The 91,583-nt window shown below is 40.8% G+C and carries 78 protein-coding genes, 1 tRNA gene and 2 pseudogenes; 23 read left to right on the forward strand and 58 right to left on the reverse strand.

The window, feature by feature from the left end; all coding sequences use genetic code 11:
* Positions 1-617 (reverse strand): two-partner secretion domain-containing protein (locus tag OO184_RS10985; RefSeq protein ID WP_265379221.1); only part of this gene is annotated, 617 nt, incomplete at its 3' end.
* 48 nt (positions 618-665) lie between these two features.
* Positions 666-2,330 carry a ShlB/FhaC/HecB family hemolysin secretion/activation protein gene (locus tag OO184_RS10990; protein ID WP_265379222.1) on the reverse strand — a complete coding sequence of 555 codons (1,665 nt, stop codon included), beginning with the start codon at positions 2,328-2,330 and terminating at the stop codon, positions 666-668.
* A gap of 399 nt (positions 2,331-2,729) precedes the next feature.
* Here OO184_RS10990 and OO184_RS10995 point away from each other — a divergent pair.
* Both OO184_RS10995 and OO184_RS11000 read left to right on the forward strand, forming a co-directional pair.
* Positions 2,730-3,150 (forward strand): annotated as a pseudogene (locus tag OO184_RS10995) (transposase family protein); the annotation flags it as partial.
* Between the two features lie 229 nt (positions 3,151-3,379).
* The gene (locus OO184_RS11000; RefSeq protein WP_265379223.1) at positions 3,380-5,056 is read left to right on the forward strand and encodes a S8 family peptidase; all 1,677 of its coding nucleotides are present in this window, start codon (positions 3,380-3,382) and stop codon (positions 5,054-5,056) included.
* Between the two features lie 85 nt (positions 5,057-5,141).
* Here the strand turns inward: OO184_RS11000 and OO184_RS11005 are convergent, their stop codons facing one another.
* From OO184_RS11005 to yceD, 20 genes are all read right to left on the reverse strand, one after another.
* On the reverse strand, positions 5,142-6,446 hold the full coding sequence (locus OO184_RS11005) for an NAD(P)/FAD-dependent oxidoreductase (RefSeq protein WP_265379224.1): 1,305 nt from the start codon (positions 6,444-6,446) through the stop codon (positions 5,142-5,144).
* 520 nt (positions 6,447-6,966) lie between these two features.
* A complete protein-coding gene (locus tag OO184_RS11010) occupies positions 6,967-7,299 on the reverse strand; it encodes a helix-turn-helix domain-containing protein (protein WP_265379225.1) in 333 nt (110 codons plus the stop codon).
* 37 nt (positions 7,300-7,336) lie between these two features.
* The gene (locus tag OO184_RS11015; RefSeq protein ID WP_265379282.1) at positions 7,337-7,660 is read right to left on the reverse strand and encodes a type II toxin-antitoxin system RelE/ParE family toxin; all 324 of its coding nucleotides are present in this window, start codon (positions 7,658-7,660) and stop codon (positions 7,337-7,339) included.
* Positions 7,661-7,892: 232 nt separating this feature from the next.
* A complete protein-coding gene (gene nagZ / locus OO184_RS11020) occupies positions 7,893-8,915 on the reverse strand; it encodes a beta-N-acetylhexosaminidase (RefSeq protein ID WP_265379226.1) in 1,023 nt (340 codons plus the stop codon).
* Positions 8,916-8,966: 51 nt separating this feature from the next.
* Entirely contained in the window at positions 8,967-9,830 is an 864-nt protein-coding gene (thiK, locus tag OO184_RS11025) for a thiamine kinase (RefSeq protein ID WP_265379227.1), read from the reverse strand.
* Positions 9,817-10,386: a penicillin-binding protein activator LpoB gene (lpoB, locus tag OO184_RS11030; RefSeq protein ID WP_265379228.1), complete on the reverse strand. Its 570-nt coding sequence runs from the start codon at positions 10,384-10,386 to the stop codon at positions 9,817-9,819. The genes thiK and lpoB overlap by 14 nt, the downstream gene beginning before the upstream one ends.
* A gap of 199 nt (positions 10,387-10,585) precedes the next feature.
* The gene (gene hinT, locus OO184_RS11035) at positions 10,586-10,936 is read right to left on the reverse strand and encodes a purine nucleoside phosphoramidase (protein WP_265379229.1); all 351 of its coding nucleotides are present in this window, start codon (positions 10,934-10,936) and stop codon (positions 10,586-10,588) included.
* Between the two features lie 70 nt (positions 10,937-11,006).
* The gene (locus OO184_RS11040; protein ID WP_265379230.1) at positions 11,007-11,792 is read right to left on the reverse strand and encodes a metal-dependent hydrolase; all 786 of its coding nucleotides are present in this window, start codon (positions 11,790-11,792) and stop codon (positions 11,007-11,009) included.
* Positions 11,793-11,823: 31 nt separating this feature from the next.
* Positions 11,824-12,807 carry a DNA polymerase III subunit delta' gene (gene holB, locus OO184_RS11045; RefSeq protein ID WP_265379283.1) on the reverse strand — a complete coding sequence of 328 codons (984 nt, stop codon included), beginning with the start codon at positions 12,805-12,807 and terminating at the stop codon, positions 11,824-11,826.
* Positions 12,807-13,445, reverse strand: a complete 639-nt coding sequence (gene tmk, locus OO184_RS11050) for a dTMP kinase (protein ID WP_265379231.1) — start codon at positions 13,443-13,445, stop codon at positions 12,807-12,809. Before tmk ends, holB begins: the two co-directional genes overlap by 1 nt.
* A complete protein-coding gene (gene mltG, locus OO184_RS11055; RefSeq protein WP_265379232.1) occupies positions 13,442-14,467 on the reverse strand; it encodes an endolytic transglycosylase MltG in 1,026 nt (341 codons plus the stop codon). The genes tmk and mltG overlap by 4 nt, the downstream gene beginning before the upstream one ends.
* Before the next feature lie 32 nt (positions 14,468-14,499).
* Positions 14,500-15,324: an aminodeoxychorismate lyase gene (gene pabC, locus OO184_RS11060; RefSeq protein WP_265379233.1), complete on the reverse strand. Its 825-nt coding sequence runs from the start codon at positions 15,322-15,324 to the stop codon at positions 14,500-14,502.
* 244 nt (positions 15,325-15,568) lie between these two features.
* Positions 15,569-16,810 (reverse strand): beta-ketoacyl-ACP synthase II, encoded by a 1,242-nt coding sequence (fabF, locus tag OO184_RS11065; RefSeq protein ID WP_265379234.1) that lies wholly within the window; start codon positions 16,808-16,810, stop codon positions 15,569-15,571.
* A 73-nt stretch (positions 16,811-16,883) separates the two neighbouring features.
* Positions 16,884-17,120 carry an acyl carrier protein gene (acpP, locus tag OO184_RS11070; protein WP_011147052.1) on the reverse strand — a complete coding sequence of 79 codons (237 nt, stop codon included), beginning with the start codon at positions 17,118-17,120 and terminating at the stop codon, positions 16,884-16,886.
* 154 nt (positions 17,121-17,274) lie between these two features.
* Positions 17,275-18,009: a 3-oxoacyl-ACP reductase FabG gene (gene fabG / locus OO184_RS11075; protein ID WP_265379235.1), complete on the reverse strand. Its 735-nt coding sequence runs from the start codon at positions 18,007-18,009 to the stop codon at positions 17,275-17,277.
* A 7-nt stretch (positions 18,010-18,016) separates the two neighbouring features.
* A complete protein-coding gene (gene fabD / locus OO184_RS11080; protein WP_265379284.1) occupies positions 18,017-18,949 on the reverse strand; it encodes an ACP S-malonyltransferase in 933 nt (310 codons plus the stop codon).
* A gap of 24 nt (positions 18,950-18,973) precedes the next feature.
* A complete protein-coding gene (locus OO184_RS11085) occupies positions 18,974-19,927 on the reverse strand; it encodes a beta-ketoacyl-ACP synthase III (RefSeq protein WP_265379236.1) in 954 nt (317 codons plus the stop codon).
* Between the two features lie 6 nt (positions 19,928-19,933).
* Positions 19,934-20,971 (reverse strand): phosphate acyltransferase PlsX, encoded by a 1,038-nt coding sequence (plsX, locus tag OO184_RS11090; protein WP_265379237.1) that lies wholly within the window; start codon positions 20,969-20,971, stop codon positions 19,934-19,936.
* A 29-nt stretch (positions 20,972-21,000) separates the two neighbouring features.
* Complete coding sequence (gene rpmF, locus OO184_RS11095; protein ID WP_011147057.1) at positions 21,001-21,171, reverse strand: 50S ribosomal protein L32; 171 nt, start codon at positions 21,169-21,171, stop codon at positions 21,001-21,003.
* A gap of 12 nt (positions 21,172-21,183) precedes the next feature.
* Positions 21,184-21,708 carry a 23S rRNA accumulation protein YceD gene (gene yceD / locus OO184_RS11100; RefSeq protein WP_049584611.1) on the reverse strand — a complete coding sequence of 175 codons (525 nt, stop codon included), beginning with the start codon at positions 21,706-21,708 and terminating at the stop codon, positions 21,184-21,186.
* A gap of 142 nt (positions 21,709-21,850) precedes the next feature.
* On the opposite strand from yceD, the gene OO184_RS11105 reads away from it, so the two are divergent.
* Positions 21,851-22,441, forward strand: coding sequence for a Maf family protein (locus OO184_RS11105; protein WP_265379238.1), 591 nt, complete (start codon positions 21,851-21,853; stop codon positions 22,439-22,441).
* On the opposite strand, the gene rluC is transcribed toward OO184_RS11105, so the two are convergent.
* Complete coding sequence (rluC, locus tag OO184_RS11110; protein WP_265379239.1) at positions 22,438-23,397, reverse strand: 23S rRNA pseudouridine(955/2504/2580) synthase RluC; 960 nt, start codon at positions 23,395-23,397, stop codon at positions 22,438-22,440. The genes OO184_RS11105 and rluC overlap by 4 nt on opposite strands.
* Positions 23,398-23,956: 559 nt before the next feature.
* Between rluC and rne the strand changes: the two genes are divergently transcribed.
* Positions 23,957-27,013, forward strand: coding sequence for a ribonuclease E (gene rne / locus OO184_RS11115; protein ID WP_265379240.1), 3,057 nt, complete (start codon positions 23,957-23,959; stop codon positions 27,011-27,013).
* A 309-nt stretch (positions 27,014-27,322) separates the two neighbouring features.
* A complete protein-coding gene (locus OO184_RS11120) occupies positions 27,323-27,955 on the forward strand; it encodes an SDR family oxidoreductase (protein WP_265379241.1) in 633 nt (210 codons plus the stop codon).
* Between the two features lie 44 nt (positions 27,956-27,999).
* Here the strand turns inward: OO184_RS11120 and tmaR are convergent, their stop codons facing one another.
* Positions 28,000-28,317, reverse strand: coding sequence for a PTS system regulator TmaR (gene tmaR, locus OO184_RS11125; protein WP_049584818.1), 318 nt, complete (start codon positions 28,315-28,317; stop codon positions 28,000-28,002).
* 799 nt (positions 28,318-29,116) lie between these two features.
* Here tmaR and OO184_RS11130 point away from each other — a divergent pair.
* Entirely contained in the window at positions 29,117-29,347 is a 231-nt protein-coding gene (locus OO184_RS11130) for a hypothetical protein (RefSeq protein WP_265379242.1), read from the forward strand.
* Between the two features lie 645 nt (positions 29,348-29,992).
* Positions 29,993-31,423, forward strand: coding sequence for an exodeoxyribonuclease I (sbcB, locus tag OO184_RS11135; protein WP_265379243.1), 1,431 nt, complete (start codon positions 29,993-29,995; stop codon positions 31,421-31,423).
* Between the two features lie 142 nt (positions 31,424-31,565).
* Here sbcB and dld read toward each other — a convergent pair whose 3' ends face one another.
* The 8 genes from dld to yieE form a co-directional block, all read right to left on the reverse strand.
* Positions 31,566-33,281 carry a D-lactate dehydrogenase gene (dld, locus tag OO184_RS11140; RefSeq protein ID WP_265379244.1) on the reverse strand — a complete coding sequence of 572 codons (1,716 nt, stop codon included), beginning with the start codon at positions 33,279-33,281 and terminating at the stop codon, positions 31,566-31,568.
* Positions 33,282-33,476: 195 nt separating this feature from the next.
* The gene (locus OO184_RS11145) at positions 33,477-34,859 is read right to left on the reverse strand and encodes an APC family permease (protein WP_265379245.1); all 1,383 of its coding nucleotides are present in this window, start codon (positions 34,857-34,859) and stop codon (positions 33,477-33,479) included.
* A 593-nt stretch (positions 34,860-35,452) separates the two neighbouring features.
* A complete protein-coding gene (locus OO184_RS11150; protein WP_265379246.1) occupies positions 35,453-37,417 on the reverse strand; it encodes a ligand-gated channel protein in 1,965 nt (654 codons plus the stop codon).
* Between the two features lie 836 nt (positions 37,418-38,253).
* Positions 38,254-39,054 (reverse strand): ABC transporter ATP-binding protein, encoded by an 801-nt coding sequence (locus tag OO184_RS11155; protein WP_265379247.1) that lies wholly within the window; start codon positions 39,052-39,054, stop codon positions 38,254-38,256.
* Entirely contained in the window at positions 39,051-40,130 is a 1,080-nt protein-coding gene (locus OO184_RS11160) for a FecCD family ABC transporter permease (protein WP_376712554.1), read from the reverse strand. Before OO184_RS11160 ends, OO184_RS11155 begins: the two co-directional genes overlap by 4 nt.
* 24 nt (positions 40,131-40,154) lie before the next feature.
* Complete coding sequence (locus tag OO184_RS11165) at positions 40,155-41,288, reverse strand: ABC transporter substrate-binding protein (protein WP_265379248.1); 1,134 nt, start codon at positions 41,286-41,288, stop codon at positions 40,155-40,157.
* A 327-nt stretch (positions 41,289-41,615) separates the two neighbouring features.
* Positions 41,616-43,097 (reverse strand): amino acid permease, encoded by a 1,482-nt coding sequence (locus OO184_RS11170; protein ID WP_265379249.1) that lies wholly within the window; start codon positions 43,095-43,097, stop codon positions 41,616-41,618.
* A 154-nt stretch (positions 43,098-43,251) separates the two neighbouring features.
* On the reverse strand, positions 43,252-44,115 hold the full coding sequence (gene yieE / locus OO184_RS11175) for a DNA-binding transcriptional regulator YeiE (RefSeq protein WP_049584625.1): 864 nt from the start codon (positions 44,113-44,115) through the stop codon (positions 43,252-43,254).
* Positions 44,116-44,304: 189 nt separating this feature from the next.
* Here yieE and OO184_RS11180 point away from each other — a divergent pair, with 189 nt between their 5' ends.
* Positions 44,305-45,387, forward strand: coding sequence for a YeiH family protein (locus OO184_RS11180; RefSeq protein ID WP_265379250.1), 1,083 nt, complete (start codon positions 44,305-44,307; stop codon positions 45,385-45,387).
* Between the two features lie 108 nt (positions 45,388-45,495).
* Complete coding sequence (gene nfo, locus OO184_RS11185; protein ID WP_265379251.1) at positions 45,496-46,338, forward strand: deoxyribonuclease IV; 843 nt, start codon at positions 45,496-45,498, stop codon at positions 46,336-46,338.
* Positions 46,339-46,357: 19 nt separating this feature from the next.
* Here nfo and fruK read toward each other — a convergent pair whose 3' ends face one another.
* On the reverse strand, positions 46,358-47,296 hold the full coding sequence (gene fruK, locus OO184_RS11190; protein WP_265379252.1) for a 1-phosphofructokinase: 939 nt from the start codon (positions 47,294-47,296) through the stop codon (positions 46,358-46,360).
* A gap of 201 nt (positions 47,297-47,497) precedes the next feature.
* On the opposite strand from fruK, the gene OO184_RS11195 reads away from it, so the two are divergent.
* The 3 genes from OO184_RS11195 to yeiP all read left to right on the forward strand — a co-directional run bounded on the left by OO184_RS11195 (position 47,498) and on the right by yeiP (position 50,121).
* Positions 47,498-47,917, forward strand: coding sequence for a nucleotide triphosphate diphosphatase NUDT15 (locus OO184_RS11195; protein ID WP_265379253.1), 420 nt, complete (start codon positions 47,498-47,500; stop codon positions 47,915-47,917).
* 117 nt (positions 47,918-48,034) lie between these two features.
* Positions 48,035-49,294, forward strand: coding sequence for a tryptophan permease (mtr, locus tag OO184_RS11200; RefSeq protein ID WP_265379254.1), 1,260 nt, complete (start codon positions 48,035-48,037; stop codon positions 49,292-49,294).
* 254 nt (positions 49,295-49,548) lie between these two features.
* Entirely contained in the window at positions 49,549-50,121 is a 573-nt protein-coding gene (yeiP, locus tag OO184_RS11205) for an elongation factor P-like protein YeiP (RefSeq protein WP_036777297.1), read from the forward strand.
* 241 nt (positions 50,122-50,362) lie between these two features.
* Here the strand turns inward: yeiP and OO184_RS11210 are convergent, their stop codons facing one another.
* The gene (locus tag OO184_RS11210; protein ID WP_265379255.1) at positions 50,363-50,680 is read right to left on the reverse strand and encodes a YmdA family protein; all 318 of its coding nucleotides are present in this window, start codon (positions 50,678-50,680) and stop codon (positions 50,363-50,365) included.
* A 432-nt stretch (positions 50,681-51,112) separates the two neighbouring features.
* On the opposite strand from OO184_RS11210, the gene OO184_RS11215 reads away from it, so the two are divergent.
* Entirely contained in the window at positions 51,113-51,817 is a 705-nt protein-coding gene (locus OO184_RS11215; protein ID WP_265379256.1) for a phosphatase PAP2 family protein, read from the forward strand.
* A 357-nt stretch (positions 51,818-52,174) separates the two neighbouring features.
* Positions 52,175-52,756 (forward strand): bifunctional murein DD-endopeptidase/murein LD-carboxypeptidase, encoded by a 582-nt coding sequence (gene mepS / locus OO184_RS11220; RefSeq protein WP_265379257.1) that lies wholly within the window; start codon positions 52,175-52,177, stop codon positions 52,754-52,756.
* 186 nt (positions 52,757-52,942) lie between these two features.
* Here the strand turns inward: mepS and OO184_RS11225 are convergent, their stop codons facing one another.
* The 3 genes from OO184_RS11225 to rsuA all read right to left on the reverse strand — a co-directional run bounded on the left by OO184_RS11225 (position 52,943) and on the right by rsuA (position 56,229).
* Positions 52,943-53,287 (reverse strand): YejG family protein, encoded by a 345-nt coding sequence (locus OO184_RS11225; RefSeq protein ID WP_036777304.1) that lies wholly within the window; start codon positions 53,285-53,287, stop codon positions 52,943-52,945.
* 1,012 nt (positions 53,288-54,299) lie between these two features.
* Positions 54,300-55,484 (reverse strand): Bcr/CflA family multidrug efflux MFS transporter, encoded by a 1,185-nt coding sequence (locus OO184_RS11230; protein ID WP_265379258.1) that lies wholly within the window; start codon positions 55,482-55,484, stop codon positions 54,300-54,302.
* Between the two features lie 43 nt (positions 55,485-55,527).
* Positions 55,528-56,229: a 16S rRNA pseudouridine(516) synthase RsuA gene (gene rsuA / locus OO184_RS11235; RefSeq protein ID WP_265379259.1), complete on the reverse strand. Its 702-nt coding sequence runs from the start codon at positions 56,227-56,229 to the stop codon at positions 55,528-55,530.
* 414 nt (positions 56,230-56,643) lie between these two features.
* Between rsuA and radD the strand changes: the two genes are divergently transcribed.
* A complete protein-coding gene (radD, locus tag OO184_RS11240; protein ID WP_265379260.1) occupies positions 56,644-58,401 on the forward strand; it encodes a DNA repair helicase RadD in 1,758 nt (585 codons plus the stop codon).
* A gap of 174 nt (positions 58,402-58,575) precedes the next feature.
* Positions 58,576-58,860 (forward strand): 50S ribosomal protein L25, encoded by a 285-nt coding sequence (gene rplY / locus OO184_RS11245; protein WP_036777310.1) that lies wholly within the window; start codon positions 58,576-58,578, stop codon positions 58,858-58,860.
* Between the two features lie 72 nt (positions 58,861-58,932).
* On the opposite strand, the gene yejK is transcribed toward rplY, so the two are convergent.
* Positions 58,933-59,937: a nucleoid-associated protein YejK gene (yejK, locus tag OO184_RS11250; RefSeq protein ID WP_265379286.1), complete on the reverse strand. Its 1,005-nt coding sequence runs from the start codon at positions 59,935-59,937 to the stop codon at positions 58,933-58,935.
* A 273-nt stretch (positions 59,938-60,210) separates the two neighbouring features.
* On the opposite strand from yejK, the gene OO184_RS11255 reads away from it, so the two are divergent.
* The 3 genes from OO184_RS11255 (at position 60,211) to OO184_RS11265 (ending at position 62,362) form a co-directional block, all read left to right on the forward strand.
* Positions 60,211-60,438 carry a YejL family protein gene (locus tag OO184_RS11255; RefSeq protein WP_011147091.1) on the forward strand — a complete coding sequence of 76 codons (228 nt, stop codon included), beginning with the start codon at positions 60,211-60,213 and terminating at the stop codon, positions 60,436-60,438.
* A gap of 32 nt (positions 60,439-60,470) precedes the next feature.
* The gene (gene yejM, locus OO184_RS11260; RefSeq protein ID WP_265379261.1) at positions 60,471-62,210 is read left to right on the forward strand and encodes an LPS biosynthesis-modulating metalloenzyme YejM; all 1,740 of its coding nucleotides are present in this window, start codon (positions 60,471-60,473) and stop codon (positions 62,208-62,210) included.
* Between the two features lie 75 nt (positions 62,211-62,285).
* Positions 62,286-62,362 (forward strand) — tRNA-Pro (locus tag OO184_RS11265).
* Positions 62,363-62,524: 162 nt separating this feature from the next.
* Here the strand turns inward: OO184_RS11265 and OO184_RS25000 are convergent.
* Positions 62,525-63,166, reverse strand: a complete 642-nt coding sequence (locus OO184_RS25000; protein ID WP_283256281.1) for a tail fiber assembly protein — start codon at positions 63,164-63,166, stop codon at positions 62,525-62,527.
* Positions 63,163-64,161: a phage tail protein gene (locus OO184_RS11275; RefSeq protein ID WP_265379262.1), complete on the reverse strand. Its 999-nt coding sequence runs from the start codon at positions 64,159-64,161 to the stop codon at positions 63,163-63,165. The genes OO184_RS25000 and OO184_RS11275 overlap by 4 nt, the downstream gene beginning before the upstream one ends.
* A gap of 918 nt (positions 64,162-65,079) precedes the next feature.
* On the opposite strand from OO184_RS11275, the gene OO184_RS11280 reads away from it, so the two are divergent.
* Positions 65,080-65,454 carry a LecA/PA-IL family lectin gene (locus OO184_RS11280; RefSeq protein ID WP_265379263.1) on the forward strand — a complete coding sequence of 125 codons (375 nt, stop codon included), beginning with the start codon at positions 65,080-65,082 and terminating at the stop codon, positions 65,452-65,454.
* 116 nt (positions 65,455-65,570) lie between these two features.
* On the opposite strand, the gene OO184_RS11285 is transcribed toward OO184_RS11280, so the two are convergent.
* The 18 genes and pseudogenes from OO184_RS11285 to cobA form a co-directional block, all read right to left on the reverse strand.
* Positions 65,571-66,167, reverse strand: coding sequence for a tail fiber assembly protein (locus OO184_RS11285; RefSeq protein ID WP_265379264.1), 597 nt, complete (start codon positions 66,165-66,167; stop codon positions 65,571-65,573).
* Positions 66,167-66,667: a phage tail protein gene (locus tag OO184_RS11290; protein WP_265379265.1), complete on the reverse strand. Its 501-nt coding sequence runs from the start codon at positions 66,665-66,667 to the stop codon at positions 66,167-66,169. The genes OO184_RS11285 and OO184_RS11290 overlap by 1 nt, the downstream gene beginning before the upstream one ends.
* 1,114 nt (positions 66,668-67,781) lie before the next feature.
* Positions 67,782-68,444 (reverse strand): DUF4431 domain-containing protein, encoded by a 663-nt coding sequence (locus OO184_RS11295; RefSeq protein WP_265379266.1) that lies wholly within the window; start codon positions 68,442-68,444, stop codon positions 67,782-67,784.
* Between the two features lie 455 nt (positions 68,445-68,899).
* The gene (locus tag OO184_RS11300; RefSeq protein WP_265379267.1) at positions 68,900-69,322 is read right to left on the reverse strand and encodes a tail fiber assembly protein; all 423 of its coding nucleotides are present in this window, start codon (positions 69,320-69,322) and stop codon (positions 68,900-68,902) included.
* 2 nt (positions 69,323-69,324) lie between these two features.
* A complete protein-coding gene (locus OO184_RS11305) occupies positions 69,325-69,912 on the reverse strand; it encodes a gp53-like domain-containing protein (RefSeq protein ID WP_265379268.1) in 588 nt (195 codons plus the stop codon).
* 375 nt (positions 69,913-70,287) lie between these two features.
* Entirely contained in the window at positions 70,288-71,052 is a 765-nt protein-coding gene (locus OO184_RS11310; protein ID WP_265379269.1) for a phage tail protein, read from the reverse strand.
* Between the two features lie 167 nt (positions 71,053-71,219).
* Positions 71,220-72,635, reverse strand: coding sequence for a tail fiber assembly protein (locus tag OO184_RS11315; RefSeq protein ID WP_265379270.1), 1,416 nt, complete (start codon positions 72,633-72,635; stop codon positions 71,220-71,222).
* 724 nt (positions 72,636-73,359) lie between these two features.
* Entirely contained in the window at positions 73,360-74,844 is a 1,485-nt protein-coding gene (locus OO184_RS11320) for a pyocin knob domain-containing protein (RefSeq protein WP_265379271.1), read from the reverse strand.
* Between the two features lie 503 nt (positions 74,845-75,347).
* On the reverse strand, positions 75,348-75,875 hold the full coding sequence (locus tag OO184_RS11325) for a GNAT family N-acetyltransferase (protein WP_265379272.1): 528 nt from the start codon (positions 75,873-75,875) through the stop codon (positions 75,348-75,350).
* Positions 75,876-76,060: 185 nt separating this feature from the next.
* Positions 76,061-76,894 carry a gp53-like domain-containing protein gene (locus OO184_RS11330; RefSeq protein WP_265379273.1) on the reverse strand — a complete coding sequence of 278 codons (834 nt, stop codon included), beginning with the start codon at positions 76,892-76,894 and terminating at the stop codon, positions 76,061-76,063.
* Positions 76,895-77,940: 1,046 nt separating this feature from the next.
* A complete protein-coding gene (locus OO184_RS25005; protein ID WP_283256282.1) occupies positions 77,941-78,966 on the reverse strand; it encodes a hypothetical protein in 1,026 nt (341 codons plus the stop codon).
* Between the two features lie 798 nt (positions 78,967-79,764).
* On the reverse strand, positions 79,765-81,561 hold the full coding sequence (locus tag OO184_RS11340; RefSeq protein WP_265379274.1) for an RCC1 domain-containing protein: 1,797 nt from the start codon (positions 81,559-81,561) through the stop codon (positions 79,765-79,767).
* 467 nt (positions 81,562-82,028) lie between these two features.
* On the reverse strand, positions 82,029-82,667 hold the full coding sequence (locus OO184_RS11345; RefSeq protein ID WP_265379275.1) for a hypothetical protein: 639 nt from the start codon (positions 82,665-82,667) through the stop codon (positions 82,029-82,031).
* 793 nt (positions 82,668-83,460) lie between these two features.
* Positions 83,461-84,018, reverse strand: coding sequence for a cob(I)yrinic acid a,c-diamide adenosyltransferase (gene cobO / locus OO184_RS11350; RefSeq protein ID WP_265379276.1), 558 nt, complete (start codon positions 84,016-84,018; stop codon positions 83,461-83,463).
* A 69-nt stretch (positions 84,019-84,087) separates the two neighbouring features.
* Positions 84,088-84,717, reverse strand: a pseudogene (locus OO184_RS11355) (siroheme synthase domain-containing protein); the annotation flags it as partial.
* 18 nt (positions 84,718-84,735) lie between these two features.
* Positions 84,736-85,596 (reverse strand): GHMP family kinase ATP-binding protein, encoded by an 861-nt coding sequence (locus tag OO184_RS11360; protein WP_265379277.1) that lies wholly within the window; start codon positions 85,594-85,596, stop codon positions 84,736-84,738.
* Complete coding sequence (gene cobD / locus OO184_RS11365; RefSeq protein WP_265379278.1) at positions 85,589-86,662, reverse strand: threonine-phosphate decarboxylase CobD; 1,074 nt, start codon at positions 86,660-86,662, stop codon at positions 85,589-85,591. The genes OO184_RS11360 and cobD overlap by 8 nt, the downstream gene beginning before the upstream one ends.
* Before the next feature lie 29 nt (positions 86,663-86,691).
* On the reverse strand, positions 86,692-87,474 hold the full coding sequence (cobA, locus tag OO184_RS11370) for a uroporphyrinogen-III C-methyltransferase (RefSeq protein ID WP_265379287.1): 783 nt from the start codon (positions 87,472-87,474) through the stop codon (positions 86,692-86,694).
* A gap of 315 nt (positions 87,475-87,789) precedes the next feature.
* Between cobA and eutA the strand changes: the two genes are divergently transcribed.
* From eutA to eutC, 3 genes are read left to right on the forward strand one after another with little or no spacing between them, the layout of a single operon-like run.
* A complete protein-coding gene (gene eutA, locus OO184_RS11375; protein ID WP_265379279.1) occupies positions 87,790-89,202 on the forward strand; it encodes an ethanolamine ammonia-lyase reactivating factor EutA in 1,413 nt (470 codons plus the stop codon).
* Positions 89,203-89,214: 12 nt separating this feature from the next.
* Positions 89,215-90,576 (forward strand): ethanolamine ammonia-lyase subunit EutB, encoded by a 1,362-nt coding sequence (locus OO184_RS11380; RefSeq protein WP_265379280.1) that lies wholly within the window; start codon positions 89,215-89,217, stop codon positions 90,574-90,576.
* A gap of 23 nt (positions 90,577-90,599) precedes the next feature.
* A complete protein-coding gene (gene eutC, locus OO184_RS11385; protein ID WP_265379281.1) occupies positions 90,600-91,466 on the forward strand; it encodes an ethanolamine ammonia-lyase subunit EutC in 867 nt (288 codons plus the stop codon).
* The last annotated feature ends 117 nt before the right edge of the window (positions 91,467-91,583 follow it).

Consider the following 91,583-nt stretch of genomic DNA (forward strand, 5'->3'; position numbering starts at 1 on the left):
CGTTCCATCAGGGCTTGCCCGGTGGTGAGCGTAGTGCGGTGCGCGTTAATAAACCCGCAACCGTTACAAGTAATCCCGGCCGGGTTGGCAATAATCACCTCGGCTTTATGCCCGGCCACTTCAATCCAGCCGTTGAGGTGACTGCGGTCGTGGCTGTTGACTTCATTGAGGATAACGCTGGCGTCCCCTTTGGCTAACCACGGATTGCCCGCCACCATGCCGCCGAGTTGCGTCTGCGTGGCCTGATGGCTGTTATTGAGGATAACCCCTTGTTTATCCACATCAAACTGACGGTAGCTGTTGTGGGAAACGCCATCAGAGCCGGGCGTCTGGATATTAACCTGCGGCGTACCGTTGGCGCTGCGAATGACGGTCGGTTGCTGACGCCCCGGCGCCTGTCCGTCGGCCACAATCGCGGCCTGTGCAGTGAGTGAAATCCCGCCAAGGGCGAATAACACCCCAAACCGTAGCGCAGTAAGCCGACAACAACGTTGCGGTGAAGAGGGGCGACGAGTACGACGTCCGGTTCGTCCCTGTCCGGCACACACTATCTCGGCCACTACCATCCACATCTGGCGGGCCTGATTAAAGATAATACGATATAACTGCTGGTTCATGATTTTTGCTCCACACAACACTACCCACTGGCAGTTTTGCTATTTGAATTAATACTGCCAATACAGGTTGAATCCGGCCGTGACCGGGGAGGTTTGGAAACTGGCGGGTTTGGACAGCGGGACACCGACAAACAAGTCGTAGCTCACCCCTTTCAGGCTGCCTCGCCAGCCCAGGGCGCTCCCCGCCAGGTGTTTTCCGAGCAGCGCGTCACTGCCCCGTCCGCCCACTTCGCCATAGTCGATCCCCAGATACAGAGACTGCCCTTTCAGCGGGGTTTGCCAGTCCAGTTCGTTACGGCTGTACCAGCCCCGGTCAGCGGATAAGGTCAACTCACCATCAAAGCCGCGTACCGTCCAGCGGCCGCCAATGGAAAAGCGATCCTGGGGCGTCAATGGGCTGGCGCTTATCTGGCGCAGATACTGGGTTTGATAAGAAAAGGGTTGAGAAAACAGCGTTAACGGCCCGGCCAGCGTCGCCGAGAACTGGGTGATTTTAGGTAAAGCGGTCCCTTCGTTGCGGTACTCTTCCGGCGCCGGTTGTGCGCCAAACCAGCGCATGCCCTGTTGGTAAGTGACTTTGGTATCCAGATTTGCGTTGCCGATAGTGTGATGATGGGACAGTCCCAGCTTCCAGCCTGCGGTTTCCCGGCGCTGAACATCGATTTCAGTGTTATCAATAAAATTGCGGGACGCCCGGCGATAAATTTCACCGTTAAGCAGGGTTTTCTGGTCGGCGTTGCGGTGTAAAACCCGACTGAGCTGGACCGCCAAGTTTTGGCTTTTGCCCCGGTATTGAATCGCCTGATTCAGCCCGGCGATTGTTTGAATATAATCGTAATGACTGGCGGTCACGCTCGCCATCCAGTAGCCGAAGGGCAGCGAGTAATAGAGCGTGTCGTTTTGGCTGCCTTTCCCGGCAGACGCATGAATATCGCGCCCCCCGGAGAGATAGAACAGGTCGCTTAACGCCAGCGGGTTATCCAGAAAAAAGGTGAGTCCGCCCTGATAACGGCCGGTGCTTTTGGACCCGGTATCATCCAGATACGTGGCGACTCGCCAGTGCCGGGACTGACGCCAGTCCAGCACAATATCACTCTCCCCCGGTTGCGCTGCCGGGACAATGTTCATCTCCGCCTGAACGGTCGGGAAACGTTGCAAGTTTTCCAGTCCCTGCTCAATGTCCCGTAAATCCAGCAATTTTCCTTCACGCGCGGGAAAGGGGGTTATCCGCTGGATATATTTTCCGCTGTCAGGGGTATAGCGGATATGCCGGATGTTGCCCGGTATCATCACCAGTTTTAGCGTTTGGGTACGCAGATCCTGACGAGGAACCAGAACCCGACTGGTGACATAGCCGTGATTAATCAGCTGATCTTGCAATTGGGTCATCAGCCGGTTAATGCCCTGAGCGCCGAGGCAATGGTTTTCGCCCTGTTGGGCGACCCGTCTGAACGGCAACCAGTGCGGGAAATTTTCAGTGCCGGCCAACACGACGCGGGTGATCGGAAAACACGGCGTTTCCAGCGGAAATGCAGATGACACCGCCTGTTCGGGTACCGACAGATGAACCTCCGCAGGGGGTGGAGCTAATTGCGCCTCCAGAGCTTGCTGGCGCGCCTGTTGATGAATGAGTTGTTGTGCTGAGAGGTCTGCGGCCTGACTGCCTGAAACCACGCTATAAAAAACCGCAAACACTAAGATACTGCTTTTCATTGACTTTCTATTCCACAATGATGAAGCGGTATTAACCATGAATTTAGCTTAGTGATCAACATTTAGGATTGATGATCGACTGGACATCTAAAATGAGGGGATTGGTTAAGATAGCAGCAAAAACAAGAGGTTATATTGCAAGGCAAAAAACAGGCAATGTGATTATTTTGTGACAATATTGTATAAAAAACAGATTAATATTAATCATTTAATAACCAATTCTAATAATTTCAAATTAATTTCATTTTTTGTGTCAATTATGTGATTTATATCACATTTATAATGTTTGGTTTCAGAATGAAATCACTGTCAAAGTGATGTTTGTCGTAAATTAGTGATGAAATGTCATCTTTTTTGATTAGGTTAGATGGTAACTTTTAGCTCAGTTGGCAGAAAAGTAAGACGCTGTATACCCTTATTGTTAAGCTCAATAGCAAACAGGCATCAGAAATCACGAAAACTGCCGTGAAAGTGTTATACGAGTTAAAACAAAAGGTTAATCACATTCGACAACGGTTTAGTGCTTGCAGAGCATGAACTCATCAGTGAAAAATTAGAGGCACAAATTTACTTTGATCACACCCCTACTCATCTCTGGAAAAGAGGGATCAATGGATTAATCAATCAATACTTTCAAAGGGAACCGATTTTAATGAAATCTCTGATCAGGAAATAAATTTCGTGGTAAACCGATTCAATAATCGCTCCCGAAAAACTCGGAGGGGTAACACCCAATGAATTATTTAAAGCAATACGGATATGTTTCACTTCCAGAGTAACGATATTGCACTTATTATGTAAATCTTTCCTACACTATTAATAGGGTCATTCAAAGTTATCCACCTTAATAAAAACCTACTTTTTATTTTGAGAAAAATAACTTCCTCACCAAAGCGATTATAAATTAATTTTAAAATAACATTTAGCAATAATCAGTATAGATATCCCAGTAACTCTCTAACAGAACAATGGACTAAGAAATAATAATAATATGAAATACCCGATTATAGTTATACTGATGAGGAAATTAACCAAAGAGGAGAATGATAATGTCTATATCCCTTGAGTACTTTCAATCTGCGAAATTTGACGGCAATTTATATCTCAAATGTCACGGTGAAATTAGTAACAATACACAAATAAAATACGCCGTAACCAATTTGAATACAAAAGAGATATATGAATGTTATAGTGAAGATAATCAACTCGCCTGCTTGACTTCACTAAAATCCGCAAATTATACAATAGAAACCACCCTTGTTCAGGATGGTAGAATAATTGCTACTCTTACACCAGAAAATATAGAAATAAAAGAATCAGATTTCTTGTTTGATATCAATAAGAAAATCGATGAGATAGATAAAAACAAAAGTGATAATATCGATATTAACCATATACCACCGAAAAAAACATTCCTAAAAGATAACACTATCTCTTTAAAAGGAAATAATGACATCCCAAATAAAGATTTAAAGTATAATCTTGAAATTATGTTTTCCCCTGATGGATTAAAAAAATTTGAAATAGAAAAAGATAATTTATTACCTATTTTTAATTCATATAAAAGCGTAATAGAGATAAAACCTGTTTTTAATCAAAAAGATTTAGATAAGAAAATCTGGAAAACACCCGAATTCAGTAAATTAACTCATCTTTACAAGATAGAGGCTGATATTAATCATGCTGATTTAGTCAAGTTAGCCAATGAACTAGAGAAACTGGATTATGTCGAATTTTGCTCCCTGACACCGATTTTGAAAGAGCTACCGCCACCACCTTTGCTTCTGTCCGAAGAAGAAACCACAATTCCTGAATTTGATACTACTCATATCGTTACACCTGATTTTTCACATCTACAGGGATACTTAGATGAACACAACGGTATGAATATTAGAAAAGCCTGGGATGAAGGTTATAAAGGCAAAGGCGTCACTGTACACCATCTTGATTTTGGCGTTTATAGAAACCATGAAGATTTAGTTGGTAATATTACGGTTATCAACAGCCGTCCAGAAACACAAGATTGTAATCACGGCACAGCAGCTACCGGCTGTATTTCTGCAAAAGATAATAAATTCGGTGTGACGGGTATTGCTCACGAATGTCAACTCCGTTTTTATGATGTCGATGATTTTGATAGAATAATATATAGCTTTTTGCCCGGAGATATTATTAGTTTAAATATTCAAACTGTAGCCAATAATAGATATTATCCTTTTACCTACCTCAAATCTAATTGGCAAAAAATAAAAAGTTGTGCTGATGCAGGGGCAATCATTATTTTCGCTTCTGGTAATAGTGGTATTAATTTAGCCTATGACTTCACTTTCCCTAATTATGGCGATCCTGGCGGTATTATGATCGGTGCCTGTACATCAATTAATGGACACCGATTAGGCTTTTCCAATCATAATCTTTACACCAGTTTAAATTCCTGGGGTGAGAATGTCACAACTACTGGGTATACAAACTTACAGTATCTACCAGGAAATAATAGAAATTATACTCGCAGTTATAATGGCACATCCAGTGCTACACCTTTAGTCGCAGGTGCATTAGCACTTATTCAGTCCTATGCTAAATCAAAATATCATAAATATCTTAATTGCACTCAAATAGCAACACTGGTTAGAAGTAGCGGTTCTACAATAGGAGAACTACAAGGAATCGGCACACGACCAAATGTCGCAAATGCTTTCAAATTAGTTGATCGTCTGTTTTCTTAATTCAGATAAATGATTTCAAATTAAAGTAGCGATATTTTATCAAGGCCACCCGTTATTCTACGGGGGCCTTATATTAATTAAATAATTAATGCAGTTTTAATCGTGGGCGAATTACACGGTTAATGCCGCCAACAAGCATCATCAAACCCGTTTTGATATATCCATGTAAGGCTACCTGATGCATACGATATAAAGAGATATAGACAGCCCGAGCTACACGCCCTTCTATCATCATTGACCCACGCATTAAATTACCCATCAAACTACCCACCGTACTGAATTTAGATAATGACACTAATGAGCCATGATCTTTATAGGTATATTCTTTTAACGACTTGTCATGCAACAAGGCAATAATATTACTATAACAGCGGCTGGCCATTTGATGAGCCGCTTGCGCCCTTGGTGGAACAAAGCCGCCTTCCTTCTTCGAGCATGATGCGCAATCACCAATGGCAAAAATATGCTCATCAAATGTCGTTTGCAGCGTTGGCTTCACCACTAACTGATTAATCCGGTTGGTTTCAAGTCCGGCAATATCTTTCATAAAATCAGGTGCTTTGATACCAGCAGCCCATACCATAAGATCAGCCTTAATCAGCTCACCCTCTTTAGTATTCAGCCCATGCTCATCAGCACTGGTCACCATAGTTTTAGTTAATACATGAACGCCAAGTTTGGTAAGTTCCTGATGTGCCGCAGCAGAAATACGTGCCGGCAATGCAGGCAAAATTCGCTCCCCTGCTTCAACTAACGTAACGTTCAATGCTTCTGAACTTAGCCCTTCAAAACCATAACTGTTAAGCTGTTTTACCGCATTGTGCAATTCCGCTGATAACTCAACCCCTGTCGCACCACCGCCAACGATAGCAATATTAACCTTATCTTGCTGACCGCAGTTTGCAGAATACTTAAGAAACAGATTCAACATTTCATTATGGAAACGATGAGCCTGTTGCGGGTTATCCAAGAAGATACAATGCTCTTTCACACCTTGTGTATTAAAATCATTAGATGTACTGCCGAGAGCCATAACCAGAATGTCATAGCTCAATTCACGTTCAGGCACCAGGACTTCGTTATATTCATCCCTGATTTCAGACAAAGTAACTTTTTTGCTATCACGGTGGATATCAGTCAACGTCCCTAATTGGAAACTGAAATAGTGGTTACGGGCATGAGCCAGATAACTCAACGCATCAACTCCATCGTCAAGGGAGCCGGTGGCTACTTCATGTAATAACGGCTTCCATAGGTGACTTTGGTTACGATCCACCAGCACAATTTCTGCTTTCTTCTTGCGACCTAACTTATGCCCCAGACTGGTTGCCAGTTCCAAACCACCAGCACCTCCACCAATGATAACAATTCTCTTCTTTGGTGTTGTCATGACTACTCCACTAAAATGTAAACCAAATGTTATTTAAGGGCAGTAAAATAATACCTTTAAATAACATTTAATCTTATATAAATAACTGATGTGATAATTACAGAATATCATGACTGGTTAGTGGCTCATACCAAAATTGAACAACATCAAATTCTTTTGAATAAATAAACATCAATCACAAAATTTGTCAATTTATTTTCAATCGGTTGGATTCAGCTCTTATTTCTTTCACTTCCCCATTTACACAGGAAATAAAATATGAGCTAAAAAAGCTCTTAAATCGGATATCAATGAAATTTTAGGAATACGACCATGCTGGACGCATAAAAAAGAAGGCGCTTTCCCGCATAAATAATCACCAATAAAGGTAATCTCTCTGGCAATAGAACAAACACTTGAAAATGGATAATACGAGTAAAAAGTACTTAAAAGTTATATACATTAAACAGTGCACATCAAGTTCAATCAACGAGAGTGCATATTTCCATCACACAGCATCCCTGCTCATTCATACTTCTTTCTATCCAGCAAGACAAAAAGTACGATGCCCAATAAATTCTCGGCTTGGTTTGGCAACAATCTCAATGTCATATCCAAGGCGGTTAAGACATTCCATTAACTTCTTCTCAGACAAGTTGAGAACACTTCCGTTATACAAAGCAGAAACTCGTGGTTGCGATAACCCAATGCGTTTTGCCGCTTCTGTTTGATTGAGCCCCAGTTTTTCAATTATGTTTATGATTTGGATAGCCAGATCAGCTTTGAGCTTCATATCTTCTGCACCAGGTAAATTTAGATCAGCAAAAATGTTACCTGAACCAATTTCAAAATCATTTTCATCATATCTTGCCATTTTTTATATCCTCATAAATCTGTTTAGCTTTATCAAGTCAAGATCTAATAAGATCGACATCAACTTTAGACGTAGAAATTCCTTTTTTTGATTTCTTCTGAAAACAATGTGGGACAAATACTATGTTTTCAAACTTTACAGTGTAAATTGCACGATAAGTATTCCCATCATAATTCTCCACAACCTCTAAAACCCCTGTACCATGAAAGCCTGAAAGGGGTTTTACATTGGGATGAGCCATACCCATTTGCGCAAAGTGCAAGGCATAACCAATCGTTTTAACAACTTCCTCCGGTTGAGCCAACAGATCTTTCTTACTACTGCCAACCCAAACTAATGATTCTACTTTCCCGCTATGCATTGCTCCAACCATCTCTAGATTCGATGCAGCAATTATTACAAAACTGGTATAAAAAACCATTAAAAAACTCTCATAAAATGAGGTTTATCGCCCTTTAATAAAAAACTGCTTTAATTTTCAAAAAGAACTACTGGTTAATACCAATGATCATAAGTTTTATGTTTTGTTTAAAAGAATTAATATGATCATCAACATAAATTCGAAGAAATCCGTTGTTTTTAACCAAAACTTATTACCTCACACAATCTTGCCATTGCTGATGCAAAGCCGTTAACGCTTTATTAGCCTGCTGCCAACGCTTTGAATTCTTCAATTCATTCAGGCTGTATTGACCACCTCGATGATACAATTCTGATAATTTCTCCACTTTGGTCAACGGCAGGTTATCAAGCACGCTAACCGCTCCATCACGGTTATTACAGATCAAAATCATGTCACAACCGGCATTCAGTGCTGTCTGTCCGCGTTCAACGTAACTTCCCATCATCGCTGCCCCTTCCATAGAGAGGTCATCGGAAAATATCACACCATTAAACCCTAATTGCTGACGCAGCACCGATTTTAACCAATATGAAGACCCGCTGGCGGGATGCTCATCTACCTGAGAATAGATCACATGAGCCGGCATAATCGCATCCAACAGATTACGCTGGATAAAATCACGGAAAATAGACATGTCATGACGACAAATCGCTTCCAGCGAGCGATCATCACAGGGAGTTTCTTTATGAGAATCAGCATTGACAGCACCATGCCCCGGAAAATGTTTACCCGTCGATTTCATACCAGCAGAATGCATGCCTTTAATAAAGCACTCCGCCATCATCTTGGCCTGTTCAAGATCTTCATGGAATGAACGTTCACCAATAGCCACACACTGGTGACCTAAATCCAAAACCGGCGCAAAACTGATATCAATATCCATAGCAATCATTTCAGACGCCATCAACCAACCCGCTTCTTCCGCCAATTGAGCGCCATTAAGATTATCTCCCAATCCAGCAAAAGATTGAGCCGCTGGTAAGCAAGTGAAACCTTCACGGAAACGCTGAACTCTGCCCCCTTCTTGATCAACAGCAATCACAAGACGATGACGGGAAGCCTTGCGAATCTGACGTACTAATTCTCGTAATTGCTCAACATCATAAAAATTACGGGTAAACAGAATTAATCCGCCCACTAATGGATGTTGCAAAATTTCCTTCTCTTCACTATCCAATTCATAACCAACAACATCTAACATGACCGGACCCATAACATTCCTCACTTGTATTCATATATTGCAATCAATGCAGTAGTGATAGATTTAAAACGTTAGACCAAAAGAGAGACGTAACGGCTGCGCTAATTCTAAAAATTGTGGATCGCCACTCTGTCTCCAACGCACTTCAAACCACATCAAAATCATGTAATCAACCCAAGGTTGCCAACGTTTAATCTGGCGCTCTAATCGGGTTCGATCTAAGTATCCTGATGGCTGACTACAGTAGTCGTTCAAAAAATCTTGCTGCTGCGGCTTATCCCAATGATTAGTGCGAAACAGTGCCGCTAGCTCAAACCCAATATCAGTATCAGTTGCATATTCCCAATCAATGAGTTTCAACCCCCGAGAAGTATTAAGCAAATTACCGTAATGCACATCCATATGAGCGGGTGATAATTTTAGTATTGAAGGCATTGGAGATGACATAAAACGTTTATGCAACCGCAACCAACGGGGAGTAAGACGCGTTTTATCAATTTGCAACCAGTGGCTTTCTAGCTGATGCCGTAGTTGAAGCCGGTAACCAAACAGAGGCTGGTGATGCAAAATAGCCAGTAATACCGCTAATTTCTGCAAAAAATCAGGCTGAGAAAACTCATTTTGCCCAATAATATGACCGGGCAACCACTCCAATAACAGCCAGTGAGGAACCATTGCTATGACTTTCGGAGCAATTTTTACCTGGCTGAGATGACGCAAAATGACGCTTTCACGCTGACGATTAACGCCAAGCTGTTTCCCCTGCTGCCGCTGCCTACGGCCGACAACATGATATTCACCGTTGGTGGCATAATAACTCTCATTTGTGAGCCCGCTTAACGGTCTTATTTTCCAATCGCTTACCTCGGTATGCGGCCATTGCTTGCACAATGCCCGCAACAAACAATTATGATTATTTAATGTCACCGTGCCCTGACCAGAGAATTTCGCCCGTCTGCACTAGCATCAGTTGCATGACGATATCACGCTTATCACTGTTGCCTGAAATTATGGAATAGAGAACATAATCCGCATTCAAATAACGTGCCAGGCCAATCGCTTTACTGCGCAATCCCAGACTATCTTCTTCAGATAAGCCTAGAGATTGACGGGCATTTTGCACCTGATTTTGCGGTACTAATTCAAAAACATGCTTGCTACTGATTGCCTGAGACAAAGCCTCCGTTGCTTGCATGATTTGTAATGCGCCATTGGTATTGTTTTTTACTGTATCAACTAATAGTAACTTCCCGTTTTCCAATCCATGAGCCTTAACGAGTTGCTCTATTAATGGTTGTATCGTACCTTCCCAATCAGTCGTGCGCATTTTAGGGGGCTCTGGCACCTTTTCAGTTGGCGGCGTCGGTTTTTCCGATGGAGTCACGGGTACAACTGGCGTCGGGGGTTCAGGCTGCTCCGGTGGCAAAGATGGACATCCAGCCAAAAACATAACCGATAGCGCTATAAAAAGAATTCTTCTCATTAACCTATTCCAATTACAGAGTTTTAAAAACAGATAAGTTTTCGCTGTGACAGCAGCAACATACTATCGGTTCAACTCCAATGATAAATTCTCAGCATTTATTAAAAAATCGAGTATTAAAAAATCGAGATATTCGAGGACATCTTGGAATAAACATCCCCGAATATCTGCCTACATACATGAATTTTGGTACTTCACATCATCTCGTCAGTAATGGCCCTAAATGGCGACCACCAATCAAATGCATATGAATATGATAAACTTCCTGTCCCGCATGGCGGTTACAGTTCATAATCAAACGATATCCATCTTCAGCAATGCCTTCTTGTTCAGCAATTTTTGCTGCAACCGTCATCATTCGTCCTAACGCTGCTTCATGCTCCGGTTTAACATCGTTCACTGTTGGGATCAGGACATTTGGAATAATCAGAATATGGGTCGGTGCCTGTGGAGAAATATCGCGGAATGCAGTGACCAGATCGTCCTGATAAACAATATCAGAAGGTATTTCACGGCGAATAATTTTACTGAAAATAGTTTCTTCTGCCATCACATTTTCCTTTTATTCAAAAAATAACAGATATATGAACGCCTACAAGCCAAAGATTCAAGTTGATAAATCAGATTTTGTCTACATCAACATGAAATAAATCGCAAAAATTCTGTGTGGTCACCTCTGCCAATGTTTCAACACTCACACCTTTGAGCACAGCCATATATTCCGCAACATCACGTACATATGCAGGTTGGTTCTCTTTGCCACGATGAGGTACGGGAGCAAGGTAAGGAGAATCGGTTTCAATCAGAATACGATCCAACGGTACATATCTCGCCGCTTCACGAATCTGCTCTGCATTACGGAAGGTGACAATACCAGAGAATGAAATATAGAAGCCCAAATCCAGCAATTCTCCCGCCGTATCTTTATCTTCCGTAAAACAGTGCAAAACACCACCACACTCTTGTGCCTGTTCTTCACGCAATACCTTTAAAGTATCTTCACGAGCACTACGGGTATGAACGATAACAGGCTTGTTAAATTTGCGTCCAATACGGATATGTTCACGAAATGAGGTTCGCTGTAATTCAGCATTATCCTGTTGATAATAGTAATCCAATCCAGTTTCACCTAGTGCGACAACTTCATTCCCGGCCGCTAAACGTGCCAACTCATCAAAGTCATAACCTTCATCCAGATTAAGTGGATGAATACCGCAGGAAAAGACGATATTTTCCCGTTTACCAATTAGAGTTTTCATTTGCTGGAAACCGGGTAGCGTCGTCGCTACTGCCAGCATAAATTTAACCTCCCGATCTGCCGCTTTTGCAACAACATCATCTACATTTTTATGTAGGTTTTCATAATCGAGACAATCGAGATGACAATGCGAATCAACTAACAACATATTTAAACTCGTATACAAAAAGATTTCAGGGTTATGAAATAAACTGTTTTTCCCAATTGAGCAACTGTTCTGCCAACAACAATTCCCAATTTACGCCCACCACTGAAAGCAACTGATGACGACAAGACATCCAATCATCAACGCTTTGCAGCAAAACAGCCATAGTATGCATGGAACTTAATTGATAAATCAGCGTTTGTTGATCCTGATTGATGCAATAACGCTGTACCTGCCGTTGCCACTTCACTGCATCAAGCAACAAACTGATAAGCCAATGAAGGCGTTGCGGCGCATTTTCATGATTCAGTTGGGGTAAAAGTGACAAAATATCACGTTTGTCCAAAGCCTGTTTGACAGCCTGGCAAAACAACTCCCGTATCTGCCATTGCTCCGGTTGCAATAATTGTTCTGCTGCTATTGGCGCCCCCTGAGACAATTTCAACGCTGTCATTGCATCGACCGAAGAAATTAAAGGCAACTGTTTTTGCAACCAATAAAGGCTACTTTCCGTTTCAGGTACCGGCAGAAAATAGTAAAAACAACGGCTACGTAAAGTTGCCAAAAGGCTGGCTGGTTGCCGGCATTCCAGAAGAAAATAGGTATGTTCCGGCGGCTCTTCCAACGTTTTCAATAATGCATTAGCCGCAGCATCTGTCAAACACTCAGTCAAAGGTAACCAGACAATTTTTACCCCGCCTTGCTGAGAACGACTATAGAGCTTTTCCGTAATCTGCCGTACCGCTTCCACACCAACGCTGGTTTTACCCTTCTCCGGAGACATAATGTGCCAATCAGGATGGGTCTCTGCCATCATCAAGTGACAACTATGACACTTCCCACAACTTTTCATCTCCTGCCTATTCTGACACATTAACCATCGGCTTAATCCATAGATCAATACATCGGCCCCAGTACCTGCATTAGCATGAACCAATAAAGCGTGATGGCCTCGTCCTTGCCGGTGAGATTCCACCAACTGACGATATGCCTGATTAAGCCACGGATACCAATTCATCAGCCATTTTCCTGCTGCTTTAGCCACTGCCCAAGCACCTGATAAATATCTGCTTGTACCTGCTCTATTGGTTGAGCCGCATCAACGGTCACAATACTCTTATCCTGTGCTGCAAACTCCAAGTAACGACTACGAGTACGATTAAAAAAATCCATCGACTCTTTTTCAATTCGGTCTAACTCTCCACGTTCGCGAGCGCGCAGTAAACCAATCTGAGGAGGAATATCAAGATAAATAGTCAGGTCAGGGTGAAAATCGCCAAGCACGGTATTACGTAGCGAAGTCATCAAGTTTTTATCAATACCACGCCCACCCCCTTGATATGCCTGGGAAGAGAGGTCATGACGATCACCCACAACCCATGTACCGCGAGCCAAAGCAGGTTTAATCACATTTTCGACTAATTGGACTCTGGCTGCATATAACATTAATACCTCTGCTTTATCTGTCAGAGATTCACCTTCAACGCCTTGCTTAATTAATCCACGTAATTTTTCTGCCAGTGGTGTTCCACCCGGCTCCCGGGTAAAAATTAAATTCTGAATACCGTGCTGCTGCAATATTTCAACGACTGTTTTCATCGCTGACGTTTTTCCTGCGCCTTCCAGCCCTTCAATAACAATAAATTTGCCGTTCATTTGTCCTGTTTTAACCTCTGACGGTAAATATTTACCGCCTTGTTATGCGCAGCCAGATTGGTCGTAAAAGTGTGACCACCTTTACCATTCGCCACAAAATAGAGAAATTCAGTTTTTGCCGGATGGGCAGCCGCTTTTATGGAAGCAAGGCCAGGCATCGCAATCGGTGTGGGTGGCAGGCCATTAATCATATAAGTATTGTAGGGCGTCAATGTCGTTAAATCTTTACGAAAAATAGTGCCTGTGTATTTTTCACCTAAACCATAAATCACGGTCGGATCAGTTTGAAGCCGCATGTTCAACCGTAAGCGATTAATAAATACAGAAGCCACTTTTGTCCGCTCAGCCTCAACACCCGTCTCTTTTTCAATAATCGACGCCATAATCAACATTTCATAAACATTCTTATAGGGCAGATTTTTGTCACGCCCTTCCCATTCCTCTTCAAGCGCCATTTTCATCTGTCGATACGCTCGTTTCAGCAATGCCACATCGCTTGTACCTGCCGTATAGTGATAAGTATCAGGATAAAGCCATCCTTCCAAAGTATCTGTATCTTTTATATCGAGTATCTCAGCCAACTCCTGAGCATTTTTATTATCCAGTTCATGCTTAAGATATTCAGATTGCTGTAATATTTTCCACCAATCAGATAAACGGCTACCCTCAACAAAACGGACCGTAAATTGCGCTTCTTTACCACTAGAGATTAATTGCAACATTTCCCGCAAAGTCATTTCGCGTGTCAATTGGTAAGTTCCCGCTTTAAATTTAGCAAGTGTTGGCTCCAGCCTTAATAACCAAGGGAAAATATGACTATCTTCAATCAAGTTATCCTGAACCAGTAACGCTTCCAAACCATGACGACCAATACCTGCGGGTAAGGTAAATATTCGATCCTGTTTAATTGTTAGTGTTTGATCCGCAAACTTTTCAACTTTTTTATAACCAGCATAGAGTAATATTGCTGCCGTAATGACCATCAAAACCAATAGAGCAAAAAGACGTTTTTTTCGTTTCATCAATTAATCTAATCACTTAAACAGATCGTGAATTACAACTTCAGGCATTCAGGAAGCAAATAATCATAAAGCTCCCTTGACTGATATTCCCATTTGGGCTGATTTTCATTAGCTTGAATTTCCCTAACAGGTATCACTGGCATTAAAGAATTACAGACTATCACCTCATCTGCATCAGCCAATGTTTCGGGATAACAGTTTACACAGGAAAAGTAATAATCGCTTTCCGATAATAACGCGATTATTCTTTCCCGCATCACACCTTCGACACCACAACTTCGTAAATCAGGAGTATACACACCTTTTCCTTTACGCCAGAAAATGTTTGCAGTACAGCATTCAATCAACAAACCATCCGTATTAAGTACCAGAGCTTCATCAGCATTCGATTTTTCGATAAATGTTTTAATCAATATCTGTTCTAATCGGTTAAGGTGTTTAATTCCAGCAAGATAGGGGTTTATTCCCATCGCTACCGGACTGAGCACCATAGATAAACCTTTCTGACGCTGTTTCAAATATTTGTCGGGATAAGGGCTCAGAGACAAGATCTGATTAGGTTGCGTAAACCCCTGAGCACTATAGCCACGTCCTCCGGTTCCACGGGAAATAATAACTTTAAGTACACCTTGTTCAGTCGTGGAAGCAATCTGTCTTATATGGCTTTCAAGCTGTTGCCAATCAGGTTGTGGAAGATATAACCTTTCAACACCCTTTTGTAATCTTTGGATATGCAATGGCAATAAAGCAGCCTGCCCCTGTTCTATTTTTGCTGTTGTGAAACAACCATCACCGAATTGAACTGAACGATCATCGGCAGGTAAATAGTCGCTCCGCTCCCCATTAATCCAATACATATAACTTTATTCTTAATTACTCAAAAAAGGCATTTCAATCAATTTATCAACAAGCGCTATCATAGTATATCGCTGACACGAGTGCAAAAATGCCCATAGTTCTTGCCACAAAAAAAGCTCCAATAATTATTAACTATTGGAGCTCTTTCATCTATCACCTCTCGACATTTACAAAACCATACCAAGAGGCTCTCAACATCAACAGCAACTTTCTGTAATATCAGGCTTTGTCTGTCAATTAGGTTTATATCTTACGAAAAATCAGTGAGCCGTTAGTACCACCGAAGCCGAAAGAGTTACACAATGCATATTCCATCCCCTCTACCTTACGGGACTCATTCGGCACGAAATCCAGACGGCAGTTCTCATCCTGATTTTCCAGGTTGATAGTTGGCGGAACAATCTGATCACGCAATGCCAGGATAGTAAAAATAGACTCAACCGCACCCGCAGCACCCAACAAATGACCCGTCATTGATTTGGTAGAGCTCACTAAAACATCAGTGCCTTCACCAAACACGGACTCAACTGCATGGGCTTCCGCTAAATCGCCAGCTGATGTTGAAGTACCGTGAGCATTAATATAGCCCACTTGCTTGGTAGTAATACCGGCATCTTTCAGCGCATTTTCCATCGCCAGAGCAGCACCTGCGCCATTTTCTGGTGGTGACGTCATATGATAAGCATCACTGCTCATGCCAAAGCCAACGATTTCTGCGTAAATTTTCGCACCACGTCTCTTCGCATGCTCATACTCTTCCAGTACCAAGATACCGGCACCATCCCCTAGTACAAAGCCATCGCGTTCTTTATCCCACGGACGACTTGCACCTTGTGGATTATCGTTACGAGTAGATAAAGCACGGGCAGCGCCAAAACCACCAACCCCCAGAGGAGTACTGGCTTTTTCCGCACCACCCGCCAGCATAATGTCAGCATCATTATAAGCAATAATACGGGCAGCATGACCAATATTATGTACACCTGATGTACATGCTGTGGCGATAGAAATACTTGGACCACGCAAGCCGTATATAATACTCAGATGACCTGCTACCATGTTTACGATCGTAGAAGGTACGAAGAATGGGCTGATCTTACGAGGACCATTCGCCACCAATGCCCCGTGATTTTCTTCAATCAGACCCAAACCACCAATACCAGAACCAATAGCAGCACCAAAACGACTAGCATTGGCTTCTGTTACTTCAATTCCGGAATCTTCAATGGCTTGCACACCCGCTGCAATACCATATTGAATGAAGTCATCCATTTTTCGTGCATCCTTGCGCGAAATATTGAAATCTTCATGATTAAAATCTTTAACCAGGCCAGCAAACTTAGTTGCATGGTGACTGGTGTCAAAATGGTCAATAAGGCTGATACCACTCTGTCCGGCACAAACAGCTTTCCAAGAAGATTCTGCTGTATTACCGACAGGAGATAACATGCCTAGTCCGGTCACAACTACTCGACGCTTAGACACGCTTATCCTCCAGGGAGGGAAATTATTTAGGGCAGAAACATAGGCGGTCGAATGACCGCCTAGGTGTGTTCACTTATTCGCTTTGGTTCTGGACGTAGTCAATAGCTGCCTGAACTGTAGTGATCTTTTCTGCTTCTTCATCTGGAATTTCGATATCGAACTCTTCTTCCAGAGCCATTACCAGTTCAACTGTGTCAAGAGAATCAGCGCCCAAGTCATCTACAAAAGAAGCTGAATTAACAACTTCTTCCTCTTTAACACCAAGTTGTTCAACGATGATTTTTTTAACGCGTTCTTCAATAGTGCTCATGCTATTAAATTTCCTATCAAAATTCGCTTTCGCGATGGTTTTCGTAGTTTATAAAATACAGGAAAAGATGCAACCCAATCCCGGCTGGTCGAACCACAAACTTGCACTATTTTGCGTTATTTGACACAAAAAATGCAACTGGTTCGCTCATTTTTTAGTTCATGTACATGCCGCCATTGACATGTAATGTTTCGCCTGTGATGTAAGCCGCTTCATCAGAAGCAAAGAAAGCTACAGCACTAGCAATTTCTTTTACATCCCCAAGCCGCTTAGCGGGGATATCATTCGAAAAGTTCGCCAACTGTTCCTCTGGCAATGCTTTTAGCATATCAGTTTCGATAAGCCCTGGCGCAACAACGTTAACAGTAATACCGCGGGAAATCACTTCGCGAGCCAATGTCTTACTGAAACCAACAAGACCTGCTTTCGCTGCTGCATAGCTTGCTTGCCCAACGTTCCCCATCGATCCAACAACAGAGCCAATAGAGATAATACGGCCATAACGTTTTTTTATCATGAAGCGCATTGCCGCTTTTGTCATACGGAAAACGGATGAAAGATTAGTGTCAATAACATGCTGCCACTCATCATCCTTTATGCGCATCACCAAGTTATCACCCGTGATGCCCGCATTATTCACTAAAATGTCAATCCCACCCCACTCTGCTCGGATAGTAGACATAAGCTGTTCAATCGATTCCGGATTAGTGACATCCAGTACAAAACCTTTACCTTTTTCACCAAGATAAGCACTGATGACTTCAGCGCCTTTTTCACTTGTTGCTGTACCAATGACATAGGCTCCACGCTCTGCTAATAGCTCAGCAGTTGCACGGCCAATCCCACGGCTAGCACCTGTTACTAATGCAATCTTTCCGTCTAATCTCATATTGCCCTCAGTTATTTTCCAATGCGGTTATTAGTGAAGTTGTGTCATTAACTGCTGCTGCGCTTAAGGTATTGACAATTCGTTTATTTAAACCTGTCAAAACTTTACCTGGCCCTATTTCTAATAGCTGTCCAATACCCTGTCCAGCAATAAATTCAACTGTGTCTGTCCAACGAACAGGATTATAGAGTTGTCGTACCAGTGCATCACGAATAGCTTCAGCAGATTGTTCTATTTTCACATCAACATTATTTATCACTGGGAACTGAGGATAGCTGAATTCAATTCCTTCCAAAACAACTGCCAGCTTGTCTGCGGCGGGTTTCATTAGCGCACAATGCGACGGTACACTGACTGCCAAAGGCAAAGCCCGTTTCGCGCCTGCGGCTTTACATGCACCACCAGCACGCTCTACCGCCTCTTTCTCACCTGCAATAACAACCTGACCAGGTGAGTTGAAGTTAACAGGAGAAACAATTTGCCCCTGAGCAGCTTCTTTACAAGCACGGTCAATGGATTCATTATCTAAACCAATAATAACATACATTGCACCAACGCCTTCAGGTACAGCTTCTTGCATCAATTTGCCGCGTAGTTCAACAAGTCTGATTGCTTGTTTGAAATCGATGACGCCTGCACAAACCAATGCAGAATATTCTCCAAGGCTATGCCCGGCCATCAGTGATGGCGCTTTTCCGCCTTTTTCCTGCCAGACCCGCCAAATAGCAACCGATGCTGCCAACAACGCGGGCTGAGTTTGCCATGTTTTGTTTAGTTCTTCTTCTGGCCCTTGTTGAACCAATGCCCAGAGATCATATCCCAGCACATCAGACGCTTCAGCGAAAGTTTGCTCGACAACCGGGAACGCTGTGGCCAAATCAGCCAACATACCAAGGTCTTGAGAACCCTGACCAGGAAATACCATTGCAAATTCAGACATAGACATGTTCATCTTCCTGTCAAATTAAAAACGTATCAGTGCTGAACCCCAAGTAAGGCCACCACCAAAAGCCTCAATTAAGATTAACTGACCACGCTTAATCCGGCCATCACGCACTGCTTCATCAAATGCTGTGGGGACCGATGCCGCAGAAGTATTACCGTAACGATCCAGCGTTACTACTACTTTATCCATTGTCATATTTAATTTTTTAGCTGTCGCTGCGATAATACGCAAATTAGCCTGATGAGGCACTAACCAGTCCAACTCGCTATACGACAAGTTATTCGCATCTAAAGTTTCATCAACTATGTTAGCCAATTCACGAACTGCAATCTTAAATACTTCATTACCGATCATACTGGCATACGCTGGTTCTTTTAGATTCTGACGCTCCTGATAAGGCAATACCAGCAATTCACCATAGCTACCATTTGCATGAAGGTGAGTTGAAAGAATTCCTGGCTCATTAGAAGCCCCTACCACCATAGCGCCTGCACCATCGCCAAACAGGACAAGTGTTCCGCGATCTTCTGGATCAAGCGTTCTGGTAATAGAATCAGAACCAATAACCAATGCATGTTTTACCACACCGGTTTTAATAAACTTATCAGCAATACTCAGTGCATAAACAAAACCAGAACAAGCAGCTGAAATATCAAAAGCCGCTGAATTTTGGGTACCCAACATGTGCTGAATTTGGCACGCAGAACTAGGGAAAGCATGAGTGGATGAAGCTGTTGCAACAATGATTAAATCAATCTGATCTTTATCAATGCCCGACATTTCAATTGCTTTCTTTGCGGCCCGAAACCCCATAACCGCAACGGTTTCATCATCAGTAGCAATACGACGTTCGCGGACACCTGTACGGGTAACAATCCACTCATCAGAAGTATCTACCATTTTTTCTAAATCAGCATTAGTACGCACTTGCGCAGGCAGATAACTACCTGTACCTAAAATTTTTGTATACATGTATGTTCAGTCACTCTTGGGTAATGCTGTTTCCAGGCGTGCAGCAATTCTATCAGGAACCTGCCTTTCAACGGCCTGAACAGCCTGTTCGATTGCGGCTTTAAACGCATGCTCATTAGCCGCCCCATGGCTTTTGATTACAATTCCATATAATCCTAACAGACATGCGCCATTATACTGGTCAGGGTTCAGGTGACCGAAGCGTTTTGTCATCCGTTTTTGCAACCACTTCTTGACGATTTTCAACAACCAGGAAAACTTTTTCTTTTGTCCATCCGATGATTTAAGCAGGGATAAGATAATTCTGATCGCCCCTTCCATCGTTTTTAACGTTACGTTACCTGCGAAGCCGTCACATACCAATACATCACTCTTACCTGTCAGCAATTCATCACCTTCCAGATAACCAATGTAATTTATTGTCGGAATGCGCTTTAAAATAGTGGCGGCTTCGCGGATATTATCCAGCCCTTTACTCTCTTCCGTACCAATGTTAAGCAATGCTACCGCGGGATTAACCACCCCCACGACTTCCTCGGCCATTACTGAACCCATAATGGCGAATTGTACCAACATGCGGCTATCGCAATTAACATTGGCACCTAAATCCAATACAACCGTTTCCCGCTGTTTCAAGTTTGGCAACACGGTCATCAAAGCAGGTCTTTCAATGCCTTCTATAGATTTTAGCATTAATTTAGATAACCCCATCAATACTCCGGTATTTCCTGCACTGACACACGCCTGCGCTTCACCTGATTTCACTAAATCCAGAGCGATACGCATTGACGTTCCTCGGCTGTTACGAATCGCTTGCGATGGTTTCGCATCATTAGCCACAACCCGTTCAGCAGGAACCACTTGTAAACGACTGAGCAACTTAGCATCGCTATTTACAAGCATCGGAGAAATGATATCGGGGATCCCAACCAGCAATAATTTAAGTCTAGGGTTAGACGCCAGTGCCTGCAATGCAGCAGGCACCGTAACGCGAGGACCAAAGTCCCCGCTCATGGCATCTAACGCTAAAGTCAGATTAGTCAAGGTATCAACTTGCTAATGACTGGCGGAGATTATTTGTTGATGACTTTGCGGCCACGGTAGTAGCCATCAGCAGTCACATGGTGACGCAGGTGAGTTTCACCAGAAGTTTTATCTACAGACAGTAATGGTGCAGTCAGTGCATCGTGTGAACGACGCATACCACGTTTAGAACGAGTTGGTTTATTCTGTTGTACGGCCATTGACCTTACTCCTTAAGTACTTTTCTTTAAGCTGGCTAATACGGCAAATGGGTTTGGTTTTTCAGCCTCTAGAGGTAATTCGCCAAACACCATGTCCGCCTCGGACACTTCACAGTGTTCAGAATCATGTACCGGAACCACCGGCAGAGAAAGAATTATTTCATCTTCAATCGTTGCCAGCAAATCTATTTCACCAAATTCGTTAACGTCGATTGGCTCATATTCTTCCGGTAATGCTTCAGCCTGTTCATCATTGACGACCGGGCTAAAACAATATGTTATGTGAACGTGATGGCTGAAATTACCGCCACAACGCTGACATTCAAGCGTAACATCCACATCGGAATGCCCACGCACAACTGCCAGACGTTGGTTATCTATCTGAAACGATAAAACGCTGTCTACATCATTGTCCACGCTAACCACAGATTCCGCGATACGCAAAACTTGCTCAGGTGAATAACTACCTGCGTAGTCTAATCGTTTCTGAGCTGCGCGAAGCGCATCAATGGTCAGGGGTAATTTTACCTTTTGCATAAGGCGCGCATATTATCTTTGTAATGAGATATAGTCAAAGAAAAAGGCCACACATCTGTACCTTTCCGCCAAATATTCGCTTATTAAGCTGCGCCTAGTTTAAAATGCCTGCAATTATTTCGCCATGTCTTTTGGAAAAATTATGACACAAATCATTTTAGCTTCCACCTCAGCTTATCGCCGCATGTTACTGGAAAAACTTCGTTTACCCTTTATATGTGCAGCTCCTGATACTGATGAAGCACCTCGAATGAATGAAAATGCAGAACAGCTCGTTATGCGTTTGGCACAAGCTAAGGCACAGGCATTACAAGCAAAATATTCTCAGCATTTGATTATTGGTTCTGATCAGGTCTGTGTTATTAATGGCGAAATTACCGGCAAGCCTCACAGCTTTGAAAATGCATTTAAACAATTACGGCAAGCCAGTGGTCATTGCGTCACCTTTTATACCGGCATTTCTCTCTTTAACAGCAAAACAGGAATAGCTGATACCCGTTGTGAATTATTCAATGTCTATTTTAGAGAGCTGACTGATGATGAAATTTGGGCTTATTTAACTGCGGAAAACCCCCTTAATTGTGCCGGAAGCTTTAAAAGCGAAGGGTTAGGAATTACTTTATTTGAACGACTGGAAGGGAAAGATCCGAATACGCTAATCGGTTTACCATTAATTACATTGACTGAATTATTAATCCGCCAGGGGGTAAACCCACTGACGGCGATAGGTTAATTACTGTGATTTTGACGTAGCGTTTTTATACAATAGCGCAATTGCTCATCCATCGGCGCTTCAAGACGTAATATCTCCCCCGTCGAAGGATGAGTAAATTTTAGCGCGCTGGCATGCAAAAATAGGCGGTTAAGACCCGTATCTGACAATTGTGAATCAAAAACTTTATCGCCATAACGATCATCAAAAGCGATAGGATGCCCAGCATATTGAGCATGAACACGGATTTGATGAGTCCGACCTGTTACTGGGCTAGCTTTCACTAACGTTGCATTAGTAAAACGCTCTTCTACTTTAAAACGTGTTTCCGAAGGCTTACCTTCACTGCTTACTTTAACAATCCGCTCACCACTTTGTAGGATATTTTTCAGCAATGGCGCCTGAACAACTTTACAATTTGATTGCCATTGTCCTCGTACTAAAGCCAAATAATCTTTCTGCATCTGTTTAAGTCGTAATTGCTCGTGCAAAGCTCGCAAAGTTGAGCGCTTTTTAGCAATTAACAGAATTCCAGAGGTATCACGATCCAAACGATGCGCCAACTCGAGGAATTTTGCTTCCGGACGCAAAACCCGTAACCCTTCAATAACACCAAAACTTAAGCCACTACCGCCATGAACGGCCGTACCAGAAGGTTTATTGAGCACCAAAATATGGTCATCTTCGTATAAGATACAGTCACCTAATGCAACGACTTTATCCAGTTTAGCTGAAACTGGCGCCTCTTGCCGTTCTGCAACCCGAACCGGCGGAATTCTGACGACATCTCCCGCAGACAACTTATACTCAGGCTTTATCCTACCTTTGTTTACCCGAACTTCACCTTTACGCACAATCCGGTAAATCATGCTTTTAGGAACCCCTTTCAAACGCGCTAATAAAAAATTATCAACACGCTGTCCGGCCTCATCGTCATCAATAGTGACAAATTGTACAATTTGATTATTCGTTTTCATGATAGCAATTTTAATTATCACTCAAGCAGAGTGCTACTCATTTTTAAATATGTGTAAAAATTACGCATACTTTCTGGCTGTTACCTTTCCTACTTTAAGATAAAGATTAAATATTAACTATTTCTTCCTATTTCATCAGAAAAACCGCTTAAAGACATAAAGTCACCTTGCTATCACCCCAACAGCAATGGAATAATACGTAGCCACCATCAGTTTTTTAATCCTGAATGGCGAAGTTAAACGTTTGTTCTTTATTTGATTGCACAAAAACGCAGCAATGGCGTAAGACGTACTGGGAAATCAAATAATTAGCGGGCTACGGGTAGCAGATTACTGGAATTGGGTTCAATCCGCTTCATTTATATTTGCAGATTATTCCTAGAAAAGGGTACTGTTTTCTAAGTGAAAATTCAGACCTGCCGAAAATATGCGTCTCTATACAAACGACAACCGGGAGGTTGGCGGATTTGTAAAAGACACGAGACCATCGGTTACCAGTCGCTCATCTATATTTGCCCGTAGCTCTATAACTAATGTAAAAAATAATGAGTAAGTTACAATGAAAAGAATGCTAATCAACGCAACTCAGCAAGAAGAGTTGCGTGTTGCTCTGGTTGACGGGCAACGTCTTTATGATTTGGATATCGAAAGCCCAGGACACGAGCAAAAAAAAGCAAATATCTACAAAGGTAAAATCACCCGAATTGAACCTAGTTTGGAAGCCGCTTTTGTTGACTATGGCGCTGAGCGGCATGGTTTCCTTCCTATTAAAGAAATAGCTCGCGAATACTTCCCCAATAACTACCACCCTCATGGTCGCCCTAATATCAAAGATGTTCTCAGGGAAGGTCAGGAAGTTATCGTTCAAGTCGATAAAGAAGAACGTGGTAATAAAGGAGCTGCCTTGACCACCTTTATCAGTCTGGCGGGCAGTTATCTGGTATTAATGCCGAATAACCCTCGAGCTGGCGGTATTTCCCGCCGCATCGAAGGAGATGACCGCACAGAACTGAAAGAAGCGTTGGCATCGCTAGAAGTGCCGGAAGGAATGGGATTGATCGTCCGCACTGCGGGCGTCGGTAAATCCGCAGAAGCACTACAATGGGATTTATCATTCCGCCTTAAACACTGGGAGGCGATCAAAAAAGCCGCCGAAAACCGCTCTGCGCCATTCTTAATCCATCAAGAAAGTAATGTTATCGTCCGTGCTTTCCGCGACTATTTGCGCCCAGATATCGGTGAAATTTTAATCGACAATCCCAAAGTTCTCGATCTAGCTCGGCAGCATATCACCGCGCTTGGCCGCCCGGATTTCACCAGTAAAATTAAACTGTATAGTGGTGAAGTTCCCCTGTTCAGCCATTATCAGATTGAATCACAGATTGAATCTGCATTTCAGCGTGAAGTTCGCCTGCCATCAGGCGGTGCTGTAGTTATTGATACCACAGAAGCATTAACTGCGATCGATATTAACTCTTCCCGTGCAACACGCGGAGGGGATATCGAAGAAACGGCTTTTAATACCAATCTTGAAGCAGCGGATGAAATTGCCCGTCAGTTACGCCTGCGAGACCTCGGTGGTTTGATTGTCATTGATTTTATTGATATGACGCCAGTACGCCATCAACGTGAAGTGGAAAACCGCCTACGTGATGCAGTTCGTCAGGATCGTGCTCGTATTCAAATTGGCCGTATTTCCCGCTTTGGCCTACTGGAAATGTCCCGTCAGCGCCTGAGTCCATCGCTAGGTGAATCTAGCCACCATGTTTGTCCGCGTTGTAGCGGTACTGGGACTATTCGTGATAACGAATCCCTGTCGCTATCCATTTTACGTCTGATTGAAGAAGAGGCACTGAAAGAGAACACGCATCAAGTACATGCTATTGTTCCAGTACAAATCGCTTCATATTTACTCAACGAAAAACGCCAGGCAGTCAGTGCAATTGAGCGCCGTCAAGGAGATGTCGGCGTGGTGATCGTGCCTAACGATCAAATGCAGACGCCTCACTTCTCTGTTCTACGTGTGCGTAAGGGTGAGGAAATTTCTACGCTGAGTTACCTGCTTCCTCAATTTCATGAAACTGGAGCGACAAATCCTCAAGAAGATGTCCAACCTGAACGTAAGCGTCCTGAGCAGCCCGCTATTTCTGCCTTTGCTTTGCCAACCGATACGCCAGCACAGCAACCATCACATAAAGCAAAAGAGAAAAAGCCTAACCGCCCTGCTCAGACTATAACGGAACAACCTAGTCTCTTACGCCGCTTCTTGACTGCTTTGAAAAAAATGTTCAGCGCAGAAGAAGAAAAACCAGCACAGAAAAAAGAGAACAAATTATCCAGTCATGATAACCGTCGCTCTTCTGAACGACGCAACCAACGTCGCCAAAATTCACGTAAAGATCGTGATGATAATAATCTGCGTGATGAGCAACGTAATAACCGTGATCGTGACGAACAACGGAAAAATCGTAATACTCAACAGAAAAATAGCTTTCAAGATAACAACGTGACGATAGATCCTGCTGCTCGTGAAGCCCAACAGCAGCAACGTCGCGAGCAACGTGCAGAACGTCAACGCCGTCGTCAGGAAGAAAAGCGTCAACAGCAACTTGAAACCCAGAAGCCAGAAATCATTGAAAATGAGGTTGAAGAGCGTCTGCCAGTTGTACCACGTCGTCAACGCCGTCAGCTTGAACAAAAAATTCGCATCATAGATGAAGTGAAAGAAGTGACAACGGTCGCTTCACTGCCGGTCCCTGTTGTTACAGAAGAGCAATTACCAACGCCTGTTGAAATACCTGTAGAAACAGTTCAACCACAACAACTGGCTGAAAATAAAGAGCAACAAGATAATGTTATGCCACGCCGCTCTCGTCGTTCACCTCGTCATTTGCGCGTTAGCGGTCAGCGCCGCCGTCGTTACCGCGATGAAAGAAATCTACTTCAATCACCGATGCCATTATCTATGGCGGTCGCATCACCCGAAATGGCTTCCGGTAAAGTTTGGGTTCGCTATCCCGTGGTTCCGATTTCCATAGAAATTCCTGAGGAAATTTCCATGATCGAACAACAAGAACAGCAATATGAGGTATTGCCAGCAATAGCAGCAGAAACAGTACCTGCAATCACCGTTGTTGCAGAATCTGAACAGACCATCACTGAATCGCCTAAGGTAGCGGAAACGCTGGAAATTCACCAAGACGGCATCAAACCTGAAACAGGCATTACAGAACGAAATGACATTGTTCTACAGCAAACTGAATCAGAGCAGGAAGAGCCGTCAGTTATTGAACTTGTTGCAATAACGCCAATTGCCCCTGAACTTGAACAGCAACCTGAAGCAAACATTGTTGTTCCTGAAGAAATTGCAACAGTGATGATTGTTGAAGAGAGTAAAGATGAAATGGTTAAACAGCCTGTCGCTATTATAATCAAAGTTCATCATGCTTATGCGCCGATGACAAAAGCGCCAGCCCCTGAGATGATTGAAAAACCGATTACTATCAACGAATGGCAACGGCCTTTTTCCCATTTTGAAGGGAAAGGAGGAGCTGGGGGCCATTCAGCGACTAATGCGGCTACTTCACCAATGGCTAAACCGCAATCCTTCAAATAAATAACATTGTTTAATATTAGCAGAATGGCTCTTTTTGGGGAGCCATTTTTTTTGCTACTAACCCCACAAAAATACTTATCGTTAATTTTATTCTACCTACATAAGGGGTAGTTTAAACGGCTATCCCTGTTACTCTGTTCAATTAATTATCATTCGATCTATACCCTATGGATTTCAAGATGCATTGTGACGGCAAAGGAGCGAATCCCCGGTCACATAGCTAACTATGTGACCGGGGTGAGTGAGTGCAGCCAACAAAGAGGCAACTTGAAAGATAACGGGTATATTATTTAACCAGGAGAATAACCTATGAAACCGTGGCTTATTTTTGGTGCAGGTAGTGGCGTTGGACGTCATCTCGCGACTGTCGCACTGCAACAAAAACGTCCCGTAATTGCGCTTATCCGTAATTCTGAGCAGGCTACTGAGCTGAGTGCTTTAGGTGTCAAAGTGATACAAGGTGATGCCTGTAATGCTGAAGATGTTGAAAAAGCGGTACAACATGTGAGCTCAGAAGCAATCGTCTTTTCTACTATTGGTGGAATTGATTCAGATCTCCCTGGCAATATGACTATAATTGATACTATTGAGAGAGCGGGAATAACACGTATGTTATTTGTCACATCAATAGGTTGCGGCGAAGGCTGGAAAACCTTATCCCCCAGAGCTAAATCACTGTTTGGTCAATCTGTCAGGCATAAATCAATGGCAGAAAGCTACCTTCAGACAAGTTCTTTGAATTATACGATTATTCGCCCAGGTGGATTAACAGATAAACCGGGAACAGGCCATTGCCAAAGGTATCAGCATGAAATTCATGGTGCAGTTAGTCGTCAAGATGTTGCACATCAACTGGCAACTATGGCAGAAGAAGAATCTTCATATCAGCAGATTTATACCTTAGTTGATCCAGAACTTAAACCTGATTGGGTTACTGCATAGTCGGTAAAAATAACCACGCATAAATGCGTGGTTATCTAATGATGCTATTTGAGTTCACCCATTGCTTTAAGCTTTTTAGACAATTCACGACGCTCTTTAGAAAGATCCGCATTTTTAATTATGTGATCATCTATACGGTCTTCATAATCACTTCTCATATTCATAATGATGCTCTGAATATCCTCAATTGACATACCGGGCTTGATGTATTCGCTCAAGTTATCAAGTAATAAAACACGTTTCTGGTTATCACGTATTTTCTTTTCATTGTCTGCGATTTCGCGCTGTAACTTATTCTTACGACGAAACATACGTACAAACTCCAGCACATTGTGGAATGACGGCTTATTTACGTTGTCCATTTTCATACCTTTCTTAACTCAAACGTACAGATTATCCAATTGGATTACACAATACAGCCTAAAGCCATTAATAGACAAGTCAGTTTCCATTCTTTATTGATTTTAATTGATTACGTAAACCTGTTAGCTTACTGATGAAGAGTTCAGCATATTGCTTTAATCGAAAACAACTGGCTAACATCTGGTTAATATAGGTGAATAATGCAGCGCCAACCTTTCACTGATATACCCTTCATCTTTCAAGCTGCTGCTTCGTTGGCTGCACTCGCTCACCCCGGTCACATAGTTATCTATGCTACTGGGGATTCGTTCACTTGCCGCCGCGCTGCGGCTCTAAATCTATTAGGTATAATAAATTTTTCGAAACATAATCTTATATATTTTTATGTAATAATTATTCCGTTGCTATCTCATAGAAATGAAAAAATCATAAAACCATTTCAGATTATTTAGGAATAAAATTATTAATCCAGCCGTTAAAAAAACAAGTTAAATAAAGGCAGTTGATTGTATGGAATATTATTAAAATTTCAAATAATAAGCATCCTCCATAGGATTCTATACTCTTTGAATTTTCGCAAATAATTTTATCTTACAATTTCTCACAAAATGGTATTTTTATGAAATCATTTCGAATGGAAATTTATATAAAATCAAAATAGTTCATTAGTTTATTATTTAAATACCTTACAAAAACCACTATATTTGTGATATTCGTCTTAATAATAAAATAAAAAATTCCTTATTGCCTAAACATAATTAAAATTGACGAAAAACATAATGATGACTAGGTTGGGTGATGAAAAAAATTCCTTTTGATTTGGATGGTTACGAAATCTCTTTTGGCCATGCACGTAGAACAAGAATTCCCATTATCAGAATAACCCACCCCAAAAATGGGATTTCTATTAAGCCATTTTATAGTGTCAATAGAACAAATTTACTTGAAAGAATCCAATATGAAACTGGTTTAAGTGATCAATATATTGAATCTATTAATGAGCATTTTCAAGAGATTAATTATCCATAATAAAACTAAACATATTTAGGAAACTATATTCTAATTATATGCTTTGCTTTCATATAAAACTTATTAAATAATTCATCGGATAACTAGTAAAAGGAGTTGATGAATTTCCTATAATAATACTATTGATAATAGGAAATCTCTCCCTGAAAAATATAATTATCAGTCGACTTCCCCCAGAAAAAGAATAACTCCTACGTTTACTAATTATAATCTATTTGAATTATGTGCATCATGATTTTCATCGTTATTTATCTAATCCTTTAGTGAACTTATCAAATATCTCATTAAATAAACCTCAATGTTGCATATTTTTACCGTCAATATTTAAATAAATTAAATTTTACATATTCACACTATTAATATTTTAGAAATTTCACCTACATTATTGAAGTAAATACATCAACGTAATCAAGGATAAGTGACCTTAAAACGTACAATTTTCTATTCCCATCCCAAAATGTTAATAATTGGTTTCCAATCGCAGAACAGAAAGTAGGAAAACATGTATACAATATTGATTGCAATTACCTAGATTCTCTAAGATAGTAAGCAACAATTGTCTGTATTTTATGGCAAAAATGTCATCCATTCTTTGAAAAAACAGAAGAAACAAACAATTAACATATCATTGGACATTGAACAACAGTGAAAAATAGCAGCGAACAACCCACTTTCTACATCCACGACTACGAAACTTTTGGTCAACATCCGGCCTTAGACAGACCAGCTCAGTTTGCTGGTGTTCGTACTGATATGGATTTCAATATTATTGAAGAGCCATTAGTTATTTACTGTTCACCTGCTGATGATTATCTCCCACAACCAGAAGCTGTCATGATTACAGGCATTACGCCTCAAATTGCATTAGAAAAAGGGGTTAATGAAGCGGAATTTACCCGCCAGATTCACAATGTATTCAGCATACCGAACAGTTGTATCCTCGGTTATAACAATATCCGATTTGATGATGAAGTCAGTCGGAATATCTTTTACCGCAATTTTTATGATCCATACGCTTATAGTTGGCAAAAAGGTAATTCCCGTTGGGATATGCTTGATGTATTACGTGCCTGTTATGCCTTACGCCCCGAAGGTATTGTCTGGCCAGAGAATGAAGATGGCCTACCTAGCTTTAAACTAGAACATCTGACCAAGGCAAATGGCGTTGAACATTCACATGCTCACGATGCGATGTCTGATGTCTACGCCACAATCGCAATGGCAAAATTACTTAAAGAAGTACAGCCAAAGATGTTCAATTATTTCTTCCAGTTAAGAAATAAGCGGAAAATTAGCGCCCTCATTGATATCCCTCAAATGAAACCTCTGGTTCATGTTTCCGGGATGTTTGGCGCTGCTCGTAGCAACCTCAGTTTGGTTGCACCTCTTGCCTGGCATCCAGTAAACCAGAATGCTGTTATTATGTGCGATTTAGCGGGAGATATTTCACCATTACTGGAATTGGATGCAGATACGTTGCGTGAACGTCTATATACCCGCCATGATGAATTGCAGCCGGATCAACCACCAGTCCCGATAAAACTGGTTCATATTAATAAGTGCCCGATAATCGCTCCCGATAACACTTTGCGAGCAGAAGACGCTGAACGTATTGGATTGGATCGTGATCATTGCGAAAGAAATCTAGCTATTCTACGGAATAATCCTCAAATAAGAGAAAAAGTTGTAGAATTGTTTGCAGAGGCCGAACCTTTCCCTGAATTCGATAATGTTGACGCTAAGCTGTATGATGGCTTTTTTAGTGATGCCGATAAAGCAGCAATGAATATTATCCGTGAGACACTGCCTCAAAATTTACCTGCTCTCGATCTGACTTTTCAGGACCCACGGATTAAAACGCTGTTATTCCGCTACCGTGCCAGAAACTACCCTGCTACTCTAACTTACGATGAACAACAACACTGGTTACGTCATCGTCAAGATGTATTAACTCAGGATAAACTCAGTGAATATTTCTTTATAATTGAACAACTCTTTACTGAATATCAAGGCAACGAAGAAAAATGTCGTCAGCTTAAAGCACTCATGGAGTATGCCGTGCAACTGGCTGGATAATTAAACGGGTGGTGAATAAATATAAAACGGCGAGTCATATATACTCGCCTTTCTTTCTGACACGATAACTCTCTCATCAATCTTTACAGATTTAAACTTTCTTAGTACCAGCATGGCGTTGTAACTACTGAGAATATTGACATTAAGATCCCTTGCCCCAATTTTTCAACTTGGATGTTTTCCCAATTCCTGGATTGAGAGTGTTAGTGGGATCAGTCATCCGATAAAAAGCCTTAAGTTGAGGCTTAGCCTGATATAGATGACCTACATTATGCTCTGCGGGATATTCCGCTCCTCTCTTATCAAGCAGTTCTATCATCTTTTCTTTCAATGCATGTACATCCACCCCTTTTTTAACAATGTAATCCTGATGGAACACGTAGCACATAAAGTGCCCACAATAAAGTTTATGTACCAGTACATCATCAAACTCTGGAGGTAATTGTTCAAACCATTCACGATCATTACGGCGCAAAGCGATATCAAGTGAAAGGATATTCTCTACTTCGTTACTATGCACCGCTTGATAACGGATCGCTGATCCACCAGCGGAAAAACGATGCAAGAACGCTTTAGCACCCTCCTCCGGTGTGCAAGCAAAAAAATCCCCTTCCACCCGGCTAAAATATTCTTCCAACCAGCTTCTAGCTTCTTCAACCCCATCACCGGACATCTTTAATATCAAATGGTGCTCAAAACGATTACGATATTCTTTCAAACGTTTAGGCAAGTGGGAAGGAAGTAAACGACTTAACCCCTGCATAATGCGATCGATAAGATTAGAAGGTAAAAATGGAACCCGGTTGAAAATAGCATCCATTCTCCCTTTTAAAGTAAAATAAGCCGGCATTTTATCGGTACCAAGCTTATCAATCATGATGAAAGTATCTTTACCGTAAGTTTCTGCAATATCAAAAATATCCCGGTGCATATATTCACCCGCCACCGGTAAATGATGAAAATTTGCTAATATATGGCGGCGCAATTCCGTCAATACGCCAGTTTGGTTGGTACCGATATAAAATACTTGAGACAAAGGCTCTGCCGGAAAAGTATCGAGCCGGACCGCAAATATAACCAGCTTACCGGCACAACCTGAAGCTTCAAACAAACGGCGCTCGTCAGAATTGAAGCGAGATGGAGTATCCGAATCTACGTCACGCACTCGTTGGGCATATTCATGATCAGATGCTTTACGTTGACCCTGTTCTACATCCTGATCACTGTAACGTTGCTCTTCCAGACAAGAGAGAATCTCTTCTGGTGTTTCTCCCAAATAGATCCCCAGATGATTAATCAATTCTGGCTTACCGCTCTCATTGACCCGTCCATACAATGCCATTTCGGTATAAGCTGGCCCACGATGAACTAAAGAACCTCCTGAATTATTACAGATGCCACCAACCACGGAAGCACCGATGCAGGAAGAACCGATAACCGAATGAGGTTCACGTCCCAGTGGCTTGAGCGCACGTTCGAGTTGCCATAATGTACTACCTGGTAACGCAACTACCTGGTTACACTGTTTTAAAATCTGAATTTTATTCATGCGCAACGTGCTAATGATCACTATGTCACGATCGTAATCCTTGCCATTCGGAGTAGAACCTTCGGTGACTCCCGTGTTGGCCGCTTGCATTAAGATAATTTTATCTGCTTCAACACAGGCCTTAAACACACGCCACTGTTCCACCAGCGAGCCGGGAAATACGACGGCTAAAGCGTCTCCCTGACCGGAGCGAAAGCCTTTACGATAACGTTCAGTTTTATGGGGAGCAGTCAGGATATGAGATTTACCGACAATATTGGTCAGGGTAGTAATGAATTGTTGATTTTGAGAGGTTTTTGTATCATTCATAGTCTCTTCCTTAATAATAATCACCTCTCAGAGCATAGATTGTTTTTCTCCGTTTTCCGTTGAAATTTTTCTTATCTGTAAGCTACCTCGCTGTTTTTTTTCTTAAGCTCCCTTTTCTTCACTATTACGATAAATTAGCAACATAGTAAAAATAATGGCGCCAAATTCGGCGCCATTATTCTTTAATACTAGATATTAAACCATTTCAGAGCATTGAGGCATCGGCTGACGGAAGCGACGGGTCAGGAATACCATATAAACCAGACCAATTGCTCCCCAAGTTAGCCCCAATTCCATAGAACTTTGTTCCAAATTCATCCACAGTACACTCACTGTACAAGCACCTATCACAGGCAGTACCAAGAAATTAATTGTGTCTTTTAGTGTACGATTGCGACGTTCACGGATATAGAATTGAGAAATAACTGACAAGTTTACAAAGGTGAACGCTATTAACGCACCAAAGTTAATCAGAGCTGTTGCCGTAACCAGATCAAAAGTAATAGCAGATAACGCTACAATACCTACCAGCGATACGTTGACTACCGGAGTCCGCCATTTTGGATGAACATAGCCAAATATTTTTTCAGGAAATACGCCATCTCGTCCCATAACATAGAGCAGACGGGAAACCCCCGCGTGAGCCGCCATACCAGAAGCCAAAACGGTGACGCAAGAGAACACCAAGATAATGGCTTGGAACAGAGTACCCGCTACATACAGCATAATTTCCGGCTGAGATTCATCTGGGTTCTTGAACCGAGAGACATCCGGAAAATAGAGCTGTAAGAAATAAGAAACCGCAATGAAGATAACACCACCGATTAATACTATCAGGAAAATTGCTTTCGGAATCACCTTACCAGCATTCGGTGTCTCTTCCGACAACGAACTAATGCCATCAAATCCTAGAAATGAAAAGCACAAAATCGTGGCCCCAGTAATCATTGGGAGCAAACGGGCATCTTCAGAAACGAATGGTTTCGCACTCCATAAAGTTCCTACGCCTTCCCCGTTGTACACACCGTGGATCAGTAAACCCACAAATACAACCATAATGGCGACCTGAACAATAACAATTGCTGTGTTGAGATTAGCAACAACGTTAATGCCACGCAGGTTAAAAGCTGTCATCAGTAATGCAAAACCCACAACGAAGATCCACGGATCTACGCTAGGAAAAATGGCTTGAAGATAAATTTTCGCTAACAAGACATTAATCATCGGCATGAACATATAGTCCAATAGCGATGACCAACCCACCATAAAGCCAACGTGCGGACTAATGGATTTTTGTGCATAAGTATATGCAGATCCGGCAGATGGGAAACGTTTTACCAATTTCCCGTAGCTCAGGGCGGTAAACAGAATTGCGACCAAAGCAATAGCGTAGGATGTCGCTACGTGACCGTCAGTCAAACCAGAAACAATGCCGAAAGTATCAAAGATGGTCATAGGTTGCAGATAAGCAAGCCCCATCATCACCACCTGCATTAAGGTCAGTGTTTTTCTGAGTTGAACACGATTGTTTGCACCAGTCTGGTTGGTGCCTAGTGGGATTGCAGTATTACGAGACATGAGCGAAACCTCCCATAACTTCGATTCGCGTTATGACACTACTTAATCGACAGTTACTGGGAAGACTTCGCTTCTGCCTACAGGCAGGAGAGTTAGAGGCTGGATTATACGCAGAGCGCAATGCTCCGTAGTCATCAATGCAGCAGCATGTACCGATTGGTACAAGTGCAAAAGAGAATAATTGCTCCATATTTAGCGTTCCTCATTACGACAACCGATTCTCATTACGGTTGCTCGTGGGCCAATTATCTATCCGGCTCAGAGTCCGGCCTCTGGTATAGTAAAAAATAAGTCAAAGCAAAAAAAATAACCGACACATATAAACGCATCAGTTATTCTCTAGTGGGCGAATTCTGCACTCGAAGACCTGAAATAGCAATACTCGTCGCACTAAAAGTTCATTATTTTTTACCACACTCATTGATGACGCTATGGAATTCAACGGCGTTATAGACATTTCTTCGACGTGAGCTAAGTTTTAACACAACACAAAACGGATTGCTATTCAGTTTTACAGGTATAAGTAAAAACAAAAACCCCCCTTGTCAGCAACAAACAAGGAGGATTATGGCAATGTTAGTTAAAACGCATTATTAAAAGTCGTAATTGATACCAATGTTATAGCGACGACCATCCAGTTGTGCTCCATAATTCTCGCTAGTCACACGTTTATCAAATACGTTATATACACCGCCCAACACGCGTAAATCTTTGGTCAGATTATAAACAGCACCTATATCCACAAAGGCATAAGACGGTGTTCCTTCACTCATTCTTTCACTACGGCCTAAATAATCTGAGGTTTTACCACGGAAGTTAACTCGGGCCCAAGTTTGCATTTCTGGTAAGGCTTGCCAGTTCAGAGTCGCATTTGCCATATGTTTAGGCATTTTGTTCAAAGGTTTTCCTTTGTGTGTTCCACTCTTCTGTTCTGAATCAGTGTAAGTGTAGTTTGCAGCCAATGACCAGTTTTCAACGATATCCCAGTTCATTGTCGCTTCGACACCACGGATATTAGCCTTCTGTACGTTTATACGTTTACTGATAAATGTATATACATGAGGATCCATTCCGACAGTGCAAGGTTTTGAACTCTGCTCATTACAAATTCTAATTTCTGTAATTTTATCTTTAAAATCAGTATTAAATACCGTCAACCCTGCATTAAAATTATCCTGATTATTCCAGATAACACCAATTTCTTCATTGACGCTTTTCTCGGGTTTCAAATTCGAGTTACCGAGAATAATACCATTTCCGTCTGGATAACCACCTGTTTCCTGCCCCCAACCCTCCGAAATATAACGCAAATCCGGAGAACGGTAACCAGTAGATACACCGCCTTTAATCGTCCATTGTTCATCTACATGCCACACGCCATACAAGCGTGGAGTCCAATGGCTACCAAAATTCTCGTCTTTATCCATACGGATACCACCAGTCAAGGCGAAGTCATTGGTCATCTGCCATTCATCCTCAGCAAAAAATGCCCAACTCCAGCGAGTCAATTTATCCACGCCATTAGTAGAAACCAGTCTATTATCACCGCCATGCAAATTCTCATAACGGTATTGCCCCCCTACACTCACAGTATGATCATCTAACTGTAAAACAGTTTGATTATTAAACACAGTATCCCGATATCTCATATCACGCCTAGGATTACGTGAATCATCATGTTGAATATATGAAGTCATGGTGCCGAAATCATAAATACCATTATGCGTAATAGAATAATTATTACGATCATAATCACTTACCGAGTCATAACGAGACGATTTTCCTTTAGTAGCATCACGCTTCTGCTCATAACGACCCGCTTCAAAATCAAAAGTATTCTTATCATCAGGCGTCAAAGAAAGAATTGCTGAACCGTTACGCATTTCTTGCTCATTAAAACCATAAATAAATTTATCTTCGTTGCGATGAGAATATAGGCCATTGACTTTCAAGCCTAACAAACCATCAACGACGGGGCCTGCCGCATAAACACTGCTCTGATAACTGTTACCTGAATCTTTACTTTCAGTTAACATCGTATCGGCACGAAAACTGGTTTTCCACTCTTTCTGAACTTTACGAGTGATCACATTAATCACCCCTCCCATCGCATCAGAGCCATAAAGAGAAGACATAGGACCACGAACTACCTCGATACGTTCTATCGCAGCCAATGGCGGCAACCACCCCTGTTCAATCCCTGGATTATCACGGTTTGGACGAGTACCACGGGTATCAACACGCTTACCATCAACCAGAATCATCGTATATTGAGACGCCATACCGCGAATACTGATATCACTGTTGCTACCACCACCAGTAACAACGACCCCCGGCACATCTTTCAATGCATCAGTCACATCACGATAAGCCTTAGTTTCCAATTGTTCACGGCTCACCACAGAAATAGACGCTGGCGCATCTTCAATTTTCTGTTGAAAGCCTGCTGCCGTAGTGACAAGAATAGTGTCATTACTGCTACTAGCCGCAAAAACTGAGCCAGATGAGATTGCAGCAATAACGCCTAACGCGATTTTTCTTTTATTAAAAACACCCATTCCCGATTCTCCAAGAGATATAATTACGCTTTATTTATCTATAAAAATGGATAATCAACATGTGCTCAAATAACGAGGATAAAATATTTACCTCTGTGTAGTTTTATTATTTTATTAGTTTACTTATATCTTATCATTATAAGACACAAGACAATATTCTATATTAATCACAACAATCCATCTTATTAACTTATTCCATTTACCATCCTTCGTAGTAAAAAGTGAATCTCAGCATTAACCCGACAAAAACTGTAGTTTTTAAATACGGACAGCTTTTAAATACACAGTAATACAAGGCAAATAAACTATTCCTCATGTACAACAATGCACGTTCTGATTTTTGTGCGCATTCTGCGCTTACGCTTTATTACAAATATAACTTAAACAATAAGTTAAAATGAATTTTCAATCTCTAGCTTTGAAATCAACGCCTGTAAAATACCCCCTTAATAACCGTGTTTAATTTCTTACCATGTCAAAAAGCAATATTAATATCATATACAACCACCTAAGATAATGATATTAAGACAATATATTTCTCGTGATACCAATACCATTACGTAATATTGATAATTGAAATTCAGCTCACTAAGTAGCTCATTCAATAAAAATAAATAATCAACACACGCCAAAATAACGAGAACAAAATATTTATTCCTGTGTAGTTTTATTAGCTTACTGACATCTTATTACTATAAAGTATAAAACTATATTCTTATTGACTATAATAATCTATCCCATTAATTCATTCTATTTAACACTCTTTACAGTAAATAATAGATTTCAGCATTATCCAGACAAAAAGTGCAGCTTTTAAATATCATTTAAATAATAGGTTAAAACGAATTCTCACTCGCTAGCTTTGAAACCAACCCATCAACTAATACTTGAGGAATGCCCTGAGAACAACGCTCAATTCTGCCTTTAACACCATAAACCTGTGCCAGACTCTCTGGCGTAATAACCTGCTCAGCAGTCCCTTCAGCAATTAAATTACCTTTTTGCAACATTAGAACATGGTCACCATGACGCAAAGCGATATTAATATCATGCACAACGACCACAGTAATAATATTCCGCCGATAAGTTTCTTGCGCCACCAACGCCATTACGTGATATTGGTAATTCAAATCTAACGCACTAAGAGGTTCATCTAACAATAATAACGTTGGTTTACGAATTAACGATTGGGCCAATCCGACCAACTGTTTTTGACCGCCAGATAACTGATCTAAATAACATAATGCCAGATGTTCAATTCCCAACTGACGTAACAACAACATTACCTCTTCTTCACTGGTTTCAGAATGACGCCCTCCGGATGCTCGTTGAGCAACGATAATCGATTCCAATACATGCAAATGAACACCAGCAGGTAAGCTTTGCGGTAAATAAACCACATTGTCCGATCGCTGGATAAAATTCATCTTCATCAAATCTTGACCATCAAGCCAAAGCTGACCTCTTGCACGATTTAAACCCGCCAGAGAACGCAGAAGTGTTGATTTACCGCTACCATTAGGCCCCAACAGTACCGTAATTTTCCCACGCGGCAACGGAGCAACATTCAGATTTTCAATAACCGAATGTTTAGGATAACCCGCAAAAAAATTGCTAATGGTTAGTCCCGGGTTCATATATTCCCCCTATGACGTAAAATTATGCTAAGGAAGAATGGAACCCCAACTAACGCAGTCACGATCCCAACAGGAATAACAACACCTGGGATCAAGTTCTTCGAGGCGATGGACGCCATAGACAACACTAATGCGCCAATTAAAGCACTAGCTGGCAAATAGAAACGATGATCTTCACCAAACATCATACGGGCAATATGTGGCGCAATTAAACCAACAAAAGCAATCGGCCCAACAAATGCAACGGCTAAAGCGGCGAGAATACTGATACGCAATAATGCCCCCAAGCGCAGACGACGAACATCAATACCAAAACTGATTGCACGATCTTCACCCAAACGTAACGCTGTCAGTCTCCAGGAATTCATCATTGAAATAGGAAAAACAGCTACAAACACCAACAACATAACACCCAGTTTTATCCAGGTTGCTCTGGCAAGACTACCCATTGTCCAGAGTACCAACCCCTGAAGGGTGTCTTCCGTTGCAATAAACTGCATCATGGAAACCAATGCGTCAAAGGTAAAGACCAATGCAATACCAAATAATACTACCCCAGACGTAGCAACGCGCGTCCAACGAGTAATCGTATCCAGCACCAATGCAGCCAACAAAGCGAAAATGAAAGCATTCGCAGAGATAAACCATTGATCAGGCACGCCTGGAATACCAATACCAGATACAATCGCCAACGCAGCACCAAATGCAGCCGCCTGAGCAACTCCTAAGGTAGAAGGACTGGCTAATGGGTTATTTAAGATCGTCTGCATTTCTGCGCCAGCCAGCCCAAGAGACAAGCCAATCACCACCGCCATCAAGGCGTAAGGTAAACGGATATCCCAAACAATTACCCGTGTACCCGCATCCATACTCTCTGGCGACACTAAAGTCTGCCAGAGAGATGACAAAGATAAACCTGACGGCCCTATCGTAAAATCTAATACCAGTGAAGCACCAATAATCAGCACGATGAATACCATCATCACGATACGGCGGCGTAAAATATATCGGTAATGGACTTTTACACTGCGGTCATCTAATTGTTGTTTCACCATTGGCTCGGTAGTGGCGCTCATTATTCCCGTTACCTGACTTACTGATTACTTTTCACTGATCCAATAAACCCCTGATGGATCAACTGCCAGGAATTTACTGTGCAATTCATTCAGTGTCTTTTGCGGATCTAAATCTGCAAATTGCTTAGGATAGAACCATTTAGCAAATACTTGAGTCGCTACCACATTATATGGAGAGTTGTAGTAGTTATGCCAAATCGCATAGTCTCTGCCCTCTTTGACCGCAGTCAACGAGCTAATACCTTTACGTTCAGTCAGTTGTTTCAGGCTGGCTTTTGCTAGTTCAGGCGTAGATTGCGCTCCCAGTTTTATACCAGGTTCATTACTGTCTGGCGCTTTTGCGCCACTAGCAATATAAATATAAGGGTCAACTGCAATAATTTTTTCGAGGTTCATATTACCAAGCACACCTGGCAGAACACCTTTAGCAATGTTTTTACCACCGGCCAAATCGATAAAGTTACCCATATTACCGTCACCGGCAGTCGCACAGCAGTCTTCAAAAGCACCCGCTCTCAAATCGATAAATACTGTCGGTTTTTTCTCTTCCGGGATTTTATTGGTGATATCAGTCACCAGTTTTACGTTTTTCTCGTAAAAATCGGCATACTCTGCCGCTTGTTTTTCACGATTTAGTACCTTACCTAGCATACGAATGCTCGGTAACGTGTTCTTTAACGGCTCAGTACGAAAATCGACAAATACAACCGGAACGCCTGCCTTTTCAAGTTGGGCAACCAATTCGCTGTCTTTTCCAGGACCATGACCAGACAGACCAAAAATGGCGATATCCGGGTTGAGAGTTAATACTTTTTCAGAGCTGACACTTTCAGCGCTGGTATTACCAATCAAAGGAACCTTGTCAATCTCAGGGAATTTAGCTTTATAGACGGCGTAAGACTGTGGGTCCAATTTGCGGAAATCACCTTGCCAACCCGCGATACGGGCCAGAGGTTTATCACCTTCAAGTAAAGCGATAGCGTGGAACAAACGGCCTTCGCCCAGCAAAATACGATTTACATTCTCAGGAACTTCAACAGTGCGGCCAACTATGTCGGTGACCGTTTCAGCCCATGAGGCGAAACTTGCCATGACAGCCGAACCCGCTAACAGGCCGACACCGATACTCTTTGCTATGGATCGAGATATAAATTTCATTTTGTTAGCCCTTTGATATTAATAATTATGGCATTAACAATAGGACAAATGAGAATACTTATCAATATGATCTACACAAATTTTGGTAAATTACGTGATTAATTGTATGATTAACGCTATGAAAAATAAAAAATACCCATTTGATCACAAAATGGGGGTTTTCTTTTAATTTCTTATCAATAACAGCTTATCTACTCAAATAAATAAAACATTAAGATAATAATAAATTAATCGTGAATCGAATTTAAAAAACCATAAAACTAGGCCGGTAGGAATTTTTTCAAAAATTCCTACCGGCCTGTTAATCACGATCTAACGTATTCACATTCACTGATTTGCGATATCAGGAAATTTCATCTCGCTATATTTGATAAAGCGAGTTTTCTTCACTAATTTGTAACCAAACCAAATCAACAGGAATAATGGAATACCAATATAAGTTGCAGTTACACCATACCAGTCAATTTTATCCTGTAGAAATGCTTGATAATTCTGCCCTAATGTGATGATTAGACACAAAACAAACGCAAAGATTGGGCCAACCGGAAAAAATCCTGAACGATAAGGTAATTTACTTAAATTTAATCCCTGAGCTATATAGCCACGGCGGAAACGATAATGGCTGATAGCAATCCCCAACCATGCAATAAAACCAGTCATCCCAGAGGTATTCAGCAACCACAAATAGACGGTCTGGTTACCGTACATTGAACTGAGGAAACACAACGCAGCAACCACTGTTGTTGCATACAAAGCATTACGCGGTACACCGCCTTTGGATAATTTACCAAAAATCCTTGGTGCTTTACCCTCTTTTGCCAATGTGAACAACATACGAGTCGATGCATACATACCTGAATTACCCGCAGACAACACAGCCGTCAAAATAACCGCATTCATCATAGCCGCGGCGGATAACAAACCAGCGTTTTCAAACACTAACGTAAACGGACTGACACTGATATCACCGACCTCATTACGTAGTAGGCTTGGATCAGTATAAGGAATAATCAGACTAATGATCAGGATTGCAAAAATATAGAACAGCAGAATACGCCAGAATACCTTACGTACAGCACTGGGAACATTTTTCGCCGGATCTTTTGACTCACCCGCAGCAATGCCAATCAGCTCGGTTCCCTGGAAAGAAAACCCAACTATCATTGCTACGCCAATCATGGCAGAGAAACCACCAGCAAAAGGGGCATCACCAACAGTCCAGTTATGCCATCCAGCACCTTCTGCCCCTTTCATGATACCGGCTATCATCAGTAATCCGACCACAATAAAGACAATAACCGTGCTGACTTTGATTAAAGCGAACCAGTACTCAGCTTCACCAAATCCTTTCACTGAAATAAAATTTAATAGGAAAATCAGCGCGAGGAATAGCGCACTCCAGATCCAACCCGGCATATCCGGCAACCAATAACCCATAACCAATTGAGCCGCAACCAAATCCACCGCGATAGTCACCGCCCAGTTGTACCAGTAGTTCCAACCCAAGGCAAAACCAAACCCTTCTTCAACATATTTAGAACCGTAAGTTGAGAAAGAACCGGAAACTGGCATATAAGCGGCCAATTCACCCAAACTGGTCATCAGGAAATAAACCATCAAACCAATTAATGCATAGGAAAGTAATGCTCCGCCAGGCCCTGCCTGTGAAACTGTCGCACCTGAAGCCACGAATAACCCGGTGCCTATTGATCCGCCAACGGCAATCATCGCCAGATGCCGAGCTTTCAATTCACGTCGCAAATGTTGCGCTACTGGTTTCCCGGAGACACTTTGTTGTTGTTGAGACATTCTGTTCCTGTTAGCTGCGAATAAATCTGATGGCGGATTGTAACAAATCCTCACTATCAAAATAGCGAGGAAGCTCTGTTATAAGATACCTTCATAATTCAGAGAAAATTATAAGTAACACAGCTAATTTTGGATTCTAGACAGAACGTAAACTTCACCGGCAATAACTGAGCAATTTTTGCAAAGCGTTAGACATGTGCTTTTGCCGATGATGAATCAGATACAATGTTCTGAAAAGCCTTAATTCTGGCACTTTTAACTCCAGTAAAGTGCGATTTTGCAATTGCTCTGCAACGACTCGTCTGGATAAGCAACTGATGCCCATACCAAATTTGACCGCATGCTTTATCGCTTCAGAATTTCCCAACTCCATCAAAATTTTGAATCCAGGTAAACGCGCAAATAACAGATGATCCAACACTTCTCTTGTACCCGATCCGCTCTCCCTTAATATCCATGATGCCTTAACCAAATCATCCAATTTTAGATCCTGCTTAGCTAACGGATTTTCAGGAGAAGAAAAAATAACCAGCTCATCCTCCATCCATAACTGAGTTATTAACTCAGGACTATGACAAGCCCCTTCGATCAAACCAAGATCAACACGGAATTCCAACACCGAATTAATGACATCCTGCGTATTACTGATATTTAACTCCAGCGGCGTATCAGGAAAATCTTGACGATAATTTGCCAGCATTTCCGGCAACATATAATTCCCAATGGTGCTACTGGCAGCGATACGTAACGCTCCCAACTCCTGTTTGAATAACTGCTGAATTTCCCCTGCCTGCTCTAGCAATGCCAAAGCCTTGGGATAGAGTAGACGGCCATGTTCATTAGTCACCAACCGCTTTCCTACCCGATCAAAAAGCTGTACGCCAAGCTGGCTTTCCAGATCCGTTAATGAGGCGCTCACTGCGGACTGAGATAGCGCCAATTGCTGAGAGGCTTGCGTCGTTGAACCGCTTTTCAATACCTCAGTAAAAACTTCCAACTGTCTCAAGGTGATGTGCATATTGCCCCGCAAAATATGGTGTCAGTCAAAGTTAGCTTGTTTTAATTTTATACAGTAATAAACAACTTAACAAAAATCCTCTTTTTTACCACTTTTTTAGATTACATATAAATATATTATCAATTTTAATGATAATTGAATCTGCTATATGCTTATGTTTAAAGCATATAAGCAAAGTGAGAAACATCTATGTCTGACATTCGTGCTGAAAAATTCAGCAAACAATCATCTATTCCCGGTATCAAATTAATACCGGGGTTAATACTGGCGGCAATACTGACTGCAATTTCAATATATGCCGGAAATATTCCGTGGTTTATTAATATGGGACTGAGCACATTAACACTGGCGATCCTCGCAGGGATCATTACCGGTAATACTGTCTACCCTTTACTCAAATCTTATTGTGATGAGGGTATCCATTTCTCAAAACATTATCTCCTGCGGGCAGGGATTATTCTTTACGGTTTCCGTTTGACATTTCAACAAATTGCCGATGTTGGCGTTACCGGCCTTCTGATTGATGCGGTGATATTGTCTTCCACTTTTTTTATTGCAATCTGGCTAGGCAAATCACTCTTTAGATTAGACCAGCAAACGGTAATATTGATTGGCGCCGGTAGCAGTATCTGCGGTGCAGCCGCTATTATGGCAACAGAGCCGGTAGTCAATGCCCCTGCCAGTAAAGTTGCTGTTGCGGTATCGACAGTTGTTATCTTTGGCACTATCGCTATTTTTATTTATCCGTGGTTTTATCAACTCAATGAGTATTATCAATGGTTACCACTTACTCAGGAAACTTTTGGTATCTTTACTGGCTCCACCATTCACGAAGTTGCTCAAGTTGTTGCTGTTGGACATGCTATTAGTGATCAAACGGAAAATGCAGCCGTTATCAGTAAAATGATCAGGGTTATGATGTTAGCGCCGTTCCTGTTGCTATTATCTCGTTACATTAGCCGTACCCACACTAAAAATGGAAGAAACCATCAGAAGAAAACACCAATGACAATACCCTGGTTTGCGGTGATTTTTATTGCAATAGCGGGTTTTAATTCTTTCAATTTACTCCCCGCAGCAATAGTTCATGCTCTGGTTAATATTGATACTATTATGCTCACTATGGCAATGGGAGCGCTAGGTTTAACGACTCATGTGAGCGCCATCCGTCAGGCCGGATTTAAACCCATTTTATTAGCTCTAACTTTGTTTGTATGGCTGATAACAGGTGGTTTTTTGATAAATCTGACCATTCAACATTTATTTGGTTAATCAGAATCGATACGGAGAAATTTCAGCAACATATAACCTTTCCATTCTTAAGGTTCATTGAGTGGTTGAACAATGCCATAATGAAATAAAGTAGGAAGGAGAAAAAATATGAAATTTGTTGGAGCACATGTCAGCGCTGCCGGCGGAGTTGATCAAGCGGTTATCCGGGCACACGAATTAAAAGCTACCGCTTTTGCCCTATTTACAAAAAATCAGCGCCAGTGGAACGCTTCACCTTTAGCCGCTGATGTTATCGATAAATTTAAAGAAAATTGTGAACGTTATGGATATGGCAGCCGACAAATTCTCCCTCACGACAGCTATCTGATTAATCTTGGTCATCCAGAAATTGAAGCTCTGGAAAAATCCCGGCTGGCTTTTATTGATGAGATGCAACGTTGCGAACAATTAGGGATCGATTTATTAAATTTTCATCCTGGCAGCCATCTCAATAAAATAGATGTGGATAAATGCCTGGCACGTATTGCAGAATCTATCAACATTGCTCTCAATAAAACCCAGGGAGTCACTGCTGTTATCGAAAATACGGCAGGTCAAGGTACTAATCTGGGTTTTAAATTTGAACATCTGGCAGCAATTATTGATGGCGTTGAAGATAAAAGCCGAGTGGGTGTCTGTATTGATACCTGTCATGCCTTTGCGGCTGGCTACGATTTACGTACAGACGATGCTTGTAAACAAACTTTTCAGCAATTTGAAAAAGTTGTTGGCTTTCAATACTTATATGGAATGCATTTAAATGATGCCAAAAGTGAATTCGCCAGCCGTGTTGACCGACATCATAGCCTTGGAGAAGGAAATATTGGCAAAACACCTTTCAGTTATATTATGAAAGATGCTCGTTTTGATGGTATTCCACTCATCCTTGAAACGATAAATCCAGATATTTGGCCGCAAGAAATTGCCTGGCTGAAATTACAACAAAATTAATTATTCTTTAATTAAAGCATTATTTAACGGGTATCAGTTCAACGTTAGCCATCATGGCAGCTAATTCTGGGCGATTGCTGATACCCACATTAGGCTGACTAACGGCAAGTGCAGATACAGCCGTCGCCAGTCGCAACGTGTGTTCACTAGATTCCCGCATCAGCAAACCGTAAACCAAACCACCAACCATTGAATCACCGGCCCCAACAGTGCTAACGACTTTACAATGTGGTGGTTTTGCCAACCATGCTCCCGACGCATTAACCCATAATGCCCCTTGCTCACCTAATGATATGACAACATGCGCAATTCCCTGATCTCTAAGTTGATGTGCCGCCATGATGATATCGGATAACTCAGGTAACAGACGCCCCGCCCATACTTCAAGCTCATGGCGATTAGGCTTAACTAACCAAGGAGATGCCTTTAACCCTGCAACCAATGCTTCACGGCTGCTATCGAAAATAATACAAGGACAAAGCTGACGTAGACAGGTCATCCAATCGGTAAACGATTCAGCAGAGACACCAGCAGGTAAGCTACCACTAACAACGACCATATCAAATTGTCCAAGCCATGAAAGCGAATCATTAACAAATCCCGACCATTCAGCTTCACCGACATAAAAACCCGAGAAGTTAAAATCTGTCACTTCCCCGCTTTCTTCTGTCAATTTGACATTAATCCGTGTTCTGCCCGGTACTAAATGAAAACGATTTACCATACCATTTTCATGGAAGAATTGTTGAAATCCTTCCTGATTTTCCTTACCCAAAAAACCACTCACCGTGACATCAATACCTAAGTCACACAAAACCTTAGCAACATTATTGCCTTTCCCGGCAGCATGTAGTCCGGCAGTTTGCACTCGATTGATCTCCCCCTTGACGATTTCCGGGCACAATCCCACTAAATCATAAGCAGGGTTTAGGGTAATAGTGGCAACTCTACGGCTCATTTTGCCCGATGTCTCCTAAGTAGATATCATCATTACTATGAATTTTCAGTTCTATTTATATCACTAAAATTGAATCGTTTCAGTTAAATTCCGTACTTTATTGATTGTTGCCTTAAACTGATTTACAGATAAGAATAGCATTGAATTTTTCTCAAAATGAGATGCAAACCTGCTGAAACTTAGAGGTAAGGAATAAACCAAATGTCTGTCATTGTGGGTGTTGGCGTTGTTATTGTAAATGAATATGGTCAAGTATTACTTGGAAAACGTAGTAGTAAACATGCACCATACTGGTCAATCTTTGGCGGTCATGTTGATGCCGGCGAAACTTTTGAGCAATGTGCCATCCGTGAAATTGCAGAAGAAACAGGCCTGACGATTCAGTCACCCAAAGTCTACGGTATTTGTAATAACCTTCAAACTTATCAACAAGAAGGAAAACATACTATTTCGGTGTGTTTACTGGCAAAACATCCAGGCGATGAACCAAAATTGATGGAACCAGAAAAATGTGAACAGTTTATGTGGTGCGATCCCGATAATCTTCCTGAACCTCATTTTGAAGCCAGCCGGAATGCAATAAAAATGTGGCAAGAAAATAAATTTTATCTTACCGAATGAACTAATTTATGTTAGTTCAATTTTAAATAATCCTTTATGACATCTATTTACACTCTATAGACAAAAATGTATCTTTAAGCTAGTACAAAGAAACAATATTACCAGCAGGAGTTAAATATGTCCATTGAGACAACCCAGAGTTTAAAGCGCCCTCCCATACTAGGCGGCGCCATGATAATTGCCGGAACTGCTGTCGGTGCAGGAATGTTCTCTACTCCCGTGGTGACTTCCGGCGTCTGGTTTACTGGATCAATTATTCTGCTGGTTTACACATGGACGTGTATGTATTTTTCCGGCTTGATGATACTAGAAACCAACCTGAACTATCCAGCAGGCGCAAGCTTCCATACCATAACTAAAGATTTACTCGGTAAAGGATGGAATGCAATCAACGGCATCTCTATTGCATTCGTACTTTATATATTGACCTACGCCTATATTTCAGCGGGCGGCTCAATTATTGCCCTCAATTTTAAAAATATTATTCCGATATCACAGGCAAATGCTGGCTTTATTTTCGCCTTTATCGTTGCATTTATTGTCTGGTTATCAACTAAAGCCGTCGATCGTCTGAGTACAATTTTGATCGGTGGGATGGTTATTACCTTTTTTATGTCAGTCGGCGGTATGTTTACCGAAGTTAAATATGCCATCTTGTTTAATCAGGCAGATGCTATATCAAACAACACAGCAACAAGTTATATGCCTTACGCTTTAGCGGCTCTGCCCTATTTACTCGTTTCATTCGGATATCACGGTAATATTCCAAGTTTAGTAAAATATTACCATAAAGATAGCAAAGCCGTTATTCACAGCCTATTATTCGGTACGTTGATCGCATTAGCTATTTATATTCTGTGGCAATATGTCATTCAGGGAAATATTCCCCGCGAAGCATTCAAACAGATTATTGCTGATGGCGGGAATATCGGTGATTTATTAAAACACATGGATAATACAACAAACAATGAAATCGTTCACCAACTTCTAAATACCTTCTCTTATATGGCATTAGCAAGTTCATTTCTTGGCGTCTCTTTAGGATTATTTGATTACATAGCCGACTTCTTCGGTTTTAAAGATAACAATATCGGCCGGTTAAAATCCGCATTAGTGACATTTATTCCACCAACAGCGCTGGCTCTAATGGTTCCTAATGGTTTTTTATACGCCATTGGTTTCGCCGGGTTCGCTGCAACCATCTGGGCTGTCATTATTCCAGCACTTATGGTTCGGGCAAGTCGCCAACGCTTCCCAGAAGCCAGTTACCGAGCGCCAGGGGGGAAATTCCTCATTGGGTTCATCATCCTGTTTGGTTTGCTAAATGCTATAGCTCATATTTTGTCCTCCCTTGATTTATTACCTGTGTATCGTTGATATATACCTAATAGATTTCGAGTTGCAGCGAGGCGGCAAGTGAACGAATCCCCAGGAGCATAGATAACTATGTGACTGGGGTGAGTGAAAGCAGCCAACAAAGCAGCAGCTTGAAAGATGAAGGGTATAAAACATTCTTACTACAACCCCAATGTAAAAAAACAGTGGGGTTTTCTAATCCCCACTTGCCTAATGCCTTGACTGCGAGTAATTTTGTCGCCGATTATTCTCTTGCGGTTTTATGGAAGGTTACTATGGCTAAAGCCAACGAAATTAAACGCGGTAGCGCCGTCAGTTATAATGGTAAATTACTGCTGGTCAAAGACATTGATATTCAAGCACCAAGCGCTCGGGGAGCTAGCACATTATATAAAATGCGCTTTACTGATATCCGCACCGGTCAGAAAGTGGAAGAACGTTTCAAGGGCGATGATATCCTTGATACGATCAGCCTGACTCGTCGTAGCGTTAATTTTTCCTATATTGATGGTGATGAATATGTTTTCATGGATGATGAAGATTTCACACCTTATCACTTTAAAAAGGAACAAATCGAAGAAGAGTTGTTATTTATTCCTGAAGGCGGCCTGCCAGGTATGCAAGTTCTGACAATAGAAGGACAAGTCATTGCCCTTGAATTGCCACAGACAGTCGATATGGTTATCGAAGAAACGGCCCCCGGAATTAAAGGCGCTTCAGCCAGTGCACGGACAAAACCTGCCAAAATGAGCACCGGACTCACCGTACAAGTGCCTGAATATATCAGCAGCGGGGAAAAAATCCGTATTCACATTGCAGAACGTCGCTATATGGGACGTTGCGATTAACAATATTATCTAATTCTAAAATATTATCTAATTCTGAGTTGCCCGGTATAAAACAGGGTAACTCACTTTACCTGCGCTATTAATTAAATCGGTCACCTGCTTTAGCATTTGAACATAATTTAAATTTCTAAATAAAATACAATATAAATCTGTCACTCATTCATTTTAGCAATAACAAATAAAACCCTTACCCTTCTTCAATTCACTATTGAAGAAATAACATGTAAAATTTCTCTTAACATCAATTATAGAAAATTGTAACAACACCAATTTTCTCTTTTCCTTTTATCCATTTAATCTCTGTTACACCCATTTGGTGTGGCAAATAAAAATAAATATCATTTTGCAAATCAAGCTTTCGTCGTTGGGTAATCTTATGCCCCTTTCTCCAACAAGTGGTATCAGCCCAATTATCACGCCAATCAAAACGACACGGTGATTCAACGATCGAACCTGAAAAGCGAATAACCCCTGTACTTGATGTTGTTTCTGACCCACTATTGACAAGACTAGGAATCATCAGAAAAAAACAACCTATCATAACCCGAAACATAGACATAAAACCCCCCACCATAAAACAGCATCATTTGCTGCGATTTCCGAAAATGAAATCAATCTAGAAATCGGAAAAATTTATGAGTCTATGTATTGGTAACGGCTATTTTCGTTGTTTATTTATGACTTTTAGCAATTAAAACCAATTAAGATATTTATATCTTCCAATATTGAAATTATTAGAAGTAATTATCAAAAAATTAAGAATTTTCAACTTTAAATACCACAATATCACTCGAGAAAAACTCACAGAATTGAACAGGAATAGTCACCAAAGTAAATAAAAAATAAAGAAAAGAGCACAAAGTAGATAAAAAAATCAACAGATTAACTTATGATTAAGAATTGTGACATTATTACTCAATATTTGTTATATTAACCTGCATAATTGTAAGTTTAGTTACCACTTATTTTATTTTTAACAAATAGGTATCCCATGACACGTAGTCACCCATTTGCCATATTGATACTGAATCTATTAGGGATTACTTTGTTTCTCTCCTGGTATTTACCAGAGCATCACGGTTTTTGGTTCAAGATCGACTCTGCAATCTTCTACTTCTTTAATGAGAAATTAATTCCCGGTTCAACATTCACAGAATTTGTAGCATTTGTGAATATCAGAGCTTTCGATGCCATTTCACTTTTATGTATGGGATTGCTGTATTACAACGCTTTTCGTAAACAGAATTACGATGGCAAACGCAGATTATTCATGATTGGTTTGGTCATGATAATAAGCGCAATTATACTTAACCAAATCGGTCATCTACTCCCAGTTATCCGTCCAAGCCCAACATTAACCTTTGATCATATCAATCGTATTAGCGAAATGACTAATCTGGTAACAAAAGATGCATCAGGCGATAGCTTTCCAGGCGATCACGGATTAATGCTCCTGATTTTTAGCTGCTTTATCCTTCGCTATATCTCAGGTAGAGCATTCTGTATCGCATTATTGATCATGGTAATCTTTGCATTACCTCGTATCATGGCAGGAGCGCATTGGTTTACTGATATTGCAGTCGGTTCTTTATCTCTGGTGCTAATCGGAACAAGTTGGCTACTATTAACACCATTGAGTGACATCATGATTAACTGGCTGAATAAGAATCTACCGCATATTGGTCGCCCAATTTAAGAGTTCTCTTATAAACTCTTTTTATTCAGTAATATCGGGAAGGTATTTAACCTTCCCAATAGCTCATAAAACCCACATAAATAACATAAATTAACAACATTCCTGATCTCTTCCACTTAGAAATCTAATTTTTTGTAAATTATGTCATTAAATACTCGCCTTTTCCTGATTGTTTCTGTACTCTCGGTTTGAATGACATTTATTGTAAATATCGTTATAAAACGTGGCATCAGGCGCGTTTTTTCACCAAGCGCGTTGTTTACTCATTGTTTTTTCTAACACCAGGCTTCTAAGCGTTTGATATTTTTCAATAATAGCGACCAACTAAGGTAAGGATAGCAAGGGAAAACAAAAATAATGGTCAAGTCTCAACCGGCTCTGAGATACATTACGCGGCTGATACCCGCGCTGCTCGTAGCGATCACTTTATCCGCGTGCAGCTCGCCAGATTCTCGTAACACACAAACTGATACGCATGCAGTAAATGGTAAGAATGGCTTCTTACTTCAAGCGTCTCAGGATGAATTCGAAGCACTCGTTCGTAATCTGGACATAAAATCTAAAATTCTTAGCCAATACAATGGCTGGAAGGGGGTTGCCTATCGACTTGGCGGCGATACCAAACGTGGTATAGATTGCTCTGGTTTTGTTCAACGTACTTTCCGTGACCAGTTTGGTATGGAACTGCCGCGTTCTACATTTGAACAACAAAATATTGGCAAGAAAATCGACCGTTCAAAATTACGCCCTGGCGATTTAGTTTTATTTAAGACAGGTTCCCGTACCAGGCATATTGGCATCTATGTTGGTAATGACCAATTCGTCCATGCCTCTACCAGCAATGGCGTCATCGTTTCCAGGTTAAGCAGCACATACTGGAGCAAACGTTATTACGGCGGTCGTCGAGTCATTAACAATAATATGGTGCCTAACGGCTAAAAATTTTTCCCTTGCCCACGAAAAAGCGCTTCTATCAAAGGAAGCGCTTTTCGCATTTATATCCGTTATCTTTCAAGTTGCCTCTTTGTTGGCTGTACTCACTCCCCCCGGTCACATAGTTCGCTATGCTCCCGGGGATTCGCTCCCTTGCCGTTTCAATGCATCTTGAAATCCATAGGGTATATATCAGAATGGATAAAGCGCAGTTATCTTTTCAGCAATGGCTGCCCCAAGTGTCTTCAAACGACACATAACCGCACTTTCATCTTCACTATTAATAAATAAGCACGGCTGACCTTCCAACTCAATCACCGTGCTTCCGATTTGCATATCAGCAAGTGATTGCTGTAATTTTTGCATAACATTCCACGCAGCCCCATCTTCGTGGCTGAGTAACTTCAACCCCATCAGGCTACTTTCCGCATTCACTTCATCAACCGGAAGCGGCTCAACTTTGATACCCACAAAACCGGGTGACCACCTGTAACTTTGCGGCAGCCGATGTACCACCGAAAGCTGAATATTATTCACGAATCATTCCTACCTGAAAGAACATAGATACAAAAGTTAAAGTTAGCGGCTATCTTCAGGTGTTCTACTCGCCAAAACCGAATAACTAACGCCCAAAAAAGGTAAACGAAAAGTTAAATTTGTGTTTATAGTATTACATTAATTCCAAATTTCACCTTAGAAAAAGTGAGATCAATCTCTCATTTCTCATATATTTATACTTTTTTTAAAGAAAACTCAACTAATTTTTATGCAAAAACCCAACTTTATGTTTAATGATTGTTTACATATTTTATTTTTTCAACTCAACACTTTAACATAAAAATCAAATAAGAACTGTAAAAACAAATAGATAACAATGTGTTTTATAAGGTATAATTAATGAAAACCTAATGATAACGCCATTTAATATTTTTAATTTAACAAAAATACAACAAAGACTTATAATTACTATCAATGCATCAATAACAATTTATTCGCACGGCAAAACATTTCGGAATTTCCTTACTGTAAACAGTTAGCCTCTCAACCCAACGGGAATACAAAAATCAACAAATACGCAGCAGCAATAATAAAAAACAATGAAGCAACAATAGTTTCACCTCTCCACAAATAGATCAGTATCACCATTTATAGTTATTAAGCATAGCCAATTGTTCAATTCCCCGGAATATTCATGAAAAATATTCTCTTTAATAATATCATCGTTTTTAATGATAATTTTAGTGATACAGAAAATGCGACTGATACCACAAATTTATTACAGTTTCATTGCTTAATGGTAAATATTAGAATAAGAAAATAATCATAATATTATGATTTAATTTATTATTTTCAATAAATCATATCAAATTTCACCCCTACCAATCAAGAATATATCAATGAGATCGGATATACATTTTAAAATAAAATGGCTCTTCAATAATCTCGCATAAAATTATAACCAAAAAAATATCATCAAAAATATTTTTCGCTGACAATAATTTTCTTTTTAAGGAAAAGGCTGCACATGAAAACAGCCTTCTGTTTTTATTTACCACCCCTTTTTTGCATATATCACAAGCAAAACAGCCGAAATAACACACAAAACCATAGAACCAACCATTGGCCAGGCATTATATGCAGGTAACATAGCAAGTAATACACCAACCAAGGCACTAATACCAAAACGAACAGTACCTGCCAATGAAGATACTGTTCCGGCCATATGCGGATAATCATCTAAAACCACCGCCATGACATTGGATGTAATCATAGAAATACCACATATATAAGCTGCAACACCGATGACCAGAGCAGTAAAGCCAAAATCGAATGTGGTAGACAGTAACAACCAGATTCCCATCACAAACTGCACACTCAAACCAAAATACATCATTTTCAACGCGCCAAAACGCCGGACATAGCGACTATTTATTGTCGTCATCACAAACAGAAATACGATGTTAAGCGCGAAATAATATCCAAAATGCTGAGGAGACACACCATTTAACTCAATATAAACAAATGGCCCTGCACTGAGAAAAGAAAACATTCCCGCAAATGAAAAACCGCTGGCAAGCATATAGCAAAATACACGACGCTGGCGAAATAACATAATAAACTGTCTTACAGTTGTACGTAGATGAAATTTTTGTCTTTTCTCTTTTGGCAAAGTCTCTCTTATAAAGAAAGCAATAAGGAATACGGCAATAATAGAAGTCACCGCAATACTCCAGAAAATAGCATGCCATGTAAACCAAATCATTATCATGCCGCCAAGAATTGGAGCAATTAATGGAGCAATCGTCATTACTAATATCACAAAAGACATGCTACGCGAAAATTCATCTTTGGTGAACAGATCTCGCATGAGCGCATTAATGACAACCCCCGCTGCGGCAGCGGAGAATCCATGCAAAAAGCGCATATAAATAAAATCATCGATATTCTGCACCATTGCGCATGCAGCCGAAGCTAGAGCAAATATAGCAACTCCCCCCAGAATAACTGGCTTACGCCCCAAACTGTCAGCCATTGGGCCATATACCATTTGACCGATAGCAAAACCAAGGATATAACTGCTCAGTGTCATCTGAACCCGTCCACTATCCACACCGAAATCTTCGGCAACGGTCGGCAAACTCGGTAAATACATATCAATGGCAAGAGGCATTAACATAGAAAGCAGCCCAAGGATTAAAATCAGTCCTAAATAGGATGATCGTTGTTGTTGCACGTATATTGCTCCAATAATTTAAAATAATTAACTAAAACTAGGATTAAGGAATATTGATACTGGCAATTTCTTGCTCAGTTAATGACCGGTACTCTCCTGGCTCCAATTCAGGATCTAAAATGATTTCACCAATTCGCTCACGATGAAGCGCTGTTACCCGATTACCTACCGCTGCAAACATACGTTTTACCTGATGATAACGCCCTTCACTAATCGTCAAGCGGGCTACATGAGATTCCAGAATTTCCAGTTGGGCGGGTTTTGTCACTGTTTTTTCACCATTAAGTTGAACACCTGCAAGAAATTTATCTGCCGTCTCTGTTCCAACCGGGCATTCAAGTGTGACTAAATATGTTTTTTTACAATGATGTTTCGGGGAAGTAATACGATGAGACCATTGACCATCGTCAGTTAGCAAAACCAGACCAGTGGTATCCATATCCAACCTACCGGCCGTATGTAATTTATGCGCTGCTGGCTCATCAATAAAATAGAGAACTGTCGGATTTATCGGATCATCAGTGGAACAAACATATCCTTGTGGTTTGTTTAGCATAAAATAACGAGGCCCTTGCTGCTGTTCCAATAACGAACCATCAAACATAACCTGTTGCTCTGGAGTTAATTTATAAGCTCCGATTTTTACAATCTCGTCATTAACAGTGATACGCCCTGCACGCAACTCGCGTCCTACGTCATTCCGACTGATACCAAGCTGTTGTGACAAAAATTTATCCAATCGCATGGATGAAGACACCTGTATTAATTAATTTAACAATGAACGTAACTCACTACTATTTTGGCACTACCTTGACACTACAACACCGAGCCACCAAAAAAGAAGATGTGAAATGAACCCAAAAGATTTGAAAGCTAATCATAACTATGTTTACTATAAACAACAATTATCTATTTGTTATATACCCAATGGATTTCAAGATGCATCGCGACGGCAAGGGAGCGAATCCCCAGGAGCATAGCTAACTATGTGACCGGGGTGAGTGAGTGCAGCCAACAAAGAGGCAACTTGAAAGATGACGAGTATAACCAGTTATAGTTTCACTCAATCAGACAATTATCTTACCTTGACTTCCACCCACAGCAAATTGATAAGAAAAATGTTACTCTTTTACGAATATTTTTCTGTTGCGGAACGATTATGATTTTTACTTTACGTCCCTATCAGCAAGAAGCCGTGGATGCCGCCGTTAATCATTTCCGGCACCATCATGAGCCTGCGGTCATTGTATTACCAACTGGAGCAGGAAAAAGCCTGGTCATTGCTGAACTGGCAAAATTAGCTCGTGGGAAAGTATTAGTATTAGCTCATGTAAAAGAATTAGTTGCACAGAACTACAGCAAATATTGCGCATACGGTTTACCAGCAGATATTTTTTCCGCCGGATTGCAGCAAAAGCAAAGTGCAGGAAAAGTCGTATTTGGTAGTGTGCAATCTGTCGCCCGTAATCCTGAACATTTTAATAATCAATTCTCTTTGCTGATAATTGATGAATGCCACCGCATCAGCGATGATGAAAATAGCCAGTATCAGCAAATTATTCATCACCTTCGGCAAAATAACCCGCAGCTACGTATTCTTGGCTTAACAGCAACACCTTACAGACTGGCTATCGGCTGGATATATCAATATCACTATCACGGAATGATCCGTGGTGATGAAAACTGTTTTTTCCGTGATTGCATATATGAATTACCCCTGCGTTATATGATTAAACATGGTTTCCTGGTGCCCCCAAAGCGGCTAGATATGCCGGTTATACAATATGATTTCAGCCAAGTTCGCTCCAGTCAGCAAGGTATCTTCAATGAAACTGATTTAAATCACGAAATTAAACGACAAAAACGCATCACACCTCATATTATAAAACAAGTCATTGAATATTCCGCTGATCGCAAAGGCGTTATGCTTTTTGCCGCAACTGTCGAACATGCCAAAGAGATTGTTCAATTACTCCCTTCCGGCCAAGCCGCATTAGTCAGTGCCGATACATCAACCGCTGATCGTGATCTATTTATCGAAGCCTTTAAAACTCAGCAATTGCGCTATATGGTTAACGTCGCTGTATTGACAACTGGATTTGATGCTCCTCATGTTGATCTGATAGCCATTCTGCGTCCTACTGAATCCGTCAGTCTATATCAGCAAATTATTGGTCGTGGTTTACGATTATTTCCCGGCAAAAAAGATTGTTTGATTCTCGATTATGCAGGAAATCCTCACGACCTCTATACACCAGAAGTTGGTAGCAATAAACCAGATAAACAGAGCCAACCAGTTCAAGTATTCTGCCCTATCTGCAATTTTTCCAATATATTTTGGGGAAAATGCACCTCCAACGGGGAAATTATTGAACATTTTGGCCGCCGCTGTCAGGGTTGGGAAAATGATCAATACGGCAAACGTCACCAATGTGAGTTCCGTTTTCGTTTCAAGCTCTGCCCTCATTGCAATGCAGAAAACGATATCGCAGCGCGGCGTTGCCACAGTTGCCAGGAGGTGCTGGTTGATCCTGACGATATGCTGAAAGCCGCATTGAAACTCAAAGACGCACTGGTGCTACGTTGTGGTGGTATGCAGCTCATCCCTGAAATTGACAGTAAAGGAGAATGGCTGAAAATCATCTATTACGATGAAGATGGCGCTGACGTTTCCGAACGCTTTCGACTTACAACCCCTGCCCAGCGACGGCTCTTTGAGCACCAATTTCTTCGTCAGCATCAACGTGCTCCGACCATACCTTTTAACTGGAAAACCGCCTCAGATATCGTTCACCAGCAACCTTTATTACGTCATCCAGATTTTGTGGTCGCCCGTAAAAAAGGTCGATTCTGGCAGATTCGTGAAAAAATCTTTGATTACCAAGGACGTTTCCGACGAGCAGACTCATTGTATTAATAGGAGTCGTATTAATAGGAGTCGTATTAATAGGTTCAGATTAACCTATTCCATTTGCTGTAACTGCCATTTTTCGCTAGAATGCCGCCCGCTTGACCTATGTTAAGCCAAATCTCGAACCTGCTGCTGGGTCGCCTGTAGCAGGATTTATTTTCTTCTTAAAGAGAAAAAATAATGTTTACTATTAATGCAGAAGTACGTAAAGAGCAGGGCAAAGGTGCGAGCCGCCGCCTGCGCAGAGCTAACAAGTTCCCAGCTATCGTATACGGTGGCAACCAAGAGCCAGTTTCTATTGAGCTGGATCACGATCAGGTTATTAATATGGAACACAAAGCTGAATTTTATAGCGAAGTTCTGACCCTGGTTATCGACGGTAAAGAAACTAAAGTTAAAGTGCAGGCTGTACAGCGCCATCCGTTTAAGCCAAAACTGGCGCACATTGACTTCCTGCGTGCTTAATTAGCCACAGCCGAGCTTTTCGGGACGCCGAGTAAATAACGCCGCATTTGCGGCGTTATTTATTTCTTAACCTCAATGACCACCATTACGGCGCTGTAACTGGTCACGTAAATTTGGCGGCGTACCTTTAATGGTTAAAGTATCCGTTGCCGGATCCCAGAAAATTCTTTCACCAAACAACATCGCATCGAAATTAATTGTTAATCCGCCACCGCTGCCGGCAAATTTAGTTAGCTGACGCAACGTACTGCGATCTGCCGGAAAACTCTCCTCCAGTTCATATCCCTGCTCCTGAGAAAACTGCTGAAAGTTCTGCTCTCCAAACGTGGGTAATGCCTGAGACAACTCCTTAATTTCGATTTCCTCTCCCGCCTGCAATTGTTCATTACAATAGCTGTATACTTGCTGGCGATACGCCTGACGCTCATTTTTATTAAGCTCACCAGATTCACAATAATCATCAACAGCTTGTAGCAGGCCTTTATTCTGAACTTTCGCATTCATACCTTCACTGGCAGCAAGAAAATCCATAAAGAAATCTGAAACTTTACGCCCTACTCGGCCTTTCAGGAATGTCAAATAACGGCTTGATTCAGGATTAGTTTCCCACTCCGTCAAATCTATACGAGCGACAATATCAGCATGAGGAATATCCAAATAATGCGTAGTATTTAAATCCAGATTATCGTTCACAGACATACTGTTACAGCTATTAAGCACAGCAATCAGTAAATACTCTACCGCCAGATAGCGATACTGACAAAACAAGACCGTTCCCCCCTCGGCAAACGGATATTTCGCCAACTCATCCCTCAAACGTGCCGTTGCTGCACGACTGAACCCAAGAAAATCTTCATCACCTTTACGCTGATGTCTGAGCGCTTCTGCCAATTCACTCTCTTCATTAAATAAGCCGTAAGCTTTACTTTTTGCGCTGTATACCCGGTGTAATTCAGCCATCATATCTTCCACCACGTGATCGGCGGCGAGTAAAGAATCACGCAACACGACATCTAATGTCTGTTCATCACGCTTGATTAATTGATGCAAGGCAATCTGGTCTATTTGCAGACTCATTCTTTCTACTCCTTTCGCGGCTGACTTCATGCGTTTTGAAACACGCATTCAAACACCGATAACAAACGACTGCAATAAAAAACCCCGAAAGAAAATAACGTTTCGTTATCTGCCATCAACTATAATTTACTGGCAGATATCAAAAAATTGCTAAAAATAGGTTATTACTGCAACATAATCTTAACCGTGAATTAATTTGCCACAAAAGAGCAGAAAAACACGCATCTATACGGTAAGATAATGTGCTTTGTTAGTTCAGGAAGTTTAAATACTATGCCACAGTCATCTCGTTACAGTGACGAACACGTTGAACGCTTATTAACAGAACTCGTCAGTGTTCTGGAAAGAAACCGTACGCCGACAGACCTTTCTTTAATGGTACTGGGAAATATGGTGACAAATTTAATCAATACGAGTATATCTCCTGCACAACGCAGACATATTGCCGACTCGTTTGCACACGCGCTTAAATCTTCGGTAAACGAAGATAAAGCCCATTAATTTTTTAACTAAGACTACAACGTAAACAAAATATGGTGACTAGCCGTCAGCGTTATCGTGAAAAAGTTTCCCAAATGATTAGCTGGGGGCATTGGTTTGCCCTATTTAATATTCTGTTCAGTCTTGGATTAGGTAGTCGTTACCTGTTTGTTTCTGACTGGCCGAGCTCACTGTTCGGCCGAGTCTATGCTCTGGCTAGTTGGCTTGGGCACTTTAGTTTTATTGTTTTTGCCGCTTATTTGCTGGTCCTGTTTCCACTGACATTTATTGTCATGTCACAGCGCTTGCTAAGGTTTCTCTCAGCCATTTTCGCCACAGCCGGGCTGACACTGTTAATATTCGATATTGCCATATACAACCGTTTCCATCTTCACCTTACACCTTTGGTGTGGGATTTAGTTATCAATCCTGATCAAGGGGAACTAGCGCGAGAATGGCAGCTAATGTTCATCTGTATTCCCGTTATTTTTCTGATACAGATGCTATTTGGCACCTGGAGTTGGCAGAAACTACGCAGCCTGAATCGGCAACGGTTTGGTAAGCCACTGGCTGCCGTCTTTATTTCGGCTTTTTTAGCTTCCCATTTGATGTATATCTGGGCTGATGCTAATTTTTATCGTCCTATTACCATGCAACGCTCTAACCTGCCGCTCTCCTATCCAATGACCGCACGTAAATTTCTTGAAAAACATGGTCTACTCGATCAACAAGAATATCAGCGCCGCCTTATGCAACAGGGTGATCCTGCTGCGCTGACAGTGGAATATCCACTTAATGATCTGACTTATCAGGATAAAGGAAGCGGATACAATCTGTTAATACTGGTCGTTGATAAACTGGATAATAGAGATATTACAGAGAATATGCCTGTGCTCTCTCATTTCAGAGAAACCAACATTCAGTTCAATCAACATTTCAGTACTGGGATTCAAAATGATACTGCCCTATTCGGATTGTTTTATGGCATTTCTTCCGGTTATCTGGATGGAATACTGGCTGGACGTAAATCATCAGCCCTAATTGATGCTCTGACTCATCAGGGATATCAATTTGGCCTATTCTCTTCTGTAGGATTTGATACTCCGCTTTATCGTCATGCATTACTTTCCGACTATTCATTACCCACCGAAGTCAACCAAAGTAACCAACTGACGGTCGAACAATGGCAACAATGGCTAAACTTACCCAATACTAATGCCCCGTGGTTCTCTTTCTTAAGAATGAGTGGATTGGATAAAATTGATGCACTAGGTAATGCTGCTACGCTTGACAGCCGGATTAATACTGTACTAGAGACACTAAAAAACAAAAATACACTGAACAATACTGTCATTGTTATTACTGCTGAACATAGTGAGATCGCCGCTACACATCCACCTAGATGGATAAACAATGGCAAATTTAATCGTGCTCAAATGCACGTTCCACTGCTAATTCATTGGCCTGGAACACCATCACAGACCATTAATAAACTGACAAGTCATCAGGACGTCATGACAACATTAATGCAACGTTTGTTGCATGTCAGCAATACTCCTGCTGATTATTCTCAGGGCCAAGATCTATTTGCAGCACAGCGTGATAATCCGTGGGTGATTACCGGTGATGATGGTTCCCTTATCATTACAACCAGCGAAAACACCCTGTTCCTGGATAAAAATGGTGACTATCACTTATATGACTTGGAAGGCAATGAAATCAAAGATGCTAAGCCCAATTTGGCGCAACTGTTACAGATACTAACTGAGGTTAAACATTTTATAGCCAACTAAATGCTTAAAAATCAATCGGTCACAAAATTCAGTACTTGCTTTTAGATAAAAAATCAGTACTATAATACGAATTATCGGCATGTAGCGCAGCTTGGTAGCGCACCGTCATGGGGTGTCGGGGGTCGGAGGTTCAAATCCTCTCATGCCGACCAAATTTCCCTAGAAAAACCAACCTCTTGTGGTTGGTTTTTTTATGGCTGGGATTTGCTTGGTGTAAAATGGGTGTAAAACCCCAACTTCAAATCCGGCATTGATAACCACTGACAAACCCACTTTTTCTGACCAAAAACATAAAATTATCTAATTATTACTCTTCACTTCGGCACTTCCGGCCATTCAACACCTGGCGCTTGATTCACATCTACACGGTTCAATAGTACGCAGTATTTTTTCCACGCTGTCAGTGACGCCTGTTCTCCGTCCGTTGCCATTTCGAGATCGACCGCGTATTGCAGTGGGGCTATAGCATTATTCGCTTCAACGAGTAATGATTGCTTTTGTTGCTCTGCCTCTGCCATTAATTGCTCTTTAGAAATGGGTGGATTTAAATGTGCATCAACTTCTCTTACTGTCATTTTTTTCATGACTTTTAGATTTTCACGAATATCAAAAAACACAGGCAAAAACGCATCATACTCCGCTTTTATCGGCTGAGACTCTTCTTCAATCTGATTGAAAAATTGTAACGTTTCATCATACTCTTCTGTCGCAAGTTCAATTTTCTGATTTAGGGTATTGATATCGTTTTCTGATGTTTCATTAAGTGAATGTCGCTGCTCAATCAGTAAATTTAATCCCACTTCTTTTTGAAGAAGTTTATTTTGCGCATCAAGATAGATCGGCTCCTTCTCTGCAATGAGTAACTCAAGCTCGGTTAAGCGAGTCACCGTATTGAGTTGCTCTTCCGAGTAAGCATGCACTTCATTTTTCTTATCTCTGTAATAGCTATATATCATGATAGTTCAGTCCATTTTACAATAGAAATTGATTGAGCATTAATCACAGGAACGACTTTGTATGATGCCCCCGCGGGGATAACGGCGGTTGAACCACTAGTGACCCAAGAGCCTGCTCCACTGATATAGAATGCTTGCACGCCATTAACGGTTATATCTGCTTGAAATGCTGAACCTAGTAATGCAATTGATACAATGATTGGTTTTTTAGATGTGTTTGTGTATGCAATATTTATAGCCCGTTGCGCTGTAACATCTTTCCAATGTTGACCTATCCCAATCATGCGCTCACTAACAGCTAATTGGCTCATCACATCATTAGAATTGTGCCCGTCATTTTGAACAACAGCCGCTTTATCGAGTTTTTTATTTAATGATTCTGATACATCATTATAACTTGCGTAGTCGCCTACAGGTTGTGCACCAATATCCCCAGCATTCAAAATCACATCGCTTGTCAATGATTTGCCATTAATTTTCCGGCTGCTCGGTACCGCCTCCTTAGCAAACGCCACCGTTTTCAACAAATTGAGGTTCTTTACAAACGCATTTTTATCTGGGATATCTGCGCCGTTTTGGTTTTTGGACAATTTGCTGTTAGCATTATCATTTACATCAGAAACAAGCTTCTGTGTTACCGCGAGGGTATTACTGTTACCGGTTTTATCTGTGAGCTGAGTAACACCTTTTTGTGTTAATGAGGCATTTGGCACTTCGGTTGCAATTTTTTGTTCTAATGCTCCATTTAATTGAGCAGTGAGTTTAACTATATCCCCATTGTCCAAAACATCGTTACCGGAATATGTCGCGATAAAATTGGCCAAAACAGATGTTATTGTCGACGACTGACGTAATACCTTATTGAGCAAATGGACAGTGATATTATCTGGTGGAAAGCCAGTTTTTAAACTCCGGCTTTCTTCATATCTTTCTTGACTCACTACATTTGCATTATTTTTAATAGAAAAAGCTTTAAAATCATTCTTGTGATTCATATACCTTCCTTAAATTAGACAATACCATTTCATAATCAATATATTTGAATCATTGTAAAAATTATCCCCCGGCAACTCACGCCAATCAAAGTTTAACTCATAAAAATAATAATTCGCCGTTATTATTCATTATAAGGTTAACTATCTTTATATAATTAATAGTAATAAGTAGCTCAATGTTTCGAAATTAAATATATATTTAATATCTGGAAACTATTTTTCTATTATTTCCTGTAACTCTCTCTACTTAATGTTCCACACTGAATCTTTAAACATCTGAACTCTAATACCTAATCCACAGTGTTTAAGAATATCGTATAGCTCACTGCCTTCATAAAATATACTCCCATTATTCTCATCGAGAAGCTTAAGTCTCCAGTTCTGAAAACAGGTTGGTAAGTTGGGTGGAAAACTCCCTTGATCAGCTTTATTTAGGCTGTTCCGGACACATAACATCAGGCGCTTTATCAACATCTACACAAGTAAATAATACCCATAAAAATCCATTCACAATTTGTACTTATCAAAGTATTTCACTGTAAATCACTGTTTTGGTCATTTGTTGACACCCAGATATAGCCAATCCTTGCCATATAAATTCAGTCGCAGCACATAGAATAAATTGTCTTTATCAAAATTAGCTCTATGTGTGCGTGTGTGAAAAACCTTACACGGAACAGGAAATTAGCTGAAAGGGGATTCATTTTCAAAGCCTGATTGATACAGCCACAGGAAAAACAACTAAAATAAACCACATTTTAACCGTTGTTCTAAAAATCATTTTTACTAATATAGTTCACAATATCTGATGCATTTCATTGCTCATCCTGTCATAAAAAGATAGATTCTCTTTCAGCCAAATATGCAAATATCTTTGGAAAAACTATTCCCATAAAACATAATTTCGGGGGTAATGCTATGTATGATTGGTCAGGAAGTGTTCCAGCTAATGCTAAAAATGGTCAACCCACAGGACTTATTCTAAAACAAGGAGATATAATCTCTGTCATTGCCAAAGGATGGGTAAAGTTCGGCCGTGGAGACAATCAATGGGCCGCACCTCAGGGTTCTATACCTACTCATCAACTAAATTCACTCGACGCGCTCAGTGCCAAAATCGGCGATAAAACCTACGACATAGGCAATGGGGTACTTCATAAAACTGTTCCCGTAGATGGAGAATTAATACTTTTATTCAATGACGCGCCAGGTTATTACGGTGACAACTCAGGTAAATTTCTTGTCGATGTCATAATAGAGTCTCGATATTCCCCTCTGGAGGAAAGAAAATAAAAATCGAGTGAATACGTATTAGCAATCAATAAAGTAATAAACATTCTCATTAATATAATGCCAAGTGAAAAATTATGTGATCTTCACTTGGCGGATAGCAATTCACAGCCCCTACTTTATTTAGGCACTTCCGGCCACTCCACATCCGGCGCTTGTAAAATATCTACACGAGCGAGTAATACTCTGTATTTTTTCCATTCCAACAGAGCGGCTTTCTCTGAGTCAGTCGCAATTTCTAAATCAACAGAATCTTGCAATAATGAAAGAGTGTCACTCGCATGTCGCAACATTTCTACTTGCTTCTGTTTTGCGTCATTGATTTGACTGGATTTGAGAAGGTCTTTATCAACTACCCATTCTTCACCATTCCATTTGTCATAATCGGTGTCAGGCTTCTTGAAGGTCAGAGTTTCTGGTAACTCACCGATTTCAGTAATTTTCTGCGGTAAACGTGTCTGTTTGTCGTAAGCTGTTTTTCCACGGTAATCCGGCACAATCAGCCAATGGGTTAAATCAGATGAACGGCAGGCGACATATCCCTCTTTAATCTCAGGTGGTGCATCTGTGCAAGAGTTCGCAGGAAGACCAATACCAACAGGAAGATACTCATCAGTACTGTTTAAATACTCCAGTGTAATTGCATCGTAATTAAATACCATGATATTTCCGCTACTGATAGCAATATTATTTTTATCCAATACAGCCTTATTCATCAGATAATCCTCACAATATAATTAAATGCTACGTTTCGTGGACGTGTTTCTATTCCTGTTGAAGCAACAATCACATTATCCATATAACCGTAGCCACCTGATCCCATTCCAATAGCAATGCCTAGTCCGCGAGTATCAATTCCATAGTTAACATTTTGGTAGACACTATTGAGAATACGGCTTGGTGTACCCAAACCTTCGGCCCCAGAATTTGAGCTGGACCACATCCGGCCAATCCTGTGACTATGTGGAGCGATATCTGCCAGTTGAGTGGAAAGTAGATATCGATTAATGTCCACCCCACGCCCATCATCCCAACCACGAATAAATTCACCCCGTAAATCGGGTAATACACCGGATGGATATGCTGCCGCTAATTTTGGATATAAAATTTTATCAAAGATCGCTCCATTACATTTTACCCACCCAATTGGTGGTACATCAGTCGGCCAAGGAAGTGGTATTCCTACCGGAATCTCTTCAAGTAAAGATATGCTCATTATGCTGCCCTTAAAATATAGTTAAATGCTATGTTTCGTGGTCTTGACACGCCTATAAAATTGAAAACTCTCTGGCCATTCTACCCCTTTTGGATAATATACAACTTTTACCGAAAAATAGAGCAACGGCCACAAAATAGGAGAACTTACAGGTATATTAATTTCTTCAAGCAATGAATCCATTATTTCCTTAATAAATTTTTATGTAACCACCTATGTGTCGCTATTGCCCATCACATCTGTAAGCTGGACAATACCTTTCTATATTAATAAAGCACTGATAATGTCTGTTGTAATTTTTTATCCTAAAGATTTAAAATCATTTTTTCTCATATACCTTTCTTAAATAAAATAATTTTCCGATGTAATAAACATATTAAATTATTGAAAAAATACTCCCTCTGAAATTCACACTAACCAAAGTCTAGTTCATAAAAATAATAATGCGGTATTCTTATTTCTTATAAGGCTAATCGTTTCCATATAATTTAAAGTAATAAACAGTTCAATATTTTATAATCGAAAACATATACAAATCATCTATATTTAACATCTGAAAGCTATTTTGCTCTGATTCCTTCTATCTATTCCTGCAATTCTTTCTGTTTTAAATTCTAAACTGAATCTTTTTGCATTTTGATACGAATATCTAAGTAACAGAATTGGGAAAAACTCCGCCTTCTCATTTATCACTAAAAGTTTTCATCAGACTTGTCTCTACCACCTAAAAAAATATCGCATTATCTAATAATTTTCACAATGATATTAACTTACAGAAAAGAGCCAAGCTACTCTATCTTCACCTCAGCCCTTCCGGTTAATGAACATTGGGCGCTTGTAAAAAAGAACTCTTCACATAAGTCAATAAGTAAATCATTATATTTTTTCTTTAATATCTGCCTGTCTCAGAATTGCATTAGCAGTATGCTTAGAAACTATCGTATATGGAACAGTGACTCCTCACCACCCTAAACACAAAGTCGTTTTTATGAATGATCAGATAATCAACCTTCTGAGGTTGAAAGAATTTCAGCAAATAATGACTGGTAATAGCTTCCCGCCTTACGAATTACCGGCAATATTTCATCAGTTACCCACTATTATTAATTCCAGATTATTTAGCAGCTTCAATTCGTTGGGTCTCAAGCATTATCGGTGTATGGTGATGTCCAGTAACCGCGTACATAATGGTTCCAGTTACGCTTACGCGACGTCCGATAAGGCTTCGATATATATCATAGAAATCATCAGACTCGACTACCAGTTGCATAAGGTTATAATCACCCCATTCCGGAGCCCCTTTAGCGCATCCAATTGGTTTATCTGGCTGTAATACCCAATAGGTCTCAGGAGTATCCCCATTTTCCACGCTTTCGTAATTTGGCGGGCCAGGATAGGTGATCTTTAATAATGTGCCATCAAGAGTAATTTTTTGCCTCTCTTTATAGCAGTTCTCTGTTGTTTTAACCGCGGCAATCTTTCTATACATTTCAGATGACCATTTATACCAATCTTGAAGGCATGAAACTACTGCGCATTTCTCGCGAAGTTCCCAATTCTGTTTTACCAGAGCCTTAAAGTCCGCATTGTTATCCGTAACCAATTTAGCTTGAAGGTAATCAACATATAGGTTGTCATCAGCTTGGGATAATGCCGGGGTCGAGCAGATTAACTTTTCAGCCTTACTAGTGGCTTTTGCGCAATCAAAGCTCGCTCCGAATGATAGAAATGACACACCGCACAGTATTAATGCCAAAAAACCTGTTAGTGTTCTCATACACTACTCCTATTGGTGATTTTTCAGCGTTAATTTAAATACATTAAAGATAAAATCACAACCTGAATTTTTTCCTCAGGAGATTAATTGTATTTTCAACTCTTGATCTCCTTAAAGTTATCATGACCTTCTCTGCCTGATCCTACACGACTGTAAATCATCTGAGCTCATCTATTTATTCCCGCGCTGCGGAATTGGATAAGTTAGTCAAGCACCACTGATCTGATATTGAAATTAAAAAATCCGAGCTCTGTTAAATACAGAACTCAGACTTTAATAGCAGGTTGATTTAAAACATCCAGTTTTTGGTATCAATTAGAAGATAAAAAGTATTTATTTTTTCACTGTTCAATATTCTATTGCAAACCAAAACACAAAGATTTCTATCGAGTATATGATTACCTAAAGTTAACAAAACCATTGTATGAATGGTCTACTTATTCAGGCCATTCTCGTTATTTTGGCTGTTCCGGCCATTCAATATCAGAAGCCTGTGAAATATTAACTCTGTTCAGCATGACTCTGTATTTTTTCCATACCGATAAAGCCATTTCCTCTTCTTTAGTCGCAATCCCTAAATCAACAGCATCTTGTAATGGCGCTATCTGCTGACTAGCCTCTAGAATAAATTGTTGCTTTTTACTTTCAACATACTGCTGCAATTCTTCTCTTGTTGGTGGAGGAATATCAGCCCATTCTGGTAAACCATTTTGACCTGCTATACGATATTTTCCTTCTGGAACATTATTAGCGGCGTATTCTTGATAAACATCAATACCAACCTCAATAATATCATCGGGCAATGAACCAGAAGCAATATAATTCTGTTCCAATTCTATAGGGTAGAATGCATTTGTTTTTGCACTATAAAAATACATAATTAATATCCTATCGCCAAATATCTTACAAAATTACCTTCTAACTGGTATGCAGCATTTCTGCATGTGACAATAAATTGACTTGCAGAAATAGGTAAGGTAGCAACTCCAGCGCCAAAATTTTCAAACTCAGAATATGTTGCAACGATCTGAAAACAAGCATTAGGGAATGGAATCGGGAAATATCTGTAATCATTTATAGCCCCACAGCCGTTTGCCTGGCCCCACTGAATAATTATTCCAGTATCACCACATTTCCACCAACCATTCACAACCTTGTTAGCAGTATTCACATTAAGATTACAACACTTGGCAATTTTTTTGTCTAATACGCTTTTAAATTGCGAGGTGATTTTGGTTACATTACCATCATCCAAAACATCAGTGCCAGATTCTGTCGCAATAAAATCAGCTACAGCAGATGATATAGTTGATGCTTGACGTAATACCTTATTTAACATGTGATTAGGAATATATTGATTGTCTGGAAACCCAGTCAGCAAATTCGAATATGCTTCATAGTCTTGTTGATTGGGTACATTAGCGTTACTACTGATAGCAAAAGCTTTAAAATCATTTTTGGCACTCATATACATCTCCTTAAATTAAATAACATTATTTCATAATAAACATATTTAACTATCACTAAAGATGATTTCTCACAATTCACATCGACAACAGTCTAGTTTAGAAAAACAATAATGAAATATTTTTATAACTAAAAGGAGTAATTATTTTTATATAATGAGCAAAAATAAACAACGCGATATATTGTAATTAAAAACACCCCCAAAATCATTATATTCAACATTCGAAATTATTATTTCTATATCTTTTTTTCCTTCAATTATTTTCTCATTAAGTTACGACTTTTTCTTACCATTTTCCATATTATTCATATATAGCCAAAATCCATATTTAAATTCTGGCTATATTCTTATGGTATTCACTGAGAGATTATTACCTTATACACCCAAATAAATTACCGGTATCATACTGACATTTAACGGGCGGTTTTCATCTGCCGTTGGTACGACCTTTGATGCATCAAAAGTGGCATATGCCGAATATCCATGATTACTATTAGCATTCGTTCCCGCAGCAATGACTGTTGCCGTACTCCTAACACCATAAAATACACCACTGGTACGAGTAAAAAGCCCATGCGCTTGCCATCCCAAATTACCTGTAATATTTCTAATCGCATCTCCCTGTATTACACCTGGTGTCAATCCAGCGCGCACAAATACCCCTCTTCCATCGGCAAACAGATTAGGCAGGTTGATTTTATTGCCATTCTGTTTGATTCCCCATGCTGCCTTATACGCATCTGATAAATTATTCAATGCCCGACCAACAGTTGAATCAATCTCATGAATAGCACCATTCGCAATATATTCTCCTTTAGCTAAATCTGATGCTGGATGTGCAGATAAATAGATATCACCCGGTCGCTTAGATCCGACATAAAAAGCTTTTTTTAATTGTGCAGTGAGTTTGGTTATATCACCATTATCCAAAACGTCCTCGCCAGATTGTTCCGCAATAAAATTAGCCACGATGGATGCCATTACTGACGTTTGACGTAATGTTTTATTTAACACATGGGTAGGAACATTATACGGTGGAAATCCAGTCGACAATTCCGGCATCTCTTCATATAGTTGCTGGCTTACTACATTAGCATTATTACTAGTAGAAAAAGCTTTAAAATCATTTTTTGCGCTCATATATATCCCCTTTAGATTAAATAATATTATTTTATAATTAACATATTGAATCACTATATATTATATAGATGATTTACATTAATTCATGCAGATTATAATCTAGTTCAGAAAAACAATAATTAAATATTTTTTCAACATGAATAATCTGTTTATTCAGACTATCTTTATTACTTCGGCTGTTGCGGCCACTCAACATCAGGAGCCAATGAAATATCAACTTTGCTCAACATTACCCTATACTTCTTCCATTCCAGTAAGACTGCTTTTTCTTCTTCGGAAGCAATATCTAAATCAACAGCGTCTTGTAGCGGCGCGACAAGATTATTAACTTTAGTCAGTAACTGAGATTTCTCATGTTCTGCTTGCTGTATTGATTCCTCTTTAGTAGCAACATAAATACTAGCAGATTTTGTTTTCTCGCCCTCCCCAACAACCTTGTCAGAAGGTTTATTCAATGAGTTATATTCTTGCGCCCAAGGTGTCCACGGACTATCGTGAAATTGGCTACGCGTATATACTCGACTGCTATTATAAACAAAATAACGTTGAATAACGCCTGCCGCTTTCAATACAATAAGCGAACCAGCGAACGGCTCAGGGTAATTCGCGCCATTTTTAGCATGAGCATTATATTCTTGATAATAAATCCCTGGAGTTTTATAACTATTTAAATCCGCGTTATCACCTAAATTAATCGACTGCCCGGCGAAAATATCTTGAGAGGTAATATTGATATCCGCAGCTAACGCTTTTCCATTAACTTTGCGGAGCCCTGTGATATATCGAGAATCAGATTCTGCTTTTGCATACGCTCCAACCTCTCCAGCCGTAGGCCTATTCAATGTGTTATATTCTCTGGTCCAAGGCGTCCACGGGCTTTCATGGAACTGACTACGTGTATATACCCGACTGCTGTTATAGACAAAATAACGTTGAATAACCCCGGCCGCTTTCAGCACAACAAGCGAACCAGCGAACGGCTCAGGATAATTATTACCATTTTTGGCATGAGCATTATACTCTTGGTGATAAATCCCTGGTATTTTGTAATTATCCAAATTCGCATTGTCACCTAAACTATGCGCTTGCCCAGCAAGGATATCCTGAGAAGTAATATTAATATCCTCAGTTAATACTTTCCCATTAATTTTTCGGGTATTCGGTATCCTGGTATTAATACTTTCACGCAATGAATTTATTATTTCCTGAACCAGCTTTTGCGTAACCACTAATGTATCACTATTACCCACGACATCGGTAAGCTGAACAATACCTTTTCGTGTTAATGAAGCATTTGGAACTTCTGTTGCAATTTTTTGTTCTAAGGCCTTATTTAGTTGATCGGTAAGTTTAGCTATATTACCATCATCCAAAATATCATTGCCAGATTGGGTCGCGATAAAATTAGCTATCACAGATGATATTGTTGACGATTGACGTAATACCTTATTTAACAGATTAACAGGAATATTATCGGACGGAAATCCAGTCTGCAAACTCTGGTTTTCTTCATACTTTGCTTGACTCACTACATTCGCATTATCACTAATAGAAAAGGCCTTAAAATCACTTTTAGCACTCATATATAATCCTCAAATTGAATATTATTATTTACAAAAAACACCTTTAATTACTGCAAAAATAACCTCTCACAATTCACACCAGTAATAGTCTAGTTGATGAAAATAATAACAAAACATTCTTATAAATCAGAATATTAACTATTTTTGTATAATTTAAAAAAAGAAAATTAAATTTCACAGAATTACTCTCATATTTATTCTACATTTTCCAATCCAACTTTCCTGTTTTAAGTTACAAACTTAATTTTTCAGCATATTATATAAAAAAGATCTGATTTCAACTCTGCATTTTACATATTAAATTGTTTCAAAAATAAACTAATTTTATAATTGGAATATAAAATCCTCATTAATATATTTATTCACTTAAAGTCAGCATTATTTTATCTATACTCTATGGATTTCAAGATGCATCGCGACGGCAAGGGAGTGAATCACCGGGAGCATAGCGAACTATGTGACCGGGGTGAGTGAGTACAGCCAACAAAGAGGCAACTTGAAAGATAACGGGTATAGAGAGATTTGAACATATTGGACATCTAACAGCATAACTGAAAGAATATATTGACTATAATAATCACTATCCGGTTAAAGAAAAATTAAAAAGTCTGACTCTTATTAACTACAGAACTCAGACTTTAATAGCCACTTAATTTAAACTGTTCAAGTTTTGAAAGGCAGTGAAAACATAAAAAGCATTTACTTTTGCATTATAGATTACATATCAATACCCTACTGCAAACCAAAACGCAGAGCTTTCAGTCTCATATGCGCAATAACTAAATCCTGTTACGGCTAATTGTTTTGCAACAACATTGTATGATGATTGTGGGTTAGATTTATCACCCAACGTCAACGAAACATTTACACAAGCATTAGGAAACTGAATTGGAAAATTAACTGGTGTATCATACGCTGCCCAATTCACGACCCCCCACTGATAAATCACCCCGGTATCCCCACATTTCCACCAACCATTCACTGATTTCAAAGCTGTATTTTTATTTCCTTTAGCATTAATTAGGTTGTCTACTTCTGCTTTTGTATACCCACTAATAACCCTGTCAGCAGGTTTATTTAATGTGTTATATTCTTGGGCCCAAGGTGTCCACGGATTATCATGGAATTGGCTACGTGTATATACCCGACTGCTGTTATAAACGAAATAACGTTGAATGATTCCGGCCGCTTTCAATACAATAAGCGAACCAGAGAGCGGCTCAGGATAATTGACGCCATTTTTAGCATGAGCATTATAATCCTGATAATAAATCCCAGGTGTTTTACAGTAATCCAAATTTACATTATCACCTAAACTAATCGCCTGCCCACTCAAAATATCCTGAGAAGTAATAGTCACATCCGTAGATAAAGATTTTCCATTTATTTTGCGAATTCCTGCAATATATCGAGAATCAGCTTCTATTTTTGTATATGCGCCAATCTCCTCAGCAGTAGGTTTATTCAATGTGTTATATTCTCTGGTCCAAGGTGTCCACGGATTATCATGAAACTGACTACGTGTATATACTCGACTACTATTATAAACAAAATAGCGTTGAACTACTCCAGCCGATTTCAATACAACAAGAGAACCGGCAAGCTGTTCAGGGTAATTAAGGCCATTTTTAGCATGAGCATCATACTCTTGATGATAAATTCCCGGCGTTTTATAGCTATTCAAATCCGCCTTTTCACCTAAGCTAATCGCCTGTCCACCCAAAATATCCTGAGAAGTAATAATGATATCCTCAGACAGTGCTTTCCCGTTAATTTTTCGAGTATTGGGTACCTTGGTATTAACGCTTTCACGCAATGAATTTACTATTTCCTGAGCAAGCTTTTGTGTAACAGCTAATGTGTCACTATCTCCCACCACATTAGTAAGCTGAACAACACCTTTTTGTGTTAGTGAGGCATTTGGAACTTCTGTTATGATTTTTTGTTTTAATGCCTTATTTAATTGCTCAGCTAATTTAGCTATATCGCCATCATCCAGAATATCACTGCCAGATTGGGTCGCAATAAAATTAGCCACGACAGATGCTATTGTTGACGATTGACGTAATACTTTGTTTAGCAAATTACTAGTGATATTATCTGGTGGAAACCCAGCCTGCAAACTCTGATCTTGTTCATATTTATCCTGACTCACTATATTAGCATTATTACTAATAGAAAAAGCCTTAAAATCATTCTTAGTACTCATATACACCCCTTAGGTTAAATATTATTATTTAATTGTTATCAAAGCAATCCACCATAATTTACGGCAGCCATAGTTTAATTCATAAAAATAATAATAAAATGTTCTTCTAACTTAGGAGAATAATTATTTTTATATAATTGACAGCAAGAAAAAAACTAACAAGTTTCAACTAAGACTATATTCAAACCATTTATATTCAACATCTAAAATTATTTCACTTTGTCATTACTTATTTTTATATTCCATGTTCCAGACTACATTTTTCAATATTCTCATTCCAGCACAAATAAAATACTGTACAAATGGCCTGTTTATTCAGGCCATTTTCATTACTTTGGCTGTTCCGGCCATTCGATAACAGGAATGAACAAAATATTTTTGTTGGTTATGAAATATCTGCTCACGCTAATAAATCATTAAATCGTTATTTTTTCATTAGTTGAAATGCAGATAAATCTAATTTTAGCTCTACATTTACCATATTAAATTACGTTTAAAATAAACTAGCTCTCTAATGTAGATTGGAATTGCCCATTAATATCTGAAATCCTACTCATATAATAAGCGTCAGCATATAGACCATTACGAAAAGCATGATGTTTAGCAGTTCCTTCAATCTCAAATCCAAATTTTTTATATAATGCAATAGCGGCATCATTATCTGTATATACTTCTAACTCTATGCGTTTAATGTTTAACCAATTATCACACATGTCGAGCATAGCCTCCATTAATTCGCTACCAATACCCTGCCCCTGATAATCAGCATGTACTCCCATACCAAAAGTAGCAACATGGCGACGCCGAAAGTTTTGGCATATTTCAATACCAATCTGACCTACAATTTTCCCATCAATACAAGCAACCAAATAGAAACATCCAGCAGAAAGATTTGTAATGCGCTTTATCCATGTTTCCAGAGAAGGATAGGGTAACTGTAAAGTGCCATAGTAAACTTGTGGGTTAGCGTATAACTGACGAACTTGTTCACAATCGTCCTCTTCAACATGGCGAATCATTATATTCTTCACTTAAAAACTCCTAACTTTTAGCTTGAATATTAAAGTTAACATAGATGTTTTACTAAAAACATCGAGAAGTATCAATGGCAGGTTTGGATTAAGTCAGAATTGATTACAGCTTTATTTTTTTACACGATCTCTTTTCGGATAAAAGCACTGACTATTAAGCCAGCGCTTTGTCAACAATATATCTTTTAATATCCAATAGCCATCCAATGAACCGCTCGCGCCCGGAAATTAGTGTTTAGCGCACCAACAGTTGTTGCTGTAAAAGATACTGCTGTAATATCACCAACTTCAACAAAACAACGATCTGAGATCGGAGACGAAGCTTTTCTTCTGCCATCAGGTGTCGCAACCACAGTTGTACATGCATTAGGAAAGCTAATAGGAAAGTTGGCCAAATAATTATCACTACCAATTAAAACACCCCACTGATAGATTATTCCTGTATCGCCACATTTCCACCAGCCATTTGCAGATTTTAACGCTGTGTTTTTATTGCCATATCGAACATCAGATTCAGATTTAGTATAACTCCCCACATCCCCAGCATTCAGGCTAATATCATTCGACAGTACTTTCCCATTCACTTTACGACTATTAGGTACTCTGGTATTAATATCTCCACGTAATGAATTTACTATTTCCTGAGCAAGCTTTTGTGTCACTGCCAATATGTCACTATTACCAATGACATCAGTAAGCTGAACAACGCCTGTCTGGGTTAATGAAGCATTGGGAATTTCTGTTGTAATCTTTTGTTTTAATGCCTTATTTAATTGCTCAGCAAGTTTGGCTACATCACCATTATCCATAACATCATCGCCAGATTGTGTCGCAATGAAATTAGCCACAACAGATGATATGGTTGATGATTGACGTAATACCTTATTTAATATGTGAGGCGTCATAGAATATGGTGGAAACCCAGTTTGCAACTCTGTGCTCCCCTCATATCCTTGCTGGCTTATTACATTAGCATTACTATTAGTAGAAAAAGCTTTGAAATCATTCTTGGGATTCATATACACTCCTTGAATTGAATAATATTATCTCATAAAAAAAATATTAATTTGTTGCAACAATAATCAATCTCATGAAATAATAATAAAATTCCATTGCAACTTAAATAATAAATTATCTCTATACAACTGATAGGAATAAATACCCCAATAAGTTAAAGTCAAAAACATATCCCAAATAACTATATTCAAAATTCGAAATTACTCTTCTGTTATATCTCTCTTATTTTAATTATCCTGTTCGGAGAAATAATAATAAAAACGGAAAGTTAATAATTCCTTTAAGCACTGTTTTATCTTGCTAGATTTGTATCAAACCAATAGATCGCCTGATTCTGGCTGTTCAATATCTCCCCGCAAGGTGCGCTCACTTCATCACCTAAAACTCTTATACCCGTTATCTTTCAAGTTGCCTCTTTGTTGACTGCACTCACTCACCCCGGTCACATAGTTATCTATGCTCCCAGGGATTCGCTCCTTTGCCGTCGCGATGCATCTTGAAATCCATAGGGTGTATACAAAATTATTTTAATCTTTAAAATAATTTTTAAAAACCGCTTGACTCTGAAGTTTTTCTGATTAAAATCGCAGCCACAATTTAGATTTTCGTGAAACAAATCACATTTTACCAATAAAGAGAGTTCATCATGAAATCTGTTACATCTTTCATATCAAGTGTTCACAACGTTGTTGTCTACCTCTCAACATCTCGCTTTCTGTAAGTCTGCTTTTTAACCGATGCGTGAAAAGCCAGTTTCCAAGCTGGCTTTTGTATTCAGGACTTAACCCCTGTCAAATTAATCAGCTAATTCATTTTTTATTTCCTGGGCTGCTTAATAAAATGACAGCAAGAAAACATCTGAAGGTGAGTCTGTTTCAGGAAATATTCTTTTATTTCCTGATTTCGTTTCAACTTTCTGCAATGGTTGATGGACTTCAGTGCATTTTCCTGTGGAACAAGGATAATAGCGACTAACCTCCCCTCCTGAAAATGCACTTATTAGTTTAGCCGAATCCATTTGTTATTAATAATCCAATACGTTAAGAATTCATTTCTTCAACAAAGCAACTTCATCCGCATTTTTCTGGCACAACAGAGTAAGATGAGTAATAGAACGGGTAAGATTATCTATAGTACTCTCCAGCTTTTTAATATCCATTTCCAGTTGCTTATTTTTTATATCCAATGCACCCATTTTTGTCAATTCAGCATATAATTGCTGACCATTTACCGCCTCCGTACTGTTCCTTGAAATATCCCCGGCAGCAACATTCACAATCTTACGTTGATTACCCGGTCTTCCTACAGAAATAACATTCGATTTGTTGGCAACAGCATTTGCACCTAATGCAATGCTCCCACTTGCTGTTACAGAGGCGTTTTGACCTATCGCAATTCCCTGAGACGCACTAACACTAACCTTTTGCCCCACAGCAATAGCAGACGAAGAGTCGGATCTAGAATCTGAGCCTAATACAATACTCCTACTTCCTGTTACAGAGGAGTTTTGACCAATCACAATTGCCTGAGATCCACTGGCAGAAACCTTTTGCCCCAGAGCAACAGAAGACGAGCCGCTGGATACAGAACTATCTCCTAATGCCACGCTCGCACTTCCCGTTGCAGAGGAATTTTTACTAATCGCTACTGCCTGATTCCCCCTGGCAATAGCTTTTTTCCCCAGAGCAATAGCAGCTGAACCGCTGGTTATAGAGTCTGATCCCAATGCAACGCTCGACTCTCCTGTTGCGGTGGAGTTTTGACTAATTGCTACTGCCTGAACCGCGCTAGCAACAACCTTTTGCCCTAGGGCAATAGAAGCTGAACCGCTAGATATAGAATCAGCGCCAATCGCAATCGGCCATATGACTTTATCATCCTTATTCTCTTTATTCTCTTTTCTACCCGCCAGTTGATTTTGCCCAATAGCAATAGCGGCCTCGCTAATTGATTTAGAAGTTAGTGGTGAAGCACCAATTGCTATAGCATGTATTGCTGGCGCTTCTGCATTCCCAACAACAACTGAATCTTTACCAACTGTTTGATCGGTTATATTCATATTTTCTGTAGACATATATACCTCTTAATTCAGAAATTAGATTATTACAACTTATTACTGGATTAATAAGCTCATCAATATAACTTAGTATTTCTCATTACAAACAATCAAATGACACATAATAATTTTATTTCAAATTTGTTACCATAAAACATTAAATAAATTTAACGTAATTTAAAAAAACATTATAACAAACCCAATTTTTACGAAAATTCAAATTAATCCACATCGTTACAATAAAATATTATACGAAAAATTCAACTTGTAAATAAATTAAAATCATGTAGCTATGAGATATATTTAACGGGCTTATTTAATGTATCGCATAGCTTCATTAAATATAACATTTACCGAACCAAACAAATATAAACCAACCGACACTATGTTGTTTTTATATATTTTCATCACCATCAATACAACTATTTGTATAATTTACCCGAGCAAATGCAGTTACGAGCAGAACGATTATTCTGGTATTCACTACGACACACCTCATAAATCATCACCAAATAACAATCTTACCACTAAATCATATATTCCCAGACTAATAACCATGAATATATAAAATAAAAACTAACAGACATTAATAATTCAATAAATTTAAAATATCGTTTTCCATCAGGTATCAGAATTGAAAAAGATGAGAAAGAATATAAAGATGTTTATACCTACCAAAAGAGAAAAAGCACCGAAGCTACAAATATTCAGTGCTTTATATACCAGAAAAATATCCGGCCTGTTGTAAGAAACTTTAATCGAACAGCATTATCTCCCCAAGAAATGGTTTAAGGATGACGATTAAATGACTCTAATTTATCTTGTTGCGATTTCATAGGATACCTGCCCTTTAAGGGATGCCTGAACTGAGCTACTATCTCCCCCTCCCCCAGCTAAACCCCACGTCACCACACGACCATCCGCAGTTAACGCGGTAAAAGCTGTACTATTCCCGTAGATAGCACGAACATGTTTCAATTGCTCTGCTACAGCATGACTATCTCCTCCCCATTCGCTATCACCCCAAGTCACTACAGTTCCATCACGGCGCAACGCAGCAAACGCAGCCTTCGAACTTGTGACTTGAATAATATCTTGCAGATTTGAGATAAATTCTGGAATTTTTCCTCCCCTATCAACATCGCCCCACGCGACTACAGAACCATTAGCCCGACGAGCAGCAAATGCATGCACTGTTGCGGTCACTTCAACAATGTCATTTAATCCTGCTATATCTTTTGGCACCACTCCCCCATAACTGTTTCTTCCCCAAGCCACCACTGAACCATTCGCCCGTAGAGCCGCAAAGGCATTATTCGAACTACTTAGCTTAATAATATCCCTCAATGCACTGATTTCACTTGGAATGACACTACCAAAATCACTACCATATCCCCATGCAACAACAGAATTATTAGCCCGTCTCACAGCAAAAGCCCAAGCAGCCTTCACGACTTCCACAGTATCTGTCATTGCGGCAATTTCCGGCGGCAATACTCCTCCCTTATCATCGCTTCCCCAAGCGACTAAATGGCCCGTGGCTCTCCGGGCGACAAAAGCACTACCTCCTCCCCATACATCCACAATATCGGTCATGGCCGCAATTGCCGGTGACACTAATCCACCATGATTGCGATTTCCCCAAACAACAACTTGACCCGTAGCCCGACGAGCAGCAAATGCTCCTGCCGATCCCACAATATCGACAATATCACTCAATCCAGCAATTCCCGCTGGCACAACCCCACCATATTCGGAACTCCCCCAAGCAACGACATGACCATTACTTAGCCGTGCCGCAAAGGCATTTACTGTACTAACTATCTGAACAACATTATTTAAAGTTGTTAAAGGCGCTGGGATGTTGCCGCCAAACCCAGCATCTCCCCAAGCAACTATATAACCGCTATCCCGCCGTGCAGCGAAAGCGGCAGTATAATCTCTACCCAATCCATTCCCAATCGCGTGCCAGCCATTGCCTGCAATATTGCACGGATTTAAAGCCACTAATTGGCTCCCCAAACGCACACGCAATAGACGATGCGGAGAAACATCCTGAAAGCTGCTACCAGCAACCCACTTCTGTTCCCCTTCATATTGCCATTCGGCCCGTATAGGTTTCAAAGTATTGGCATTTAGCGCACTAATATAGCAAGGAGGAGTAGCCCCAAAGTTATAAAAACCTTCTCGCGCATAACGGGCTCCTATTACCAGCAGTTTACCCTCTCTTTCCCCTACCACGTAATAATCTACAGGCTGGGATCGTGCCAATTCTCCAGTCGCACGAGTAACATCGTAGCTCAATCGAACATAGCTCCCTGAATATTGTTCTAATATAGAAAACGGCACCATGAAAGTTAGAATCTTGCCTCTTTTTTCGCTTGTCACCGTGTCCTGTAATACATATGCGCTACCATGCCAGGATAAAGTAATCTTATCCCCAACCATCATATTTGAGTACGGATTAACATAGATCGCCGCTCCATTGATATCAGTCACTTGACTAATATTTAATTGCCACTTGCAGGTCTCGGCTTCAGCTATCCACGGCGCAGGCAAAAGCTCATATTCTTGTTTAGGTTCATTCTGAAAAACACTATATGATATTGACATCTCTTATACTCCTTTCATAATTAAAAGTATTAAAAATTTAATTCTGGAATGGAACAATCTACCGACTAACCATCAAAATAAGCATTTATACCCGTCATCTTTCAAGTTGCCTCTTTGTTGGCTGCGCTCACTCACCCCGGTCACATAGTTATCTATGCTCCCGGGGATTCACTCCCTTGCCGTCGCGATGCATCTTGAAATCCATAGGGTATAGATAAATTTAATTATTTTGAATTCAGAGAATAAAAAACATATAAGTTCATAAAATTAATTGAAATGAATTAATATTTTTTCACATCAGATAAAATAACATTTAAATTATACAGACACTCCAAAAATACTTTCAAACGTCATCTATTATTAATTTAAATATTAACTTGAGTGTCGGATTCAACTCATATTATCTAGAATATATTCTTATCCTAATACCTACGGATAAGAATATATTAAACAATAAAGGAATAATATTAATAATTCAATGCATCGAGAAGTCGTTTCTTCAATGATGCAACATCATCCACACTATTCTGAACCAACAAAGTAAGATTAGCTATGTCGCTTTCCAGAGATTGAATCTTCTCTTCCAGCTCCTTATTCTTAGCATCCAATAATATATCAATCCTTGACGATTCAGCATGTAATTGCTGACCATTAACCGCCTCAGTACTATGATTTGAAATATCCCCCGCCGCAACATGTATAATCTTACGTTCATGGCCGGTTTTTCCTACAGAAACAACATTCGGTTTATTAGCAATAGAATCTGCACCTAATGCAATGCTCCCTTTTTCTGTTGCAGAGGAATGTTGACCAATTGCCACCGCTTGAGCCGCACTAGCAGTCACCTTTTGTCCCAAAGCGATAGAAGCCAGGCCGTTGGATACAGAATCAGCACCAATCGCAATCGGCCAAACGACTTTCGCATCACCTTGTTTACCCGCAATTTGATTTTGCCCAATGGCAATAGCCGCTTCACTGATGGTTTTAGAATTTCGGGGTGAAGCGCCAATTGCAATAGAATGTACTGCTGGCGCTTCGGCATGTCCAAGTACAACTGAATCCTTACCCGTTGTTTGTTCAGCTACATCGATATTTTCAATAGACATATTAAACCTCTTAATTTATAAATTAAATAACCATGCGTTGTTTGAAACTTAATAAAGTGTGCGACAGAATATGATATGGATTACGTAAACTCGTTTCACATATCAAATATCAAAACTTAAATTAACGTTATATTTATTCCCCGACAATATTAGATATAAATGCCAACTTGTAAATAAATTAAAATTATTGGATGGTGGAATACATTGCATGGAATTTATTTAATGTATCATCAAGCTTTATGGAATATATATTCAATAAAGTAAAGTCAATTACAGCCAATCAATTAATCACTTCCATATTAATTGATTTTTATATACTTAATCGAAGTAAACATAGGATAAAATTTTACTATTAACCTTAAATTATTTAAGAAATAATTATCAAGTATATATTTAACATTCCGAAAATATAACCAGATTTGACTAATTATAATCTTTAATAATAAATACTTTCAATGAAAATTTTTACCACTAATGATTTCGCAGCCTTCATGGGCGATAATTCAAGAACAAAAGAAATTCCCAATAATCTGTTGAATACTTATAATTTATTAGCCAAAAACTTTCCTAATATCAATGATAAGAATCTTGAAGATAACTTATCATTTGGTTTATTAACCGAGGTAACATGTATTGAGTGATAATCGACTCATCAAAATGCAGAAAATGGCAGAGCGTTTTCATAAATCTGGCACAGTATCAAATATAACCATGAGAAAAATTAATGCGCTGGTTAAACAAGATAAAAATATAAATCACTCTTCATCTGATGTAATAACTAGGAAACGCATAATTAAGTGAAAGCATATTTTACGGAACGCATTTCACTAACAGTATCCGCCAGTTCAATTAATTCAGCCGGGCAATCTTGTCCGGTAATGATCACCGTTTGATTAATTGGTCGTTCGCTTAATCCCTTGATAATTTCATCAAGGGATAAATAACCATTACTTATCATATAAGTTAATTCACCAAGCACTACCAATGATAATTCAGGATTACGCACCATACGCTTCGCATGCTGCCAAACCGCAGTACAAGCGGCAATATCTTTAGTACGATTTTGCGTTTCTCCAGCCAAGTTCATTGGTATTATTTGAAATTCTACCCCATGCTGCTGCAATAAAGCACGCTCACCGGCTGACCATTCTCCCCGAATAAACTGGATAACGCCGGCCTTTAATCCATGACCCAACGCTCGTGTAACCGTTCCCATTGCGGCGGTGGTTCTCCCCCTGCCGTTACCGGTATAGATAATAACAATTCCCCGGTTTTCCTGAGCGGCGGCAACTTGCGCCATAAATCTCTCTTTTTGCCGCTGTTTTCTCTGTTTATATCGCTCCTCACTCATTTGTCCGGCTCCAATATATTAGTCAGTCAAAGAACAACTGTTTATTTTGTCTGTATTTGCTTGAGATGATTCAGAAAATAATGTTTCTATCACCCGATCAACTTGTTGACGATCTTGACTCACCAACGATTGCATTAATCGCTCATTAGTGAAAAACCGCTCCCAAAAGTGACGACGTGCCGCCAAATGATGAAAATGTCGTTTTACCCGCTGACGAAGTGTTCCACCGTAAGCGGCCAGACGACCAAGATGCATCGGTAATAGCCGTTCGAGTTTTTCACGCCATAATCTGACTAATACCGGCGCATTACCCCCGGAGGAGATAGCAATCACCAGCGGTGAGCGATCAATCACTGACGGCGTGATAAAACTGGCTTGCTGTGGATCATCCACCACATTACAAAAAATGCGGCGCTCCGTCGCGCAATCACTCACATAACCATTCACCGCCGCATTATTAGTAGCCGCAATAACCAACCAACAACGCTCAAGCCAGCAAGGTTCAAACTCTCCGTGAATGAGTGTTACTTGGCCGTTATCCGCCCATAGCTTAAATTGCGAGGTAAATTCCCGAGCATTAACTAACAGATGTGCGCCAGCGTCTAATAACAAACGCGCTTTACGCTCCGCTACCTGACCTCCGCCAACCAGCAAACAAGTTTTATCCCGGATCTGACAAAACATCGGCAAATAATCCAACATAAGTCCCTCCTACAGTTAACGTACACCGCCCGGTATCATGGTCAGCAGATGCTGACGCGGATAAAAACGCGTTATACCCCGGTGTTCCAGCCACCAGCATAGGTACTCAACATCATGATGGCGACGATCGCACAATAACCCGACAACACTGCCACTGTGAGCAACATTCAGCCCATAGATCCCACTCTGTTCTACCAGTTCCAACAAACTGTTAAACGCAGGTTTTACTAGCAGTTTTTGGCTAGCCTGCGCACTGAGCGTCGTGGCTTCTCCTAATCGCAAGCAATCCCGTGTCGCAACAGCCTGACAAAATAGTTTCCAGGCATGTTCTAGCACTACAGCATTCTCCAGTAATGTCGGATGGCGATTTAAACGGTGATAATCAGCGGTGATCAAAGTTGCCGAGCTTTCCAATAACAAAATGTCGATAGACGGCTGCCAGTCACAGGCAATTTGAGTTTCACCCGTTTGATGATCGAACAAGGTAAGCTGGCTGAACAGCGTGCTATCAGTAGGTTCAAGCTGTACGCAAAAGCCAGCCAGTGTCGTTTCATCAAGCGTTTCCCCCAGATAACGCGCCGTCGCCAGCGCTGTAGCGGCAATATCAGCGGTACTACTTGCCAGCCCTTTTGCCACCGGGATCGTGGAAGTCAAGGAGATCCGTAAACCTCGCGCCATCTCTACCGATAAACCAAAATACGCCAGTATAGTTTTCATCATTTGGCGCATGCGGGGACGTTCATCTTTTCCCGGCACGCCATCTGTCACAGACACCTTGCTGAACCAGTTCACCGGACAAGAGATCAATTTCTCACTACCAAGGACCCACCCTTGGATAAGTTCACCACACGATGCGGGACAACGAGCTTCAGCCATAACCGAATACCTGATGTAACGCCGATATCAGACGACGATTATCATGCTCACCCTTGATAGCGACTCGATAATAATCAGCGTTCAAGCCTGAATAGTTAGCGCAATGACGAATCAGTATTCTCTGTTTCAGCAATGCTTGTTGAAGATTGATTTCCGGGCGCAGACAACGCAGGAAGATATAATTTGCCGAAGGTGGCCAAACACACAGTTCCGGTAATGCGATCAATGCCTGATAAAGCCAACGTTGTTGCTGAGATAACCAGCGGTGTGTTGCCTGAATGTAAGCATTATCATTAAGCACAATTTCACCCGCCAACGCTGCGAAAGCGTTAATGGTCCACGGTTCCCGCCAACATTTCATTGCCCTGATACCCGCAATATCACTACTGACCAGATAACCAAGACGCAACCCCGGAATAGCAAAAAATTTCGTTAGTGAACGCAGAATATAGAGACGGGGAAAATGTGTTATCTGAGGAATAAATCCGACAGTATCCGGGAGAAAATCGATAAACGCCTCATCGACAATCAACGCAATATTATGCTGACGGCAACGTTCAAATATCACCTGCAACAGCACAGCATCTGGCATCAAACCCGTCGGATTGTTCGGTGTTGCAAGAAACAGGCAATCAGGACGACTGCAATCCAATGCAGCTAATAAACGTTCATCCGGCTGATAACCATCGGCTTCACTCATTACATACTCATCAATCCGACAATCAACCCGCTGTAAGGCACGCCGATATTCAGCAAATCCCGGTATCAATAACATAGCTCGGCGCGGCTTAAGATGATTCACCACAGCATAAATCAATTCGGTAGCACCATTACCCGCCATCACATTTTCAGTCGAACAATGATGAGCTTGCGCCAATGCCGCATGTAACTGGCGGTATTCTGTATCAGGGTAGCACTCTGCTCGCTGCAATTGGTCGATAATGGCCGTTTTCAGGGATGCCGGCATTCCCAACGGGTTAATATTCGCGCTGAAATCAATTATCTCTTCCGCTGTAACACCGATTTTCAGCGCCATTTCCAGTACATTACCACCATGTTCGCTCATCAAATATTGTCCAAATGTTGAACAGAGAATCAGAATGCCATCAGGGATGGAACGGAAGACAGCAACAAATGATCCCGGCTAAAAGCCAGTGTTTCCCGCAGACGCACCACATCACCAATCACAATTAATGCTGGCGCGGTCAATCTCTGAGCTGCCACTTGTTGAGCCAGCGTTAACAGGGTTGCGCTGGCAACCTGCTGTTGCTGATGGCTGGCATACATCACAACCGCCGCCGGCGTTGTCGGCGCTTTACCGCCAGCGATCAATTGCTCACAGATACTCGCCAGTTGCGTCATTCCCATGAGGATCACCAACGTACCTTCCAGCTTTGCCAAGGTCGCCCAATCCTGTGATTCATTTCCCTGACGCAAATGGCCGGTAATAACATGAAAACCTGATGCATAATCACGATGGGTAACCGGTATCCCGGCACAAGCCAGACCACCAATGGATGAACTGATGCCCGGGACCACTTCGAAAGGGATTTTCGCCAGTGCCAAAGCTTCCGCTTCTTCACCGCCACGGCCAAACACATAGGGATCTCCCCCTTTCAGCCGGACGACATTTAACCCTTGCTGCGCACACTCCACCAAGATCTGATTAATTTGCCGTTGCGGCACTGGGTGATAGTTCGGCGTTTTGCCGACATTAATCATTTTGCAATCATCGGGTACTTCGGATAACAGGTCCGGGCTGACTAATCGATCATAGACCAGCGCCTCAGCTTGACGGATACAATGTAATCCTCTAACAGTAATCAGCGCCGCATCGCCGGGACCGGCGCCTACCAACCAAACTTTTCCGCTATTCATCATATTGTTCACCCTGTAACGAAAGTCTGTTGGAAGATATATAACCGATAGCCAGCAACACGATCTGGTGTGAGATCAACAATTCTTCATTTTTATTAATGTATTGATGATAACTATCTGTCCTGACACATTGCAGCTTTATCTGCTTGTTTCTCTTAGCAACTTCGCCCTGTATCTGGTATCTACGCCATTTTTATTATAATCCCTAATGTTTTTGTGACTACAGTTGACTTTTCAACCAAATTGACGATATTTAATACTGATTGATAAAAAAAAATGCCAACATACGCCTTATTACAGACAAGGGGCGTAGCGATGGAAGCCAAGGAATTATTCAGTGTCGGTATTGACATCGGCACCACCACCACACAAGTGATCTTTTCGCGTCTGTCACTAGTGAACCGTGCAGCGGTATCACAAGTGCCACGCTACGAGTTTGTTAGCCGCGAGATTATCTGGCAAAGCCCGGTATTATTTACCCCCGTAGACTTCGCCGGGCAATTACGTGAAGACGAACTGTTCAGCTTAATCCAGGCACAATATCAGGCAGCAAATATCGATCCGGAAAGTATCGATTCCGGCGCAGTTATCATTACCGGTGAAACCGCGAAAACGTGTAATGCACGCCCGGCGATTATGGCATTGGCACAAAAATTAGGGGATTTTGTTGTAGCAACAGCGGGGCCACATCTGGAATCCATGATTGCCGGTTTGGGTTCCGGCGCTCAAGCACTTTCACAACAGAAAATGGCCAGAGTGCTCAATATTGATATCGGCGGCGGCACAGCCAACTATGCGCTATTCGATGCCGGGCGACTTATTGCCTCTGCTTGCTTAAATGTCGGCGGTCGCTTATTGGAAACCGACTCTCAAGGGAAAGTTTTACGGGCGCATCCGCCGGGAGCACTCATCGTTGACTCACTATTTGGCGAAAACACAGATATTCAACATCTGACAGCCACGCAATTGCAACAAATTGCGACACGAATGTCCCAATTGCTATGGGAAGTCGTCACCGGGCAACTCACACCTCTGGCGCAACAATTACTGATGACCGAACCGTTGCCAAACCATGATGAATTCTACGCGGTCACTCTCTCCGGCGGTGTAGGAGAATGTTATCGTGAAGCATCGGATTATGATCTATTCCGTTTTCACGATTTAGGACCACTGCTGGCACAAGCTATTCATCGTGATAATGATTTCGTCAAACTGCCGCTGCAAGTGCCGAAACAAACCGTGCGCGCTACAGTCATTGGCGCCGGCGCTCATACATTATCGTTATCCGGCAGCACTATCTGGCTTGATACGCTGTCACTACCACTGCGCAACATTCCCGTCGTTCATCCTGGCGCAGAAACCGCTGAACCACTGGCAGATGCCTGGCAACAGGCGCTCACACAAATGGATCTGGATGCCGAACAGGATCTGTATGCATTGGCCCTGCCCGATACCCTGCCGGTAAATTATGCCGCCGTGCAGACATGCATTACCGCTTTACAGAATTTTACCGGACGCTATCCCACTTCTCACCCGCTGCTCATCGTCGCAGGTCAAGATTTTGGCAAGGCATTGGGTATGTTGCTACATCCTCTGATGGGAGAACGGCCGCTGGCGGTTATTGATGAAGTTATCACCCGCACCGGAGATTATATCGACATCGGCACGCCGCTATTTAATGGCACTGTCGTTCCCGTCACTATCAAATCACTGGCTTTTCCTTCCTGAGAGAGCGTAAACATGAAATTGAAAACTCAGCTTTTTGGTAAGACCTATCGGTTTAAAGATGTCAAACAGGTGCTGGCAATGGCTAACGAATTGCGCTCTGGGGATATGCTAGCCGGGGTAGCAGCCGAAAGTTCCCAGCAACGGGTAGCGGCTAAACATGTCCTCTCGGAGATGACAATTGCGGATATTCGTATGAATCCGATCATCCCTTATGAAGAAGATTGTGTGACTCGCATTATTCAGGATGACATTAACGAAATCGCCTACGCCCGCATAAAAAACTGGAGTATTGGCGAACTACGTGAATATATATTGAGTGATGATACTAGTGTGGATGATATCGCCTTTCTGCGTAAAGGAATCAGTTCTGAAGTTGTCGCTGCCGTAGCAAAAATTAGTTCCAATGCGGATCTGATCTATGGCGCGAAAAAAATGCCGGTGATCAAAAAAGCCAACACCACCATTGGGACGCCGGGAACGTTCAGCGCCCGGCTACAACCTAATGATACCCGCGACGATGTACAAAGCATTCTGGCCCAGATTTACGAAGGATTATCATTTGGCGTTGGTGATGCAGTCATCGGTGTTAACCCGGTAACTGACGATGTGGAAAACCTCACTCGCGTGCTGGATACCATTTATGAAGTGATCGACAAATTCGCTATTCCAACACAGGGCTGTGTTTTAGCCCATGTCACGACTCAGATAGAAGCCATTAAACGTGGGGCGCCGGGTGGCTTGATTTTCCAAAGTATCTGCGGCAGTGAAAAAGGGCTAAAAGAGTTTGGCGTAGAATTGGCTATGTTGGATGAAGCCCGTGCCGTTGGTGCGGAATATTGTCGTCTTGCTGGCGATAACTGTCTCTACCTTGAAACCGGACAAGGTTCTGCCCTCTCCGCCGGTGCTCACTTTGGCGCTGATCAAGTAACAATGGAGGCACGAAACTACGGTTTGGCACGCCACTATGACCCATTTTTGGTGAATACCGTTGTCGGTTTCATCGGGCCGGAATACCTCTACAATGATCGCCAGATTATCCGCGCCGGATTAGAAGACCACTTTATGGGAAAACTCAGCGGCGTCTCAATGGGATGTGACTGCTGCTACACCAACCACGCAGACTCTGATCAAAACCAGAATGAAAACCTGATGATTCTGCTGGCAACCGCAGGATGTAATTTCATCATGGGAATGCCGCTCGGCGATGACATTATGCTTAATTACCAGACATCTGCTTTCCACGATACCGCCACTATTCGTCATCTGCTCAATCTGCGCCCATCATCAGAGTTTGAACGTTGGCTGGAACAGATGGGGATCATGGCAAACGGGCGTTTAACATCACGCGCAGGCGATGCATCGTTCTTTTTCTGATTCTTTGCTGAGATAAAATCACCATGAACCAAAAACCAATTAAAGCATGTGCAGATAATGCGGTCTTTAGCCAAGAACCACAAACATTAACCCGTCCTACAGCGGGAATCATTGACGAAACTGAAAGCTGTACGCCGGATTTAGGCTCCTTAGAAGCCAAACAGTGGATCGGCGTCCAAAGCCCGAACCGCATGGAAGTCTTACAGGAATTACGCCGTAGCACTGTGGCGAGAGTCGGTACCGGCCGCAGCGGCCCACGTCCCCGAACTCAGGCATTACTGCGTTTTCAGGCTGATCACTCCCGTTCTAAAGATACAGTGTTAAAAGAAGTTCCGGTTGAATGGATAGAAAAACGAGGATTGCTGGAAGTGCAATCTCAAGTCAGCGACAAAAATCTCTATCTGACTCGTCCGGATCTGGGGAGAAAACTCAGTGCAAATGCAGTAGAAACGTTACTGACACAGTGTAAAACAGGTCCTGACGTACAGGTTGTTATCTCAGATGGCCTATCTACTGATGCCATTATCACTAACTACGAAGATCTTGTACCTCCCTTGTTAAAGGGGTTGGAACAAGCAGGAATGTGCATCGGCACCCCGTTTTTTGTGCGCTATGGTCGCGTTAAAATCGAAGATCAAATTGGCGAGTTACTAAAAGCTAAAGTGGTTATCTTACTAATTGGAGAACGCCCCGGATTAGGGCAATCGGAAAGTCTCTCTTGCTATGCCGTTTACCAGCCGACAGTAGAGAAAACCGTTGAAGCTGACCGTACTTGTATCTCTAATATTCACCGTGGCGGCACACCGCCAATTGAAGCCGCGGCAATTATTGTCGATTTAGCTAAAAATATGCTGGAACAACAAGCCTCCGGTATTGCGCTTAGTCGTTAATGGAATGGCGGATATATACCCTATAGATTTCAAGATGCATCGCGACGGCAAGGAAGCGAATCCCCGGGAGCATAGATAACTATGTGACCGGGGTGAGTGAGGCAACTTGAAAGATAA

The sequence above is a fragment of the Photorhabdus aballayi genome (genome assembly GCF_026153155.1).
In the GTDB taxonomy this organism is placed as follows: domain Bacteria; phylum Pseudomonadota; class Gammaproteobacteria; order Enterobacterales; family Enterobacteriaceae; genus Photorhabdus; species Photorhabdus luminescens.

Coding starts and splice junctions, on each gene's coding strand:
- OO184_RS10990 (WP_265379222.1), bottom strand. CDS start 2,330: ATGAAAAGCAGTATCTTAGTGTTTGCGGTTTTTTATAGCGTGGTTTCA.
- OO184_RS11000 (WP_265379223.1), top strand. CDS start 3,380: ATGTCTATATCCCTTGAGTACTTTCAATCTGCGAAATTTGACGGCAAT.
- OO184_RS11005 (WP_265379224.1), bottom strand. CDS start 6,446: ATGACAACACCAAAGAAGAGAATTGTTATCATTGGTGGAGGTGCTGGT.
- OO184_RS11010 (WP_265379225.1), bottom strand. CDS start 7,299: ATGGCAAGATATGATGAAAATGATTTTGAAATTGGTTCAGGTAACATT.
- OO184_RS11015 (WP_265379282.1), bottom strand. CDS start 7,660: ATGCATAGCGGGAAAGTAGAATCATTAGTTTGGGTTGGCAGTAGTAAG.
- nagZ (WP_265379226.1), bottom strand. CDS start 8,915: ATGGGTCCGGTCATGTTAGATGTTGTTGGTTATGAATTGGATAGTGAA.
- lpoB (WP_265379228.1), bottom strand. CDS start 10,386: ATGAGAAGAATTCTTTTTATAGCGCTATCGGTTATGTTTTTGGCTGGA.
- hinT (WP_265379229.1), bottom strand. CDS start 10,936: ATGGCAGAAGAAACTATTTTCAGTAAAATTATTCGCCGTGAAATACCT.
- OO184_RS11040 (WP_265379230.1), bottom strand. CDS start 11,792: ATGTTGTTAGTTGATTCGCATTGTCATCTCGATTGTCTCGATTATGAA.
- holB (WP_265379283.1), bottom strand. CDS start 12,807: ATGAATTGGTATCCGTGGCTTAATCAGGCATATCGTCAGTTGGTGGAA.
- tmk (WP_265379231.1), bottom strand. CDS start 13,445: ATGAACGGCAAATTTATTGTTATTGAAGGGCTGGAAGGCGCAGGAAAA.
- mltG (WP_265379232.1), bottom strand. CDS start 14,467: ATGAAACGAAAAAAACGTCTTTTTGCTCTATTGGTTTTGATGGTCATT.
- pabC (WP_265379233.1), bottom strand. CDS start 15,324: ATGTATTGGATTAATGGGGAGCGGAGCGACTATTTACCTGCCGATGAT.
- acpP (WP_011147052.1), bottom strand. CDS start 17,120: ATGAGCACTATTGAAGAACGCGTTAAAAAAATCATCGTTGAACAACTT.
- fabG (WP_265379235.1), bottom strand. CDS start 18,009: ATGAGATTAGACGGAAAGATTGCATTAGTAACAGGTGCTAGCCGTGGG.
- fabD (WP_265379284.1), bottom strand. CDS start 18,949: ATGTCTGAATTTGCAATGGTATTTCCTGGTCAGGGTTCTCAAGACCTT.
- OO184_RS11085 (WP_265379236.1), bottom strand. CDS start 19,927: ATGTATACAAAAATTTTAGGTACAGGTAGTTATCTGCCTGCGCAAGTG.
- rpmF (WP_011147057.1), bottom strand. CDS start 21,171: ATGGCCGTACAACAGAATAAACCAACTCGTTCTAAACGTGGTATGCGT.
- yceD (WP_049584611.1), bottom strand. CDS start 21,708: ATGCAAAAGGTAAAATTACCCCTGACCATTGATGCGCTTCGCGCAGCT.
- OO184_RS11105 (WP_265379238.1), top strand. CDS start 21,851: ATGACACAAATCATTTTAGCTTCCACCTCAGCTTATCGCCGCATGTTA.
- rluC (WP_265379239.1), bottom strand. CDS start 23,397: ATGAAAACGAATAATCAAATTGTACAATTTGTCACTATTGATGACGAT.
- rne (WP_265379240.1), top strand. CDS start 23,957: ATGAAAAGAATGCTAATCAACGCAACTCAGCAAGAAGAGTTGCGTGTT.
- OO184_RS11120 (WP_265379241.1), top strand. CDS start 27,323: ATGAAACCGTGGCTTATTTTTGGTGCAGGTAGTGGCGTTGGACGTCAT.
- tmaR (WP_049584818.1), bottom strand. CDS start 28,317: ATGGACAACGTAAATAAGCCGTCATTCCACAATGTGCTGGAGTTTGTA.
- OO184_RS11130 (WP_265379242.1), top strand. CDS start 29,117: ATGAAAAAAATTCCTTTTGATTTGGATGGTTACGAAATCTCTTTTGGC.
- dld (WP_265379244.1), bottom strand. CDS start 33,281: ATGAATGATACAAAAACCTCTCAAAATCAACAATTCATTACTACCCTG.
- OO184_RS11145 (WP_265379245.1), bottom strand. CDS start 34,859: ATGTCTCGTAATACTGCAATCCCACTAGGCACCAACCAGACTGGTGCA.
- OO184_RS11150 (WP_265379246.1), bottom strand. CDS start 37,417: ATGGGTGTTTTTAATAAAAGAAAAATCGCGTTAGGCGTTATTGCTGCA.
- OO184_RS11155 (WP_265379247.1), bottom strand. CDS start 39,054: ATGAACCCGGGACTAACCATTAGCAATTTTTTTGCGGGTTATCCTAAA.
- OO184_RS11160 (WP_376712554.1), bottom strand. CDS start 40,130: ATGAGCGCCACTACCGAGCCAATGGTGAAACAACAATTAGATGACCGC.
- OO184_RS11165 (WP_265379248.1), bottom strand. CDS start 41,288: ATGAAATTTATATCTCGATCCATAGCAAAGAGTATCGGTGTCGGCCTG.
- OO184_RS11170 (WP_265379249.1), bottom strand. CDS start 43,097: ATGTCTCAACAACAACAAAGTGTCTCCGGGAAACCAGTAGCGCAACAT.
- yieE (WP_049584625.1), bottom strand. CDS start 44,115: ATGCACATCACCTTGAGACAGTTGGAAGTTTTTACTGAGGTATTGAAA.
- OO184_RS11180 (WP_265379250.1), top strand. CDS start 44,305: ATGTCTGACATTCGTGCTGAAAAATTCAGCAAACAATCATCTATTCCC.
- nfo (WP_265379251.1), top strand. CDS start 45,496: ATGAAATTTGTTGGAGCACATGTCAGCGCTGCCGGCGGAGTTGATCAA.
- fruK (WP_265379252.1), bottom strand. CDS start 47,296: ATGAGCCGTAGAGTTGCCACTATTACCCTAAACCCTGCTTATGATTTA.
- OO184_RS11195 (WP_265379253.1), top strand. CDS start 47,498: ATGTCTGTCATTGTGGGTGTTGGCGTTGTTATTGTAAATGAATATGGT.
- mtr (WP_265379254.1), top strand. CDS start 48,035: ATGTCCATTGAGACAACCCAGAGTTTAAAGCGCCCTCCCATACTAGGC.
- yeiP (WP_036777297.1), top strand. CDS start 49,549: ATGGCTAAAGCCAACGAAATTAAACGCGGTAGCGCCGTCAGTTATAAT.
- OO184_RS11210 (WP_265379255.1), bottom strand. CDS start 50,680: ATGTCTATGTTTCGGGTTATGATAGGTTGTTTTTTTCTGATGATTCCT.
- OO184_RS11215 (WP_265379256.1), top strand. CDS start 51,113: ATGACACGTAGTCACCCATTTGCCATATTGATACTGAATCTATTAGGG.
- mepS (WP_265379257.1), top strand. CDS start 52,175: ATGGTCAAGTCTCAACCGGCTCTGAGATACATTACGCGGCTGATACCC.
- rsuA (WP_265379259.1), bottom strand. CDS start 56,229: ATGCGATTGGATAAATTTTTGTCACAACAGCTTGGTATCAGTCGGAAT.
- radD (WP_265379260.1), top strand. CDS start 56,644: ATGATTTTTACTTTACGTCCCTATCAGCAAGAAGCCGTGGATGCCGCC.
- rplY (WP_036777310.1), top strand. CDS start 58,576: ATGTTTACTATTAATGCAGAAGTACGTAAAGAGCAGGGCAAAGGTGCG.
- yejK (WP_265379286.1), bottom strand. CDS start 59,937: ATGAGTCTGCAAATAGACCAGATTGCCTTGCATCAATTAATCAAGCGT.
- OO184_RS11255 (WP_011147091.1), top strand. CDS start 60,211: ATGCCACAGTCATCTCGTTACAGTGACGAACACGTTGAACGCTTATTA.
- yejM (WP_265379261.1), top strand. CDS start 60,471: ATGGTGACTAGCCGTCAGCGTTATCGTGAAAAAGTTTCCCAAATGATT.
- OO184_RS25000 (WP_283256281.1), bottom strand. CDS start 63,166: ATGATATATAGCTATTACAGAGATAAGAAAAATGAAGTGCATGCTTAC.
- OO184_RS11275 (WP_265379262.1), bottom strand. CDS start 64,161: ATGAATCACAAGAATGATTTTAAAGCTTTTTCTATTAAAAATAATGCA.
- OO184_RS11280 (WP_265379263.1), top strand. CDS start 65,080: ATGTATGATTGGTCAGGAAGTGTTCCAGCTAATGCTAAAAATGGTCAA.
- OO184_RS11285 (WP_265379264.1), bottom strand. CDS start 66,167: ATGAATAAGGCTGTATTGGATAAAAATAATATTGCTATCAGTAGCGGA.
- OO184_RS11290 (WP_265379265.1), bottom strand. CDS start 66,667: ATGAGCATATCTTTACTTGAAGAGATTCCGGTAGGAATACCACTTCCT.
- OO184_RS11295 (WP_265379266.1), bottom strand. CDS start 68,444: ATGAGAACACTAACAGGTTTTTTGGCATTAATACTGTGCGGTGTGTCA.
- OO184_RS11300 (WP_265379267.1), bottom strand. CDS start 69,322: ATGTATTTTTATAGTGCAAAAACAAATGCATTCTACCCTATAGAATTG.
- OO184_RS11305 (WP_265379268.1), bottom strand. CDS start 69,912: ATGAGTGCCAAAAATGATTTTAAAGCTTTTGCTATCAGTAGTAACGCT.
- OO184_RS11310 (WP_265379269.1), bottom strand. CDS start 71,052: ATGAGCGCAAAAAATGATTTTAAAGCTTTTTCTACTAGTAATAATGCT.
- OO184_RS11315 (WP_265379270.1), bottom strand. CDS start 72,635: ATGAGTGCTAAAAGTGATTTTAAGGCCTTTTCTATTAGTGATAATGCG.
- OO184_RS11320 (WP_265379271.1), bottom strand. CDS start 74,844: ATGAGTACTAAGAATGATTTTAAGGCTTTTTCTATTAGTAATAATGCT.
- OO184_RS11330 (WP_265379273.1), bottom strand. CDS start 76,894: ATGAATCCCAAGAATGATTTCAAAGCTTTTTCTACTAATAGTAATGCT.
- OO184_RS25005 (WP_283256282.1), bottom strand. CDS start 78,966: ATGTCTACAGAAAATATGAATATAACCGATCAAACAGTTGGTAAAGAT.
- OO184_RS11340 (WP_265379274.1), bottom strand. CDS start 81,561: ATGTCAATATCATATAGTGTTTTTCAGAATGAACCTAAACAAGAATAT.
- OO184_RS11345 (WP_265379275.1), bottom strand. CDS start 82,667: ATGTCTATTGAAAATATCGATGTAGCTGAACAAACAACGGGTAAGGAT.
- cobO (WP_265379276.1), bottom strand. CDS start 84,018: ATGAGTGAGGAGCGATATAAACAGAGAAAACAGCGGCAAAAAGAGAGA.
- OO184_RS11360 (WP_265379277.1), bottom strand. CDS start 85,596: ATGGCTGAAGCTCGTTGTCCCGCATCGTGTGGTGAACTTATCCAAGGG.
- cobD (WP_265379278.1), bottom strand. CDS start 86,662: ATGAGCGAACATGGTGGTAATGTACTGGAAATGGCGCTGAAAATCGGT.
- cobA (WP_265379287.1), bottom strand. CDS start 87,474: ATGAATAGCGGAAAAGTTTGGTTGGTAGGCGCCGGTCCCGGCGATGCG.
- eutA (WP_265379279.1), top strand. CDS start 87,790: ATGGAAGCCAAGGAATTATTCAGTGTCGGTATTGACATCGGCACCACC.
- OO184_RS11380 (WP_265379280.1), top strand. CDS start 89,215: ATGAAATTGAAAACTCAGCTTTTTGGTAAGACCTATCGGTTTAAAGAT.
- eutC (WP_265379281.1), top strand. CDS start 90,600: ATGAACCAAAAACCAATTAAAGCATGTGCAGATAATGCGGTCTTTAGC.